The sequence below is a fragment of the Kribbella sp. CA-293567 genome (genome assembly GCF_027627575.1).
Lineage (GTDB): Bacteria > Actinomycetota > Actinomycetes > Propionibacteriales > Kribbellaceae > Kribbella.
The window spans coordinates 4507160-4622502 of sequence record NZ_CP114065.1 but is presented as its reverse complement, the minus strand read 5'-3'; the positions used below and the strand labels follow the sequence as shown (position 1 = coordinate 4622502).

Annotated in this window: 99 protein-coding genes and 1 riboswitch (2 of these 100 running past the window's edge); of the genes, 73 read left to right on the top strand and 26 right to left on the bottom strand. The window is 69.0% G+C overall.

All coding sequences use genetic code 11. The features are described from left to right. Together OX958_RS21150 and OX958_RS21145 are read right to left on the bottom strand one after the other, a co-directional pair. Positions 1 to 434, bottom strand: partial view of a hypothetical protein gene (locus OX958_RS21150; RefSeq protein WP_270130786.1) — the start only. The gene continues 775 nt to the left of window position 1, outside the view; 434 of the gene's 1209 nt are visible here — the first part of the coding sequence; the start codon lies at positions 432 to 434; its stop codon lies beyond the left edge, outside the window. 79 nt (positions 435 to 513) lie between these two features. Next, positions 514 to 1029: a hypothetical protein gene (locus tag OX958_RS21145; RefSeq protein WP_270130785.1), complete on the bottom strand. Its 516-nt coding sequence runs from the start codon at positions 1027 to 1029 to the stop codon at positions 514 to 516. A 227-nt stretch (positions 1030 to 1256) separates the two neighbouring features. Here OX958_RS21145 and dapA point away from each other — a divergent pair, with 227 nt between their 5' ends. The 3 genes from dapA to OX958_RS21130 are packed head-to-tail and all read left to right on the top strand — an operon-like array spanning position 1257 to position 4913. Continuing rightward, complete coding sequence (dapA, locus tag OX958_RS21140; protein WP_270130784.1) at positions 1257 to 2171, top strand: 4-hydroxy-tetrahydrodipicolinate synthase; 915 nt, start codon at positions 1257 to 1259, stop codon at positions 2169 to 2171. Continuing rightward, positions 2168 to 3862, top strand: a complete 1695-nt coding sequence (locus tag OX958_RS21135; protein ID WP_270130782.1) for a ribonuclease J — start codon at positions 2168 to 2170, stop codon at positions 3860 to 3862. Before dapA ends, OX958_RS21135 begins: the two co-directional genes overlap by 4 nt. Before the next feature lie 34 nt (positions 3863 to 3896). Further along, entirely contained in the window at positions 3897 to 4913 is a 1017-nt protein-coding gene (locus OX958_RS21130; protein ID WP_270130780.1) for a LacI family DNA-binding transcriptional regulator, read from the top strand. A gap of 43 nt (positions 4914 to 4956) precedes the next feature. On the opposite strand, the gene OX958_RS21125 is transcribed toward OX958_RS21130, so the two are convergent. Further along, positions 4957 to 6039, bottom strand: a complete 1083-nt coding sequence (locus OX958_RS21125; protein ID WP_270130778.1) for a fatty acid desaturase family protein — start codon at positions 6037 to 6039, stop codon at positions 4957 to 4959. Between the two features lie 147 nt (positions 6040 to 6186). Further along, complete coding sequence (locus OX958_RS21120) at positions 6187 to 6789, bottom strand: ANTAR domain-containing protein (RefSeq protein WP_270130777.1); 603 nt, start codon at positions 6787 to 6789, stop codon at positions 6187 to 6189. A 124-nt stretch (positions 6790 to 6913) separates the two neighbouring features. On the opposite strand from OX958_RS21120, the gene OX958_RS21115 reads away from it, so the two are divergent. Both OX958_RS21115 and OX958_RS21110 read left to right on the top strand, forming a co-directional pair. Continuing rightward, positions 6914 to 8446 (top strand): alkaline phosphatase D family protein, encoded by a 1533-nt coding sequence (locus OX958_RS21115; protein WP_270130776.1) that lies wholly within the window; start codon positions 6914 to 6916, stop codon positions 8444 to 8446. Between the two features lie 47 nt (positions 8447 to 8493). Beyond that, a complete protein-coding gene (locus OX958_RS21110; protein WP_270130775.1) occupies positions 8494 to 10557 on the top strand; it encodes a prolyl oligopeptidase family serine peptidase in 2064 nt (687 codons plus the stop codon). Positions 10558 to 10626: 69 nt separating this feature from the next. On the opposite strand, the gene OX958_RS21105 is transcribed toward OX958_RS21110, so the two are convergent. Continuing rightward, entirely contained in the window at positions 10627 to 11991 is a 1365-nt protein-coding gene (locus OX958_RS21105) for an aminotransferase class V-fold PLP-dependent enzyme (protein ID WP_270130774.1), read from the bottom strand. Between the two features lie 16 nt (positions 11992 to 12007). After that, positions 12008 to 12122: riboswitch (SAM riboswitch) on the bottom strand. A gap of 162 nt (positions 12123 to 12284) precedes the next feature. On the opposite strand from OX958_RS21105, the gene OX958_RS21100 reads away from it, so the two are divergent. From OX958_RS21100 to OX958_RS21065, 8 genes are all read left to right on the top strand, one after another. Further along, a complete protein-coding gene (locus OX958_RS21100; RefSeq protein WP_270130772.1) occupies positions 12285 to 12803 on the top strand; it encodes a DinB family protein in 519 nt (172 codons plus the stop codon). Between the two features lie 357 nt (positions 12804 to 13160). Further along, entirely contained in the window at positions 13161 to 15617 is a 2457-nt protein-coding gene (locus OX958_RS21095) for a DNA translocase FtsK 4TM domain-containing protein (RefSeq protein ID WP_442913293.1), read from the top strand. Positions 15618 to 15662: 45 nt separating this feature from the next. Next, on the top strand, positions 15663 to 16208 hold the full coding sequence (locus OX958_RS21090) for a hypothetical protein (RefSeq protein ID WP_270130770.1): 546 nt from the start codon (positions 15663 to 15665) through the stop codon (positions 16206 to 16208). Between the two features lie 92 nt (positions 16209 to 16300). After that, entirely contained in the window at positions 16301 to 17062 is a 762-nt protein-coding gene (locus OX958_RS21085) for a helix-turn-helix domain-containing protein (protein ID WP_270130769.1), read from the top strand. A 754-nt stretch (positions 17063 to 17816) separates the two neighbouring features. Then, positions 17817 to 19367: a 30S ribosomal protein S12 methylthiotransferase RimO gene (gene rimO, locus OX958_RS21080; protein WP_270130768.1), complete on the top strand. Its 1551-nt coding sequence runs from the start codon at positions 17817 to 17819 to the stop codon at positions 19365 to 19367. Continuing rightward, positions 19364 to 19987, top strand: coding sequence for a CDP-diacylglycerol--glycerol-3-phosphate 3-phosphatidyltransferase (gene pgsA, locus OX958_RS21075; protein ID WP_270130766.1), 624 nt, complete (start codon positions 19364 to 19366; stop codon positions 19985 to 19987). The genes rimO and pgsA overlap by 4 nt, the downstream gene beginning before the upstream one ends. Then, positions 19984 to 20547 carry a CinA family protein gene (locus OX958_RS21070; RefSeq protein WP_270130765.1) on the top strand — a complete coding sequence of 188 codons (564 nt, stop codon included), beginning with the start codon at positions 19984 to 19986 and terminating at the stop codon, positions 20545 to 20547. The genes pgsA and OX958_RS21070 overlap by 4 nt, the downstream gene beginning before the upstream one ends. Before the next feature lie 163 nt (positions 20548 to 20710). Continuing rightward, positions 20711 to 21001, top strand: a complete 291-nt coding sequence (locus OX958_RS21065; protein ID WP_270130764.1) for a helix-turn-helix domain-containing protein — start codon at positions 20711 to 20713, stop codon at positions 20999 to 21001. Between the two features lie 23 nt (positions 21002 to 21024). On the opposite strand, the gene OX958_RS21060 is transcribed toward OX958_RS21065, so the two are convergent. The 3 genes from OX958_RS21060 to OX958_RS21050 form a co-directional block, all read right to left on the bottom strand. Continuing rightward, positions 21025 to 21447, bottom strand: coding sequence for a DUF4262 domain-containing protein (locus OX958_RS21060; RefSeq protein WP_270130763.1), 423 nt, complete (start codon positions 21445 to 21447; stop codon positions 21025 to 21027). A gap of 67 nt (positions 21448 to 21514) precedes the next feature. Further along, positions 21515 to 22324, bottom strand: a complete 810-nt coding sequence (locus OX958_RS21055) for an Fpg/Nei family DNA glycosylase (protein WP_270130762.1) — start codon at positions 22322 to 22324, stop codon at positions 21515 to 21517. A 3-nt stretch (positions 22325 to 22327) separates the two neighbouring features. Beyond that, on the bottom strand, positions 22328 to 26905 hold the full coding sequence (locus OX958_RS21050) for an ATP-dependent helicase (protein WP_270130760.1): 4578 nt from the start codon (positions 26903 to 26905) through the stop codon (positions 22328 to 22330). Positions 26906 to 26992: 87 nt separating this feature from the next. On the opposite strand from OX958_RS21050, the gene OX958_RS21045 reads away from it, so the two are divergent. Together OX958_RS21045 and OX958_RS21040 are read left to right on the top strand one after the other, a co-directional pair. Then, on the top strand, positions 26993 to 28084 hold the full coding sequence (locus OX958_RS21045) for an LppM family (lipo)protein (RefSeq protein ID WP_270130759.1): 1092 nt from the start codon (positions 26993 to 26995) through the stop codon (positions 28082 to 28084). Next, on the top strand, positions 28084 to 28278 hold the full coding sequence (locus OX958_RS21040) for a DUF3046 domain-containing protein (protein WP_270130758.1): 195 nt from the start codon (positions 28084 to 28086) through the stop codon (positions 28276 to 28278). The genes OX958_RS21045 and OX958_RS21040 overlap by 1 nt, the downstream gene beginning before the upstream one ends. A gap of 31 nt (positions 28279 to 28309) precedes the next feature. Here the strand turns inward: OX958_RS21040 and OX958_RS21035 are convergent, their stop codons facing one another. Both OX958_RS21035 and OX958_RS21030 read right to left on the bottom strand, forming a co-directional pair. After that, positions 28310 to 28873, bottom strand: a complete 564-nt coding sequence (locus OX958_RS21035) for a GrpB family protein (protein WP_270130756.1) — start codon at positions 28871 to 28873, stop codon at positions 28310 to 28312. Between the two features lie 52 nt (positions 28874 to 28925). Next, positions 28926 to 29720 carry a hypothetical protein gene (locus OX958_RS21030; RefSeq protein ID WP_270130754.1) on the bottom strand — a complete coding sequence of 265 codons (795 nt, stop codon included), beginning with the start codon at positions 29718 to 29720 and terminating at the stop codon, positions 28926 to 28928. A 248-nt stretch (positions 29721 to 29968) separates the two neighbouring features. On the opposite strand from OX958_RS21030, the gene recA reads away from it, so the two are divergent. The 5 genes from recA (at position 29969) to rny (ending at position 38098) form a co-directional block, all read left to right on the top strand. After that, the gene (gene recA, locus OX958_RS21025; protein ID WP_270130753.1) at positions 29969 to 31039 is read left to right on the top strand and encodes a recombinase RecA; all 1071 of its coding nucleotides are present in this window, start codon (positions 29969 to 29971) and stop codon (positions 31037 to 31039) included. 1003 nt (positions 31040 to 32042) lie between these two features. Next, a complete protein-coding gene (locus OX958_RS21020; protein ID WP_442913292.1) occupies positions 32043 to 32525 on the top strand; it encodes a regulatory protein RecX in 483 nt (160 codons plus the stop codon). Between the two features lie 1831 nt (positions 32526 to 34356). Beyond that, on the top strand, positions 34357 to 34716 hold the full coding sequence (locus OX958_RS21015; RefSeq protein ID WP_270130750.1) for a hypothetical protein: 360 nt from the start codon (positions 34357 to 34359) through the stop codon (positions 34714 to 34716). A gap of 564 nt (positions 34717 to 35280) precedes the next feature. After that, positions 35281 to 35850, top strand: coding sequence for an antitoxin (locus OX958_RS21010; protein ID WP_270130748.1), 570 nt, complete (start codon positions 35281 to 35283; stop codon positions 35848 to 35850). 511 nt (positions 35851 to 36361) lie between these two features. Then, positions 36362 to 38098 carry a ribonuclease Y gene (gene rny, locus OX958_RS21005; RefSeq protein WP_270130746.1) on the top strand — a complete coding sequence of 579 codons (1737 nt, stop codon included), beginning with the start codon at positions 36362 to 36364 and terminating at the stop codon, positions 38096 to 38098. 30 nt (positions 38099 to 38128) lie between these two features. On the opposite strand, the gene OX958_RS21000 is transcribed toward rny, so the two are convergent. From OX958_RS21000 to OX958_RS20990, 3 genes are all read right to left on the bottom strand, one after another. Beyond that, positions 38129 to 38419 carry a hypothetical protein gene (locus OX958_RS21000; RefSeq protein ID WP_270130745.1) on the bottom strand — a complete coding sequence of 97 codons (291 nt, stop codon included), beginning with the start codon at positions 38417 to 38419 and terminating at the stop codon, positions 38129 to 38131. 117 nt (positions 38420 to 38536) lie between these two features. Continuing rightward, the gene (locus OX958_RS20995) at positions 38537 to 39700 is read right to left on the bottom strand and encodes an acyl-CoA dehydrogenase family protein (RefSeq protein WP_270130744.1); all 1164 of its coding nucleotides are present in this window, start codon (positions 39698 to 39700) and stop codon (positions 38537 to 38539) included. A 113-nt stretch (positions 39701 to 39813) separates the two neighbouring features. Next, positions 39814 to 40389: a DUF1707 SHOCT-like domain-containing protein gene (locus OX958_RS20990; RefSeq protein ID WP_270130743.1), complete on the bottom strand. Its 576-nt coding sequence runs from the start codon at positions 40387 to 40389 to the stop codon at positions 39814 to 39816. Between the two features lie 61 nt (positions 40390 to 40450). Between OX958_RS20990 and dxr the strand changes: the two genes are divergently transcribed. The 4 genes from dxr (at position 40451) to OX958_RS20970 (ending at position 44866) form a co-directional block, all read left to right on the top strand. Further along, complete coding sequence (gene dxr, locus OX958_RS20985; protein WP_270130742.1) at positions 40451 to 41692, top strand: 1-deoxy-D-xylulose-5-phosphate reductoisomerase; 1242 nt, start codon at positions 40451 to 40453, stop codon at positions 41690 to 41692. Further along, positions 41689 to 43002: a M50 family metallopeptidase gene (locus OX958_RS20980; protein ID WP_270130741.1), complete on the top strand. Its 1314-nt coding sequence runs from the start codon at positions 41689 to 41691 to the stop codon at positions 43000 to 43002. The genes dxr and OX958_RS20980 overlap by 4 nt, the downstream gene beginning before the upstream one ends. A 39-nt stretch (positions 43003 to 43041) precedes the next feature. Continuing rightward, positions 43042 to 44193, top strand: a complete 1152-nt coding sequence (gene ispG / locus OX958_RS20975) for a flavodoxin-dependent (E)-4-hydroxy-3-methylbut-2-enyl-diphosphate synthase (protein WP_270130740.1) — start codon at positions 43042 to 43044, stop codon at positions 44191 to 44193. 124 nt (positions 44194 to 44317) lie between these two features. Next, positions 44318 to 44866 (top strand): nucleosidase, encoded by a 549-nt coding sequence (locus OX958_RS20970; RefSeq protein WP_270130739.1) that lies wholly within the window; start codon positions 44318 to 44320, stop codon positions 44864 to 44866. Here OX958_RS20970 and OX958_RS20965 read toward each other — a convergent pair. Next, complete coding sequence (locus tag OX958_RS20965) at positions 44859 to 45362, bottom strand: NUDIX domain-containing protein (protein WP_270130737.1); 504 nt, start codon at positions 45360 to 45362, stop codon at positions 44859 to 44861. The two genes, OX958_RS20970 and OX958_RS20965, sit on opposite strands and share 8 nt — an antisense overlap. Positions 45363 to 45426: 64 nt before the next feature. Here OX958_RS20965 and OX958_RS20960 point away from each other — a divergent pair, with 64 nt between their 5' ends. The 13 genes from OX958_RS20960 to OX958_RS20900 all read left to right on the top strand — a co-directional run bounded on the left by OX958_RS20960 (position 45427) and on the right by OX958_RS20900 (position 60706). Then, positions 45427 to 45792, top strand: coding sequence for a MerR family transcriptional regulator (locus tag OX958_RS20960; protein WP_270130736.1), 366 nt, complete (start codon positions 45427 to 45429; stop codon positions 45790 to 45792). Further along, complete coding sequence (gene trxA, locus OX958_RS20955; RefSeq protein ID WP_270130735.1) at positions 45789 to 46124, top strand: thioredoxin; 336 nt, start codon at positions 45789 to 45791, stop codon at positions 46122 to 46124. The genes OX958_RS20960 and trxA overlap by 4 nt, the downstream gene beginning before the upstream one ends. Positions 46125 to 46186: 62 nt before the next feature. Beyond that, complete coding sequence (locus OX958_RS20950) at positions 46187 to 46351, top strand: CopG family transcriptional regulator (RefSeq protein WP_270130734.1); 165 nt, start codon at positions 46187 to 46189, stop codon at positions 46349 to 46351. Then, a complete protein-coding gene (locus OX958_RS20945) occupies positions 46348 to 47007 on the top strand; it encodes a VOC family protein (protein WP_270130733.1) in 660 nt (219 codons plus the stop codon). Before OX958_RS20950 ends, OX958_RS20945 begins: the two co-directional genes overlap by 4 nt. Continuing rightward, positions 47004 to 48248, top strand: a complete 1245-nt coding sequence (locus tag OX958_RS20940) for an MFS transporter (protein WP_270130732.1) — start codon at positions 47004 to 47006, stop codon at positions 48246 to 48248. The genes OX958_RS20945 and OX958_RS20940 overlap by 4 nt, the downstream gene beginning before the upstream one ends. Positions 48249 to 48276: 28 nt before the next feature. Further along, positions 48277 to 49101, top strand: coding sequence for a GNAT family N-acetyltransferase (locus tag OX958_RS20935; protein ID WP_270130731.1), 825 nt, complete (start codon positions 48277 to 48279; stop codon positions 49099 to 49101). A gap of 80 nt (positions 49102 to 49181) precedes the next feature. Beyond that, entirely contained in the window at positions 49182 to 50519 is a 1338-nt protein-coding gene (locus tag OX958_RS20930; RefSeq protein ID WP_270130729.1) for a M14 family zinc carboxypeptidase, read from the top strand. Between the two features lie 42 nt (positions 50520 to 50561). Continuing rightward, the gene (locus OX958_RS20925) at positions 50562 to 50933 is read left to right on the top strand and encodes a DoxX family protein (RefSeq protein ID WP_270130728.1); all 372 of its coding nucleotides are present in this window, start codon (positions 50562 to 50564) and stop codon (positions 50931 to 50933) included. A 123-nt stretch (positions 50934 to 51056) separates the two neighbouring features. Then, positions 51057 to 52820, top strand: a complete 1764-nt coding sequence (locus OX958_RS20920; RefSeq protein ID WP_270130726.1) for a proline--tRNA ligase — start codon at positions 51057 to 51059, stop codon at positions 52818 to 52820. A gap of 150 nt (positions 52821 to 52970) precedes the next feature. Next, on the top strand, positions 52971 to 53747 hold the full coding sequence (locus tag OX958_RS20915) for a sulfite exporter TauE/SafE family protein (protein WP_270130725.1): 777 nt from the start codon (positions 52971 to 52973) through the stop codon (positions 53745 to 53747). A 49-nt stretch (positions 53748 to 53796) separates the two neighbouring features. Beyond that, the gene (locus OX958_RS20910; protein ID WP_270130724.1) at positions 53797 to 56868 is read left to right on the top strand and encodes an AfsR/SARP family transcriptional regulator; all 3072 of its coding nucleotides are present in this window, start codon (positions 53797 to 53799) and stop codon (positions 56866 to 56868) included. Beyond that, positions 56865 to 59951, top strand: coding sequence for an AfsR/SARP family transcriptional regulator (locus OX958_RS20905; protein ID WP_270130723.1), 3087 nt, complete (start codon positions 56865 to 56867; stop codon positions 59949 to 59951). The genes OX958_RS20910 and OX958_RS20905 overlap by 4 nt, the downstream gene beginning before the upstream one ends. Continuing rightward, positions 59951 to 60706, top strand: a complete 756-nt coding sequence (locus tag OX958_RS20900) for a class I SAM-dependent methyltransferase (RefSeq protein WP_270130722.1) — start codon at positions 59951 to 59953, stop codon at positions 60704 to 60706. The genes OX958_RS20905 and OX958_RS20900 overlap by 1 nt, the downstream gene beginning before the upstream one ends. On the opposite strand, the gene OX958_RS20895 is transcribed toward OX958_RS20900, so the two are convergent. After that, positions 60687 to 61811, bottom strand: a complete 1125-nt coding sequence (locus OX958_RS20895) for a cytochrome P450 (protein WP_270130721.1) — start codon at positions 61809 to 61811, stop codon at positions 60687 to 60689. The genes OX958_RS20900 and OX958_RS20895 overlap by 20 nt on opposite strands. Before the next feature lie 126 nt (positions 61812 to 61937). On the opposite strand from OX958_RS20895, the gene priA reads away from it, so the two are divergent. The 6 genes from priA to OX958_RS35375 all read left to right on the top strand — a co-directional run bounded on the left by priA (position 61938) and on the right by OX958_RS35375 (position 69476). Continuing rightward, a complete protein-coding gene (priA, locus tag OX958_RS20890; RefSeq protein ID WP_270130720.1) occupies positions 61938 to 62675 on the top strand; it encodes a bifunctional 1-(5-phosphoribosyl)-5-((5-phosphoribosylamino)methylideneamino)imidazole-4-carboxamide isomerase/phosphoribosylanthranilate isomerase PriA in 738 nt (245 codons plus the stop codon). Then, positions 62672 to 64969, top strand: coding sequence for an HAD-IB family hydrolase (locus OX958_RS20885; protein WP_270130719.1), 2298 nt, complete (start codon positions 62672 to 62674; stop codon positions 64967 to 64969). Before priA ends, OX958_RS20885 begins: the two co-directional genes overlap by 4 nt. Beyond that, positions 64966 to 66165, top strand: a complete 1200-nt coding sequence (locus OX958_RS20880) for a zinc-dependent alcohol dehydrogenase (protein ID WP_270130718.1) — start codon at positions 64966 to 64968, stop codon at positions 66163 to 66165. The genes OX958_RS20885 and OX958_RS20880 overlap by 4 nt, the downstream gene beginning before the upstream one ends. An 87-nt stretch (positions 66166 to 66252) precedes the next feature. Further along, positions 66253 to 67806, top strand: coding sequence for a lactate racemase domain-containing protein (locus OX958_RS20875; RefSeq protein ID WP_270130717.1), 1554 nt, complete (start codon positions 66253 to 66255; stop codon positions 67804 to 67806). Further along, positions 67806 to 68738 (top strand): lysophospholipid acyltransferase family protein, encoded by a 933-nt coding sequence (locus tag OX958_RS20870; protein ID WP_270130716.1) that lies wholly within the window; start codon positions 67806 to 67808, stop codon positions 68736 to 68738. The genes OX958_RS20875 and OX958_RS20870 overlap by 1 nt, the downstream gene beginning before the upstream one ends. A 639-nt stretch (positions 68739 to 69377) precedes the next feature. Beyond that, the gene (locus OX958_RS35375) at positions 69378 to 69476 is read left to right on the top strand and encodes a hypothetical protein (RefSeq protein WP_442913210.1); all 99 of its coding nucleotides are present in this window, start codon (positions 69378 to 69380) and stop codon (positions 69474 to 69476) included. Here the strand turns inward: OX958_RS35375 and OX958_RS20865 are convergent. From OX958_RS20865 to OX958_RS20855, 3 genes are all read right to left on the bottom strand, one after another. Beyond that, positions 69466 to 69954, bottom strand: a complete 489-nt coding sequence (locus OX958_RS20865; protein WP_270130715.1) for a hypothetical protein — start codon at positions 69952 to 69954, stop codon at positions 69466 to 69468. The genes OX958_RS35375 and OX958_RS20865 overlap by 11 nt on opposite strands. 13 nt (positions 69955 to 69967) lie before the next feature. Next, positions 69968 to 73636 (bottom strand): discoidin domain-containing protein, encoded by a 3669-nt coding sequence (locus OX958_RS20860; RefSeq protein WP_270130714.1) that lies wholly within the window; start codon positions 73634 to 73636, stop codon positions 69968 to 69970. A 139-nt stretch (positions 73637 to 73775) separates the two neighbouring features. Continuing rightward, positions 73776 to 74426 (bottom strand): hypothetical protein, encoded by a 651-nt coding sequence (locus OX958_RS20855; RefSeq protein ID WP_270130712.1) that lies wholly within the window; start codon positions 74424 to 74426, stop codon positions 73776 to 73778. A 148-nt stretch (positions 74427 to 74574) separates the two neighbouring features. Here OX958_RS20855 and hisF point away from each other — a divergent pair, with 148 nt between their 5' ends. From hisF to OX958_RS20835, 4 genes are all read left to right on the top strand, one after another. Beyond that, positions 74575 to 75336 carry an imidazole glycerol phosphate synthase subunit HisF gene (gene hisF, locus OX958_RS20850; protein ID WP_270130711.1) on the top strand — a complete coding sequence of 254 codons (762 nt, stop codon included), beginning with the start codon at positions 74575 to 74577 and terminating at the stop codon, positions 75334 to 75336. Beyond that, complete coding sequence (locus OX958_RS20845) at positions 75333 to 75800, top strand: MarR family winged helix-turn-helix transcriptional regulator (protein WP_270130709.1); 468 nt, start codon at positions 75333 to 75335, stop codon at positions 75798 to 75800. The genes hisF and OX958_RS20845 overlap by 4 nt, the downstream gene beginning before the upstream one ends. A 78-nt stretch (positions 75801 to 75878) precedes the next feature. Continuing rightward, positions 75879 to 76364, top strand: coding sequence for a MarR family winged helix-turn-helix transcriptional regulator (locus tag OX958_RS20840; protein ID WP_270130708.1), 486 nt, complete (start codon positions 75879 to 75881; stop codon positions 76362 to 76364). Then, positions 76364 to 77950, top strand: a complete 1587-nt coding sequence (locus OX958_RS20835) for an MDR family MFS transporter (protein ID WP_270130707.1) — start codon at positions 76364 to 76366, stop codon at positions 77948 to 77950. Before OX958_RS20840 ends, OX958_RS20835 begins: the two co-directional genes overlap by 1 nt. 3 nt (positions 77951 to 77953) lie before the next feature. On the opposite strand, the gene OX958_RS20830 is transcribed toward OX958_RS20835, so the two are convergent. Together OX958_RS20830 and OX958_RS20825 are read right to left on the bottom strand one after the other, a co-directional pair. After that, the gene (locus OX958_RS20830) at positions 77954 to 79258 is read right to left on the bottom strand and encodes an MFS transporter (RefSeq protein WP_270130706.1); all 1305 of its coding nucleotides are present in this window, start codon (positions 79256 to 79258) and stop codon (positions 77954 to 77956) included. A gap of 15 nt (positions 79259 to 79273) precedes the next feature. Continuing rightward, complete coding sequence (locus tag OX958_RS20825; protein ID WP_270130705.1) at positions 79274 to 79861, bottom strand: ArsR family transcriptional regulator; 588 nt, start codon at positions 79859 to 79861, stop codon at positions 79274 to 79276. A 96-nt stretch (positions 79862 to 79957) separates the two neighbouring features. Here OX958_RS20825 and OX958_RS20820 point away from each other — a divergent pair, with 96 nt between their 5' ends. Together OX958_RS20820 and OX958_RS20815 are read left to right on the top strand one after the other, a co-directional pair. After that, positions 79958 to 80473: an RNA polymerase sigma factor gene (locus OX958_RS20820; RefSeq protein ID WP_270130704.1), complete on the top strand. Its 516-nt coding sequence runs from the start codon at positions 79958 to 79960 to the stop codon at positions 80471 to 80473. Next, positions 80466 to 81071, top strand: coding sequence for a hypothetical protein (locus OX958_RS20815; protein WP_270130703.1), 606 nt, complete (start codon positions 80466 to 80468; stop codon positions 81069 to 81071). The genes OX958_RS20820 and OX958_RS20815 overlap by 8 nt, the downstream gene beginning before the upstream one ends. A 151-nt stretch (positions 81072 to 81222) precedes the next feature. Here OX958_RS20815 and dacB read toward each other — a convergent pair whose 3' ends face one another. From dacB to OX958_RS20800, 3 genes are all read right to left on the bottom strand, one after another. Then, positions 81223 to 82821: a D-alanyl-D-alanine carboxypeptidase/D-alanyl-D-alanine endopeptidase gene (gene dacB / locus OX958_RS20810; RefSeq protein WP_270130701.1), complete on the bottom strand. Its 1599-nt coding sequence runs from the start codon at positions 82819 to 82821 to the stop codon at positions 81223 to 81225. Between the two features lie 113 nt (positions 82822 to 82934). Continuing rightward, complete coding sequence (locus tag OX958_RS20805) at positions 82935 to 84140, bottom strand: hypothetical protein (RefSeq protein ID WP_270130700.1); 1206 nt, start codon at positions 84138 to 84140, stop codon at positions 82935 to 82937. Positions 84141 to 84150: 10 nt separating this feature from the next. Further along, on the bottom strand, positions 84151 to 85044 hold the full coding sequence (locus OX958_RS20800) for a MurR/RpiR family transcriptional regulator (RefSeq protein ID WP_270130699.1): 894 nt from the start codon (positions 85042 to 85044) through the stop codon (positions 84151 to 84153). A 127-nt stretch (positions 85045 to 85171) separates the two neighbouring features. Here OX958_RS20800 and OX958_RS20795 point away from each other — a divergent pair, with 127 nt between their 5' ends. The 4 genes from OX958_RS20795 to OX958_RS20780 all read left to right on the top strand — a co-directional run bounded on the left by OX958_RS20795 (position 85172) and on the right by OX958_RS20780 (position 90175). Further along, entirely contained in the window at positions 85172 to 86482 is a 1311-nt protein-coding gene (locus tag OX958_RS20795) for a family 43 glycosylhydrolase (RefSeq protein WP_270130698.1), read from the top strand. Between the two features lie 155 nt (positions 86483 to 86637). Further along, positions 86638 to 88800 carry an alkaline phosphatase family protein gene (locus tag OX958_RS20790; protein ID WP_270130697.1) on the top strand — a complete coding sequence of 721 codons (2163 nt, stop codon included), beginning with the start codon at positions 86638 to 86640 and terminating at the stop codon, positions 88798 to 88800. Positions 88801 to 88802: 2 nt separating this feature from the next. Beyond that, positions 88803 to 89570 (top strand): MBL fold metallo-hydrolase, encoded by a 768-nt coding sequence (locus OX958_RS20785; RefSeq protein WP_270130695.1) that lies wholly within the window; start codon positions 88803 to 88805, stop codon positions 89568 to 89570. After that, positions 89567 to 90175, top strand: coding sequence for a DedA family protein (locus OX958_RS20780; RefSeq protein ID WP_270130694.1), 609 nt, complete (start codon positions 89567 to 89569; stop codon positions 90173 to 90175). The genes OX958_RS20785 and OX958_RS20780 overlap by 4 nt, the downstream gene beginning before the upstream one ends. Here OX958_RS20780 and OX958_RS20775 read toward each other — a convergent pair. Further along, entirely contained in the window at positions 90151 to 90792 is a 642-nt protein-coding gene (locus tag OX958_RS20775; RefSeq protein WP_270130693.1) for a TIGR03085 family metal-binding protein, read from the bottom strand. The two genes, OX958_RS20780 and OX958_RS20775, sit on opposite strands and share 25 nt — an antisense overlap. 99 nt (positions 90793 to 90891) lie before the next feature. Between OX958_RS20775 and OX958_RS20770 the strand changes: the two genes are divergently transcribed. Continuing rightward, positions 90892 to 92757 carry an ABC transporter ATP-binding protein gene (locus tag OX958_RS20770; protein WP_270130691.1) on the top strand — a complete coding sequence of 622 codons (1866 nt, stop codon included), beginning with the start codon at positions 90892 to 90894 and terminating at the stop codon, positions 92755 to 92757. Further along, the gene (locus tag OX958_RS20765; protein ID WP_270130690.1) at positions 92754 to 94550 is read left to right on the top strand and encodes an ABC transporter ATP-binding protein; all 1797 of its coding nucleotides are present in this window, start codon (positions 92754 to 92756) and stop codon (positions 94548 to 94550) included. The genes OX958_RS20770 and OX958_RS20765 overlap by 4 nt, the downstream gene beginning before the upstream one ends. A 93-nt stretch (positions 94551 to 94643) precedes the next feature. Here the strand turns inward: OX958_RS20765 and OX958_RS20760 are convergent, their stop codons facing one another. Next, positions 94644 to 94964 carry a Fe-S cluster assembly protein HesB gene (locus OX958_RS20760; RefSeq protein WP_270130688.1) on the bottom strand — a complete coding sequence of 107 codons (321 nt, stop codon included), beginning with the start codon at positions 94962 to 94964 and terminating at the stop codon, positions 94644 to 94646. Between the two features lie 160 nt (positions 94965 to 95124). On the opposite strand from OX958_RS20760, the gene OX958_RS20755 reads away from it, so the two are divergent. After that, positions 95125 to 95991 (top strand): GNAT family N-acetyltransferase, encoded by an 867-nt coding sequence (locus OX958_RS20755; protein ID WP_270130686.1) that lies wholly within the window; start codon positions 95125 to 95127, stop codon positions 95989 to 95991. An 8-nt stretch (positions 95992 to 95999) separates the two neighbouring features. Here the strand turns inward: OX958_RS20755 and OX958_RS20750 are convergent, their stop codons facing one another. Further along, a complete protein-coding gene (locus OX958_RS20750) occupies positions 96000 to 97112 on the bottom strand; it encodes a dipeptidase (RefSeq protein ID WP_270130685.1) in 1113 nt (370 codons plus the stop codon). Between the two features lie 77 nt (positions 97113 to 97189). On the opposite strand from OX958_RS20750, the gene hisI reads away from it, so the two are divergent. The 17 genes from hisI to pyk form a co-directional block, all read left to right on the top strand. Then, on the top strand, positions 97190 to 97519 hold the full coding sequence (gene hisI, locus OX958_RS20745) for a phosphoribosyl-AMP cyclohydrolase (protein WP_270130683.1): 330 nt from the start codon (positions 97190 to 97192) through the stop codon (positions 97517 to 97519). Beyond that, positions 97516 to 99006 (top strand): anthranilate synthase component I, encoded by a 1491-nt coding sequence (locus tag OX958_RS20740; protein ID WP_270130682.1) that lies wholly within the window; start codon positions 97516 to 97518, stop codon positions 99004 to 99006. The genes hisI and OX958_RS20740 overlap by 4 nt, the downstream gene beginning before the upstream one ends. Continuing rightward, positions 99006 to 99536, top strand: coding sequence for a Trp biosynthesis-associated membrane protein (locus OX958_RS20735; protein WP_270130680.1), 531 nt, complete (start codon positions 99006 to 99008; stop codon positions 99534 to 99536). Before OX958_RS20740 ends, OX958_RS20735 begins: the two co-directional genes overlap by 1 nt. Positions 99537 to 99592: 56 nt before the next feature. Next, on the top strand, positions 99593 to 99853 hold the full coding sequence (locus tag OX958_RS20730) for an HGxxPAAW family protein (RefSeq protein ID WP_270130679.1): 261 nt from the start codon (positions 99593 to 99595) through the stop codon (positions 99851 to 99853). Between the two features lie 15 nt (positions 99854 to 99868). Further along, a complete protein-coding gene (gene trpC, locus OX958_RS20725) occupies positions 99869 to 100675 on the top strand; it encodes an indole-3-glycerol phosphate synthase TrpC (RefSeq protein WP_270130678.1) in 807 nt (268 codons plus the stop codon). A gap of 50 nt (positions 100676 to 100725) precedes the next feature. Beyond that, positions 100726 to 101934: a tryptophan synthase subunit beta gene (gene trpB, locus OX958_RS20720; protein ID WP_270130677.1), complete on the top strand. Its 1209-nt coding sequence runs from the start codon at positions 100726 to 100728 to the stop codon at positions 101932 to 101934. Continuing rightward, positions 101931 to 102770 (top strand): tryptophan synthase subunit alpha, encoded by an 840-nt coding sequence (gene trpA / locus OX958_RS20715; protein WP_270130676.1) that lies wholly within the window; start codon positions 101931 to 101933, stop codon positions 102768 to 102770. The genes trpB and trpA overlap by 4 nt, the downstream gene beginning before the upstream one ends. A gap of 7 nt (positions 102771 to 102777) precedes the next feature. After that, the gene (locus OX958_RS20710) at positions 102778 to 103440 is read left to right on the top strand and encodes an SCO family protein (RefSeq protein ID WP_270130674.1); all 663 of its coding nucleotides are present in this window, start codon (positions 102778 to 102780) and stop codon (positions 103438 to 103440) included. Next, entirely contained in the window at positions 103437 to 103916 is a 480-nt protein-coding gene (locus OX958_RS20705; RefSeq protein ID WP_270130672.1) for a MauE/DoxX family redox-associated membrane protein, read from the top strand. Before OX958_RS20710 ends, OX958_RS20705 begins: the two co-directional genes overlap by 4 nt. Continuing rightward, complete coding sequence (locus OX958_RS20700) at positions 103913 to 104665, top strand: DsbA family protein (RefSeq protein WP_270130670.1); 753 nt, start codon at positions 103913 to 103915, stop codon at positions 104663 to 104665. The genes OX958_RS20705 and OX958_RS20700 overlap by 4 nt, the downstream gene beginning before the upstream one ends. Before the next feature lie 73 nt (positions 104666 to 104738). After that, positions 104739 to 105998 (top strand): prolipoprotein diacylglyceryl transferase, encoded by a 1260-nt coding sequence (lgt, locus tag OX958_RS20695; protein ID WP_270130669.1) that lies wholly within the window; start codon positions 104739 to 104741, stop codon positions 105996 to 105998. After that, entirely contained in the window at positions 105991 to 106758 is a 768-nt protein-coding gene (locus OX958_RS20690) for a VIT1/CCC1 transporter family protein (RefSeq protein WP_270130668.1), read from the top strand. The genes lgt and OX958_RS20690 overlap by 8 nt, the downstream gene beginning before the upstream one ends. A 10-nt stretch (positions 106759 to 106768) precedes the next feature. Further along, entirely contained in the window at positions 106769 to 107119 is a 351-nt protein-coding gene (locus tag OX958_RS20685; protein ID WP_270130666.1) for a hypothetical protein, read from the top strand. 217 nt (positions 107120 to 107336) lie between these two features. After that, positions 107337 to 111875, top strand: coding sequence for a glutamate synthase large subunit (gltB, locus tag OX958_RS20680; protein WP_270130665.1), 4539 nt, complete (start codon positions 107337 to 107339; stop codon positions 111873 to 111875). Next, a complete protein-coding gene (locus OX958_RS20675; RefSeq protein ID WP_270130663.1) occupies positions 111875 to 113341 on the top strand; it encodes a glutamate synthase subunit beta in 1467 nt (488 codons plus the stop codon). The genes gltB and OX958_RS20675 overlap by 1 nt, the downstream gene beginning before the upstream one ends. Before the next feature lie 260 nt (positions 113342 to 113601). Continuing rightward, a complete protein-coding gene (locus OX958_RS20670) occupies positions 113602 to 115152 on the top strand; it encodes a metallophosphoesterase family protein (RefSeq protein ID WP_270130662.1) in 1551 nt (516 codons plus the stop codon). A gap of 74 nt (positions 115153 to 115226) precedes the next feature. Beyond that, on the top strand, positions 115227 to 115343 hold the beginning of the coding sequence (gene pyk / locus OX958_RS20665) for a pyruvate kinase (RefSeq protein WP_270130661.1). Its footprint extends 1326 nt past the window's final position; the window shows 117 of its 1443 coding nt (coding positions 1-117); its start codon is at positions 115227 to 115229; its stop codon lies beyond the right edge, outside the window.

Below are 115343 nucleotides of genomic sequence, written 5' to 3'. Positions count from 1 at the left end.
CGTTGGTTGGCGGGCTCGGGGAAGAACAGCGCGTCGTACGTGATCGGGTCGAGCAGCAGGATGATGAACGCGTTCAGCCGGTCGTCCATCGTCCAGTCGGCGATGGAGGCGTCGACCCAGTCGGTCACCGGCGTGGTCGCCGGGCACTCGTAGTCGGTCGGATCGATCGCCTGGACAGCGGTCTGCTGGAGGTCCGAGTCGTGCAGACCGAGCCGTGCCTTGGTGGCCTCGAATTTCGCCTCGTAGCCGGCGGGCAGCTTCGACTCCAGCTGCTCGAGCAACGCGTGCGACTGCTGCGGGCTCAGATCACCGGCGGCGACGCTGCTGGTGACGCTCGTACTGCGAGTTGTCGCGGCCTGCGCGGGGGCGGTGACCAGGCTGCCGGTGAGTGCCAGCGTGGCGACGGCCACTGGCAGGGCGAGAAGCTTCTTCATGCGGCTCAGTCTGGCCCGGCCACCCGCCGCCTGGCCCCGGATCCCGCTGTCGGAATCCGGCATGGCAAGAACCTGACGTCTAGAGCTGATCCTGGGTCCGGCCGAGGAGATCCCGGTCGCCGAGCAGATAGGACGGATGGCCGGCGGCCTCCAGGGCTGCGGCGAACCGGCGCCGGTTGCGGAGCGACGGCCAGACCTCCCAGGCTGCCAGGCCGAGCGTCAGGGCGCCGCCGGCGAGGACCGGCCAGTAGCTGTCGACCACGAAACCGATCACGATCGAGGCGACGAAGACCGACTCGCAGGCCACGAAGCGGAGCAGGGTCGAGCTGTTGAACCGCAGCCAGGACTGCTTCTCCACCTCGGCGGGCAGGCCGCCGGGACCGAGCGGCCTGGCGCGGAAGCCGGCCAGTTCGCAGTACGAGAAGGCGCCGGCCGCGAGTGCGGCGACGACAGGCATCGGCCAGCCGCCGGGGAGCTCGCCGAAACCGTCCTCGGCCAGCACGAACCACAGCATCACGGTGATGATCGGGATCGGGTAGAGCATCGCGCGGGTGAGGAACTTCAGGGCGACGGCGGGCGGCTGGGTAGCGGTCACCGGAGGAGAGTACCGACTCAGCATGTCACCGAAATCGGACTGTCTGTGATCGAGCGCCCACGGAAAGTGTTTCCAGGAAGTTTTTCGGATTTTATTGGTGGAAGCTGTAACGACTACGGGTGCGGCTCCGATAGGACGAGTGAGCCTGGTGGCTGCCCGGACCCCCGAGCGGACAGCCACCAGGCCTACTCATTTCCGGAGGCGCTGGGAGCGGTAATCTGAGCCCCATGTCCTCCAGCACAACTTCCGCCTCACCGGCCCTGCCTTTCGGCCGGGTCACCACGGCGATGATCACCCCGTTCCGGCCCGACGGCTCGCTCGATCTGGAGACCGCCCAACGGGTCGCGAACCACTTGGTCGACGAGGGCAACGACGCGCTCATCATCAACGGCACCACCGGTGAGGCGCCGACCACCTCCGACCAGGAGAAGGTCCGGCTGATCCACGCCACCCTCGAAGCGGTCGGCGACCGGGCCAAGGTGATCAGCGGGGTCGGGTCGAACAACACCGCGCACAGCGTGGAGTGCGCGCGGGCCGCCGAGGCCGCCGGCGCGCACGGCCTGCTGGTCGTCACGCCGTACTACAACAAGCCGCCGCAAGAAGGCATCAAACTGCACTTCACCACCGTTGCCGACGCGACCGGCCTGCCGGTGCTGGCCTACGACATCCCCGGCCGCGCGGGCGTCCCGATCACCACCGAGACCCTGCTGGAGCTCTCCGAGCACCCGCGGATCGTGGCGGTCAAGGACGCCAAGGGCGACGTCGCCGCCACCACCAAGGTGCTGGCGAACTCCGATTTGTTCTACTACTGCGGCGCCGACGAGCTGAACCTCGCCTGGCTGGCGATCGGCGCGGTCGGCATCGCCAGTGTCGTCGGCCACGTCGCCGCCCCGCAGTACCGCGAGATGATCGCCGCCGTCGACGCCGGTGATCTCGCCACCGCACAGCGGATCGATCGCCGGCTGGTGCCCGCCGTCGAGGCGATCATGACCATCACCCAGGGCGCCATCATGGTGAAGGCGGCGCTGAAGCTGACCGGTGTGATCGAGCACGCGACGCTGCGCGCGCCGCTGGTCGAGGCCACCGCGGGTCAGCTGGACCGGCTCACCACCGACCTCAAGACGGCAGGACTGATTGCATGAGCCACCCCCACCCGGATCTCGCCGCGCCCGCACCACTGGCGCCGGGCGCGCTGCGGGTCGTCCCACTCGGCGGCCTCGGCGAGGTCGGCCGCAACATGACCGTCTTCGAGTACGACGGCAAACTGCTGATCGTCGACTGCGGGGTGCTGTTCCCGGACGAGAACCAGCCCGGTGTCGACCTGATCCTGCCGGACTTCCAGCCGATCCGGGACCGGCTCGACGACATCGTGGCGGTCGTCCTGACGCACGGTCACGAGGACCACATCGGTGGCCTGCCCTACCTGCTGCGCGAACGCGGCGACATCCCGGTGGCCGGTTCGCAGCTGACCCTGGCGCTGCTGGAGGGCAAGCTCCGCGAGCACCGGCACCGCAACGTGCCGCAGCAGACCGTGGTCGAGGGGGAGACGGTCCGGTTCGGCCCGTTCGAGTGCGAGTTCGTCGCGGTCAACCACTCCATCCCGGACGCGCTGGCCGTCGCCATCCGGACGCCGGCCGGCCTGGTGCTGCACACCGGTGATTTCAAGATGGACCAGTTGCCGCTGGACAACCGGATCACCGACCTGCGCGCGTTCGCCCGGCTCGGCGAAGAGGGCGTCGACCTGTTCATGGTCGACTCCACCAACTCCGAGGTGCCCGGCTTCACCACCCACGAGCGCGACATCGCGCCGGTACTGGACGGCGTCTTCACCAAGGCGGCCAACCAGCGCATCATCGTCGCCTGCTTCGCCTCCCACGTGCACCGGGTCCAGCAGGTGATGGACGCGGCCGTCAAGCACCGTCGCAAGGTCGCGTACGTCGGCCGCTCGATGGTCCGCAACATGGCCGTCGCTCGCGACCTGGGTTTCCTCAAGGTGCCCGGCGACACCCTGATCGACATGCGCGAGCTGGACAACTACCCGCCCGAGCAGGTGGTACTGATCTCGACCGGTTCGCAGGGCGAGCCGATGTCGGCGCTGTCGCGGATCGCGGCCAACGACCACCACGTCGTGCAGATCCAGCCGGGCGACACCGTGGTGCTGGCTTCCTCGCTGATCCCGGGCAACGAGAACTCGGTCTTCCGGGTGATCAACGGCCTGACCCGGCACGGCGCGAACGTGATCCACAAGGGCAACGCCCTGGTGCACGTCTCGGGTCACGCGTCGGCCGGTGAGCTGCTCTACTGCTACAACATCGTCAAGCCGCGCAACGTGATGCCGGTGCACGGCGAGATCCGGCACCTGCACGCGAACGCCGAACTGGCCCGGCAGACCGGCGTACCGGAGGGCAATGTGGTGGTGGTCGAGGACGGCGTGGTGGTCGACCTGGTCGACCTCAAGGTTGTGATCGCCGGCAAGGTCGAGTGCGGCTATGTCTTCGTGGACGGCTCGACCGTGGGCGACATCACCGAGACCTCGCTGAAGGATCGGCGGATTCTCGGCGATGAGGGTTTCATCTCGGTGATCGCCGTGATGGACTCTGTCACCGGCAAACTGACCGCCGGTCCGGAGATCCAGGCCCGGGGCTTCGCCGAGGACGACACCGTCTTCGACGAGTTGAAGCCGAAGATCGAGGCGGAGATCGCGAAGGCGATCGGGAGCGGGGTGGACGACATGTACCAGTTGCAGCAGATCATCCGCCGCGTGGTCGGCAAGTGGGTCAGCGACACGCATCGTCGCCGGCCGATGATCATCCCGGTCGTCGTGCAGTCCTAAACAGAGGGGTGGGCCAGACGTGAGTATTACTGGTGTGAATGGAGCCGGGCAGCGCCGGCCCACCATGAAAGAGGTCGCGGCCCGGGCGGGCGTGGCCCTCAAGACCGTCTCCCGGGTGGTCAACGAGGAGCCGAACGTCAGCCCGGAGCTGACCGCGAAGGTCCAGGCCGCGATCAAGGACCTGAACTACACGCCGAACGAGAGCGCCCGGATGCTGCGGCGCGGCAAGACCGGCACCATCGCGGTCGTCATCCGCGACATCGGCGACCCGTTCTTCGCCTCGCTCGGCCGCGCGGTCGAGCTGTGGGCGCGGGGGAGCGGGTCGGTCGTGATGATCGGCCTGACCGACGAGGACCCCGAACGCGAGCGGGACGTCTGCCTGGAGTTCGTCGCCCGGCGGCCGGACGCGCTGATCATGGCGCCGATCGGGGAGACCCAGGAGTACCTGGCCCCGCACGTGGACGCCGGGATGGCGGTCGTGACGATCGACCGGCCGGCGCACGGCATCGAGGCGGACGCCGTCCTGGCCGACAACGCCGGCGGGATCGACCAGGCGATCGACCACCTGGTGCGGCAGGGCCACCGCCGGATCGCGTACCTCGGTGACGACGAGCGGATCTTCACGGCCCGCGAGCGGGTGGTCGCCTACCGGGCCGGGATGGCCCGGCACCGGATCGACGTCGACGAGGACCTGGTCCACCTGTCCGAGCCGACCACCGAGGGAATCGGGATCACGCTGTCGGCGGTGCTGGACCGTCCCGAGCCCGCGACGGCGATCCTGTCGGCGAACAACATGACCACGGCCGAGGTACTGCGGGGGATGGCCGGCCGCCGCGACCGGGTGGCCCTGGTGTCGTTCGACGACCTGGCCCTCGGCGATCTGCTCAGCCCGGGTCTGACCGCGGTGGCGCAGTCGGCCGACGTGATGGCGCGGACGGCGATCCAGTTGATGACCGAGCGGCTGCCCGAGCCACACCGCCCCGGCCGCACCGTCAGGGTTCCCGTGAAGCTGACGATCCGCGGCTCGGGGGAGATCCCGCCGCAGAGCTAGTGCCCCGTGCCGGGGCACTAGCTGGGACCACGGTGCTGCCTGGTTACTTGCGGTACAGGCTGACCAGGGGGCACTGGAACGGGTCGCGGGCGCGGATGCCGACATTGTTCAGGTAGTCGACGACGACCTTGTACGACTCGAGGAAACCGACCTCGGTGTACTTCACGCCGTGCAGTTCGCAGTACTCGCGGACGATCGGCTGCACCTTGCGCAGGGTCGGCCGGGGCATGCTCGGAAACAGGTGGTGCTCGACCTGGTAGTTCAGGCCGCCCATCGCGAAGTCGACCATCGGGCCGCCGCGGATGTTGCGGGACATCAGCACCTGGCGACGGAGGAAGTCGATCTTCATCGTGGCCGGGACCAGCGGCATGCCCTTGTGGTTCGGGGCGAACGAGCCGCCGAGGCAGACACCGAAGACGGCCAGCTGCAGACCGAGGAACGCGCTCGCCTTGCCGACCGGCAGGACGACGTACAGGGCGGTGACGTAGAGGCCGAGCCGCGAGACGACGACGGCCGCCTCGACCCGCTCGACCTTGGACGCGCCGCGGCGGAACAGGTGCTGGAGGCTCGACACGTGCAGGCTGAGGCCTTCGAGCGTCAGCAGCGGGAAGAAGAGCCAGCCCTGCCGGGCCTGGAACCACTTCAGGAACCCGCTCTTACGACTGTCGGCGTGGTCGGGCGTGAAGGCGATCACGCCGAGGCCGATGTCGGGGTCCTTGCTGATCTGGTTCGGTGCGTTGTGGTGCTTGCTGTGCTTGTTCTTCCACCAGGTGATGCTCATCCCGGCGAGGCCGCCGGCCAGCATCCGCGCGGTCCAGTCGTTCCAGCGGGCGGAGTCGAAGATCTGCCGGTGCGCGGAGTCGTGGCTGAGGAACGCGACCTGGACCAGGATCAGCGCGAGCGCGCCGGCCATCAGCAACTGCAGCCAGGAGTTGCCGAGCAGGATGAAGCCGGTGATCACGCCGCCGAGGGCGAGCAGCACCAGCCCGATCCGGGTCCAGTAGTAGACGTAGCGGCGTCGCAGCAGGCCCAGGTCCCGGACCGTGCGCAGCAGGTCGCTGTAGAGGCTCGCGTGTTTCTCTTGCGGCCGTTGAGGGTGCGGGTCTTCAGCGAGCAGTTGTGACAAGGAGAACGCCCCATCCGGAGTGCATCGGTCGAGATGCGCCACCGGGTCCAGGGCAGCGCCACGAAAGAGTGGCTGTAGCTCCCAACGGAACCACGCGGAGAGGCGCCACGCAACCGACCCTGCGGTAGGTGCGCGTCGCCTCCCGGCTCAGCGGGCCAGCAGAACGCCGGTCCGGAGTGTGCCGTCGAGCACACCCGAGGCCACCGAGGCGAGTTCGCAGCCTCGGCCCCGGGCGTAGGAGCGCATCGCGTTGAACGCTTCGGACAGGCTCAGCCCGGCCCGCTCGGCCAGCATGCCCTTGGCCTGTTCGATCAGCACTCGGCTGTCGAGCGCGAACTGCAGTTGGCCACAGACCTGATCGCGGCTGCGGGCACCCCGCTCGTGCAGCAACCCGATCGTCGCCATGTCGGCGAGAGCCTGACCCAGCGTGAGGTCGTCCTCACTGAAACCGGTGGTGCCGTGGCGGAAGAGGTCCATCGAGCCGATCGCCTCCCCTCGCAGACACAGCGGGAGCAGCTCGGAGATGGCATAGCCGCCGTAGCCGTCCACCAACTCGGCCGGCGAGTTCGGCGAGGCCAGCACCCGCAGTACGCCGTGGTCGCCGGCGAGCGTGAGACCGACTGCGTCCACCTCGAGCAGTTCGGTGGTCTCCTCGGCCAGCATGCCGAGGAATCCGGCCAGCTCGAAGTCGTCGACCAGGGTGTCGGCCAGCTTGATGAAGACCTGCGTGAGACGGCGTTCCCTTGTCATCCCCAGCCTGCCCTTTCGGTTCGTGTGCCTCAATCATCGGTGCCTGAACAAGCTTCGGCCGAGTTGTCGGGCAGTTCGCCCGGCGGCCACTTCCGCGTCATTCGGGAGGAGCACCTTCGGCAGCATGAACCTGAGCCGCCGCCAGTTGCTGGCCGTCACCGCCGCCGCGGGTGCGACAGCCGCCGTACCAGGCGTGACCGCTGCCGCGACACCTTCCGTCGTACGCCGGGACCGCCCTGCCTTGCCGTCCGGGATCATGTCAGGTGACGTCACCGGCAACTCGGCCGTGGTCTGGTCGCGTACCGACCGCCGCGCTCGCCTGGTGGTCGACGTCACCAGCCACGGCCGCTTCGACCGCGCCATCCGGCTGCGGGGCCCGGTCACCTCGGCCGACCAGGACTACACCGCCCAGCTCCCGCTCCGTGGGCTGCGACCCGGCCAGCGCTACGACTACCGGATCGGCTTCGAGGACGCTTACGGCCGGCGCGGTCAGACAGCGGAAGGCTCCTTCAGTACGCCGGGCCGCAACCGGCCGGTGAGCTTCGTCTGGACCGGTGACACGGTCGGGCAGGGCTACGGGATCAACCCCGACTTCGGCGGCATGATCGCGTACAAGGCGATGCACCGGACCCGCCCGGACTTCTTCCTGCACTCCGGCGACAACATCTACGCCGACGGCCCGATCGCGGCGCAGGTGGCGATCCCGGACGGCACGGTGTGGAAGAACGTGGTGACCGAGGAGGTCAGCAAGGTCGCCGAGACGCTGGCGGAGTACCGGGGCCGGTACAAGTACAACCTGCTCGACCACAACGTCCGCGACCTGTACGCCGACGTACCGATCGTCAGCCAGTGGGACGACCACGAGACGGTCAACAACTGGTACCCCGGCGAGATCCTGACCGACAGCCGCTACACCGAGAAGCGGGTCGACGTACTGGCGTCGCGGGCCCGGCAGGCGTTCCTGGAGTACCTGCCGATGATCCACCCGGGCGGCCGGAACCGCATCTATCGCAAGGTGAGCTATGGCCCGCTGCTCGATGTCTTCTGCCTGGACATGCGCACCTATCGCGGCGCCAACCCCGCACCGGGTGTGGCCGGCCCGGTCGCGATGCTGGGTGCCGAACAGGCAGCGTGGCTGGTTCGCGAGGTCGCTGCTTCCCAGGCGACCTGGAAGGTGATCGCCAGCGACATGCCGATCGGCGTCCTGGTGCCGGACGGCAACGAGATCGAGGCCGTCGCCAACGGCGTCGCCGGAGCACCGGGTGGCCGCGAGCACGAGATCGCCTGGGTGCTGAGCCAGTTCAAGCGGCGCAAGGTCCGCAACACGGTGTGGCTGACGGCGGACGTGCACTACTGCGCCGCTCACCACTACGACCCGTCCCGGGCGGCGTTCACCGACTTCGACGCGTTCTGGGAGCTCGTCGCCGGTCCGGTGAACGCGGGCACCTTCGGGCCGAACGCGCTCGACTCGACCTTCGGCCCCCGGCTGGACTTCGTGAAGGCGGCCGACTTCCCGAACCAGCCGCCGTCGGGAGGCAACCAGTTCTTCGGCCATGTCGCGATCGATCCGCGGACGGAGGTCTTCACCGCTTCGCTGCGCGATCTCTACGGCAAGGTGCTGTGGAGCAAGGACCTGCCGCCGTCGCGGGTGTGGTAGGGAAAACCTGCTGAGGGTGGTCGGGGGAGCGGGTTAGGTTGGCTGGCATGAGCGCCGAGTACCCCGAGAGCCGCCGTGATGAGAGCGTCGTCGACACCCTGCACGGACATCAGATCGCCGACCCGTACCGCTGGCTGGAGGATGCCGACTCCGCCGAGACCAAGGACTGGGTCAGCCGCCAGAACGCTGCCACCGAGGCCGAGTTGTCGAGGTACCCGGAGCGGGCGTGGTTCCAGGAGACGATGACCGCGATCCTGGCGCGCCCGCGGGCGGGCGTACCGGGGCAGGAGTCGGGTTGGTTCTTCGTCGGCCGCAACGACGGCTCCCATGCGCAGGACATCGTGTATGTCGCCGACTCGCTGGAGGGACTGCTCGAGGGTGGCCGGGTCATCCTCGACCCCAACAACCTGTCCGAGGAGGGCACGGACTCCCTCGCCAGCTTCGCGGTCAGCCCGGACGGCCGGTACTTCGCCTACGGCGTCAACGAGAGCGGCAGCGACTGGACCACCTTCCGGCTCCGGGAGGTGGCGACGGGCGCCGACGTGGACGACGTGGTGACGCGGGCCAAGTTCAGCGAAGCAACGTGGCTGCCGGACTCCTCGGCGTACCTCTACCTGCACTACCCGGCCAGCGGCCGCAGTGAGGGCACCGAGACGCAGGCCTTGCGCGGCGGTCAGCTGAAGCTGCACAAGGTCGGTACGCCGCAGGAGAACGACGAATTGGTCCTGAGCTTCCCGGACAACAACCAGGTTTTCATCGGCGCGGAGGTGTCCGACGACGACCGCTATCTCGTCGTCACGCTCACCGAGGGCACTGACCCCGCGACCAAGCTGTGGCTCTATCCCTTCACCGACGGCGGCCTGGGAGAGCCGGTGAAGGTGATCGACGAGTTCCACGACGAGACTGTCTTCGTCCGGATGTCCGGCGACCAACTGGTGCTGCGGACCGACCGTGACGCGCCACGAGGCCGAGTTGTCGCCTCGGACCTGGCGGGGAACTTCACGGACCTCATCCCCGAGGGCGACAGCGTCCTGCATTCCGTTCGCGGTACTGCGGCAGGTCTCGCGGTGTTCTCCCTGCTGGACGCACAGCCGGTCCTGTCACTGCACGACCTCGACGGCGGCAACGCGCGCATCGTGCCGGTGCCCGGCGGCGCCGTCGTCGGCCTGAACGCGTCGACCAAGCACGACGAGGTCTTCATCGGCCTGTCGACCACGACGGACCCGACAGTCTCGTACGTCGTCTCTGCGTCCTCCGGCGAATTTCGGGCGCTGCCGGAGCTGGTGCCGGCAGGCGTCGGCTTCCTGTCGCCTGACATCACCATCACGCGCCGGGTCGAGCCAGGACGCGAGGTGCCGTACTTCCTGATCAGCAGGGCGGACCTGACCTTCGACAAGCCGCGGCCGACGTTGCTGTACGGGTACGGCGGCTTCCGCATCCCGATCTTCGCCGACTACCGGCCGGGTTGGCCGGCCTGGCTCGCTGCGGGCGGCGTACTGGTTATCGCCAACCTGCGCGGCGGCGGCGAGTACGGGAGTGACTGGCACGAGGCAGGCCGGCTGCGGAACAAGCAGAACGTCTTCGACGACTTCATCGCGGTGGGGGAGCACCTGACCAAGACCAAGGTCACGAGCGCTGCCCAGTTGGCGATCCACGGCCGCAGCAACGGCGGCTTGCTCGTCGGCGCGGTGATGGCGCAGCGGCCGGACCTGTTCGCGGTGGCGCTGCCAGGTGTCGGCGTGATGGACATGCTGCGCTTCCATCTCTTCACCGTGGGCGCCGCCTGGGCCTCTGACTTCGGGTTGCCCGACGATCCCGAGCAGTTCGAGGACCTGCTGGCGTACTCGCCGCTGCACAACCTCCGCGAGGGTACGGCGTACCCGGCGACGCTGGTCGTCACCGGCGACCACGACGACCGGGTGGTGCCGCTGCACAGCCACAAGTTCATGGCCGCGCTGCAGCACGTGCAGAGTGGGGGAAGTCCGGTGCTCAGCAGGATCGAGGTCAACACCGGCCACGGTTTCGGGAAGCCCGCGGCCATGGTTGCCTCGGAATGGGCTGACCTGCTGGCGTTTGCCGCTCACCACACAGGTCTGCAACCGGGCGCCTGACCCAGCCGGCTGATTCCGGTCGATCCGAACGGTGGTCCGGCCGGAACCAGCTGAGTCAGGGGAAGTGCCTCACCAGATCTTGGGGGCCACGAGGTCACGGGGGTCGCCGATGGGCTGACAGCCGTGGCCGGACTCCTCGTACTCCGCGGCCGGACCGTTGGCGGCGAGACTGCGCACGGCGCCGACGAGACGGTCGACGTGTTCGCGCGTCGTACCGAGGCCGAGGCTGGCGCGCACGGCGGTGGTCTCCGGCGAGCCGGCGAGCAGGTGGCCGACCAGCGGGTGCGCACAGAACTTGCCGTCCCGGACACCGATCCCGTACTCCGCCGAGAGCGCCGCGGAGACCAGCGTCGAGCTGACGCCGTCGACGGTGAAGCAGACAGTGCCCACGCGGTCCGCGTCGGCGCCGAAGATGTCGTAGGTGTTCACGCCGGCGATCTGGGCCAGGCCGGTGCGGAGCCGGGCCAGCAGGCTGCGCTCGTGCTGCTCGATCGCCTCACGGTGCTCGGCGATCGCGGCGCAGGCGGCGGCCAGCGCGATCGCGCCGATCACGTTCGGCGAGCCGCCCTCGTGCCGGGCCGGGCCCTCGTTCCAGACCGTCGTGTCGCCGGTCACCGAAGCCGTCGCGCCGCCACCCAGCAGGTAGGGATCGGCGGCGTTCAGCCAGTCAGCGCGACCGATCAGCGCGCCGGCGCCGTACGGGGCGTAGAGCTTGTGGCCCGACAACGCGACCCAGTCGACATCGAGCTGCTGGATGTCGACCTCACGGTGCGGCGCGAGCTGGGCGGCGTCCAGGCAGACCCGGGCACCGTGGGCCTTGGCCACTGCGGCGATCTCGGCGATCGGAAAGATCTCACCGGTCACGTTCGACGCGCCGGTCAGGACCACCAGGCGCGGTCCTTCGGGAGCAGTACGCAACGCGTTGGCGACCTCGGTCACCGCTGCGGTCTGCGAGGCCGGTGTCGCGAGCCGGACGGTGCGCTCGGCCGGCCAGGGAAGCAGCGCCGCGTGGTGCTCGGACTCGAACACGATCACTGTCGCATCGGCCGGGACCGCCCGGGCCAGCAGGTTCAGCGCGTCGGTGGTCTGACGGGTGAAGATCACCTGGTCGTCGTCCCGGGCTCCGACGAAGCTGTGCAACTCAGCGCGGGCGCGCTCGTACCACTGGGTGGTGATGCGCGAGGCGTATCCGTTGCCGCGGTGCACCGACGCGTACGACGGAAGCGCGGCCTCGACGGCCGCTCGCACGGACTCCAGACAAGGCGCGCTCGCGCCGTGGTCGAAGTTCGCGTAGTCCGTCACGCGACCATCGGCCAGCGGGACCAGCAGGTCGCTCCCGACGGTCGCGGGGATGCTGCCGGTGCTGAGGCTGGCGACGGTCGGCCGGGTGGTCACGGCGGCGTTGGCAGGCTCGAGGATGGAGAGGATCGACATGGTTCTGGCTCCCGGGGGTCCGCGCTTGCCGAATCGGGGTATCCGAACGGCCCGGTCCTCACCCAGGGCACCCCACCGCGGAGGAGGGTTGCCGGCCAGCAAGCTGGGGCTTCACGCTGGCACTCATGACCTGATGAAGAAGGTAACCAACGAACCGGTTGGCGCGCCAGCAGTCATCTCATTTGGTGGGATACTGAGACGTATGATGAGACGCCAAGCGTTGATCCGCTGCGTGATTCGTGGAGCGGCGTAAAGCGTTGGTCCCGGATCGAGCTCCGGGGGAGGATGCGCGGATGACTTGGATCGCACCCGAGGTCGAGCGCCCCGAGGGCTCGCTGGTCGCGCCGGAGCCCGAACTGCTGGCCGGTTACCTGAACTTCTACCGGACCACCCTGCTGCACAAATGCGCTGGCCTGACCGCCGAACAGCTGGCCACCCGCCCGTCGTCGCCGTCCAACCTCTCGCTGCTCGGCCTGATCCGGCACGCGACCAAGGTGGAGCGAATCTGGTTTCGCATCTTCTTCACCGCCGACAACCCGGCCGAGCCCGTCTTCGACCCTACTCTGGGCAAAGACGCCGACTTCGAGTTGGTTGACGCGGCCAACGCCCAGACGGAGTACGAGAACCTGATCGCCGAGTGGGCTCTTTCGGACCAGGCTGCCGCTGGCCGGCCCCTCGACACCCGCTTCACCTTCCGAGGTGAGCCGTCCTCCCTGCGCATGATCTACATCCACCTGATCGGCGAATACGCCCGGCACTGCGGCCACGCCGACCTCCTCCGCCAGCAACTGGACGGCTCCACCGGCGCTTGACGCCAGCGTCCGCAGCCCCGACACCGCCGCGTGGTCTCGATACCGCCTCTGCCGGCGCCGTCTACGACTGACCGCTGGTGCTGTGACGCGACGGATGGGGCGACGTAATCGGCGTGTGACACGTGGGACTCGAGTGGTAGTCGGGGTAGCCTGCTAGACATGGCGACCCGCACGTCTTCCACGGCGCGGGCGCGGAAGTCCGCAGCCAGTGGCCCTGCAAAGGGCGGCTCGGCAGCTGGTGGCCGCTCCCGTCCGACAGCCGCCCAGAAGCGTGGGCAGAGCACGAAGCGCAGTGGCTCGACCGCTGCGCGGACGGCCACGCCCAAATCCACCGGTGCCGGACCGTTCGCGGCCGCCATGCTCGCGGTGGCCCGCGGCCTGGTCAAGCTCTGGATCGGGTTCGCCCACCTGCTCGGCGGCATGGTCCGCGGCATCGGCCACGGTGCCCGTGACCTGGACCCCGCGCACCGCCGCGACGGCGCGGGCCTCACCCTCATCGGTTTGTCTCTGGTCGTAGCCGCAGCGATCTGGTGGAACCTGCCGGGCGCAGTCGGCAACGCTGTTCGCACAGTGGTCGGCGGCAGCGTCGGCATGCTCGGCTGGGCGATCCCGCTGCTGCTCCTGTTCGTCGCCGTCCGCACGATGCGCGACCCGGAGCGCAACGGCCCGGCTGGTCGCCAGGTGATCGGCTGGACGACGTTCTCCCTCGGGGTGCTCGGTCTCGTCCACATCGCCAACGGACTGCCGCGTCCCAGCAATCCGGCCGACGGCAAGCTGGAGGACGCCGGGGGAGCGGTCGGCTACTTCGTCTCCTCCCTGCTGTCCGACCTGCTCACGCAGTACGTCGCCGCGCCGCTGCTGGTGCTGCTGGCGATCTTCGGCGCGCTGGTCGTCACCGGAACTCCCATCTACGCCATCCCGTTGCGGGTTCGCGCCGCGTTCGACGTACTGCTCGGGCGCACCGAGATCCCAGGCGACGCTCCTTCCGCGGCGGGGCAGCCCGACGACACCGTCCGGCTCACCCGGAAGGAGCGGCGCGCGAAGGCCGCTCTGGACGAGGACGGCGAGCCGACCATCAAGCCGTACGACTCTCCGGTGCTCGAGGGTCGCGAGATCTCCAAGCGCGGCCGCAAGAAGGCGCCGATCGACGCGGACGAAGAGCCGTACGACGTCGACGCGGACGCCGCGGCAGCGGCTGCGGCCGGCGCGCCGCCGATCTACGGAGCCGTGGCCGGCGCGATGAAGGCCGGCTCGAAGAAGGACCCCGAGCCCGAGCAGGAGTCGCCCGCCGAGCCGCCGCCGCACACCCCGCTCCCGCAGCGGGTGGAGCAGCTCAGCCTTTCCGGCGACATCACCTACACGCTGCCCGACGGCCAGATCCTGAAGCCGGGTTCGGTCCACAAGGCCCGCACCAAGGCCTCGGACGCGGTGGTCGGCAAGCTCACCGAGGTGTTCGAGCAGTTCGGCATCGACGCGCAGGTGACCGGCTACACCCGTGGCCCGACCGTCACCCGCTACGAGGTCGAGCTCGGCTCCGCGGTCAAGGTCGAGAAGGTCACCGCGCTCAGCAAGAACATCGCGTACGCCGTGGCCAGCGCCGACGTCCGGATCCTGTCGCCGATCCCAGGCAAGTCCGCGATCGGGATCGAGATCCCGAACATCGACAAGGAGATCGTCAGCCTCGGCGACGTGATCCGGTCGTCGACCGCGCGCAACGACCACCACCCGATGGTGGCCGGCCTGGGCAAGGACGTCGAGGGCGGCTTCGTTGTCGCCAACATGGCGAAGATGCCGCACCTGCTGGTCGCGGGTGCGACCGGTTCGGGTAAGTCGTCGTTCGTGAACTCGCTCATCACCTCGGTGCTGATGCGCTCCACCCCCGACGAGGTCCGGATGATCCTGGTCGACCCCAAGCGGGTCGAGCTGAACAACTACGAGGGCATCCCGCACCTGATCACGCCGATCATCACGAACGCCAAGAAGGCGGCCGAAGCGCTGCAGTGGGTCGTGCGCGAGATGGACATGCGCTACGACGACCTCGCGGCGTTCGGGTTCCGGCACGTCGACGACTTCAACAAGGCGGTCCGTGGCGGCAAGGTCAAGGTGCCGCCGGGCAGCGAGCGGGTGCTCTCGCCGTACCCGTATCTGCTGGTCATCGTGGACGAGCTCGCCGACCTGATGATGGTGGCTCCGCGGGACGTGGAGGACTCGATCGTCCGCATCACGCAGCTGGCCCGCGCCGCCGGTATCCACCTGGTGCTGGCCACCCAGCGCCCGTCGGTCGACGTCGTCACCGGTCTGATCAAGGCGAACGTGCCGTCCCGGCTGGCCTTCGCGACCTCGTCGCTGGCCGACAGCCGGGTCATCCTGGACCAGCCCGGCGCGGAGAAGCTGGTCGGTCAGGGTGACGGTCTGTTCCTGCCGATGGGTGCGAGCAAGCCGATGCGGATCCAGGGATCGTGGGTCACCGAGAACGAGATCCGGGCCGTCGTCGAGCACTGCAAGGAGCAGTTGCAGCCGACGTACCGCGAGGACGTCACGGTCGCGCCGGGCCCGAGCAAGGACCTCGACGACGAGATCGGCGACGACCTCGACCTGGTCGTGCAGGCGGCCGAGTTGATCGTCTCCACCCAGTTCGGCTCGACGTCGATGCTGCAACGTAAGCTCCGGGTCGGTTTCGCCAAGGCAGGCCGGCTGATGGACATCCTGGAGAGCCGGGGCGTGGTCGGGCCGAGCGAAGGTTCCAAGGCCCGCGACGTTCTGGTGAAACCGGACGACCTAGAGGATTTCGTCGCCACATTGCGAGGAGAGTGACCCGTGACGGCCCATACCGCGATGCCTCGGTCTGAGCAGCACGCTGTGGACACCGATCAAGTCACCCACGAGTTCACCGTTCGTGCCTCCCAGAAGGTGCACGGAGTCCTGGCCGTCGGTGCCGGTCTGGTTGCGGTCGGTTTTGCGATCTCCGGATCGACCAGCCCCACCGGCGTACTGCGCTGGTTCGCCGCGGCGGCGTTCGGCGTACTCGCGGTGATCTGCGCCCGCGCGCTGAGCGTCGGCGCGCTGCTGGTCGCCGACGACGTCGGGATCCGGCTGCGGATCCGCAACGAGTGGATCGGTACGCGGTGGGAGGAGATCGAGGAGGTCACCGTGCTGAGGCGGCGGCACCTGCTCGACGACGGCCGGATCGCGGTGCACCTGCTCGATCCCGGACCGATGCTCAGTGAGATGCCGGCCGCGACTCGCAGGGTCACCGATGCCAACCGTCGGCTGACCGGCACGTCGCTCGCGGTACCGTTCGGTCTGACGGCTACACCGTCCAACGGGACGGCGTCGACCGGAGATGTGGTCCAGGCTCTGCACATGCTGGCGGACACCAGGTGTCCGGTCAGGGAACAACTCTGAGCCTTGCGTGACCCCGTCGCGCCAATGCCGTTGACTGTGTGACGTCGGCGGACCGGCGACCAGACACAAAGACGGTGGAGAGGTGGTGGGGCGTGAGCATCGGCAGCGAGCTCACGGCGGTCCGCGAACGGGCCGGCCTGACGATCGAGCAGTTGAGCTCCTCGACCCGGATCAGATCCGGACTGCTCGCCGCCATGGAGGCCGACGACTTCTCCCGCTGCGGCGGAAACTTCTACGCGCGCGGTCACATCCGGGCGATCGCCCGTGTGGTCAAGACCGATCCGGAAGCCCTGCTGGCGAAGTTCGACGAGACCCACCCGGCGTCCCAGCCGGACCGGACCCGTCGCGAAGAGCGGGCCACCTCCAGACGTCCCACCCTGCACCCCGCCCGCCCACGCTGGGCGGTCGTCCTGGGCGCGATCCTGGTGGGCCTGATGGGCTGGGGCATGGTGCGCCTCTTCACCCTCCCCAGCGACGTCGAAGCCAACGCCTCGAAGACCTCCCCGACCCCCGTGGTGACCACTCCCGCCCCCAAACCCACCGCCAAGGCCCCGATCAGGCCGACCTCCCCTGTGCAGCCGGCCAAGCCCGCCACCCCGCTCCGCACCAAACTGGTCCTCACCGCCCGCGGCGACGGCTCCTACATCACCATCCGCAACTCCAAGAACCTCAAACTCTTCCAAGGTGTCCTCGGCCCCGGCTCGACCCAAACCATCAACTACGCCGGCGAGATCCGCGTCACCCTGGAAAACGGCACCAACATCACCGTCTTCATCAACGGCACCAAAACCACACCCCCCTCCAAACGCTTCACCATCCTCCCCGCCGGCAAGATCGCAGTCCCCGAGGACTGATCTCCTCTCCGCCGGAGATCGCAGTCCCCGAAGCTGACCCTCGCACCGGAAACGGCAACTCCCGAGGACTGACCCCCACGCCGCCCTGCAACCTTCTGCGACGGCAGGACGTTCCACTCCGGCATCTGCTGCGTGACGGCAGGACGTTCCACTCCGGCATCTGCTGCGCGACGGCAGGTCGGTCCACTCCGGCATCTGCTGCGCGACGGCAGGACGGTCCACTCCGGCAACTGCTCCGCCACGGAAGCGCGTTCCACTCCGGCAACTGCTCTGCCACGGCAGGACGGTCCACTCCGGCATCTGCTCTGCCACGGAAGCGCGGTCCACTCCGATATCTGCTCTGCCACGGAACCGCGCCTACTCCGGCAACTGCTCCGCGACAGAACCGCGCCCACTCGGGCGACTGCTCCGCGGAAGCGCGGTCCACTCCGGCAACTGCTCCGCGACGGAAGCGTGGCCGACGGGCAACCATCGGCATCCGCATCCGTTGTGGCGCGCCACACGCGCGAACCCGCCACGAAACCGGTGACGCCACAGGCCATCGAGTTACCCAACCGCCCTGCCAGCCCGCTAGCCCGCCCGTCGCGCGCCCACCCCGGTAGTCGTCGCGGAACGAGACCCAGGGCCACTGGAGGCGGGTTCAGACGATCGAGGGCCACACTCGGCGGGTTCTTGAGCTCACTCCTTCCGTGCGGCGTGGGTTCGGTGGTGGTTGATTTCGATGCGCTCAGCGAAGGGGTCATACTCGGGGGTGATGACTACGACTCCCACCACCGTCGCCCTGGTCACGCTGGGCTGTGCTCGCAACGACGTTGACTCCGAGGAACTGGCCGGCCGGCTAGAGGCTGGAGGGTTCCGGCTCGTCGAGGACGCCGCCGAGGCCGACACCGTGGTGGTGAACACCTGCGGGTTCGTCGAGGCCGCCAAGAAGGACTCGGTCGACACCCTGCTGGCCGCTTCCGACTACAAGGACTCCGGTCGCACCCAGGCCGTTGTGGCCGTCGGTTGCCTGGCTGAGCGGTACGGCGAGCAGTTGGCCGAGGCGCTCCCGGAGACGGACGCGGTGCTCGGCTTCGACGACTACGCGAACATCTCCGACAAGCTCCGCTCGATCCTGGCCGGAACCAAGCACGAGTCACACGTCCCGCGCGATCGCCGCAAGCTCCTTCCGCTGGCTCCCGCCGACCGGGCGAGCGCCCACGGCGTTTCCGTGCCTGGTCACGGCGACGCACCGGCGAACGAGCAAGGCCTCAAGGGACGCACGCTCAAGGCCTCCGACCCGGCCGAACTGACCATCGATGCGCCGGATCTCGCCTCCGCGCCGGCCAGCGGTCCGCGCGTCATGCGGCGCCGGCTCGACGGCGGCCCCATGGCTCCGTTGAAGCTTGCCTCCGGCTGTGACCGCCGCTGCGCGTTCTGCGCCATCCCGGTCTTCCGCGGCGCCTTCGTCTCGCGCCGCCCGACCGAGGTGCTCGGCGAGGCCCACTGGCTCGCCGAGAACGGGGTTCGTGAGGTCTTCCTGGTCTCCGAGAACTCCACCTCGTACGGCAAGGATCTGGGCGACCTGCGCCTGCTCGAAACGCTGGTCGCGGAGATCGCCGAGGTCCCCGGCCTGACCCGCGTACGCGTCTCGTACCTGCAGCCGGCCGAGATGCGCCCGACGCTGATCACCGCGATGGCATCGACCCCTGGCGTGGTCCCGTACTTCGACCTCTCCTTCCAGCACGCGTCCGGCCCGCTGCTGCGCCGCATGCGTCGCTTCGGTGACTCCGAGCGCTTCCTCGAACTGATCGGCCAGGTCCGCGCGCAGGCGCCGACGGCCGGCATCCGGAGCAACGTGATCGTTGGCTTCCCGGGGGAGACCGAGGAGGATGTGGACATTCTCTGCGACTTCCTTTCTCGCGCCGGTCTCGACGCGATCGGTGTGTTCGGCTACTCGGACGAGGACGGCACCGAGGCCGAGACCTACGACGGCAAGCTGGACGAGGACACCATCGCGGCCCGCCTGGACCGGGTGACCCGCCTCGCCGAGGATCTGACGTCGACGCGGGCCGAGGCCCGGATCGGCGAGGTCGTCGAGATCCTGATCGAGTCCATCGACGGCGACACCGCCGAGGGACGTGCGGCCCACCAGGGACCCGAGGTCGACGGCTCGACCACGCTGACCGGTTTCCCGGCGGATCTCGCCATCGGTGATCTGGTCACTGCCGAGGTGGTGGACAGCGAGGGAGTCGACCTGGTAGCCGCGTTCGCCGCGCAGGTGCGCACCCGAGAGGGTGTTCCGGCAGCTAACCTGACCGCGTGACGATCCCGCCGACGAACCCGGTGCCGCACGCCGCAGCCGGTCCGCTCAGCGCGCCCAGCGCCTGGAATGTGGCGAACGCGCTGACGGTACTGCGACTGGTGCTGGTGCCGCTGTTCGTCTGGCTGTTGCTCCGTGACGCCGGTGCCGGCGATGGCAACCGGCTGCTCGCAGCCACCGCCTTCCTGGTCGCGATCGTCACCGATCGGTTCGACGGCGACATCGCGCGCCGCTGGAACATGGTGACCAACTTCGGCAAGATCGCCGACCCGATCGCCGACAAAGCACTCACCGGCGCGGCGTTCATCGGCCTGTCGATCCTCGGTGACCTGCCTTGGTGGGTCACCGTCGTCGTGCTGGTCCGCGAATGGGGAGTCACCGCCCTCCGCTTCTGGGTGATCCGGCACGGCGTGATGCCGGCCAGCCGCGGCGGCAAGCTGAAGACGGTCCTGCAAGCGATCGCACTCGGCCTCTACCTCCTTCCTTGGCACTCGGTCGCAGTCCTGCACTGGACGGCCGTCGCCTTCATGGCGGCCGCTGTCCTGGTCACGATCGTCACGGGCCTCGACTACGTCGGCCGGGCCCTCCGGCTTCGGGCCGCGGCCAAACGCCCTCTGCCATGAGCTCTGACAGCGACCCCGACCCCGACCCCGACGACAGCAACGCCAGGGCCAAGGCCACGGCTGCTGCAGAAGCCGTGGCGGCCTCCGAGGTCCTGGTGAAGCTGGTTGCGCGGCTGAAGGAGCGCGGGCAGACGCTGGCGACAGCAGAATCTCTGACCGGCGGTCTGGTGGGCGCCGCACTGACAGACGTGCCAGGTGTCTCGGCCGTCTACCGGGGCGGAGTGGTCGTGTACGCCACCGATCTGAAGGCAACCCTCGCAGGCGTCCCAGCAGACCTCCTAGCCGTTGTGGGCCCGGTGCACCCGGACACCGCCGCGGCTCTGGCCACGGGAGTGCGAGAGCGGCTCGGGGCTGTCTATGGGCTGGCCACGACAGGTGTGGCTGGGCCTGATCCTCAGGCTGGTATCGAAGCCGGCACCGTCTATGTCGCGGTGGCCGGACCGGACGTAGTACGCGTGCGCAAGTTGGCCTTGAGCGGAGATCGAGCAGCGGTCCGGCAGGGGAGTGTGCGGGCCGTGCTGGAGCTGGCCGCCGAGCTGGTCGCGGAAGAACTGGCCTGATCGGGGTGTTGAGACCACCATGGGAACAGGTAAGGCAGACTGGCACGGCGCACCGAAGCTGGACATTGCGAGGAGTAGTGACCCGGCAACGGGTACCGTTGGTCTCCACGGTCGAGCTACGGTGCGAGTAGGTTCGGTCCGACAGGCGGAAGGGAGAAACCTCATGGTGCTGGTTCGTGGCCTTCTTGGCGACGTCCTGCGGCGCAAGCGGCTGCGCCAGGGGCGCACTCTGCGCGAGGTGTCTGCCGATGCCCGGGTCAGCCTGGGCTACCTCTCGGAGGTCGAGCGCGGGCAGAAGGAAGCGTCGAGCGAGCTGCTCGCCGCGATCTGCACGGCGCTGGATGTGCCGCTGTCCACGGTTTTCGCCGAAGTGAGCGAAGATCTGGCGCGGGAAGAGGCACTGGTCCTGGCGCACTCGGTCATCGAGCCCCAGGTCGTTGCCTCCGCGGCTTGACGACGGCCGCAGCTCGCGGATGCTCATCGTCCGCTCTCCAGCCACGGTGTCCTGGTCGGCCAGACGATCTGCAGTGCCTGGATCGGCGGGTCGGCAGGCCGCCTGAACATGATGTTGGCCGTGTAGAGATGCGTCATCGAGTCCGGCATCTGGAGCAGTCGAGGCGTGAAGAGGTCGGTGAGGTCGTCGCCCTCCGCGAACTGCCGCCCGGCGAACACCGCTTCGGCGAATGGCTGGAGCTCGCGCGCGGCCAGTTCTGGATGGCAGTTGAAGGTGATGAATTCCGGATGCCCGTGCAAGCTCAGGCCGAGCGTGTAGGCGTACGCCGGATTGCGCCCGCCCTCGTCGCCCTCGATGAACTGGACGGTCCAGCCGAAGCGCTTGATGTTGGCCAGTAGGCGCTGCTGGTACTCAGGATTGTCGACGCCGCCGCAGATGTCGCACATGACCTTCTCCTCTCGAACTCGAACACATGTTCGACTCATTAGGGAAGGTATCCGTCTTTCCGCCGGATCAGCGGCTGTCCACAGGTGAATTTCGGTCCTCCGGCTGGCAAGCCGGGCACCAGAAGCTGACCCGGTCCCGCGGCGGCTCGCCGATCTGCGCGGTCCGGATCTTCGTCTTGCACCGCCGGCAGGGTTTGCCGGCCCGCTCGAACACGTAGGAGCGCTGCCCAGGCCGATCGACTCCGGTGGTGACCTGCGCCGCGTGCCGTAGATTCGACTTCATCAGCCGTCTGCTGAGATCCACGACCGCCGGTAGGTCGACGGACGCCACCGGACGCCAGGGATGGATGCCGAGCAGGAAGCAGACCTCTACCCGGTAGAAGTTTCCGATTCCGGCCAGGTTCCGCTGGTCCAGCAGCGCTTCGCTGATCGTTCGCTCGGGCTCGGCCGCGAGGTTGGCGAGCGCCAGCGACCGATCGAAATCGGGAGACAGCAGGTCCGGGCCGAGGTGGCCGACCACGGTGTCTTCAGCTTTGGTTGCGACCAACTCCAGGACCGGCAGTCGATATCCCACCGCCACCCACCCTGCGGTCTCCAGAACGGCCCTCACCTGATAGTCCGGGCCCCCCTTCCAGGACTCACCGGGCCGGTATAGATGCCAGCTGCCGTCCATTCGGAAGTGGCTGTGGATCGTCACGCCATTCGACAGCCGCATCAGCAGGTGTTTGCCCTTTGCAACGACCTTGAGCATGCTCTGCCCACTGAGGTCCGTAGTGGCCAGCGACGGCACGCGAAAGTCCGTACGCGTGAGCTCCTGCCCGCCGAGCGCTTGGTCAAGTCGCTTACAGGCCCGCCAGACGGTATCTCCCTCAGGCATGGCTCAGGCCCGGAGCCGCAGGCCGCGTGGCGTCGCATGGAAGCCTGCCTTCGCCAAGGCATCCCCGAAAGCCGTGTGCCGCACCTGCTCGCCGTCGGCCGTCTCCACGCTGAGTTTGCCCAGGTGACCATCCCTGATCGCGAGTGCCAACGCGTCCACCGCTGGTTGCAGCAACTCCGGATCCTCGGTGAAGCTCAGCACGGTTCGCCCGCCCCGCTCCACGTACACGATCAATCTCCCGTCGACGAGCATCACCAGCGCACCGGCCTTCCGCCCTGGCCTGTGCCCACCGGCATTCTCGCGGTCAGGCCAGGGGAGGGCAGCGCCGTAGGGATTGGCCGGATCGGAGGCGGCCAGTACGACGGCCCGCGCCGCCGGCTCCTCCTTGACCCGACTGCCTGCCGACCCGCCGGTCTGCAGATCAGCCATGGCCCGCAACCGGTCCACCGCACCGGGCAACGCGAACTGCGCCGCTCCGAGACCAGCCACGAAGTACCCACGACGGCACCGCCCGGACTCCTCGAAGGCGCTCAGCAACTTGTAGACCGCCGCGAACCCACCCGGAGTCCGCTCGGTCATCACCGATCCTCGCGTGACGATCCCATAGCGATCCAGCAGCGTCTCGGCCGCTGCATGGGCGCGTCGAGTCGCATCCTCGTTGCGCTCCGGCAGCAACGACCATCGCCCGCCTGCCGTCGGTGGTCCGCTTCGCGTGGGCATCGCCGCTCGACCGGGCCTCATGCCACGTCCGGGGCGGGCGCGAGGCGTCGAGCGGCGCGCCTTGTGGCTACCTCGGCCACCGCCGACCAGAGATCGGACCGGTGCCAGGGTGTCGTTCGTCAGGTGGCCTGCCCAGACGAGGTCCCAAAGAATGCCGACCAGCGTCTCGTCGTTGACCACTCCGGCCGTGGAGCCGACGACATCGCTCAGTTGTCGGAAGAAGAACGCGCCACCGCCCGCCAATGCGTCCAGCACGGCTTGATGGGTCTCACCGAGTTCGAAAGCAGGGTCCGGCTCAGGCAGTGTGAGGTCGGAGTTGTCGGCAAGATGCAGGGAGACCCAGCCGTCCGTGCCCGGCAGCGAACCTGATCCGGCCCACACCACCTCACCGGTGGCCGTCAGTTCGTCCAGCATCGACGGCTGGTATCCCGGCACCCGCGATGGCAACACGATCGACTCCAGTGCCGACGCGGGAACTGCGCACCCGGCCAGTTGCTCGACAGCGCCCAGCAGAACGTCGTACCCGCGGCCTCGACTGCTCGTGATGCCTTGCCAGGCAGGCAGGAACCGAGCGAGCGCCGCTGGATCGACCGGTTCGACTTCCTTGCGCAACGCAGCCAGCGACCGGCGGCGAAGCAGCCGAAGAATCTCGCTGTCACACCACTCCAGCGCGATTCCGCCCGGCAGGAACTCGCCCTCGACCACTCGTCCGGCCGCGCCCAACCGTCGCAAGGTGTCCGTCACGACCGCGACGCCGATGCCGAGGTGGGTCGCCAGATCGATGGCTCGGAACGGCCCATGTGTGCGGGCATAGCGCGACACCAGGTCACCCAGAGGATCGGCGACCGGCTCCGCATGAGCCTCGGCCACGCCAGGAGGGAAGGGCACGCCGAGTGCGTCGCGCAGACGACCGACGTCTTCCACCACGGCCCACCGGTGCTCGCCGGCCACTCGGACCCGAACGACCCGGCGCGCCGCGGCAAGTTCGGTCAACCAGGTTTCGGCGTCCGAGCCGTCCACACAGCGTTGAGCTGCCTCGGAGAGCGACAGCGGCCCGACCAGGCGCAGTACGTCGAAGAGCCCTTCGGCGTTGCGGGCACGGCGGTCCTCGGCGAGGCGTTGCAGCTCGGCCTCGGTCCGCAGTACGACCTCGGCGTCGAGCAGTTCACGCAGCTCGGTGCGGCCCAGCAACTCGGCCAGCAGGCCTTGGTCGAGCGCCAGCGCCGCTGCGCGCTTCTCGGCCAGCGGCGCATCGCCCTCGTACATGAACGCGCCCACATAGCCGAACAGCAGCGACTTCGCGAAAGGCGAGGCATCGGTGGTCTCGACCTCCACGACGGAGATCCGGCGCTCACCGATGCCCGTCAGCAGATCCTTCAGCGCCTGCAGATCGTAGACGTCCTGCAGCACCTCGCGCAGCGTCTCCAGCACGATCGGGAACGAGCCGTACTTGCTGGCCACGCTCAACAACTGTGCCGACTTCTGTCGCTGTTGCCACAACGGTGACCGCTTGCCCGGATTGCGCCGGGGAAGCAGCAGCGCGCGAGCCGCGCACTCCCGGAAGCGCGCGGCGAACAGCGCCGAACCGCCCACCTCCGCGGTGACCAGATCCTCGATCTCGGCCGGATCGAACAGCACCAGCTCTGCTCCTGGCGGCGGCTCGTCGGTCTCCGGCAGCCGCAGCACGATGCCGTCGTCGCCGGACACCGACTGCGCGTCCATCCCGTACCGCTCGCGCAGCCGGGCCGCGATCGCCAGGGCCCAGGGACCGTGCACCTGCCCGCCGTAGGGGGAGTGGATGCAGACCCGCCAGTCGCCCAGCTCGTCGCGGAAACGCTCGACCAGGATCGTGATGTCGTCGGGCACCCGGCCGGTGGCTTCGCGCTGCTCGCCGAGATAGGCGACCAGGTTGTTCGCGGCGTACTCGTCGAGTCCGGCATCGCGAGCCCGCTTGATCGCCTTCGCCGGTGGCAGCGCGGCCATCGTCCGGACGAAGGCGCCGGTCGCGGCTCCGAGCTCGGCCGGGCGCCCGACCGCGTCTCCCTTCCAGAACGGCAGCCGCCCAGGCTGGCCGGGTGCGGGCGAAACCAGCACTCGATCGTGGGTGATGTCTTCGATCCGCCAGCTTGACGCGCCCAGAGTGAAGACATCGCCGACGCGGGACTCGTAGACCATCTCCTCGTCCAGCTCACCGACGCGGTGGTTGGTGGTCTCACCCACCAGGAAAACGCCGAACAGCCCGCGATCCGGGATCGTTCCGCCGCTGGTCACCGCGAGGCGCTGGGCACCGGGGCGGCCGGAGATCTCGCCGCTCACCCGGTCGAACACGATCCTCGGCCGCAGTTCGGCGAACTCGTCCGACGGATAACGCCCCGACAGCATGTCCAGTACGCCGTCGTACGCCGAACGGGGCAGCGTCGCGAACGGGGCGCAGCGGCGGACGAGGGTGTAGAGCTCGTTCACGTCGATCGTGTCGAGGGCAACGATCGAGACGATCTGCTGGGCCAGCACGTCGAGTGGGTTCGCCGGGATGTGCAGGCTCTCGATCAGGCCGTCGCGCATCCGCTGGACCACCACGGCCGTGTCGACCAGGTCGCCCCGGAACTTCGGGAACAGCACGCCCCGCGACACCGCGCCGACCTGGTGACCCGCGCGGCCCACTCGCTGCAGTCCGCTCGCGACGGACGGCGGCGCCTCGACCTGGATCACCAGATCGACCGCGCCCATGTCGATGCCGAGCTCGAGGCTGCTGGTCGCGACCACACAAGGCAGTCGGCCGGACTTGAGGTCGTCCTCGATCAGAGCGCGCTGCTCCTTGCTGACCGAGCCGTGGTGAGCTTTCGCGATCAGCGGCGGAGCGGCCAGCGAGGCGCCCGATTGGGCCATCACCTCGGCCGGCGAGCCTGCCTCGGGCAACTCGAGTTCGGCTCGCTCGGCGGCGATCTCGTTGAGCCGGGCGGTCAGGCGCTCGGCCAGGCGGCGTGAGTTCGAGAAGACGATGGTCGATCGGTGACTCGAGATCAGGTTGAAGACGTTCTCCTCGACATGCGGCCAGATCGACGCGTGCCGCGGCTGCCCGGCGGCCGATCCCGACGTCTCCACCTCGGTGTTCGCCAGCTCGGCCATGTCCTCGACCGGCACGACGACGCTCAGGTCCCATTGTTTGGTGAACTTGGGCTGCACGATCTTCACGGTCCGCTCACCGCCGAGGAAGCGGGCGACCTCCTCGACCGGCCGGACCGTCGCGGACAGCCCGATCCGCTGGGCGGGCTTGGGCAGCAGAGCGTCGAGCCGCTCCAGCGTCAGTGCCAGATGCGCACCGCGTTTGGTGCCCGCGACGGCGTGCACCTCGTCGATGATGATCGTCTCCACGCCTCGCAACGACTCCCGGCCCTGCGAGGTGAGCAGCAGGAACAGCGACTCGGGAGTCGTGATCAGTACGTCGGAAGGTTTCGTGGCGAACCGCCGGCGCTCGTTGGCCGGCGTATCTCCCGACCGGACCGCGACCTCCACCTCGATCGGTGCCTCACCCAACCGCCGGGCGGTCTCGCGAATGCCGATCAGCGGCGCGCGAAGGTTGCGCTCGACATCGACCGCCAAAGCCTTCAGCGGAGAGATGTAGAGCACCCGGCAGCGCAGCTTCGGATCCTCTGGTGGCGGGATCGTCGCCAGCCGGTCGAGCGCCCACAGGAAGGCGGCCAGCGTCTTACCTGAACCCGTCGGGGCGACCACCAGCGCGTCCCGGCCCGCGGTGATCGCGTCCCACGCCTCGAGCTGGGCCGGGGTGGCCGCTTCGAAGACGTCGCCGAACCACGCCCGGGTCGCGGGCGAGAAGCGGCTCAACGCGGTGGATTTCTGCACGCGCCCATCTTGCCCGGCCGCTCCGACAGTTTCCGGCAGACCTTCCCCGTGGGCGCGCTGTCCCCGGCTTCTGGAATGATCGGCGGCATGAAGAACCGCGTGCGCACCGCGCTCGTCATCGTGGCCTGCCTGGTCGGTCTGACCGGCTGCGTGAAGCTCGATGCCGACCTCAAGGTGAATTCCAACGAGACCGTCTCCGGCTCCATGCAGATCGGCGTGGACAAGCAACTGGTGGCCAGCAGCGGTCAGTCGCTCGACGCGATCCGCCAGCAGGTCGAGAAGGGGATCAAGACGACCGCCACCGACGGCGTCAGCTGCAAGGCCTTCGAGGACGACAAGTACGTCGGCTCCGACTGCTCGTTCGAGAACGTGGCCTTCAAGGACATGGGCTCGTCGACCGGTCAGGGTGTCGGCTTCCGCAAGGAGGGCGACAAGTTCTTCGTCACGGTCAAGCAGTCGAACCTCGGCAACGGGACCGGTGGCAGCACGCCGGTGGTCAACTTCAAGATCACCATGCCGGGCAAGATCATCGAGCACGACTCCGGCGCCAAGGTGAACGGCCGGACGGCGACGTACGACAGCCTGGACAAGCTGGGCAACGTGTCGCTGACCTCCGAGGCCGGCAGCGCCTTCCCGGCCTGGGCGCTGATCTTGATCATCGTGCTCCTGCTACTCGTCGCGGGTGGCGTCGTGTTCTTCGTCCTGCGCAGCCGTAAGGCCAAAACGCAGCAGTACGGCCAGTACGGTCAGTACCCCGGCCAGCCGCAGCAGGGCCAGTGGGGCCCGCAGTACGGCGCTCAGCAGGGTGCACCGGGTCAGTACGGGCCTCCGCAGGGTCAGCCCGGTCAATACGGCCAGGGCCAGCCGGGGGCGTACCCCCAGCCGGGGGAGCCGCAGCAGTACGGTCAGCCTGGCCAAGGGCAGTACCCTGGGCAGCCGCAGCCTCCGCAGCAAGGGCAGCCGGGCCAGTGGGGCCCGCAGCAGCCGCCGCAAGGCCCGCCTCAGCAGGGCCAGGGTGGTTGGGGCCAGCCGCCTCAGGGGCCGCCTGCTCAAGGGCAAGCTCCTCAGGGCCAGTCCCCGCAGGGACAACCTCCGCAGCAGGGTGGTTGGGGTCAGCCGCCGCAGCAGGGCGGACAGCAAGGTGGCTGGAACCGGCCGCCGGACAACGATGGGCAGTAATGAGACTGACTGAGTTCTGGGCCCGGATGGACCGCCATCTGGGCCCTGCCTACTCGCGAACCTGGGCCGAGACCCAGGCAGTGAGTGAACTCGGCGGCCGGACGGTCGACGAGGCGCTGGCCGACGGTGAAGCCGCCAAGGAGGTCTGGCGCGCGGTTTGGGCCCACCTTCAGCTCCCTCCCAGCGAACGCTGAGTCTCCGGCCTGAAGTGGTGGCTGTACTGGGTCAGACTGACCAGCCAGTGCGGGCCGCCCACTCCTCGGCAGGCAGATAGATGAGGTCGCACACGGGATCCTTCAGGTCGGCGTACTCACCGACGGAGTTGAGCGGTAGGGCCGCGGCCCGCCGCTTGAACTCGCCATAGGCCGCAGCGGTGTCCGGATGAGAACGCAGGTAGTCCCTGAAGAGCAGCGCGTACCGCTGGTTGGCGCGGCCGGCTACACGCAGGTGAAGGTTCACCCGACGGCGGTACATGGGCTCGATCACCAGTCGCTTGACCCACTGGAACTCGTCGGTGGGCAGGCCAGGCACCGGGTGGTCGCGACGAGGCGGCCTGACTTCCCAGCCGGCCGCTAGCAGCAGCTGTACGGCGTCCTCCAGCTCCGACTCGGCGGCGACGGTCACCTGGATGTCCAGCACGTCCTTGGACGCCAGACCGGGCACTGAGGTCGAGCCGATGTGGTCGATCCGTACGACCAGGTCGCCGAGGATGTTGCTGATCACCTGGGCAGTCTTGTCGTACTGCGCGGCCCAGGTGACGTCCGGACTGACGATGGCGATCGCACTCATGGGGTGATCATCTCAGCGCTCTGGTGTCTCAGACAGGGCCTGGGCAGTACACCTAGTCGACAGGTTTCACCCGAAAAGCGCTGGTGCTGAGCAACTCGGCAGCAGCGTACGCGGCCTTGCGGATGCCCTTGCGCTCGTCGAAGAACCCACCGACCACCCCTACAGCCGGCAGTTTGCCCAGCATCCGGGCGCCGATGCTGCCGCGGGGACGCTCTTCGAAGACCTCGCCGAGCCCACCCATTAGCTTGCTGATCCGCCAGACCAGGCGGACACCCTTGCGGAGCCCGGCGTCCTGGGACTTGTCGCCCAGTCCCAGCTGCTCCGCGACGTCCTTGCCGGCGGCGGTCGGGTCGTCGTACCGGAGTACTTCGTCCGGTGTGATCGGACGGGCGGTGAGCACTCGGGCGATCACCGCGGTGCGATCCGCATGCGCCTCGACGCCGTACTCACGGCAGACGGCTCCGATCACCATGGCCTGTACTGCGGCGCCGAGAGTGTCTTTGATCGGCAAGGCGTCCGCGGCGGCGCCACTGAGCCGGGGGAGACCCGCCACGACCGCGGCGAATCCACCCAAGCGCTCCACCCACCAGTCGCAGCGCTTGCCCAGCGGCAGTGTCGGCCACTCGGCGTGGCCGGGTACCTTCATCTGCAGCAAGCGGTCGATCGCGAGGATGAGGCCCTTCTCGGCCAGGTTGGGCTGATCCTGGGCGGAGTACTCGGCCAACGTGCTGCGGATGCCGAACGGATCCTGGGTACGGAGCGCGTCGAGCACCGAATCGATGCCGAACTCGACCCGGCTGAGAGCCAGGACGACGGCGGAGTCGGGGATGTCGGGACGGTCGGTCACGTCGCCAGGGTAGGGAGTAGGCGGTCCACCCACGTTCTCCGGGGTATGTCGGCGTGTCAATTGTGATTCGAACAGGTGTTCGGGCTATTTTGACTCGTGCGGGTTCCTCGGACAGGCCGGGTTTTCCACAGATCTACTCCGGCACCGAAAACTGTCGGTGGGAACCCATACCGTCTCTGGCGACAACGAATTTCCTCCGGGCAGCTGCGACAGCGGCCCCGATAGTAGATGGGTTAGGTGGCAGTCACATGGCTGGTGCAGCGGCGAAGGACGACCGCAAGGCCGCGGATCGCGAGAAGGCGCTGGCGACCGCGCTGACGCAGATCGAGCGGAACTGCGGCAAGGGCGCGGTGATGCGCCTGGGCGACCAGGAGCGGGCGAAGATCGAGGTCATTCCGACCGGGTCGATCGCGCTCGACGTCGCGCTCGGGATCGGTGGCCTGCCACGCGGTCGTGTGGTGGAGATCTACGGCCCGGAATCCTCCGGTAAGACGACGGTCGCGCTGCACGCGGTGGCCAACGCCCAGCGGGCCGGTGGCATCGCGGCTTTCATCGACGCGGAGCACGCCCTCGACCCGGACTACGCGCAGAAGCTCGGCGTCGACACCGACGCCCTGCTGGTCTCGCAGCCGGACTCGGGTGAGCAGGCGCTGGAGATCGCCGACATGCTGATCCGCTCCGGCGCGATCGACATCGTCGTGATCGACTCGGTCGCCGCCCTGGTGCCCCGGGCCGAGATCGAGGGCGAGATGGGTGACAGCCACGTCGGTCTGCAGGCGCGGCTGATGAGCCAGGCGCTGCGGAAGATGACCGGTGCGGTCAGCGGGACCAACACCACCGCGATCTTCATCAACCAGCTGCGCGAGAAGATCGGCGTGATGTTCGGCTCCCCGGAGACGACGACCGGTGGTAAGGCGCTGAAGTTCTACGCGTCGGTCCGGCTCGACGTGCGCCGGATCGAGTCGCTGAAGGACGGTACCGACTTCGTCGGCAACCGGACCCGGGTCAAGGTCGTGAAGAACAAGGTCGCCCCGCCGTTCAAGCAGGCCGAGTTCGACATCATCTACGGCCAGGGCATCAGCCGTGAGGGCAGCCTGCTGGACCTCGGAGTGGAGCAGGGCTTCGTCCGCAAGGCCGGCGCCTGGTTCACCTACGAGAGCGACCAACTCGGTCAGGGCCGGGAGAACGCGCGGAACTTCCTGCGCGACAACCCGGATCTGGCCAACGAGCTGGAGAAGAAGATCAAGGACAAGATGGGGATCGGCGTGGCCGCGGACAAGCCGGCTGAGGCAGCGGCCGAGGTTGATGTCGACTTCTGATCTCCCTTCGTCCTCCGGCGTCAACCGGGCGGGCAGCTCCAAGAAGGCTTTGCCGGAGCTGCCCGACGGGGTCCGCCGGGGACTCGCGGGAATCACTCCACCGAAGCCGGTGGCGGCGGATCCGGATGCTGAACGGGCCCCCGTTCAGCCGCTTCCGTGGACCCTGGGCGATGACCTGGCGGTTCCCAAGAAGAAGTCGGCTAAGAGTCGTTCTGGCAAGGCGCGCGGTGCTAAGAGCGGTTCGTCTGAGGGCGGTGGCTCCGCAGTTGGCGGCTCCTACAGCGGTCGCTCTGACAGTGGTCGTTCCGGAAGCGGTCGCTCTGAGAGTGCTCGTTCTGGGGGCGGTGGCTTCGGGAGTGGCCGTTCCAAGGCCGGGCGTGCTGGGAGTGGTCGCGCCAAGATAGGCGCCGATCGCTCAGGAGATGGTGGAGCTTTCGACGCGTTCGAGGGCGCCGCCGACGGGATGCCTGATTGGGCGGCTGGCGACGATGGCGCTGCTTCAGGCGTTGGTGCTGCAAGCTCGGCCACTTCTGTGTGGTCGGATGGAGCTGAGTCGAGTTCGGTCGTCTCTGCTCGGTCAGAGGGTGGCGCGGCCAGTTCGGCTTCGGCTGGAGCCGCGTGGTCGGAGGAGGTCAGCTCTGGCTCGGACGCCTCTGGCAGTGCGGATATTTCGGGCAGCGCGGAGGCTTCGGATAGCGCGCAGGCTTCGGGTAGTGCGGATGCTTCCGGCGGCGCAGGTGCTTCGGATGGGGAGGGTGCTTCGCGCGGTATAGATGCTCCCGACGATGCCGACGCTTCGGACAGTGCGGATGGTTCTGTGCCTCGCGTTGCTGGGCCTTCTTCCGAAGACCTTTCTTCTGGGACTGGCGGTGGGTCGACGGGAAGTAGTGGTCGACGGCGGTCAGGGCTGCGGGGGACTCGGCGGTTCGGGGACAAGCGCGCTGGCGCGTCGACGGATCCCGAGCGCGATCCGTCGACGGATCCGCACTCCGCGGCACGGACGATTCTGCTCGACAAGCTGAGCGGCCAGCCGCGGACTCGGGCCGAGCTGGCCGACATGCTGGCCGAGCGGGAGATTCCCGACGGGGTGGCGGACGAAGTACTCGATCGGTTCACCGAGGTTGGGTTGATCGATGACGCCGCGTTCGCGAACGCCTGGGTCGAGTCCCGGCATCGCGGTCGCGGGCTGGGTAAGCGAGCTCTCGCCCAGGAACTCCGTCGGCGAGGAGTCGACGACGAGATGGCTCGCGATGCTCTCGAGGAGATCGCTCCGGATCAGGAAGAGGCCACGGCGCGAGCCTTGGTTCGCAAGAAGCTCCGCTCGATGCGCAATCTGGAACGCCAGGTCGCCATGCGCCGGCTCGTCGGCATGCTGGCTCGGAAGGGCTACCCCGGCGCCCTGGCGATGACCGTCGTCAAACAAGAACTGGCCGCCACTGACGAGGAACTTCCCCTGCTCAACGAGTCCGGCCTCGAAGCCGAGTAGCTCGGGCGACCGCGCTGCCCCAGCCGGAGCTCCGCGAGGGATCCGCGTCGAGGCTGTCCTGCCCGGCGTAGGACTGCCGACTGTCTGCAGGGCTGCTGACATGCCGCGTGAGCGGCTGCCTGTGCCGACGGCGGCGTCGAGGACGCGGTCGTGCTTGCCGATGCCGGCCGCCGGTCTGCCGCAGGCGGGCAGGAAACCGTACCGCTCTCCCTGGCTGATGGCGGGTTGACAGCTGCTGAGGCCGCCCTGCTTGTCAATGTTCGAAGTCGGGTGCACAGAATTTTCGTACTCGTCCGCAAAGGATTGCCGAGGGCCTTCCGGCAAGGAGCACTGACATGCCCAAGCTCACGGACGATTAGATCGGCGCCCTGCTCAGTGAGACCTTCACGGACAGAGAGAACCTGATCGACTAATTGCCGGGAGGCAACCAAGGACCGGAAGGCTCCGGTCCTGCTCGCGGCCGCGGCCGTTCTGGTCCTGCTCACCGGCCTCCTGTACGTCGCCGGCGACCGAGATCGTCAGACCGTTGCCAAGGCGCCCGGACGACGCGGCAGTCTGGGTGGCCGTGATGTCGGAGGTCGTGAAGAAGGCGCCGGAGGCGGCCTCGGGCCGGTCCTCAAGGTCCTCGCGGCCACGGAAGACCACGCTGCGCCGCCGGATATGTCACCGCCGGTCCGCGGATCGGAATTCTCAGTCCAGACCAAAACCCGGATCGAGCAACAGTTGATCCAGTGGGTCAACAAGGACGACGGCTGCCGGAATCCGGGCCTGACCAACCGGTTCGTCGCCTCGGATCGTGGACAAAGGCGACTACCAGGAAGTGGCGACCTTTGACCAGTGAGGGTGCCTCTATGCGACCTGGGCGACCTGCCGAATCGTCCACGACGGCAAATCGTGGAAAGTAGACGGCTTGATCAAGCCGCTGTCCGGAATGGTTCCGGCAGGTGGGTGAGCCACTCGAGGAGTACTGCGTTGAAGAGGGCTGGCGTTTCTTCGAGGGGGAAGCGGCCAGCGGTGGACAGTACTTCGCGGTGTAGCGGCTCGGTGAACAGGCCACAGACGCGCACAGGTCGAGTGAGTGTTGTGAATGGCGTACGGCGCTGCACGTTCATGCAATCTCGGCCGGTACCGGCTCACATCCATTGACCCTGTGCAGTCAGATAGTTACTTTGCGGTTGCGACTTGGGGAGCGTCGTGGTCGATGTCGGCGACTCATCCAGGTCTCGGTTCGGGGTCCGTCCACCTTGATCGGAGAAACTATGCGAAACCACAAAAGGCCTTGTTCGCGGCCGCTGCGATGGTCCTGTGCCTGATTGGCGCGAGCCCGGCGAACGCCACGATAGAAGGCGATGGCGATCCCGGCAGAGCGGTGCGTCTGGCTCCGGGGGATCAGTGGACCCTCGGCAAGACAAGGGCAGGTGATCTAACCGCCGGAACACAGAAGGCCGGCGAGATGAAGCCGCAGGCGTCGGGCTGGTCATGGGCCTGCCGCGGTACCTTCGCGGCCCCAGACCTTGACTCCATCGCGGCTTCTATTGGGGCGCCGTGCAACAGTGCACCGGGAAGCTTCCGCAGCAGATCAGTGTCAAGGTCAACCTGTGTGTGCAAGACCCCGGCGGCCCAGGAAACTTCCACTGCGATGTCTACAAGGGCGGCAAGAAAGGCGACCTCGTCAATCTGCAGGTGGCCCGCACTGACGCCTACGTGAAGGGGTGTAACCGTAGTAAGTACTCAACGTACGTGCAGGTAGCGTATTCGATCATGGCGAATTATCAGTACTACCCGAGCCCCGTTGAGTCCAACCAGACGGAGATCAAATGCGGGTTCTGACATGACCTGGATCCTGAGTAAGGCGCAGCCGCGCATCGAGGTATGGCCGATCGTCGTGCCGGACAGCCCCGATGAGTACAACCTGAAAGCTCGGGTCTCCCTGGAAGGAACCCACCAGGCCGGGCTGGATGCCACCGGAGATCCGTGGAGAGTAGAGGTCTGGCTTGAGGACGAGACTCCACTCATAGGGCGGGGCAGTTCCGCCGGCTATGGAGACGACGACATCGACATCACCGCCGACTTCGAACCCCTTCCCGCGGGCAGCCGGGTCGGCCGGGTCTTAGTCCGGAACAAATCTGTAGGGGAATGGAGCATCACGCTTCCTGCGGCCGAAGGCGAAGCCGGCCCGACTCGCAGCTAGCGCCACCTGGTCCGGGCCGGCGACACTCCTCGTTGCCGACCCGGACCGGTCTCATCGCTCCAACCCGGACCTGGTCCCAAAGCTCTCTCCCTTCCGACGGAATGGTGGTCCTCACCTACCGAGCGACCGGACAGAGGTCAGCCGAGATCGAGGCGGCCCGTCTCCATGGCGGTCGGTGGAAAGGAGCCCGAGATGTCCGCGCCGAACAGATAGCTCCGCTGCCGGACCCTCGAACTGATCGAGGGTCCGGCAGTTCATGGTTTGCAACTGCAGTACAGCGCGGGCGATATCCGGATCGATCAGGGCGGGCTGGCGGTTTGGTTCGGCACTGAGTGGTTCGCTGTGGTTCGGCAAGGGGCCGGTGGACCGCGGCAAGAGGGTGGACGCGGGCCGCTTGTGCGGTTGTGAAATAGGGGGTGTGGGCAACGAGCGGGGGGTCGGGCGGCGAGGGACGTTGACGGGTGGGGGCTGACGGTGTCTGATCCGAAGTACGGATCGGGTTTTGGCTGGTCCGTAGGCTGGGATTTTCGTCCGATCCGCCCCTGACACCTCTCGGAGGGTGCAATGAACGATTTCCAGGAACAGGCTAAGAACTGGCTCCGGAATGTCGTCGCGCAAAACCCGGACAAGATCAAGGCGGGCGTGGAGAAAGCCGGCGACCTGATCGACAAGCAGACCGGCGGGAAGTACGCCGAGAAGGTCGATTCGGTGCAGGAGAAGGTCGGCGGCTATGTCGACTCTCACGGCAAACCTTCGCAGCCCTCCGGTGATCCCGGGAACACCTCGACCGAGCAGAACGGTGAGACGACCGCCGCGGCTGATGAGGCGACTAAGGCTGAGACGGGTGACGGCGCGCCTGATGCGGCGACGCAGCCCGGCAGTTCCGGAGCTGAGCAATCGGTAGGCTCGACGGCCGGCAGTTCGGAGGCGAGTGAAGCGGACGCGACTGGTGCGGCCGCGGACGAGGCTGTCGACGAAGCGTCCCCGGAAGCGGTAGACGGCAGAGTCGTCGGCGGGGAAGTGCCCGATGTCGAGGAGAACCCGAGCAGTTCGGCGGGTTCCGGCACCGAGGGTGCGGCGACCGGCGGCACCGCAACAGGTACGTCGGACGGCGGGCTCCCCGGCCCGAGGTAGCACCTCGCAAACGCGCGCCGCCACCCCTCTGCTCAGCCCGAGGGAGCGGTGGTCGGCAGAACGATTCAGCGACCTGGCTCTCCTGCTTCACAGCATGGAAGGCCGGGTCGCTGACGTCAGTACGGCGCAGAGTGACCGGCCGCTGACCATGTGCTCATCACGCCAGTACTGCGTCCAAGGTCTCGATTTGACCGCGAATCCGGTCCGAGAGTGTTCGTCTTGACCCTGTCGGTACCCACGCCTAGCCTCGGATTCAGCAAGGGATCACTCCACCGCAAGGTGGCGTACATAGCAGCGGCCGGCTGGACCGGCCGAAAACCCGGGCCATGACCGTGGCGCGGGGGACGCGAGACCAACGCTCGACCGAGCTGCCGCATAGGACGACCCGGCCCCGCCGGGTGTTCGACGCACCGCCGCACCGGGTGGTGCTCATCGTCGTACCCGCTGTGAAGCTCCCTTCGACGCCGACAACGTCACGCCTCCGGGCGCGACTCGCAGAGGGGAGACGCCGATGTCACTCGCGGCCATACCGACGGCGGCATCTGTGGGACTCGTCCTGATCGGGTTGCTGATCGTCGGCCTGCTCGGCTGGATCGGCCTGACCCTGTCCCGCCGCAAGGTCGCCGACGTCTCCGCGGCCCACACTGCCGCCGAGGCGAACGCCAAGCTCGAGGCGGCCACCATCACGGCCGAGGCCAGGTCCGCTGCCGACCGCGTCACCCGGCAGGCCGAAGAAGCAGCCGCCGTACTGCGTGTGCGGGCAGAGACTGCCGAGCAGCGGGCGGAGGAGATCCGCCGTGGTTCCGAGACCCGCGCGGAGGAGCTTCGTCGCGAGTCGGAGACCCGTGCGTCCGAAGTACGGCGGGAAGCCGAGCAGCGTGCCTCCGACGTACGCCGTGAGGCCGAGTCCGAGGCGCAGTCGATTCGCGAGGACCTGCGTGAGCAGCGGCTGGAGATGGAACGCCGCGAGCACCGGCTGACCGAACGCGAGGAACGCCTCGACGAGCAGCACCGCGCGATCGAGGAGCGGCAGAGCGAGATCACGACCCAGCTCGCCGAGCTCGACCAGCGCAAGGCGGAGATCCGCGATCTCGAGGACGAGCGCCGCCGGATCCTGGAAGGCGTCGCCAACCTCACCACCGAGCAGGCGAAGGCCGAGCTGGTCAGCGCGATCGAGGCCGAGGCCAAGCGGCACGCGCACACGATCGTCCGCGACATCGAGCGGCAGGCGCAGGACGAGGGCGAGGTCAAGGCCCGCAGGATCATCACCGGAGCCGTTCAGCGGCTCGCCTCCGAGCAGACCAGCGAGTCGGTCGTGTCGGTGGTGCACCTGCCCAGCGACGACATGAAGGGCCGGATCATCGGCCGTGAGGGCCGCAATATCAGGTCGTTCGAGCAGACCACCGGCGTCAACCTGATCATCGACGACACCCCCGAAGCGGTGCTGCTGTCCTGCTTCGACCCGGTACGCCGGGAAACCGCGCGGCTGACCCTGGACTCGCTGGTGCTCGACGGCCGGATCCACCCGAGCCGGATCGAGGAGATCTACGAGCGCAGCAAGGGCGAGGTGGCCGAGCTGTGTGAGCGGGCCGCCGAGGACGCGATGGCCGACGTGGGGATCACCGATCTGCACCCCGAACTGGTTCGCACGATGGGGCTGTTGCGCTACCGCACGTCGTACGGGCAGAACGTGCTCAAGCACCTGGTCGAGTGTGCGCACCTCGCCGGGATGATGGCCGCTGAGCTGGGGCTGGACGTGGACCGGTGCAAGCGAGGCGCCTTCCTGCACGACATCGGCAAGGCGCTGACCCACGAGTCCGAGGGCAGCCACGCGATCGTCGGGGCCGAGCTTGCGCGCAAGTACGGCGAGGACGGCGACGTCGTGCACTGCATCGAGGCCCACCACAACGAGGTCGAGGTGCGGACCGTCGAGGCTGTGCTGACCCAGGCGGCGGACGCGATCAGCGGCGGCCGGCCGGGCGCGCGGCGTGAGTCGCTCGAGGCCTACGTGCAGCGGTTGGAGCGGCTGGAAGAGATCGCGATGCACCACGACGGTGTGGAGAAGGTCTTCGCGATGCAGGCCGGGCGCGAGATCCGGGTGATGGTGCTGCCGGACGCTGTGGACGACATCGCGGCTCAGGTGATGGCGCGCGACATCGCCAAGCAGGTCGAGGAGGAGCTGACCTACCCGGGGCAGATCCGCGTCACCGTGGTGCGCGAGTCCCGGGCGACCGAGGTCGCGAAGTAGCTCGAGGCGAGCGCCGAGGTCGTCTGTGGCTCACTGCTCCTTCGGCATGTGGCTCGGGGTGACGTCGATCTGTTCGTCGATCGGGTACTCATGCGGCTCGGTCGTGTACTGCTCCTCGACCGACGGTTTGAGCAACTCGACGTCCTCGTCGTGCTTGGCGGTGGCGAGGCGGTACGAGAACCACAGCCGGAACACGCCGCCCAGCATGATGATGATGCCGACGACGGTCAGGTCGACCCGGCCCGAGTCGCCGTCGCGGATCGCGAAAGCGATGATGGCGCCGATCACGATGATCGTGATTCCCCCGTTGATCCTCGTCATCACACCTCCAGAAGTGACGTTCTGTGGATGATTGCTTACTTTTAGTACCCCACATCACGCAAAGTCATGCTCCACGGCGAGAATAAGGTCCCATCGCGGCTTGACCGGCACGCCGGCCTAGCGGAAGGCGGCCTGGCCGGTCAGGGCCTGGCCGATGACCAGTTGGTGCACCTCGGAGGTGCCTTCGTAGGTGAGCACCGACTCGAGGTTGTTGGCGTGCCGCATGACTGGATACTCGCCGCTGATCCCGTTCGCGGCGAGGATCGTGCGGCATTCGCGGGCGATCGCGATGGCCTCGCGGACGTTGTTCAGCTTGCCGACGCTGACCTGCTCGGGGCGCAGTGTGCCCTTCTCCTTCAGCCGGCCGAGATGGACGGCCAGCAGGATCCCCTTGTTCAGCTCGACGGCCATGTCGGCGAACTTCGCCTGCGTCAACTGGTACGCCGAGAGCGGCTTGTCGAACACCTGCCGCTCACCCGCATAGGCCACCGCCGTCTCCAGGCAGTCGCGGGCCGCGCCCATCGCGCCGAAGATAATCCCGAAGCGTGCCTCGTTCAGGCAGCCCAGCGGCCCCGACAGCCCTCGCGCCTCCGGCAGCAGAGCCGACGCCGGCAGCCGTACGTCGTCGAAGATCAGCTCCGACGTGACCGAAGCCCGCAGCGACATCTTGCGGGTGATCTCCGGTGCGGAGAACCCCGGCGTAGCGGTCGGTACGGCGAAACCGCGCACGCCGTCCTCCGTCCGCGCCCACACCACGGCCACGTCGGCGACCGACCCGTTGGTGATCCACATCTTCGACCCGTTGAGCACCCAGTCGTCGCCGTCGCGCCGCGCGTTCGTGCGCATACCGGCCGGGTTCGACCCGAAATCCGGCTCGGTCAGCCCGAAGCAGCCGATCGCCTCGCCCGCGGCCATCCGCGGCAGCCACTCGGTCTTCTGCTCCTCGCTGCCGTATTTCCAGATCGCGTACATCGCCAGCGATCCCTGCACGCTGACCAGCGACCGCATCCCGGAGTCGGCCGCCTCGATCTCCAAGCAGGCCAGCCCGTACGCCACCGGGCCCAGGCCGGCACAGCCGTAACCGGTCAGGTGCATGCCCAGCAGGCCGAGTGAGCCGAGCTCCTTCGCCAGTTCCCGCGCGGGAATGCTCGCCGACTCGAACCACTCCGGCAGTTGCGGCCGCAACCGCTCGTCCGCGAACCGCCGGGCCGTCGCCCTGATAGCGATTTCCTCTTCGGTGAGCAGCGAGTCGGCATCCACGAGATCCAGCGAAACGGTCATACCGACACGCTAACCGCATCCACGCCGTCACACCCTGAGGCCAGCCTCACACTTCAGGGTGCGGTTCGCCTCAGCATCAAGAGGCGGTTCACCTCACCAGCAGCAGAGTGACCTCACTTGCGATACCAGGGCCACCACCAGTGCCGCTTGCGCGGATGCCGGACGGTGATGCTGCTGTGGCGGGCCTCGCCGGTGATGTGGAGGCGGACACCGCCGGGCTTCGGCGCAGTGGCCTTGTTCTTGGCGGTGCTGCCGACCATGTCCACCTGGTCGAGATCGACGCTCCAGCCCTCCGGCACGATCATCACGATGGAGCTGTGCTTCGGGCGGGCCTCGACGTGGATCTCCGCCCACCGCACCACCGCGTCGGTGAAGTCGAGCTTCAGTGAGGAGTGCTCGGGCAGCGCGGTCACCCGCTCCGGTACGGTCCAGGCGCCCTCGCGCTTCTGGGCACTGTGCTTGGCGCGGATCGTCAGCTCGGCGTCGGCGCCGTGCGCGACCGGCAGCAGGTCGGCGGTGGCGGTACGGAGCTCGATCTCGGTCTTGGCGGAGTAGACCCGGGTCAGCCGCTCGTCCAGCTCCTCGAAGTCCAGCCGGCCGTCGCTGTGCGCTTCCTGGATCACCGCGGCGGCGCGCTCGCGGTCGTGATCGGAGGCCCTGCGGGCGGGCGGGGGCTGTTCCAGACTCATGAAGCCAAAGGTAGCGCTGCCGGGGCCGGGCCGGTGCCGCGTACCTGTGACAATAGGTCGCGTGAATCAACGCACCGTCGTCATCCTCGGTTCGACCGGCTCGATCGGAACACAGGCGCTCGAGCTGATCGGCCGCAACCGGGATCGGTTCCGGGTGCTCGCGCTGTCCGCGGGCGGCGACAACGTCGCTCTGCTGGCGCGGCAGGCATTGGAGTTCCAGGTCGAGGTCGTCGGGGTTGCCAGGGCCACCACGGCTCAGGATCTGCAGCTCGCCTTCTATGCCGAGGCGCAGCGGCGGGGCTATGCCCAGGGCCAGTTCAGGATCCCGAAGATCATCACCGGCCCGGACGCCTCGACCGAACTGGCCGGCCTGGCTTGTGACGTGGTGCTGAACGGCATCACCGGATCCGTCGGCCTGCGACCCACCCTGGCCGCGCTGGACGCCGGTACGACGCTCGCGCTCGCCAACAAGGAGTCGCTCGTCATCGGCGGCCCGCTGGTCGTGAAGCGGGTCAAGCCCGGCCAGATCCTCCCGGTCGACTCGGAGCACAGCGCGATCGCCCAGTGCCTGCGTGCCGGCACCGCCGACGAGGTACGCCGTCTGGTGGTGACCGCGAGCGGTGGCCCCTTCCGTGGCCGCACTCGCGCGGAGATGGCCGACGTGACCCCCGAGCAGGCGGCGAACCACCCGACCTGGGACATGGGCCCGGTGATCACGATCAACTCCGCCAACCTGATCAACAAGGGCCTCGAGGTGATCGAGGCCCATCTGCTCTACGGCCTGCCGATGGACCGGATCGACGTCGTCGTCCACCCGCAGTCGATCGTGCACTCGATGGTCGAGTTCGTGGACGGCTCCACCGTCGTCCAGGCCTCGCCGCCGGACATGCGGCTGCCGATCGCACTGGCCCTCGGCTGGCCCGACCGGATTCCGGACGCCGCGCCGGGCTGTGACTGGACCAAGGCCTCCTCCTGGGAGTTCGAGCCGCTCGACGACGAGGCGTTCCCGGCCGTCCAGCTGGCCCGCCAGGCGGGGGAGCGCGGCGGTACGGCGCCCGCCGTTCTGAACGCGGCGAACGAGGTCTGCGTGCAGGCGTTCCGCGACGGGCGGCTGCCGTTCCTCGGCATCGTCGACACCGTCGCCCGGGTGGTGACCGAACACGACGTACCCTCGTACGAGGAACTGTCCGTCGACGACGTACTCGCCGCGGACGCCTGGGCCCGGGCCCGGGCCCACGAACTGACCGGCACCACCGTGCACGACCCGACCACCCTTCATGGCCAGGAGACCCCACAGGTATGAGCGCACTCCTCACTTTCCTCGGCGTGGTGCTGTTCGTGATCGGCATCCTGGCGTCGGTGGCACTGCATGAAATGGGTCACATGCTGCCGGCCAAGGCGTTCGGCATGAAGGTGACCCAGTTCTTCGTCGGCTTCGGCAAGACCGTCTGGTCGACCAAGCGCGGCGAGACGGAGTACGGGATCAAGGCGATCCCGGCGGGCGGGTTCGTCCGGATGATCGGGATGATGCCGCCGGCCAAGGGCCAGGACCCGACCAAGGTGCGCAAGGCCAACACCGGGCCGATCCAGTCGATGGTCGAGAACGCCCGCACGGCGGAGTACGAGACGATCGATCCGGCCGACAACGGGCGGCTGTTCTACCAGAAGGTGTGGTGGAAGAAGCTGATCGTGATGGCGTCCGGCCCGCTGGTGAACGTGGTGATCGCCTTCGTCCTGTTCGGCGGCCTGTTCATGCTGTACGGCGCCAACGTCGCGCAGACCACGGTCCGCACCGTCACCGACTGTGTGATCCCGGCGTCCGAGGCGGCCGACGCGGACCGCACCTGCAAGCCGACCGACAAGGTCTCCCCGGCCAAGACCGCCGGGTTCCAGGTCGGCGACAAGATCTTGTCCTTCAACGGCACCACCATCACCACCTGGGACGACCTGACCCCACTGATCCGGGCGAACACCGACAAGGCCGCGAGCATCGTGGTCGAGCGCAACGGTCAGCAGCAGACGCTGACCACCAACACCATCCTCAACCAGGTGGTGGAGAAGGCCGGCTCGGACAAGGTCGTCTCGGTCGGCTTCCTCGGCGTCTCGCCGGAGCAGAAGGTGGTCCGGCAGGACTTCCCGTTCGTGGTCGACAAGATGGGCGAGCTGACCGTGGCCACGGTGAAGGCGCTCGGCAACTTCCCGGAGAAGCTGGTCGGCGTCGCCAAGTCGATCGTCGGCGGCGAGCGCGACCAGGACAGCCCGATGAGCGTCGTCGGTGCCAGCCGGGTCGCCGGTGAGGTGGCCTCCAACCAGGACATGACGGCCGGTTCCCGGATCGCCTTCCTGGTCTCGCTGCTCGCCTCGCTGAACCTCTTCCTCGCCCTGTTCAACTTCATCCCGCTGCTGCCACTGGACGGCGGGCACATGGTCGGCGCGATCTGGGAGGGCATCCGGCGCGGCTTCGCCAAGCTGCTCGGCCGGCCCGACCCCGGGTACGTCGACGTCGCCAAGCTGCTGCCGATCGCCTATGTGGCGGCCAGTGTCATCGTGGTGATGGGTGTCCTGCTCGTCATCGCCGACATCGTCAACCCGATCAGGCTCTTCAACGGCTAGCCACCGGCCAGAAGCAACTCTCAACGGATCAAAGGAAAAATGAGCATCTCCCTGGGCATGCCCGCGCTGCCTCCGCCGACCCTCGCCCCGCGCCGCAAGACCCGCCAGATCAAGGTGGGCAAGGTGCTGGTCGGTGGCGACGCCCCGATCTCGGTCCAGTCGATGACCACCACGCTGACCTCCGACGTCAACACGACGCTGCAGCAGATCGCGGAGCTCACCGCGGCCGGGTGCGACATCGTCCGGGTCGCCTGCCCGTCGCAGGACGACGCCGACGCGCTGGCCGAGATCGCGCAGCATTCGCAGCTCCCGGTGATCGCCGACATCCACTTCCAGCCGAAGTACGTGTTCGCCGCGATCGAGGCCGGCTGCGCGGCGGTCCGGGTGAACCCGGGCAACATCCGCAAGTTCGACGACCAGGTCAAGCAGATCGCGGCCGCCGCCAAGGATCACGGCACCTCGATCCGGATCGGCGTCAACGCCGGGTCGCTGGACCCGCGGCTGCTGAAGAAGTACGGCAAGGCGACGCCCGAGGCGCTGGTCGAGTCGGCCGTCTGGGAGGCGTCGCTGTTCGAGGAGCACGACTTCCACGACTTCAAGATCTCGGTCAAGCACAACGACCCGGTCGTGATGGTGAAGGCCTACGAGCTGCTCTCCGAGGCCGGCGACTGGCCGCTGCACCTCGGTGTGACCGAGGCCGGCCCGGCCTTCCAGGGCACGATCAAGTCGTCGGTCGCCTTCGGCGCCCTGCTGGCCAAGGGCATCGGCGACACGATCCGCGTCTCGCTGTCCGCGCCGCCGGTCGAGGAGGTCAAGGTCGGTCTGCAGATCCTGCAGTCGCTGAACCTGCGCGAGCGCAAGCTCGAGATCGTCTCCTGCCCGTCCTGTGGCCGCGCCCAGGTGGACGTCTACACGCTGGCCGAGCAGGTCACCGCCGGTCTGGAGGGTATGGAGGTCCCGCTCCGGGTCGCCGTGATGGGCTGCGTCGTGAACGGGCCGGGTGAGGCCCGGGAGGCCGACCTCGGTGTTGCCTCCGGCAACGGCAAGGGCCAGATCTTCGTCAAGGGCGAGGTGATCAAGACGGTGCCCGAGTCGAAGATCGTCGAGACCCTGATCGAAGAGGCGATGCGGATCGCCGAGGAGATGGGCGAGTCGGCCGAAGGCGGCGAGCCCAGCGTCGTCGTCGGCTGATCCCCGGCGTACCGGACGAAATCGTCGACTTCTCCGGTTTGCCGGACAGCTCTAGCTGATCGACCTGCCAAACCGGCAGCTCCGCGTTCGCCGGCAGCGTCAGGTGACCGAGTACCCTCGCCGCGTGACGGACTACATGGTGGTCAGTGCGACCCGCGGCGAGGCTCGGTACGTTCCGGACAGGATCCCGGTGATCATCACCGGAGTCGGCAAGACGGCCGCGGCGGTGATCACCGCACAAGCTCTGGCCGGCCGCGACACCTGCAACCTGGTCGTCCTCAACGTCGGTACGACGGGTGCGCTGCGCGCCGGTCTGTCCGGGCTCTACCTGCCGAGTGAGGTCGTCAACCACGACATCAACGCGGAGGCGATCCGGGCGATCGGGCTGGACCCGAAGGAGTCGCTGCTGATCGAGGGTGGCGACGGGACGGTGCTCGCCTCAGGCGATGTGTTCGTGACCGACCCGGCGGTCAAGGCGCGACTGGCCGAGCGGGCCCATCTCGTCGACATGGAGGCGTACGGCGTCGCGTTCGCCTGCCGCCAGTTCGGCGTACCGGTGCGGCTCGTGAAGCACGTGTCCGACTCGGCCGACGAGACCGCGCTGGACTGGCCGGCTCAGGTCGACATCAGCGCCAGGGCCCTCGGCGACTGGCTCCGCAGCGAGCTCAGCTGAACAGCATCTCGAGCGCCTTCGTCTCGCGAGTCAGCCACCGCATCACCCCGACCCCGCTCGCCAGTACCGCTCGGTTGGCCTCCAATGCTTGCTCGACGGTCACCCACCGCGGCTCCAGTTCGAGGTTTGCCTCGTAGGTCTCGAGTTGCTGGACGCCCGTCGGCGTCGCTCGACTCGTGCAAGCGAAGTAGTGCGAAGTCATCTTGAAGACCTCGTACGCCGGGTCGGCGGAGCGCGCGTACTCGACCGTGTCTCCAAGCCTCTCGCCGACGGCGACCTCGCGCAGGCCGCACTCCTCCAGGAACTCGCGTTGCAGCGCGGTCTGGAGCGTCTCGCCGGGCTCGACCCCGCCGCCGGGAAACTTGTAGTCGCCGTGTCGCGAACCGAGGAGCAGAAGTTCATCGCCCCGAAACAGCACACCGCGGACCGCGACGCGTTCGATCGCCAGGCAGGCGAGATCCAGGGGCTGGTCGTGGACGAAGGTGGCGAGATGCATGGGCCTAGTCTGGCTTGACCTTGACCCCAGGGGCAGGGTTTAGCGTCGGGGTGAAGGAGGCGGCATGCACATCAGCGACCTGGCGGCCGAGGCCGGTGTGACGGTCAAGGCGGTGCGGTACTACGAGTCTCAAGGGCTGTTGAAGCCGCGGCGCGAGGCCAACGGGTATCGCATGTACGGCGCCGAGGACGTGATCGTGGTGCGGGAGGTCAAGGCGTTGCTGTCGCTCGGGTTGACGGCGGAGCAGACCTACCCGTTCATCGAGTGCCTGCGGGCCGGCAATGATCGCGCCGACGTCTGCCCGGCGTCGCTGACGGCGTACCGGGCGCGGATCGACGAGGTGGATCTGCGGATCGCCGAGCTGACCGAGCTGCGGGCCAAGCTGGCCGGCCTCCTGTCCGATGCCGAGAACTGGAGGACCAAGGGATGACCGAACTACTCACTGCGGACGAGGCCGACTTCGACCAGGTGGTGCTGGGAGCCGACAAGCCGGTACTGGTGGACTTCTGGGCGCAGTGGTGCCCACCGTGCCACCAGATCGTGCCGATCCTGCAGCAGGTCGCCGTCGAGCGTGCCGGCCGGCTGACGGTGGTGAAGGTGAACTCCGACGAGAACCCGGCCATCTCCGCGAAGTACCGGGTGATGGCGCTGCCGACGCTGATGCTCTTCCATCACGGCGAACTGATCTGGTCGGTCGTCGGCGCCCGCCCGAAGGCGAAGCTCCTGAAGGAACTCGACGACGCCCTGCTGGCCGCGGTCTGAGCCAGGCTGCCGGCTCGCACACCCCTTGCTTGGTAGCCAGCTAGATTGCTAGCATCTGGTCCGTGACCGGAGAATCTGCCAAGAAGGCGCAGTTCAACGTCTATCTGCCCCCGGAGCTGATCCGCCGGGTCAAGCACCGGGCAATCGACGAGGGCGCGAGTCTGTCCGCCCTCGTCGAGCAGGCGTTGACGGCGTACCTGGACGAGCAGCAGGAGGCGCGGCAATGAACGACGTGGTGATCCGTCCGCTCAGGTTCACCGATCAGCTCCCCGCTCTGCGGGCCTTCTTCGAGACGCTGGGTCTGCGGTCGCGGATCGAGTCCGAGCGCGGGGGCTGGGTCGACCTGGTCGCGGGCCGGGGCATGGTGGCGTTGCACAGCGCCGCCGGTGCGACCTCGGGGGTGGAGCCGGGGGAGACCAGGCTGGCGTTCGAGGCGGACGACATCGAAGAGTTGCTGGGCCGGTTCCAGGCGGCCGGCTACGACGACGCCAGCATCGTCGACGAGGCGTTCGGGCGGGTGCTGACCGCGAGTGGGCCGGATGGCACCGAGCTGTGGATCGATGAGCGCAGCAAGGATCTCTACGGCTACAAGCTGCACGAGGCCCACCCGGACTTGCGCTGGTCGGTGACGCCAGTGCTGGAGGTCGCTGACCACGCGGGGTGGGAGCGGCTGCTGGGAGTGATCGGTGGAGACAGTTCTGAACTGGTGAAGTTTTGCGGGGCCGCGGGCGGGTTCGGCGTACGGATCGAGCTGACGACGACCGAGAGCCTGGTCGAGGTCGGCGAGCGACTGGCTCGGGCCGGCCGTTCGCCGGAGCTCGATGAAGGCGTGCTGACCGTGGTGGACCCGGATGGGCAGAGCGTGCGGGTCAGCGGGCAGTGAGTACCAGACTGCGTGACGACGCCGACTTCCGGCGGTACTGGCTGGCGCGGGCGTTGTCGATGACGGGCTCGATGGTGACGGCCGTGGCGTTGCCCGTGCTCGTCTACCGCATGACCGGCTCGCCGTTCCTGACCGCGCTCGTGACCGCGTTGGAGGCAGCGCCGTACCTGCTGACCGGGTTGTTCGCGGGCGCGCTCGCGGACCGGTGGAACCGTCAACGGGTGATGGTCGCCGCGGACCTGGTCAACGCCGTCGTGATCGGGTCGATCCCGCTGGCCCACCTGCTCGGCGTACTGACGGTCGCGCAGGTGCTGGTGGTCGGTTTCGTCGTCCAGGCGATCTACACGTTCTTCGACGGCGCCAACTTCGGGGCCCTGCCGGTCCTGGTCGGCCGGGCCCAGGTCGCGCAGGCGAACGCGGCCGTCTGGACCGCGGGCAGCCTGATCGAGCTGTTCGTGCCGCCCCTCGCGGGGCTGACGCTCGCGGTGATCAGTCCGGCCAGCTTGCTCGTGCTGGACGCGCTGAGTTTCGCGGCCTCCGCGATGGCGGTCCGGGGGATCGTCCGGGCGATGTCGGAGCAGCGGACCGAGCAGGTGCCGCTGCGGCCGCGGGTGGTCTTCGCCGACATCGCCGAGGGCGTCCGCTACCTGATTGGCCACGCCGGAGTGCGGACGATGACGATCGTCGGTGCGTTGCAGTCGTTCGCCGGCGGCGGCTTCGTCGCGTTGATGGTGGTCTGGTGCGACCGCGTCCTCGGCGTCGGTACGTCGGGTCTGCGGTTCGGGCTCGTGTACGGCGCATGGGGGATCGGCGGGCTGGTCGCCGCGGTCGCGTTGCCACGACTGCTGAAACGGCTCTCGGCGGCGGCGATCACCCTCTACGCGCTGCCGGCGTCCGCGACGCTGGGGATCGTCACGGCCCTGATGCCGAACTGGCCGACGGCGGCGCTGGCCTTGCTGGCTTGGGGGTCGGCGTACGTGCTGGTGATCGTCAACGCGATCTCCTACCGCCAGCAGGTCACGCCGGAGCAGTTGCTCGGCCGCGTCAACACGGCAGGCCGGATGCTGTCGTGGGGAGTGGGGTGGACGCTCGGCTCGATCGTCGCCGGAGTGGTCAGCGGCCAGCTCGGCGTACGGCCCGCGATGGTGGTGATGGGCGCGCTGGGCTTCGTCGCCGTCGTGGTCGCCTGGACCTCGCCGTTGCGGGGAATCGCGGCGGCGCACGACCCGTTGCGCGCTTGAGTCGCGATGATCCGCTAGGTTCTGCGGCGTGGGCGTACGGGTACTGGGTCCTCGCGACCTCTCAGCAGCGAGGGCCGTCATCGCCCGAGATCCGGTCGTGAACGTCTTCGTCGACTCGCTCGTGCAGGCCTCCGGACTCGACCCACGCCGCGGCGCGGAGGTCTGGGGATACGTCGAGAAGGGCGAGCTCGAGGCGCTCTGTCACGCGGGCGGCAACATGGTGCCGGTCGGGGCGGGGGAGGCCGCGCTGCGCTCGTTCGCGGCGTACGCGCTGCGCCGGGGCCGCAACTGCTTCCAGATCCTCGGCCCGGCCCGGGCGGTCGGCCAGCTGTGGACCGCGCTCGAGCCGCACTGGGGTCCGGCGCGCGAGGTGCGCGGCGAGCAGCCGTTCATGGTGATCGAGGGGCCACCGGCGATCGCGCCCGATCCGCTGGTCCGCCAGGTCGAACCGGTGGAGCTTGGGATCCTGTACCCGGCCTGTGTCGCGATGTACACCGAGGAGGTCGGCGTACCGCCGCAGACCGGACCGGACGGCAGCTTCTACCGCTCGCGGGTCGCCGAACTGATCCGGGCGGGGCGCGCCTTCGCCCGGATCGAGGACGGCAAGGTCGTCTTCAAGGCGGAGATCGGATCGGTCGGCAACGGCGTCTGCCAGATCCAGGGCGTGTGGGTGGATCCCGAACGGCGCGGTCAGGGGCTGGCGGCGCCGGGCATGGCCGCGGTGGTCGAGCTCGCGCGCGAGATCTCGCCGGTGGTCACGCTCTACGTCAACGCCTTCAACACGCCCGCGCGAGCGGCGTACGAGCGAGTCGGGTTCCGCACCGTCGAGACGTTCGCGACGATCCTGTTCTGAGCTTGAGGGCTCACTGTGATGCTCCGGTGACCACTGGTGAGGTTTGCTGAGCGGCAGCCCCGCCCAGCCGAAGGAACCTCATGCGAAGACTTGCTGTGTCACTGGCCGGTTTGACCGCCGTCGCGATCGCCGTCTCCGGCTTCGCGCCTGGACCCTCGGCTGCCGAACCTCCGGCTCCCGTTGACGCCGGCCCTTCGTACTACTCCTTCAAGTTGCCGGTTGGAGTGACTGTTGCCGATCTGGTGCGCGACGGCTACGACATCACTCATGGCCACGCCTCCCGCCCGACACTGGTTGCGACACCGGCTGAAGTCGATCAGCTGCGTGACCGCGGCGTGGTGGTCGGCAAGACCGGCAGTGTCTATCAGCCGGTCGTCCGCGCCACCTCGGACGCAGCCGGTACGACGTACTACGGCGGCTATCACACGGCAGCAGGGCACGAGCAGCACAATGCGGCGGTCACGGCCGCGCACCCGGCACTGGTGAAGCTGTACGACATCGGCGACTCGTGGAAGAAGGCCAAGGGGCAGGGCGGCCACGACATCCAGGCCCTGTGCATCACCAAGCGGACCACCGGCGACTGTGCGCTCGACAGCACCGGCCAGAAGCCGAAGCTCGTGCTGCACTCGCAGATCCACGCACGGGAGATTGCGACCGGCGAGATCGCGTACCGATGGATCGATCTGCTGGTGACGTCGTACGGGAAGGATCCGGAGATCACCTCACTGCTGGACACCCGTGAGCTGTGGGTGATCCCGATCGCGAACCCCGACGGCGTCGACGTGGTCGCGTCGAACCCGGACGAGCCGGTGCTGCAGCGCAAGAACCTCGACAACGCGAGGGGCGGCTGCCCGGTGAGCGATGCCGGCGTCGACCTGAACCGGAACTCGAGTTTCCAGTGGAACGTCCGGGAGGGCGAGCCGTGCGACGAGACCTATCCCGGGACGATGGCGATGTCCGAGCCGGAGACGGTTGCCGTGCAGGGGCTGCTGGACAAGATCTTCCGCGACACCAAGGGCGGCGTGACCGAGCCGGCGGCGGCCGGCACGACCGGGATCTTCCTGACGCTGCACAGTTTCGGCAACGACATCCTGGCGCCGTACGCGTACACCGGCACGGCCGCGCCGGACCGGGCCGCACTGGTTGCCCTCGGCAAGAAGATGGGCGCGCTGAACGGGTATCCGGTCTCCACCGGTGGCGGTGGGGTCGGGTACCTCGCGCCGGGGACGACCGACGACTGGCTGTACGGGACGCGCGGCGTGCCGTCGTACACGTTCGAGATCGGGCCGGACTCTGGCAGTTGTGGCGGGTTCTTCCCGGCGTACTCCTGCTTCTCGAATACGCTCTGGCCCGCACAGAAGCCGGCTCTCCTGTACGCCGCCCGCGCGGCCGGGGCGCCGTACGGGAAGCTGCCGTAGGTTTCTTACCCGTGGGTAACACGATCGGCTAAGGTCGTCGGCATGAGCAGACGGAGCAAGAGCACCACTGGCCTGGCCGTGTTGTTCGGTGTGTCGGGGGTGCTGCACTTCGTGCGGCCGAAGCCGTTCGAGCGGATCGTGCCGCGGCAGTTGCCGCGCAAGAAGGAGCTCGTCTACGCCTCGGGCGTCGCAGAGATCGTGTGTGCGGCCGGGCTGCTGCACCCACGCACGCGACGGACGGCGGGCCTGCTCAGCGCCGGCCTGCTGGTCGCCGTGTTTCCGGCGAACGTGCAAATGGCGCTCGACCTGAACCGGAAGGGAACGCCCCGGGCCAAGGCGATCGGGTTCGCCCGGTTGCCGCTGCAGATTCCGCTGGTCCGGGCGGCGCTGAAGGCGGCTCGCGAGGGGCGCTGAAGGTGCTCCGGGGGTGGCGCCGGAGCAGGGCTGTGGAAAAGTGGTGAGAGCACAACCCGTCGGCGGATATCCTCTTTGCCGTCAGTAGTTTGTTCAGCACTCTTTCACTGCTTGGAGACTCCCGTGATTCTGCGCATGTCGTCGCTGTTCCTTCGCACCCTTCGCGAGGACCCGGCGGACGCGGAGGTCCCGAGCCACCGGCTGCTGGTCCGGGCCGGGTACATCCGTCGCGCCGCCCCCGGCGTCTACACCTGGCTGCCCCTCGGGCTGAAGGTGCTGCGCAAGGTCGAGTCGATCGTGCGCGAGGAGATGGACGCGATCGGCGCCCAGGAGCTGACCTTCCCGGCGCTGCTGCCCCGCGAGCCCTACGAGGCGACCGGCCGCTGGACGGAGTACGGGCCGAACCTGTTCCGCCTGAAGGACCGCAAGGGCGCGGACATGCTGCTCGGGCCGACCCACGAGGAGATGTTCACCCTCGTCGTCAAGGACCTGTACTCGTCGTACAAGGATCTGCCGCTGTCGATCTACCAGATCCAGAACAAGTACCGCGACGAGGCGCGGCCGCGGGCCGGTGTGCTGCGCGGGCGCGAGTTCGTGATGAAGGACTCGTACTCGTTCGACATCGACCAGGACGGGCTGCAGGCGTCGTACGAGCTGCACCGCCAGGCCTACATCAACATCTTCGACCGGCTCGGCTTCGACTACGTGATCGTCAAGGCGATGTCCGGCGCGATGGGCGGCTCGGCCTCGGAGGAGTTCCTGGCGATCGCGGAGAACGGTGAGGACACCTTCGTCCGCTCGGCGGGCGGTTACGCGGCGAACGTCGAGGCCGTGCTGGTGCCGCAGGCGCCGGCCGTCGACGCGTCCGGCGTGCCTGCCGCCGAGGTGGTCGACACGCCCGATACGCCGACCATCGACACCCTGGTCGACGTGCTGAACGCCAAGCACCCCCGCACCGACGGGCGGGAGTGGACCGCGGCCGACACGTTGAAGAACGTGCTGGTGATGCTGGTCAACCCCGACGGCTCGCGCGAGCCGCTGGCCATCGGCGTACCGGGGGACCGGGCGATCGACGAGAAGCGGCTGGGCGCGCAGGTCGAGCCCGCCGAGGTGGTGGCCTTCGAGGAGGCCGACTTCGAGAAGAACCCGGCGCTCGCCAAAGGCTACATCGGTCCGGGCGTGCTCGGGTCGGAGAACGCGTCGAAGATCCGCTACCTGCTCGATCCCCGAATCGCCGAAGGGTCGGCCTGGGTGACCGGAGCCGACAAGACCGGCTACCACGTGCTCAATCTGGTGCACGGCCGCGACTTCACCGCGGACGGCACGATCCAGGCCGCCGAGGTGCGCGACGGTGACGAGGCGCCGGACGGTTCGGGTCCGTTGTCGTCGGCGCGCGGGATCGAGATGGGGCACATCTTCCAGCTCGGCAAGAAGTACGCCGAGGCGCTGGACCTGAAGGTGCTCGACCAGAACGGCAAGCTCGTCACGGTCACAATGGGGTCGTACGGCGTCGGTGTCACCCGCGCCGTGGCCGCGATCGCCGAGGGCAACCACGACGAGCTCGGCCTGATCTGGCCCCGCGAGATCGCGCCGGCCGATGTGCACCTGGTTGCCACCGGCAAGGATGCCGAGCTGTTCGCGAAGGCGGCGTCGATCGCTGCCGAGCTGGAGGCCCGTGGGCTGTCGGTGCTCTACGACGACCGCGAGAAGGTGTCGCCGGGCGTGAAGTTCAAGGACGCCGAACTGCTCGGTGTGCCCACCATCGCCGTGGTGGGCAAGGGACTGGCCGACGGCACCATCGAGGTGAAGGATCGCCGCTCCGGCGAGCGCTCCGACGTACCGGTCGGTGACATCGTCGACCACCTGGTCTCCGTCGTCCGCGGCTGACCGCCGAAGCATCCTGACCGCCGCTCCTGCCTTCGAGGCAGGGGCGGCGGTTTCGGTCGTCCGCCCGGCCGCCGCTTGTGGCACCCACCACACCCCAGCACCACTTGTAAGGGTAGAGCGGGACAATGTCCTTACGTCAGACTCGATCGCGTGCCTGACGTCTCGCTCCTCACCCTCCTCTTCCTGGTGATCGCGGCCTTCGCCGCGGGCTGGATCGACGCGGTGGTCGGCGGTGGTGGGCTGATCCAGCTGCCTGCCATGCTGCTCGGCCTGCCGAACGCCTCGCCCGCGCAGATCCTGTCGACGAACAAGATCTCCTCGTTGTTCGGGACGACGACCAGCGCGATCACCTTCGGGATCAAGGTGAAGCCGGATCGGCGGACCGTGCTGCCACTGGCCGGGCTGGCGGCGATCGGGGCGGCGGGTGGCGCGCTGGTGGCGACCAGGATTCCGATGGCCTGGTTCAAGCCGATCGTGCTGGTGCTGCTGATCGGGGTCGCGATCTACACCTGGTTCAAACCCGATCTCGGGTCCGCCACCATCCTGCGCTTCGACGGCCGGGCGCACTACCTCGCCGCCGGGGCGGTCGGGTTGCTGATCGGGTTCTACGACGGCGCGGTCGGGCCGGGGACGGGCTCGTTCCTGATCTTCGCGCTGGTCGGGCTGATGGGCTACAACTTCCTCCGGGCCAGCGCCAAGGCCAAGATCGCCAACGTCGCGACGAACGTCGGTGCCATCCTGGTCTTCGCCGCGCACGGCGCTCCGCTGTGGCGGCTCGGGCTGATCATGGGCCTGGCCAACATGGCCAGCGGCCTGCTCGGTGCCCGGACCGCGGTGTCGCGTGGATCACGGTTCGTCCGGGTGATCTTCCTGGTCGTCGTCTCGGCGCTCATCCTGCGTCTCGCGTACGACGTCTTCTGGGCCTGAGCCTTCGGCGATGCCCTAAAGTCCACTTCAAGGAGGTGGACGGGCAAGTATGGAACGGCTGCGGTTTCGGGTGATCGGACCCACTGAGGTACGGGTGGACGGCGTGGTCGTGCCCCTGCGCGCCAAGCGGTTGCGCTCCCTGCTCACCACGCTCCTGGTCGAGGCGAACAGGGTGGTCGGGCCGGACGCGCTGATCGAGGCGTTGTGGGCAGGTGAGCCGCCGGCGGGTCCGGAACGTGCCCTGCACACGGCGGTCTCCAGGTTGCGGACAGCGCTCGGGCCGGCGGCCGAGGTGGTCCGGACGGTGCCCGGTGGCTACCTGATCGAGGTTCGCGACGAGCAGCTCGACCTGACCGAGTTCCGCTCGCTGGTGCTCCGGGCCGACGGCGTCGACGACCCGCGGGAACGTGCGCGGTTGCTCACCCAGGCCCTCGGCCTGTGGCACGAGGTGCCGCTGGCCGGAGGCAGTGCGGTCGAGTCGATCCAGAGCAGACCCTGGCTGATCCTGGATCGGCTGCGGGCGATGGAGCTGCTGATCGAGGCGAGGCTCGTGCTGGGGGAGCACGCGGCGGTCATCGCCGAGCTGACGGTCCTGACCAAGGAACACCCGCTCCGCGAACGGCTCTGGGTCCAGCTCATGCTCGCGCTGTATCGCAGTGGCCGGCAGGGCGAGGCGCTGGCGGCGTACCGGGAGCTGACGGCTGTGCTTGCCGAGGAACTCGGAGTCGAGCCGGCAGCCGAAGTACGCAGCCTGCACCAGGCGATCCTCAAAGGCGAAGTACCGGCCGGCAAGGCGGCAGCACCGGCGCAGTCCGCCGAGAACGGCTGGCGCACGCATTGGCAGCTGCCGATGGATCTCAGCGACTTCGTCGGGCGCGAGCAGCTGGCCGACGAGCTCACGACCCGTCTCGACAATCGGGGGGCGATGCCGGTCGTGGTGGTCTCCGGCCCGCCCGGCGTCGGGAAGTCGGCGCTGTCGGTCCACATCGGCCACCGGCTCCGCGCCAACTTCCCCGACGGTCATTGGCACGTCCGGCTGGCCGGTGCCAGCGCCTCGCCTCGTGAGCCGTCCGACGTTCTCGCCGAACTCCTCGGGCTGGCAGGTCTCGAGCCACAGGCCATCCCCGAGGAGCTGGATCCGCGGGCAGCCTTGCTGCGCTCGACCCTCGCCGATCGCCGGGTCCTGCTGGTGCTGGATGATGCCCGCGACGCCCGGCAGGTGCTGCCATTGCTTCCCGGTACGGCGGGCAACGCCGTACTGATCACCAGCCGCAACGAACTCACCGCGCTGACCGTCTCGGTCGGTGCCCGGGGCACCCGACTGGCGATGCTCGATCCAGCGGAGGCGACCTCGCTGCTCTCGGGAATGCTCGGCGCCGAGCGGGTCGCATCCGAACCGGCCGCCGCTGCCGACCTCGCTGAGATCTGTGGCCGGCTGCCACTGGCGCTGCGAATCGCGGCCGGTCTGCTCAGAGGCCATCCCGACCAGCCGATCGCGGAGTACGCCGAGGAGCTCCGCACCGGCGATCGCCTCGGCAGCCTGGTGATCGACGACGAACCGGACACCGCGGTAGCAGCCGCCTTCGCGCTGTCCTACGAGTCTCTCGACCTACCGGTGCGTCGCCTGTTCACCCTGCTCGGCGTGATTCCCGGCGGCGACTTCACTGCTCCCGCGGCAGCAGCCCTGCTCGACTGTCCGGCACGTGACGCCGGCCGACTGCTCGACTTCCTCGTCAGCGCCAACCTGGTCCAGCGCGAGCGGGGACGCTACCGGATGCACGACCTGATCCGGCTGTACGCCGCCGGCCGCGCCAAGGCCGACCCCGAAGCCGGCCCGGCCTGGCGGCGACTGGCCGACTGGTATCTGCGCACCGCCGATGCGGCCGTCGACCACGCCTACCGGGCGCACGTCCGGCTGACCGCGCGCTTCTTCGACGTGAATCCGTTCGACGACGAGGCCCAGGCCGGCAGCTGGCTCGAGGCCGAGGAGCTCAACCTGATCGCCATGATCGAACGAGCTGCCGATCTCGGTCCGTGTGAGACCGGGTGGCAGACGGCCGACGTACTGCGGCAGTACTTCGCCCGGATCCGCCGGATCGATCCCTGGCGGCGCTCCGCCGAAGCCGGCGCCCGGGCCGCCCGGGTCTCGGCAGCGGCCGGTGACCGGAGTGGACTCGGCGCCATGCACCACAGCCTCGGCGTGCTCTACTTCGCGACAGGTCATCTGGACCAGGCGTTGGCGGAGTACACCGCGGGCTCGGTCTGCTATGCCGAGATCGGCTTCCGGCTCGGCGAAGCGGCGCTGGTCTGCAACCTCGGGATGGTCTACCTCCAGATGGGCGACCTGACCCCCGCCGTGGACCACCAGGAACGCGGCCTGGACATCCTCCGCTCGCTCGGGCAGACCACCCGCCTCGTGCCGAGTCTGCACTCGCTGAGCGACGCATACCGCAATCTCGGCAATCTCGCCGGGGCTCTGGCGGCCGCGGAGGAGTCATGGATCAACGAGGAGCCCTACCAGCGCAGCGTCTCGCTGATGAACCGCGGTGCGACGTACCGGCTGCTCGGTGAACTGGTCGCCGCGGAAGCCGATCTGACCGAGGCGATCGCGATGATCCCGCGGCCGTCGGTGGCGGGCTACTACGAACTCGCCCTGCTGTACGCCGATCTCGGCCGGACCGCCGAAGCGGTCGACGAGGCGGCGTTCGCGCTGGAGGTCAGCCAACGTGAAGGTCTGGAGTGGCACGAGGCGGTGGCACGCAACGTGCTCGGTGCTGCGTACACCCTGGTCGGCCGGTGCGACGAGGCGATCGAGCATCATCTGGCCGCCCGCGACATCGCGGTACGGCTCGTTCACCACAGCACGGTGGTCGAGTCCTGGCTGGGCCTCGCTGCTGCCGCCCTGGCAGGCGACGACTTGCGGGCTGCCCTCGACCACGGCAACCAGGCCATGACGATGGCCGCCGAACTGAAACTCCGGATCGCCGAGGCCCGGACCGGCCGATTGCTCGCCGAGGCGCACCGACGCTCGGGCCACCTCGGTGTGGCGGCCGAGCTGGAGACAAGGGTTGCCGAGATCGTTGCCTCGTCGGGCTTTCGGCCCGCGGTGAGGATCGGATGACCGCCGCGAGGATCCGGTTCCGCGTGCTGGGGACCACCGAGGTCAGCGTGGACGGGGTGGCGCTGCCACTCAGGGCCAAGCGGCTCCGGGCGTTGCTGACCGCCCTGCTGGTCGAACCGAATCGCGTGGTCGCGCCGGAATCCCTGATCGAGGCCCTTTGGGCGGGGGAGCCGCCGGCGGGACCGGAGCGCGCGTTGCACACGGCCGTGTCCAGGCTCCGGACCGCGTTGGGGCCGGCCGCCGAGGTGATCCGGACCGTGCCGGGTGGCTATCTGATCGAGCTCGCGCCGGATCAACTCGACCTGACCGAGTTCGGCGCTCTGCTCGAGCAAGCCGACATGCTGTCCGACGTCGGCGAACGGAAACGGATTCTGACCCAGGCGCTGGAGCTGTGGCAGGAGGTGCCGCTGACCGGTGACAGTGCGGCCGAGTCGCTGCAAGGACGGCCGTGGCTGGTGCTCGAGCGGCTCCGGGCGATGGAGCAACTCGTCGACGTGCGGCTGGCGCTCGGCGAGCACGCGGCCGTCATCGCGGAGCTGACGGTGCTGACCAGGGAACACCCGTTGCGGGAACGCCTTTGGGTCCATCTGATGCTCGCTCTCTATCGCAGTGGGCGCCAGGCGGACGCGCTGGCGGCGTACCGAGAACTGACGGCGGTGCTCGCCGAGGAGTTGGGTGTCGAACCGGCGGCCGAAGTACGGGCTCTGCATCAGTCGATCCTGAGAGGGGACGTCCCGGCGGCGGACCAGGGCAGGCAGCCAGCGCCTGAGCCGGAACCGGCAGCAAGCGAGGGCTGGCGAGCCCACTGGCAGCTGCCGGCCGACCTGAGTGACTTCGTCGGCCGCGAGAACCTGATCCACGACCTCCGATCGCGGCTGCGGGACTCCGCCGCGATGCCGATCGTGGTCGTGTCCGGACCGCCGGGGGTAGGGAAGTCGGCGCTGGCCACCCACCTCGGCCACCGGCTGCGCGAACAGTTTCCGGACGGACACTGGCACGTCCGGCTGGCCGGCGCGAGCGGTGCGCCGAGGGAGCCGTTCGACGTTCTCGGCGAACTGCTCGGACTCACCGGGATCGATGCGTACGAGCTACCGGCCAACCTCGACGCCAGGTCCGCGTTGCTGCGCTCCACGCTCGCCGACCGGCGGGTGCTGCTCGTGCTCGACGACGCCCGCGACGCGGCCCAGGTGCGACCACTTCTCCCCGGTACGGCGGGCAACGCCGTACTGGTCACCAGCCGCAACGACCTCACCGGCCTGTCGGTCACGGTCGGCGCTCGCGGCGCCCGGCTTGCCATGCTGGAACCGGTCGAGTCCACCGACCTTCTGATCGGCATGCTCGGCAGGGAACGGATCGTGGGGGAGCAGGCCGCTGCCCTCGAACTGGCGAAGCTGTGCGACCACCTGCCACTCGCCCTGCGGATCGCAGCCGGTCTGCTGGCCGCGCAGCCGGACAAGTCCGTCGCGGAGTACGCCGAAGAGCTCCGGACCGGCGACCGGCTGGCTGCTCTGGCGATCGGCGACGAGCCCGGTACGGCGGTCGAAGTCGCCTTCTCCTTGTCGTACGAGGCACTCCCACCACTGCCGCGCCGGCTCTTCGCCTTGCTCGGGGTCGTGCCCGGCAGCGACCTGACGGCGCCTGCCGCGGCGGCGCTGCTCGGCTGCCCGCCCCGTGAGGTCGGTCCGCTGCTGGACCGCCTCGTCAGCGTCAACCTGCTGCAACGCGAGCGCAGCCGCTACCGCATGCACGACCTCATCCGCCTGTACGCCGAAGGCCGGGCCGCCGTCGAGCCCGAGGCCGACGAGGCCTGGCGACGCCTGCTGGACTGGTACCTGCGGACCGCCGACGCAGCCATCGACTTCAAGTACCGGTCCCATGTCCGGCTCACGGGCCGGCTGTTCAACGAAAACCCGTTCGCCGACCAGAACCAGGCCGACAGTTGGCTACAGGCCGAAGAGTCCAACCTGATCGCCTGCGTCCTCCGTGCCGCCGACAACGGCCCGTACGACGCGGCTTGGCGGCTGGCGGACGTCCTCCGGCACTACCTGGCGCGGGTCGACCACTTCCGGCCGCTGCAACGGATGGTCGAGGCGGGCCTGCGAGCCGCGCTCGTCGCCGGCGACCGGGCCGGTGAGGGAGCGATGCGCCATGCTCTCGGAGTCACCCACTTCACCAGTGGCGACAACCTCGCCGCGATCGCCGAGATCAGCGCTGCCAGCGAGCTCTATGCCGAGGTCGGCTTCCGGCTCGGCGAAGCGGGGCTTCTGTGCAACCTGGGGATGGCCTACGACAACGTCGGTGACGTCACGCGCGCGGCCGGCCTGCTCTTCCGCGGCATCGCGATCTTCCGCGAACTCGGCCGGGTCGGAAGTCTGGCGCCGGCTCTGCACAGCCTGAGCGCCGTCTACTACAACCTCGGTGATCTCGATGCCGCCGTCGCGGCGGCCGACGAATCCTGGGAGGTCGATCCGGACCCGTGGTCACGGCACGTCTCCCTGATCAACCGCGGCTCCGCCTTCCGCCTGCTGGGCGACTGGGCGGCCGCGGAGGCCGACCTGACCGGGGCGCTCACGATGGCCGACCACCCGTCGGTCGCCGGGTACTACGAACTCGCCCTCCTGTACGCCGACCTCGAACGCTTCGAAGAGGCGGCCGAGCAGGCCGCGACCGGCCTGGAGTTCAGCCGGCGCGACGGACTGGAGTGGTTCGAGGCCGCCGCGCTCAAGACCCTGGCGATCGCGCGTCACGGACAAGGGAGGCTGGACCAGGCCGAGCGGCTGCACCGGGAGGCGCACGAGATCGCGGTCCGGCTGACGCATCGCACGACCGAGGCCGAAGCGTTGCTGGGACTGGCCGTCATCGCCTTGACCCGAGACCAGCCGGCCGAGGCGCTCGAGCTGGGCGGCGATGCCCTGCGGATCGCCCGCGAGCTGAAGACCCGCGTCATCGAGGCCCGCATACTCCGGCTGCTGGCCGAGGCCAGCCGGGCGAACGGGTCGCTCGGCGACGCCGAGCGGCTGGCCGGCGAAGAGGCCGCGATCAAGGCCGAGACAGGCTACGTGGCCCCGGCTAGGATCGGCTGATGGTGGACTACGACGGCCGGCTTCATCAGGTCTACGCGACGGGCCAGGCACTCGCGGCCGACAGTCTGAGCATCTGGATGGACGTCGCCGCCGGGATCGCGCCGGCCGAGCGACCACTGACCGTCCTCGACCTGGGCTCCGGCACGGGACGCTTCACCCCGGCGCTGGCCGAGACCTTCGGCGGTCCCGTGTACGGCGTGGAACCGTCGGCAGGAATGCGGGCGCAGGCAGCCGAGCATCCCCGCGTGACCTACCTCGAAGGCGCTGCCGAGGCGATCCCGCTGCCCGACGAGTCTTGCGACCTGGCCTGGCTGTTCTTGACCATCCACCACTGGACCGACCCGCTGCAGGGCCTCCGGGAGGTCAGGCGGGTGCTGCGGCCAGGCGGCTCCGTCGTACTGCGGACACAGTTCGGCGACCGGATGCCGGAGCTGCATTGGTACAAGTACTTCCCCAACGCCCGCCGGGTCGACGCTGCGATGTATCCGCCGCTCGCCGAAGTCAGGAGCCTGGCCGCGCGGGCCGGACTGGTCGCCGAGGAAGAGCCGCAGTGGATCGACGCGTACGAGGCGCGCACGGTGCAGGGGATGTACGAACGGGTGAAGCTGCGCGCCTTCTCGACCTTCGAGCACCTCGACGAGGACGAGCTCGATCGCGGATTCGCCGAGTTCGAGCGGGACGCCGCTACTGACCCCGAGCGTCAACTACCGGTGGTTCCGGCGGGTGTGCTGACCCTCAGGCGACCGTCCAGCTGACCTTGACCGCGGTCGGCTTGCGGAAGACCAGACCGCGCGGCGGGGGAGAGGCCGGGTCGAGACGGAGGTCCGGCAGGCGGCTCAGCAACGCGGTGAGCGCGCTGACCGCTTCGAGCCGGGCCAGGTGCATGCCGAGGCAGATGTGGGGACCGCTCGCGAAGGCGAGATGACGGCGGGCGTTGGTCCGGCGTACGTCGTACTGGTCGGGGTCGGGGAAGACGGCCGGGTCACGGTTGGCGCCGGCCAGCGAGACCGAGACGAAGTCGCCGCGCTTGATCGCGGCACCGGCCAGGTCGACGTCGCGGGTCGCGTAGCGGTCCACGACTGCCGCGGCAGGCTCCAGCCGGAGTGACTCCTCGATCGCGTTGGGGATCAGCGCGGGGTCGGCGAGCACCAGCGCGAGCTGCGCCGGGTTGGTCAGCAGGTGCCACAAGCAGTTGGTGATCATGCCCTCGGTGGTCTCGATGCCACCGAACATCAGCACCGCGGCGTTCGCGACGACCTCGTCGGTGCCGAGCCCCGCATGGGCCGCCTCGGCGATCAGCGAGTCGGCATGATCGATGTTTGCGGCAACATGGTGGTGGAGCTTCGCGAAGGCCGCCGCGCCCTCGGCGGTGACCGGGTGCCCGGCCGCGACACCGCTGACCGAGGACGAGATGTCCTGGTACCAGTCCAGCACCGTGGCGGCGTCGGTGCGGTCGAGCCCGAGCGAGTAGGCGACCACTGCCACCGACAACGGCCCGGCAACCGTCCACCGCAGATCCGCCGACCCCAGCGGCGCGATCGCCGAGACCAGCCGATCGGTCTCCTCGGCGACGAACTCGGTGAACCGCGCCCGGGTCTGCGCGAGGCCGAACGGATGCTCGAACGGCGCCCGGTGCTCCGCGTGCCCGGCGCCGTCCAGCGAGAGCATCGACGGACCGACCACCTGAGCGGTGGAGAACCGCGGATCGTCGACCGTGAACGTCTCCGGATCCCGCATCACCTGCATCGCCGACTCGCGGCCGGCCACCACCCAGCCGTCCAGCGCGTCACTCCACCCGACCGGCCGGATCCGGGCCAGATACGGATGCGGATCGGTCTCGAGCTCGTCCACTGTCGTCATGCTCGAGAGCTTACGGCTGGTGCATACCAGTCAGCTGAGTGGTATTGCTGCGACAGATCCGATCTCAACGACTCAGCAGGGCACTGGGTTACAAAACAACGAACTGCCCCATCTAGGGTGTGGCCCATGTCTGAGAACCTGGTGCTGCTCCCTGCCGTGGATGTGGCGGATGGGCAGGCTGTCCGTCTGGTGCAGGGCGAGGCCGGCAGCGAGACCTCGTACGGCGATCCGCTGACCGCCGCGATGGCCTGGCAGGAGGCCGGTGCCGACTGGATCCACCTGGTCGACCTGGACGCCGCGTTCGGCCGGGGCAGCAACCGTGAACTGCTCGCCGAGGTGACCGGCAAGCTCGACGTACAGGTCGAGTTGTCCGGTGGCATCCGCGACGACGAGTCCCTGACCGCCGCGCTCGCGACCGGCGCGCGCCGGGTCAACATCGGGACCGCCGCGCTGGAGGACCCGGAGTGGTGCGACCGGATCATCGCGCAGTACGGCGACCGGGTCGCGATCGGCCTGGACGTCCGCGGCCGCACGCTGGCCGCCCGCGGCTGGACCAAGGAGGGCGGCGACCTCTACGAGGTGCTCGAACGCCTCGAGATGGCCGGCTGCGAGCGGTACGTCGTCACCGACGTGACCAAGGACGGCATGCTCCAGGGCCCCAACCTCGACCTCTACCGCGACCTGTGCGCGCGGACCGAGAAGCCGATCGTGGCCTCGGGCGGCGTCTCCAGCCTGGACGACCTGCGCGCGCTCAGCACGCTGGTGAGCGACGGCGTCGAGGGCGTCATCGTCGGCAAGGCGCTGTACGCCGGCGCGTTCACCCTGACCGAGGCACTCGAACTCACCCGTGGAGGCGACAAGTGAGCCTGGCCGACAAGCTGGCAGGCAAGAAGGTCCTGGTCACCGGCATCACCGGATTCGTCGGTGAGGCTCTGCTGCACCGGATGATCGGTGATCTGCCCGGGACCACCGTGGTCGCGATCATTCGTCCGAAGGGGTCCCTGCGGGGCACCGACCGGATGGCGCAGATGCTCAAGAAGGACATCTTCAAGCCGTTCTACGGCGAGGGCACCCCGTACGCCGACGCCGCCGAGCTGACCGCCGCACGGGTCGAGGTGGTCGAAGGCGACCTGTCCGATGTGCCGGCGCTGCCGAAGGATCTCGACATCGTCGTGCACTGCGCCGGCGACGTCTCCTTCGATCCGCCGATCCACGAGGCGTTCACCACCAACGTGCTCGGCACCAAGAGCCTGCTCGAGCGGATCGTCGAGGCCAGTGAGGGCCGCCCGGTCCACTATGTGCACATCTCCACCGCCTACACCGCCGGCCGTCGCCGCGGTGCGATCCCCGAGGCGCCCGTCGACCACAGCGTCGACTGGCGCACCGAGGCCGAGGCCGGAATGGCGATGAAAGCCCGGATCGAGGAGACCTCGCGCAGCGCCGCGATGCTGATCCGGTTCCGCAAGGAGTCGGAGAAGCTGCACCGTCGCGCGGGTCACCTGACCGCGGCGGCCGACACCGAGCGCCGGCGGACCGAGTGGGTCGCGAAGAAGCTGATCGAGACCGGCACCGAGCGGGCCCGCTCGCTCGGCTGGACCGACTGCTACACCTTCACCAAGGCGCTCGGTGAGCGGGTCGTGGAGGAGTTCGCCTCCACCCTGCCGACCTCGATCGTCCGGCCGGCCATCATCGAGTCCGCGGTGCAGAGCCCGCACCCGGGCTGGATCGAGGGCTTCAAGATGGCCGAGCCGCTGATCCTGGCCTACGGCCGCGGCGAGCTGCCGGAGTTCCCGGCCAGCCCCGACTCGGTGGTCGAGATCATCCCGGTCGACCACGTCGTCGGCGCGATCTGCGCCGTGATGGCGACCGAGCCGGAGCTGTCGAAGCCGGAGTACTACCACGTCAGCTCCGGCGCCCGGAACCCGCTGACCTTCGAGCAGCTGTACGCCGGCGTCCGCGCGTACTTCTCCAAGCACCCCTTCGACCTGGGCGAGCGCGGCGCGGTCCGGCTGCCGGTCTGGAAGTTCCCCGGTGGGGACTCGGTCGAGAGCATGCTGCGCTACGGCGAGAAGGCGCACAAGATCGCCGACCGGATCATCACCCACGTGCCGCGCGGCGAGCGCACCCGCAAATACGCGCGCGAGCTCGACGTCCAGAAGCGCCGGATCGACTTCCTCCGCCGCTACATGGACCTGTACTCCGAGTACGCGCAGGCCGAGCTGCAGTTCATCGACGACAATGTGCTCGCCCTGCACAACGCGCTCGAAGGCGACGACCGGGAGAAGTTCTGGTGCGACACCTCGATCGTGGACTGGCAGCACTACCTGCAGGAGGTGCACTGCCCGAGCGTCACCGACTCGCTGCGCCGCCTGGACGTCGTCCGGAAGAAGCGCAACAAGTCGCTCGCCGAGACCGCCGGCACCCTGAAGAAGGTGACGCCCTCGGAGGACTCCGAGATCATCGCCGCCTTCGACATGGACGGCACCCTGCTGTCGTCGAACGTGATCGAGACCTACCTGTGGATGCGGCTGCCCGAGCTGGACAGCCACCAGCGGGTCGGTGAGATCGGCGCGATGCTGCGCAAGCTGCCGAAGCTGATCTCGGCGGAACGCAAGGACCGCGGCACCTTCCTGCGGACGATCTACCGCCGCTACCAGGGCGCCGAGCTGGAAGAGCTCAACCGGATCGTCGACGAGATCCTCGCCGGTCACGTGCTGGAGCGGCTCAGCGGCGCGGCCGTCCGGCGGATCCGTGAGCACAAGGCGGCCGGTCACCGGACCATCCTGATCACCGGCGCGGTCCGGCCGCTGACCCGGCCGCTGGAGCCGTTGTTCGACGAGATCGTCGCCGCCGAACTGGCCGTCGACGACCGGGGTCGCTGCACCGGCTACCTGACCGGACCGCCGCTGGTCGGTGAGTCCCGGGCCGCGTGGATCAAGCACCGGGCCCGCGGAACGAACATCGATCTGTCCAAGTCCTTCGCGTACGCCGACAGCCACTCGGACCTGCCGATGCTGACCACGGTCGGCAACCCGGTCGCGGTCTCGCCGGACGTGTCGCTGTTCCGGGCTGCCCGGGCCGCGCGCTGGCAGATCGTCGACTGGAAGACACCCGCCACCTCTTCGCGTCTGGAGATCCCCGGGGTGAACGCCCGATGATGCTCGCCCTCGAGATGTACCGCTCACCGGCCAAGTTCCTCGCCGCCAAGGCGATGGGCAGCCGGATCCCGGCCATCCTGACCGGCCCGGCCGCACCGCTGCGGCTCGTCACGATCAACGAGCCGAAGGCCGACAGGGACGGCTGGGCACGGATCCGGCCGATCCTGTCCGGGATCTGCGGCTCCGACCTCGGCATGGTCACCGGCCACACCAAGCTGTACTTCTCGGCGCTGGTGTCGCTGCCGTTCGTGCCGGGTCACGAGATCGTCGGCGAACTGCTCGACGACTGCGAGGAGCTGCCGAAGGGCACCCGCGTCGTGATGGACAGCGTCCTGACCTGCGCGGCGCGCGGCGTCGAACCCTGCGAGGGTTGCGCGTCCGGCCGCACCAACCTGTGTGACCGGATCACCGTCGGCCACGTCTCGCCTGGTCTCCAGACCGGCTTCTGCTCCGACACCGGTGGTGGCTGGGGCAACGTGATGGTCGCCCACCGCAGCCAGCTGTACGCCGTACCGGAAGGGCTTTCGGATGAGCGGGCAGTGCTGACGGAGCCGTTGTCCGGCGCCGTACACACCGCGCTGCGGGCCAAGGTCGAGCCGGGACAGTCCGTCCTGGTCAGCGGCGCCGGCGCGGTCGGGCTGTTCGCCACCCTGGCACTGCGTGAGCTGACCCAGGCCGGGCGGATCACGGTCGTCGCCAAGCACCCGAAGCAGCGCGAGCTGGCCCGGGCGTTCGGCGCGAGTGACGTGGTCGCTCCCGACGAGGTCTTCCGCGGCGTACGCCGGGCCACCGGTGCGTTCCGGCTGAAGCCCGAGCTGAACGCCAAGGAGTTCCTGCTCGGCGGGGTCGACGTCGCCGTCGACGCGGTCGGCAGCAAGGACTCGATCGACACCGTGCTGCGGGTCACCAAGGCCGGTGGCCGGGTGGTCCTGGCCGGTATGCCGTCGACCGGCGCCGACCTGTCCCCGTTGTGGTTCCGTGAGCTGGAGGTGACCGGAACGTACGCCTCCTCGCGAGGCGAGCCGAACGGCCGGCCCGCTTTCGAGACCGCGCTGGAGCTGGCCCAGAAGGCCCCGCTGGACGGGGTCGTCGGGGCGAAGTACCCGCTCTACCGCTGGCGCGAGGCGCTCGACCACGCGCAGTCCGCCGGCCGGCTGGGCACCGTGAAGGTGGCCTTCGATGTGAGGGCCTCGTGATCGCGGCCCGTGCCACAGTTGTTGCTGCACCGTTGAACGTACGACGAGAGAGGTTCTGACATGTCTCGGCCAGGGTTTGTGCTTGAGGTGGACGACCGGACGCCGCCGCTGCTCGTGCACAACGGTGAAGGCTTCCTGCTGGAGCGGTTCCCGCTCGGTACCCGGGTGGTGTACCCGCCGGAGTCGCTGCCGGCGGTGCGCGACGTCGAGGAAGCGATCCAGAACGCGCTGCTGCACCCGATCGAGTCCGAGCCGCTGCCGGAGCTGCTGCGGCCGGGGATGCGGCTGACGATCGCCTTCGACGACATCTCGCTGCCGTTGCCGCCGATGAAGAAGCCGGACATCCGCCAGCGGGTGATCGAGGCCGTGCTCACGATGGCCGCGGACGCCGGGGTCGACGACGTCGAGCTGATCTCCGCGAACGCGCTGCACCGCCGGCTGACCCCGAACGAGCTGCGCGAGATCGTCGGCGAGCGGGTCTTCCGGTCGTTCTTCCCCGACGGCAAGCTCTACAACTTCGATGCCGAGGACGCCGACAACCTGACCCACCTGGGCCAGACCAAGCACGGCGAGGACGTCGAGATCTCCAAGCGGGCGGCCGAGTCCGACCTGCTGGTCTACGTGAACGTGAACCTGGTGGCGATGGACGGCGGTCACAAGTCGACGTCGATCGGGCTGGCGTCGTACAAGTCGCTGAAGCACCACCACAACAGCCACACGATGATCCACTCGCGGTCCTTCATGGACCACAAGGCCTCCAAGATGCACCACTCGGCCTGGCGGATGGGCGAGGTGCTGACCGAGCACGTCAAGGTCTTCCAGATCGAGACCACGCTCAACAACGACATCTTCGGCGGCGGCCTGGAGTTCCTGCAGAAGCGCGAGTGGGAGTGGTCGATCAAGGACCAGGCCGCGATGCTCGGGGCCAAGCGCGGCCTCGCGCTGGCGCCGGCCAAGGCCCGGCGCAAGATCTTCCAGGACGTCCGCTCGAACTACGGCCTGACCGGGATCAACGCCGGGTCGATCGAGCCGGTGCACGAGAAGACGATCGAGGCCGTGCACAAGCAGCACCTGGTCGAGGTGCAGGGCCAGTCCGACGTCGCGATCATGGGCGTGCCGTTCGTCGGCCCGTACAACGTGAACTCGGTGATGAACCCGATCCTGGCCGCCTGCATGGGGCTGGGTTACTACTTCAACTCCTACCGGGGCCAGCCGATCGTCCGCAAGGACGGCGCGGTCATCCTGTACCACCCGGTGGACTACGAGTTCAGCCAGCTGCACCACCCGTCGTACGTGGACTTCTTCGAGGAGGTGCTGTCGGAGTCGACCGACCCGGCCACCATCGAGGCGAAGTTCGAGAAGCAGTACGCCGAGGACCCGTGGTACATCCACCTCTACCGCACCTCGAACGCGTACCACGGCGTCCACCCGTTCTACATGTGGTACTGGATCAGCCACGCGCTGGACCACTGCGGCGACATCGTCTGGGTCGGCGCGAACCGCAAGACGGTCGAGCGGATGGGCTTCCGCTCCGCCTCGACCCTGCAGGACGCGCTGGAGATGGTGAGCCACTCGGTCGGCCGGTCGCCGTCGATCACCTACCTGCACAACCCGCCGCACCTGCTCGCGGACGTCCGCTGATGGGGGCGAACCTGGTCAAGTTCGGCCGGGACACCGCGCGGGACGTGAAGCAGGTCGCGCGCGGCTTCCGCTGGGGGCGCCGTCAGCAGGTGCCGCGGTCGGCCGAGCCGTACGTGGTGAAGAAGGAGTCCTCGGTCTTCCCGACCCGCTGGGCCCGCAGGCCCGCGGCGATCGCCGTCCGGGAGGTGCTGCAGAAGGGCGCGCTGAACTCGGTCCTGCGGTTCGAGGTGAACCCGCAGGTGAGCGGGATCGACTCGCTGCGCAAGGTGAACGGGCCGGCGGTGATCGTGGCGAACCACTCGTCGCACCTCGACACCCCGCTGCTGCTCTGCACGCTGCCCGACGACATGCGCCGCAAGACCGCTGTCGCCGCTGCTGCCGACTACTTCTTCGACACCTGGTGGCGCGCCACCGCTTCGGCGATCGTGTTCAACACCTTCCCGATCGAGCGCCGCGGCGGCAAGCTCAGCGCGACCCCGGGTGATCTGCTCGCGGACGGCTGGAACGTTGTGGTCTTCCCCGAGGGCACCCGCTCGCCCGACGGCTGGATGGAGCGGTTCCGGATGGGCGCGGCGTACATCGCCGTGGACCAGGGCGTGCCGGTGATCCCCGTCGGCATCAAGGGTTCCTTCGCCGCAATGCCCCGCGGCCGTGGCTGGCCGGTCCCCGGCCGTCCGAACGTCGCGGTCCGGTACGGCGACCCGCTGTACCCGGCTGAGGGGGAGACCGCTCGCGAGTTCGCTCCGCGGATCGCCGCGGCCGTCTCAGCGCTGCTGGACGAAGAAAGCTCCACCTGGTGGGAAGCCCGTCGCCGGGTCGCCGCCGGGACGTCGCCGTCGCAGTCCGGGCCGGATGCCGCTCGGTGGCGGCGGGTTTGGGAGGCGACTACCCCGGTGAAGGTTGCGGGGCAGAAGCGTAAGGCTTGGAAGTAGGTTTGTAGGAGGGTTTCGCCCCACCCGCACAGGCGTTGCGGGTGCGGGCAGCCCGCCCACCCGACCTGGCGGTGGATCCGCAGGCTGGTTGGTGTCGGGGGAGTGTGGTTGGCCCCACCCGTGCAGGTCTCGCGGCTTGAGCAGCCCGCCCACCCGACCTGACGGCGGATCCGCAACCTGATCGGCGGGTGATGTGGTGGGAGTGTGGTTGGCCCCGCCGGCGCACGCGATGCGTGGGTCCGCAGCCCACCCACCCGACCTGCGGGGTCCGCAGCCTGTTGGTGAGCGGAGTGCGGAGACCGTCGTCGGCCACCCAGCAGCCAGCTCTGCATTCGCTCTGTCACGCCGGTCCTCCGGCCGGCGCGGGGTCGACCGCATCCCGCGATGCCGGTGACGCTGCTGGCGGCCGAGAACGAGCCGATCTCCAGCGATGAGCCCACCCCTGCGGTGCCTGGGAGTAGATTGCTAGGGCGCGGCCGTCCTGGCGGTAAGGGTTGACACGGGTTGATCGTCTCGGGAGAGATGGTCGAGAAGGCCAGGAAGTAGACCCTGGTACTCCGCCGGGCGGTCGCCGGCGAGGTCCAGATAGGCGCGGCAGACTGGCCGCCGCCGGTATCGCCGGTCGGCGATGCGTTGATCGTGCTCCGCAGCAAGGGGCCGAAGGCTGCCGCTTACGGCGTTCACGCGGCCACTGCCGCGGTGATGGTGGCGATCAGCGTGCTCCTGTTCATCGCCTGACCGCGCCGCGACTCCGGCCGCTCGCTTGCTGGAAAGCCTCGTCGGTGAAGGCGGCTCGGATGCTGTCGCCGTAGGCATCGTCGGCGAGGGCGTTCAGATGCGCCTTGCCAAGGTTGTAGTGCAGACGGGCGGTGGTCTCGTCGCCGAGGCGGCGGTAGTCGGCGGCGAGGTTGAGGTGCAGGGAAGGCAGGAGGGCCGCCTTGCCGCCGGGGTTGTCGCGGGCGATGGCTTCCTGGCCGGTCAGCTCGTCCATGAAGGCGAGTGCTCTGAGGTCCCAGGCGAGTTCGTCCTCGGGGGTCTCCTGGACGTCGGCCGGCGAGTGGGCCAGGAAGATCTTGGCGAACGCGTCGGTTCCCTTCTCGACGTCGTCCACCAAGGTCTCCAGCAGGGCCTTTGCCGCCGGCGCGCGGCTTTGTTCGCGGAGGGCGATTCCTTCGCGGATGGCTGCGTACGCCGGCGACTCGGGCGAAAAGGTCATGCTTGGTTGTATCTCAGGGCGTCACCGGGACGTTGGTCAGACCGGTCTGGGCGTTCTGGACGGTGTTGGAGGAGTGGACGACGTTCGGGTCGGCGGTGCACTTGGACTGGGAGCTGATGAAGATCGCGTACTTCCCGGTGCCGCCGAGGTTGGACGAGTTGTTGCGCCAGGTGTTGCCGCAGCCGTTCAGGAAGGACGGGGTGGTGGACGGGTTGTGGGTCTCATAGCCGTTCGCGAAGACACCGGGGGAGGAGAAGGTGCCGGTGTTGTTCTCGATCAGGTAGCCGAAGCCCTTCACGTCCACCCACGAGTCGGCCGAGTTCTCGCCGGAGATGCCGCGGCCGTTGAAGGTGTTGCCGCGGATCACGCCGCCGGTGGTCCCCTCCTTCACGTCGATCGCCTCGGCGGCGAGGTTCGGGCCCAGTTCGTTGCCGATCACCTGGACCCGGTCGGTCTTGTCCACCCCGCCGGTGTTGCCGTGGCAGTTCCAGTTGGAGCCGGCCGAGCCGATGTACACGCCCTCGCCGTATCCCTTCTGGACCAGGCCGACGTCGGTGATCTTCGAGTTCCGGATCACCCCGTCGGCAGACGACTTGCGGAAGTGCACGCCCTCCTCGTCGATGTGGTGGACCCACACTCCGTCGATGGTCACGTGGTGGGAGTTGTCCAGCACGATTCCCTTCTTGGAGTCCTGCACGGTGAACCCGGTGAGCTTCCAGTACGGCGTATTGGACAGCCACAGCCCGTACCCGGAGTCCCAGCCGGAGGTCGGTACTGGGCAGCTCGGCGCGGTCCCGGTCGGCCCGTCGTTGATCAGTACGGCGGATGCCGGACCGGTCAGCGTGATCGGCGCCGCCGCGGTCCCCGCTTTCTGGGTCAGGAACGAGCCGCGGTACTGGCCGGATGCGAGCCGGATGGTCTGACCGGGTGCCGCGTTGGCCAACGCCGACTGCAATTGCGCGGCCGTAGAGACATCGACCGTGGAGCCGCCACCCGGCGGCGTGGTACCGCCGCCGTCATCGGCGGTGCCGTATACCTCGAACTCCCACAGCGAGTAGCCGTACGCCGTACCGCGCTTGGTCAGGTCGATCCGCACATACCGGGCGCTTCCTGACACCGGGATCTCGTCCAGCCCGCCGTTGCCAGTGGTCGTTGTGTGCACGGTCGTCCAGGTGGTCCCGTTCGCCGAGGTCTGGACCCGGTAGCCCTTGCCGTACGCGGCTTCCCAGTTCAGTTTGATCCGCGTCAGGTTCGCCGACGCGCCGAGGTCGACCTGGATCCACTCCGCATCGCTGCCTTCTCGCGACGCCCACCGGGTCGTGGTGCTGCCGTCGACCGCGTACTTCGGTGCGAAGCCGCTGCTCTCGGTCGTCGACGCGGTCGCCAGCTTGCCGCGGGACAGGAGCGTCTCCGCTCCACCACCGGATTGAGTGGTGGCGGTGACCGCGGCGCCGACAGGTGATTTGTTGCCGACGGCATCATTAGCCCGGACCGTATAGCTGTACGCCGTGGCGGCGGTCAGGCCGGTGTCGGTGTAGGTCGGCGCGGAGCTCGTGCCGACGAGGGTGCCGTTGCGCAGTACGTCGTACCCGGTCACCGCTACGTTGTCGACCGAGGCGGTCCAGGTCAGCGAAGCGCTGTTCGAGGTCGTCGCGGTGACTCGGAGACCGGTCGGCGTACTGGGTGGGGTGGTGTCGCCGCCTCCACCGCCGGGATTGCGCAGGAACAGCGAGCCCGAGGTGTCGGTGCGGGTGGCGTTGACTCCGCCGTTCGGTCCGGTGTAGTCGAGGGTCTCGCGGCCGGCCCAGTCCGGAATGGTCGCGCCGTTCACCGCGAGGTGCTGAAACTTGGTGGCGTCGGCCGAGCTGCTGCCGAACTGGTACAGCCGCTGCCGGTCAGGATAGAAGGCCTGGTAAGGGCCGTTCGTGGTGGTCTGCTTGCTGAGCGCGTTGTTGTAGACGACGTTCTGCGGGCCGCTGGAGCCCGACCACTTCACCGCCTTCGGGCCTGCCGCCCACCAGACCGGCCACCAGGTGGAGCCGTCCGGTACGTCGCCGCCCTCGTCGCCGCAGTTGCTCCGGCAGTTCTTGGACGCGTGCTCGAAGGGCACCTTGACGGTGTTGTTCTCGAACAGGTTGCGCCGTTCCCAGCCGCCGTGCACGTTCAGGTCGGAGTCGAAGTCGTTGCCGATGGCCACATTGTTCGAGGCGGACCACTGGAAGGTGAAGTGCCGCAGGTTGCGGGTCGTGTTGTAGCCGTAGAGCGAGTCCCAGACGCGGGAGCCGCGCAGGTAGCCGTTGCCGCCCTTGCCCTTGTTCCAGGAGCCGTCCAGCCGCGACTCCTGCACTTGGATGTTCTTCGCGCTCTCGGTGACGATCGGGTGCGAGCCGGTCAGCTCCGTGCCGACCCTGCGGATCCAGGTGTTGACCGCCCACTTCAGCACGATCCCATGCATCTCGTACTCCGGCGCCATGTTGCCGTAGTTGTGGACGGCGTCGGCCTTGTTCAGGGCGTAGGTCCCGCCGCCGAGCTTCGGCAGACCGGCCATGTCCTGGGTGATGGTCAGATCCTCGATCCCGACGCCCAGGACCGGCTTGAGCGGCGTCACCCGGCTCGGGTAGACGGTGCCGCCGATCGCCGCGGAGCCGTCGGAGGTGGAGTTCAGCGGTACGTCGTACTCGAGTGGCTTGTCGATCGTCAGGTTCTTCGCGGTGGCGTCGACTGCGGTGATCTGGAAGATCTGCTGGCGCATGTGCAGGTTCTGGTACTTCGACGCGTCGGTGACGGTCTGCTGCTGGTAGAACTTCGCCGTGTTCGCCGCTCCGACCCACAGGTAGTTGCCGGCCTTGAACAGCGCCATGTTCGCGGTGGCGGCAAGCTTGAGCTGAGTGGTGCCGATGGCTGACGACTCGCGCAGCGGTACACCGCCGGCCCAGTGCTGGTTGACGCTCCCCTCGAAGATGTCCTTCCGGTTCTGCGGAGCCGAAGCGTAATCAGCGGCGTACCGCGGTGCGACCTCCCGGCTCTGGACTCGGAGCAGACCGCGGCCGGGCCAGATCCAGCCGCCGTTGCCGGACGCCCCGTGAGTCATTCCGTCCTTGTCCCAGTCGCTGCCGTCGGGGGTGAGCGCGTCGTACCGCGTGTTCGTGTCGGGACGGAAGACCAGTACGGTCCGGCCTTGGCCGGCACCCCTGATCAGCAGATAGCTGGCATCGAGGCCGAGTTGCCGGGTGACGGCGATCCGGCCCTCCGGCAAGGTGATCTGGGACAGCTTGTCGTAGCCGGCAGACGGGGTGCACTGGGTCCTGATTGCGTCGATCGCTGCTTGCAGGCCGGTGGTCGCGTCACTGCCATCGGCACGGACGTTGTACTGCGAGGCCAGCTCGGCTGCGGTGATCTGACAGTTGGCGTGCGGGTTGAGGTCGGCAGGACCGGGCAGCGGCGCGCCACCGCGGTACCCGGCCTTGCTCCAGTCGGGCAGCCCGGAGACGGGAGCACGCCGGTTCGCGCTGGTCAGGTCGGGGACAGTTGCCGCGATCGCGGTGTCCACGGCTGTTTGCTCCGCCGAGCCGGCGGCGTGGACGGTAGGGAACGCGGCGACGACCGGCAGCGTGCCGCAGGTCAACGTGGCTGCCGCGAGCGCGACGAGCAGGCGCCGCCTTCGAGATTGACGGGATGGCATGCAAGGACCTCCTGAAGCCGGGGCGGGCGAGGCAAGCGCTTTCCCAATAGTCGAACTATTAGGAAAGGTTCCTAACGATTGATGGGAAGGGTAGACCGCGCCTTCTGCCCCGGCAAGACCTCACGGCGCTACCGATGAGTCAGGTCGTCTGCTCCAGTTCGACCACGCGGGTCTCGAGGAGAGGCCCGATCTGTTCCATGGTGGCGCCCAGGTCGAGCCAGGAGCGCTCGCGCGCCTGCGGTTCGTCCATCGCCACGATGGCGAGACTGAAGACGCCGGTCAGGATGTCTCGCTGGCCGGCTCGCTTGAACCGGCCCGCCGGCTGCACCACGCACAGGGCGAACTGCACGGCCAGCCCGGTGCGCACCAACTGGAGGCGATCGGGATCGTCCGGCACCGGCTTTCCGCCGGTCACGAACTCCGGCGTCTCGACGAACTTCAGCCACTCCACGTTGGCGCCCTTGACCTGCTGGGCCAGCGTCAGTTCGATGCTGTCGCGAAGAGTCCGGCCTGGGTCGTCACCCAGCCAGCCGAGCCAGTGGCCGGGCTCGGTGAGCGCGCTGAAGTCGTCCTGCACCGGCCCGTGCTTGTCGTTGGGCACATACTCGCCGGTCGCCCGGCCGGTGTCGTCGACCTTCCAGCCGCCCCGGATCGCCTCGGGCGGCACATAGCCGTTCGGATCGTCGACCAGCTCCCCGTCGATCTCGTAGACCCAGCCACCCGGGCGACGAGCCGCTTCCGCCGCAAGCTCGGGCGGCGGCGTACGCCATTGCGATCCGGGAGTATCCACTCGCCAAGTCTGACCCACTGGCGCGCAGGAGATTCGGGCAGGAGCTGACCTGTCCGCCACCAGGCGATTCCGGAGTGCGGAGCGAAGGCGCGTGGCCAGGCGGTGGGATTTGGCGTGAGTGCGGGACGGCGCTCGGTAGGCTGACTCCGTGAGCCTCGCCGTACGAGTCATTCCCTGCCTGGACGTTGATGCCGGCCGGGTGGTCAAGGGTGTCAACTTCGCCGATCTGCGCGATGCCGGAGATCCGGTGGAGATGGCCAGGCTGTACGACGCCGAGGGTGCGGACGAGCTGACGTTCCTCGACATCACGGCTTCGTCCGGTTCGCGCGAGACGACGTACGAGGTGGTCGGCCGGACCGCCGAGCAGGTGTTCATTCCGCTGACCGTCGGCGGCGGCGTGCGCGAGGCGGCCGACGTCGACCGGCTGTTGCGCGCGGGGGCCGACAAGGTCGGGATCAACACCGGCGCGATCGCCCGTCCGGCAGTGATCGAGGAGATCGCGCACCGGTTCGGCAATCAGGTGCTGGTGCTGTCTCTCGACGTACGCCGGTCCGCGGGGCAGCCGAGCGGCTTCGAGGTGACCACCCATGGTGGCCGGAGGTCGGCCGGACTGGATGCGATCGAGTGGGCCCGGCGCGGCGCCGAGCTGGGCGCGGGGGAGATCCTGCTCAACTCGATGGATGCCGACGGGACGAAGCAGGGCTTCGACCTGGAGCTGATCCGCGCGGTCCGCGCGGTCGTCGACGTCCCGCTGATCGCCAGTGGGGGAGCGGGGCTGCCCGAGCACTTCCCGCCCGCGGTCGAGGCGGGGGCGGACGCGGTCCTGGCGGCGAGTGTGTTCCACTTCGGCGATCTGCGGATCGCGGACGTCAAGAAGGCGTTGCGCGACGCCGGCATCGTGGTCAGGTGACCGGCATCGTGACGGAGCAGAACAAGCAGCTGATCGCCGACGTCGAGCACGAGCTCTCCACCCTGTTCCGCCGCGCCCGCTCGTCCCAGATGATGATGGCCCGCCGGGTGCACCCGGAGATGGACGCGGCCGGCTATGCCCTGATCTCCCAGATCGAGCTGGGGACGTCCGCGGGCCGCGCCGGCGCCCGGGCTTCCGACGTCGCCCAGGCGCTGGGCCTGGACAAGTCCACTGTCAGCCGCGGCCTGTCGCAGCTGGAGACCCTCGGCCTGATCGAGCGGGTCGGCGACCCCGATGACGGCCGTGCCCGCCTCCTCCGCCTGACCGAGACCGGCGCCGAGCGCTTCGGTGCCATGCGCAGCCAGCGCCAGGCCGAGTTCCGGGCCCTGCTCGACCGCTGGGAGTCCGCCGACCTGGCGACCCTCGGGCGGCTGCTGGCCCGTCTGAACCTCGACCTGAGCTGACGCCCCGGCCACCCGCCCGGGCGCCGCAGCGCGAACATATGGTTGCAGAAACCAACTATCTGTGTATATAGTTGGGTTATGCAACTAGTCCACCGAGATGCCCCGGCTCAGGAGGTACTGGAAGGGGTCAGTTCGCTGGTGCGGGCGGTGCGCTGCATCGAGCATCGGCAGCTGTGGCCTGACGCGGGCCTGCGCCGGGCCGACGCGAGTGTGCTGAAGGTGCTGGCCAAGGACGGCGAGCAACGGGGCGGTGAGATCGCCACGAAGCTGGGGGTCGACGCCTCGGTGGTGAGCCGGCAACTGAGCGCGCTGGAAGGCGACGGCCTGGTGAGCCGTCGGCCTGATCCGGCCGACGCGCGGGTGTCACTGGTCCAGCTCAGCGAGGCCGGCCGGGCCCGCCTCGACGCTCTTTACGCCGGGTACACCCGGCATCTCCGCTCCGCGCTGGCGGACTGGGACGACGAGGAGATGGCCGCCGCGGCAGCGTCGCTGCGCCGGATCGCCGTTGCCGTCGCCCAGGCCGCCGAACACGCGAAGCACGCAAACACCTCGACTGGAGACTGATGACTGTCACCGAGACGCGGCCGCAAGCGCCTGCCGCGCCGGAACTCACGCACCGCGAGATCCTCGAGATCCTGGTCGGGCTGCTCGCCGCGTTGTTCACGGCGATGCTGAGCTCGACGATCGTCAGCAACGCCCTGCCGACGATCATCGCCGATCTCGAGGGCTCGCAGACGCAGTACACCTGGGTGCTCACCGCGAGCCTGCTGGCCACCACGGTGTCCACCCCGATCTGGGGCAAGCTGTCCGACCTGATGAGCAAGAAGCTGCTGGTGCAGCTCGCCATCGTCTTGTTCGTGATCGGTTCGGCCCTGGCCGGAATGGCCCACAACGTCCCGTTCCTGATCGGCGCCCGCGTCCTGCAGGGGCTGGCCATGGGTGGGCTGATGGCGCTGGCCCAGGCGATCATCGGGGCGGCGATCCCGCCGCGCGACCGCGGCCGGTACTCCGGCTACATGGGCGCCGTGATGGCGGTCGCCACCGTGAGCGGTCCGTTGATCGGCGGCGTCATCGTCGACACCTCCTGGCTCGGCTGGCGCTGGTGCTTCTACGTCTGCGTGCCGCTGGCCGTGATCAGCCTGATCGTGCTGCAGAAGTACCTGCAGCTGCCGATCTTCAAGCGCAAGGTGAAGATCGACTACCTGGGCGCGGTGCTGATCAGCGTCGCCGCCAGCCTGCCGCTGGTCTGGGTGACCTTCGCCGGCCACGACTTCGGCTGGTTCTCCTGGCAGTCCGCGCTCTTCGTCGGCGGCACGATCCTGTTCGGCGTGCTCGCCGTGATGGTCGAGAACCGGGTGGCCGAGCCGCTGGTGCCGCTGAAGGTGGTCCGGCAGCGCACCACCGCGCTCGCGATCGTGGCCAGCATGGCGGTCGGGGTCGCGATGTTCGGCAGCGCGCTCTTCCTCGGGCAGTACTTCCAGGTGGCCCGCGGCTACAGCGCCACCCAGGCCGGTCTGCTGACGATCCCGATGATGCTCGGTTCGTTCTTCGGGTCGGTCGGTGCCGGTCAGCTGGTGAGCCGTTTCGGCAAGTGGAAGCGGTACCTGATCGCCGGTGGCTTCCTGCTCACCGCCGGGCTGACGATCCTCGGCACCATCGACCACAGCACGCCGTACTGGTACGTCGGTCTGGGCATGCTGCTGATGGGCATCGGCATGGGCGCGATGATGCAGAACCTGGTGCTGGCGGTGCAGAACACGGTGGACGTCAGTGAGATCGGAGCGTCCAGCGCGTCGGTGGCCTTCTTCCGCGGCCTCGGCGGTGCGGTCGGCGTCTCAGTGCTCGGCGCGGTCCTTGCCAGCCGGGTGAAGACTTTGCTGATCGAGGGTGTGCTGCACGGTCCGGGTGGCGCCGAAGCTGCCCGCAAGCTGCAGGACGGTGGTTCCGGCGGCACCAGCCTGCTGGACGTCAACCACCTGCCGCCGCAGCTCGCCGAGCTGGTCCGTCACTCGTACGGCGACGCCACCGGCCGGATCTTCCTGATCGCGGCGGCGTGTGCGCTGGTCAGCCTGATCGCGGTGCTGTTCATCAAGGAGATCCCGCTCCGGCGGACGGTCGCCAAGCTCGACGAGCCGGTCGAGCTCGACTAGCGCTCACAGCGCCGGAGGCTCCAGGCCAGTGAGGTCACGCGTCCGGATGATGGGGGAGCGGAGCAGCCACAGAACGGCGAACAGGCCGCCGGCAGCGGAGATCAGCAGCGTCTCGCGGACACCGATCCAGGTGCCCAGGAGACCGCCGATCACCGCGCCGAGCGGCCGTACGCCGTAGTTGATGCTGCTGAAGGCGCCGACCACCCGGCTGCGCATGTGCTCGTGCGTCACGGCCGCCTGCAACGAGTTCAGCGGTACGTCGAAACACATCACCGCGAACGCCCCGACGAACTCCGCCGCCGCCAAAGTGCCCGCCCGGAGCCAAACCGGTCCTTCGGCCAGCGCGACGATCCCCAGTGAAGCGGGGAAGACGACCGAACTGATCGCGATCAGCCGGCCGGCTCCGACCAGTCTGGTGAGCGGCTTGGCGGCCAGCGCCCCGGCCAGGCCACCGGAAGCACCGATGCCGAAGGCGATACCGATGGTGCCGGCGGACAGCCCCAGATTGCGGCTCGCGAACAGGACCAGCAAAGCCATCCCGATCATGTTGAAGAAGTTGACCGTGGTCGCGCAGCCGAGACTCGCGCGCAGGTAGGGATGCCGGAGCAGGTAGCCCATTCCGGCGCGCGCTCTGGTCAGCAGCGACTCCTCGCTCAGCTCCGCATCGCTCGGCGGAACCTTCAGCCGGCTGAGCTGCAGCGCGGAGAACAAGAATGTCATGGCGTCTACGACCAGGGCGATCGGGGCTGTCAGCCATTGGACCAGCAGACCGCCGACGGCCGGACCGGCCATGAACGAGAGTGATCTGGTGGACGACAACTTGCTGTTCGCCTCCAGGAACTGATCGCGCCTGACCAGCCGGACGAAGAACGACGCGTACGCCGTGTTGAAGACGACATGCGCGGTGCCGGCCAGGATGGCGATCGCGTAGAGCTGACCGAGAGCCAGGACGTCCAGCCAGTACGCCGCCGGCAAGGACAGCAGCAGCACGGTCCGGCTCAGGTCGGCCGCGATCATCAACGGGCGCTTGTCGCGGTGCTGGTCCACCCAGCTGCCGATGAACAGCGACGCGAGATTCGGCAGCCAGACCGCGGCAGTCAGGAATCCCACCTGGCTGGGTGAGGCGTTGAGCAGCGTGACGGCGATCAGGGGCAAGGCGAGTTCGCTGATCCGGTCGCCGAACTCGGAGACGCCCTGCGCCGACCAGAAGGTCCGGAACTGCCGGTCTCGCCAGAGCGTCGCAGTGGGCGGGTCGGCCGGGGTACTGCCGGGTGGGGTGGGCTGGTCCGGCCGGGCGGGCGTGGTCATCGGGGCCTCACGAACTCAACTGGTTGCTTCGGGCAACGTCATACGGATCAGCCGGACCGGCTCCGCGCCGTCCGGAGCGCCGCCCTGGCCGCGCTGGACGTAGGGGGCCAGCAGGTCCTCGATCGCGTTCTCCAGAGCCTCGGCTTCCGCCAGGGTGACGGTCACCCGAGTGTTCGATGACCCGGTCGCGCGGCTCCAGCGAGGATCGAGCGCGGGCTCGACCTCGGCGATCCAGTGCTGGACCTGGTCGAGCGCCTGGCTCATCACCTCGGTCCGCAGCATCCGGCCGGCCTCCGCGCCCTCCGGCGTTTCCGGCATCTCGAACCGGAATCCGCGGGCGATCGCCTGCCACCAGCGTTGCCGCTTGTCGGCCCCGCCTTCCGGAGCCGGGCTGTCGCTGACCAGCCCGAAGGTCTCCAGATGCCGCAGGTGCCAGCTGGTCACCGACGGTGAGGCGCCGACATGCTCCGACAACTGGGTCGCGGTGGCCGGACCGTTGCGCTGCAGATAGCTGAGCGCGGCCAGCCGGACAGGGTGCGCCAGCGCACGCATCGCCTGCGGGTCGGTGATCTCGAAATCGCCGTACGGATTCCTGAGAGACATGTTTCGAGAGTAATCTCTCACATCTCCCGGGCGCAACCGCTGGAAAAAGATTGCGAACCGGTGGAACCTGCCAGGCAGGCAGTGCGTGTTAGGGGTGTGAGGGAGATCGACGGCGATCCGGCAACCGAGGTGGCGGCGCTCTACCGCCGTACTTGGCCACGCCTGATCGGCCTGCTGGTGTCCATCGGGGGTTCCCGTGCCGACGCTGAGGAGATCGCTCAGGACGCGTACGTGAAGCTGCTCGACCACTGGGACCGGATCCGCCGGTACGACGATCCGGAGGCCTGGGTGCGCGCGGTCGCGGTCCGGGCCCTGATCAGCAGACTGCGGCGGCAGCAGGTGGCGACGCGGGCGCTGGCGAGACTGACCGGTCGCTCGACCGACGTCCAGGGACCCGATGGGGACGCGCTCGACGTGGCGGCCGCACTGGCCCGGATCACTCCGGCGCAGCGTGCGGTGGCGGTCATGCACTACGTGATGGATCTGCCGATCGACCAGATCGCGGATGAACTGCAACTGCCGGCCGGAACAGTGAAGTCGAGGTTGGCCCGGGCCCGCCAGGCGCTCGCGCCGTTGCTGGCGGTCCAGGAGGAGGTGCCGGATCATGCCTGACCCGCGGACGGACTTGCTGATCGAGTACGTCGAGGAGCGAACGCCTTCGGAGCCACCACCGTTCGAGTTCGTCGAGCGGGCGGTCCGCCGGCAACGGCGTACCCGCAAACTGCTCGCCGCGGCCGCGGTCGTCGTGGTCGCCGGTGGAGTTGCCTTCGCCGCGGCCGACGTGCAGCGGGCCGAAGAGGGGCCGGCCGCGCCACCGCCCAGCGCGTCGACGCCGGAGCCCGCGGTGCTGGACGACGGGCCGCCGCCGCAGCAGTTCAAGTACGGCTCGACGACGCTGATCCTGGACCGCGAGATCCCCGTGACCGCGGCGTACCGGGATCCGGAGAGCACTTCCGGGCTGATCGTCGAGGCGGCCCGGGGCAACTCGGGCACGTGCCTGCCACACACGGTCGTGCGCATCCTGGCGCAGGACGAGGAGCAGGTCCGGATCGCGGCCTACCGCTACGCGGTCGCGCCGGAGACGCCCGAGGGCGCGCAGTGTGTCAAACCGCAGGGCGAGGCGTTGAAGATTCCCCTCGACCTGCGCTGGGAGCTGGGCGGCCGCAAGGTCGTGGCCGGGAGCCTAGGCGACCGGGCCGTCCTGAAGTGACGACCTCGCCGGGGTGGACCGCGACCGCCCCGGCGAGGAAGTCTAAGGTGCCGACGTCCTGCGTTCTTCGGCCAGTACGCCGAGCCGGCTGACGTAGTTGCAGCCTTCGGCGGTCACGACGGACCACCACCCCGCCGCCCTGTCCAACCCCTCAACAGGCCTTGAGCCAGTCGTTGCCGCCACACTCGTCCCCGGCCGGCTGAAGGCTCCGGTCTGCTTCCGGCTTCGCGTCGGCGGGTTTCACGGCGGTAACCGGCGCCTGCTCGGTCCACGACGCGAGCGTCACGCCCACCGCGTCCTCGACCGGGCGAGGAGTGGTCAGGTAGTTGTTGCTGATCATCGAGAAGACCAGCTTGCGGCCGTCCTTGGTGGAGACATAACCCGACAGCGCCGTCACACCGGTCAGCGATCCGGTCTTGCCGTGCAGGTTGTTCGCGGCCGGGGTGTTGGCCATCCGCGACCGCAGAGTGCCGCCGGTGAACCGGTCCGGGTTGCCCGCGATCGGCAGGGCGTCGTACCACTGCTTGAACCAGGGTTCCTGCTGCGCGGCGACCAGCAGATCCGTCACGCTGCTGGCCGTCACGTTCACCTTGCGGGACAGGCCGGAACCGTCGGACAACCTGATCGTCGAGGTGGCGACGCCGACACTCTTCGCGTACTCCGTGACGACGCCGAGCCCGGCCGGCCAGCTCCCGTTCGCCTTCGCCACCGCGCCCATCGCCTTGACCAGGGTCTCGCCGTGCATGTTGTTCGACAGCTTGAGGTACGGGTTCATCAGCTCGCCGACGGTCATCGACTCGTCGCGGGCGATCCGCTGGGCCGTGGCCGGTGCGGCGGCCGCGCGGATCCTGCCGTCGACGCGGACGCCCTGTGCCGTCAGCGCGCGGCGGAAGACGTCGGCGGCGTACAGTGCGGGCTCCCAGACGGTGACCCACTCCTGCCCGACGGTGTCGTCGGCCGGAACCGAGCCGGTCACCCGGACGATGTTGGTGCCGTGGTCACGCTCGATACTGAGCGTGTTGGCCGAACCCGCCGCGCCGGTGGTGGCGGTGTTCACCAGTTTGACGGCGCCGTTCGCCGGCACCAGCCTGAGCTTCACGCCGGCTCCGACCTTGGCGCCGGGCAGGCTTTCGACGATCGCGGTGCCGGAGTCGTAGTCGGTGTTGGGCGCCAGCGTCAGCGCGGAGATCTGGGCGCTGTAGTAGAACGGCTCGTCGTCCCAGGCCCAGCTGTCGCCCAGGCGCTGGTTGTCGAAGTAGGTGTCGTCGGCGATCAGGTTCCCGTCCACGCGCTTGATCCCGGCGGCGGCGACCTGCTTGGCCAACGCCACGTAGTCGGACTCCAGCGACGTCGGGTCTCCGAACCCCTTCAAATAAAGGTCTCCGCGCAACTTGCCGCCCCTGACCGGCGCGGTCGCCAGGACGTCGGTGTGGAACCGGAAGCCGGGGCCGAGAGTGTCCATCGCGGCCGCCGAACTGAACAGCTTGGTGTTGGACGCCGGCAGCAGCCGGGTACTGCCGTTGCGGTCGTACAAGGTCTCGCCGGTGGTCGCGTCCCGCACGACCAGCCCGACCTGCGAGCCCTGGAACCGCGCATCGGACAACAGTGTGTCCAGCTGCTGCTGCAATCCGGTCGCCTGCCCTGGCTGTGCTGCAGCCTGTACTGCGCCCGGCGCGCCGGCCGACTGCCCCACCAGTCCGGCCGTCGCCGCCACTACCGCCGCGAACGCCACCAACCCACGGCCCGACACTCTCGGTAACTTCTTCACAAGAACCCCTCAACCCTCAGGCGGAAACCAACTACCCCGGAGTCTCCAGCCCGCTGCCGCCGAGGTCCAGTGATCGCGCCCGATTGGCCGATGGTTCAGAGCACGAACGGATTGGTCCCGGTGGTGGCGAGCAGGTACCAGGCAGTGGCGCCGGTGTGGAGCGACGCGTAGTACAGGTCGCCGAAGCCGGTGTCCAGGCCGTCGGAGGAGGCGGAGACCAGGCCCTTCCCATCGGCGTTCGGAGCGCGCAACTGGGCATCACGCAGGCTGGCGAGATAGGTGACGATCCGGGCCCGGTCACCAGGGGCGCGGCGGAGCTTGAGGGCGGCAACCAGCTGGGCGGTGCCCTCGAACCAGACCTTGCTCGTGTCGGTGTTGCTGAAGCCGATCCCGGTGAAGCCGCGGTCCGACGCGCTCAGGTTCGCGATCGTCCAGTCGACCGCCCGGCTGTAGCGCGGGTCGCGGGTGGCGAGGTAGGCCCACACCTGGACGTCGGCCGGGATCGGATAGCGGTTGATCGTCACGCCGTCGGGATCGGTGCCGGTCCACAGCATCCCACCGGGGTTGTCCCACATCGCCCGGACGAAGGCGAAGGCCTGCCGGGAACGGGTGGCCCAGACACGGTCGCCGGTCTGCTGATGCAGCATCGCGAAGAAGGCGCCGAGGTCGATGTTGTGCTCGGTCGCCTTGAAGGTGAGCGGCTGGTCGTCGGCGCCGCGCCCGCCGGTGTAGCCCGGGGTTCCGGCGCCCGACCAGGTCTTCGACTGGACCCAGTTCGCCGCGGTCAGCGCACCGTTCAGGTACTTGCGCTGACCGGTCCGCCGGTAGAGGTGGCACAACGCCATCCCGATCCAGGCCTGGTTGCCGCTGTAGGCAGCGGGGGAGCCGATGTACGGCGTACCGTCCGCCGTGATCAGCGGGTTCGGCTGGTACGACGCGCGGGTGCGGCCGTCGCCGATCGGGTCGTGCTGCTGCACGTAGAGCAGCACGTCACCCAGCATCCTGGCGCGCGCCAGCTGCGCGGCGGAACCCTCCTGGAGCAGGGCGATCACGGTCAGTGCGTTGTCGTAGAGGAACGACGAGACGAAGTTGATGCCGGCGAAGAAGCCGCCGGTGTAGCTCTGTGGAACCCGCAGGGTGGTGCCGCTGCCGTACTGGTCGATCTTCTCGGCCAGGAAGGTGAAGGCGGCCGCCGACGAGGCATCGGCGGGACGGCGGGCGGCACCGGCCTGCGGTGCGGTCAAGAAGGTGCCTAGAGCAACAAAACCACCAAGGACGGTACGGCGGGGGAGCGTGGTCATCGGATGTCCTTCAGCTGGGAGGAGTGCGGCGGCGCTTCGGCCTGGGGACCCGGCGGGAGTCGACGGCTGCGGCGGTGGTTTCCAGGGCAGCCAGCGTTCGGGCGTGGTTCAGCTGGGCGACCCGGGTGTAGAGGACGTCGAGAACAAGGAGCTGTGCATGGCGATCGGCCAGCGCGTCGGCCGGCTCGGCGCCGGTCTGGGCGGTGGTGAGAATCAGCTCGGCCTCGGCGGCCAGAGCAGAGGCCGGATCGTTGGTGATGGCAACCGTCCCGGCGCCACGCTCGGCGGCGGTCCGGAGTACGTCGATGGTCTCGGCGATCTGGCCGGAGTGGGAGATGCCGATGACCAGGTCGCGTTCGCCGGCCAGGGCGACGCCGACCAGGGCGCCGTGCACCTCCGGCCAGAGCCAGCAGGCGAAGCCGATCCGCTGCAGCCGGATCCGCAGTTCGTCGGCGGTGATCGCACTGGTGCCGACTCCGAAGAGATGGATCGCGCGGGCCTCGGTGATCGCGCCCGCCACCTGGTCGACCACGGCGAGATCCAGTTGGTCGGCGGTGCCGAGCAGTGCCTGGGTGTTGGCCGCGACGATCACCTTGAGCACCTGGTCGAGATCGTCGGCAGGATCGATCTGCCGGCCGATGTCGGTGCTCCACCGGCTGGTGCCGGAGCGGCCGACCTGCTCGGCCAGCGCCAGTTTGAGGGCGGCGAACCCGGACAGCCCGGCGGTGTGGCAGAACCGGGTCACGGTTCCGGCGGAGGTGCCGGTGCGGTCGGCCAGGTCGGTGATGGTGAGCCGGGCGGCCTCGGCCGGCTCGGCCAGCAGGAAGTCGGCGATACGGATCAGTGCGCCGCCCATCGTCGGGCGCAGGCCGCGCAGCCGCTGCAGGATGTCCGAGTCGTTCATGTGGAAGTAATTTCCACGGCTGCGGAGTAGCTGTCAAGAGATCGAAATAATTTCCAGCCCTCGATTCTGAGGTGAATCGATGTAAAAGTGTGTCCCCACAGGTACCGCCCCACCTGAGGAGCCCATCATGCGCAGCAGAATGCTGGCAGCCGTCGCTGCCCTGGCCCTGCCCATCACGTTGTTCGTCCCCTCCGCCGACGCACAGGTCGAACGCGCCGCGGCGGCGGTCTTCCCGGCCACCGTCATCGGCGAGGACTTCCCCGATCCGGACGTCTTCGAGAGGAACGGCACCTGGTACGCCTACTCGACCAACAACGGCCGGGGACACGTCCCGGTCGCCACCGCGCCGGGCCCCAACGGGCCGTGGACGATCCGCGGCGACGCGATGCCCGGTGGGCCGTCGGCGAGCTGGGCACAGTCCGGCCGGACCTGGGCGCCCGACGTCCACCCGAATCCGGACGGCAGCTTCACTCTGACCTACACCGCCTGGCACAAGGCGTCCGGGCGGCAGTGCATCGGTGTCGCCACCTCGGGCTCGGCGCTCGGCCCGTTCACCCCCGCTGGTGGCCAGCCGATGATCTGCCCGCTCGACCAGGGTGGCGCGATCGACGCGAACACCTTCGTCGCCAACGACGGCGTTCGCTACCTCGCCTGGAAGAACGACGGCAACGCGATAGGCCGGCCGTCGACCCTCTGGCTGACCCGGACGGCGAACAACGGCACCGCCCTGACCGGCGGGAACACCGCGATGCTCACGTCGAGCGGCGTGATCGAGGCGCCCGACCTGGTCCAGCGGGGAAGCCAGTTCGTGCTCCTCTACTCCAGCGGTGGCTACACGGACTGCAACTACCAGACGTCGTACGCGACCGCGCCCAGCCTGAACGGCCCGTGGACCAACGCCTTCCGGCCGTTGATGACGACCGCGACGATGGACAACCGAGTCTGTGGGCCGGGCGGCGCGGACTTCGTCGGGAACAAGGTGTTCCTGCACGGCTGGGTGAACGGCTCCCGGCACCTGTACGTCGCCGACCTCGGCTGGGCGAACGACCTGCCGGTGGTCCGCGGCAGCCGGGTCCGGACCGAGGCCGAGCGAGGCACCTTGAACCGCGCCTCCGTGCGTACCGGTGCAGCCGGCGCGTCGGGTGGCGCGGTCGCCGCCTACATCGACTACGCGGACTCGTGGGTCCAGGTCTCGGTCTTCGCCGCCGCTGCCGGTAGCCACACGCTGTCGGTCGGCTACGCCAACGGGATGGGCTCCACCGCCAGTCACGGAGTGGTTGTCAATGGCAACAGCCAGGGGTCGGTCAGCTACCCGGCGGCCGGGTGGGACAACTGGCGCCAGGCGTCCGTCCCGATCACGCTGAACGCGGGCTGGAACACCGTCCGGCTGACCAAGGGCACCCTGTTCGCCGAGGTGGACTACGTCGAGGTGCAGTGACCTCCGGGGCTCCGGGGCGGGGGTTCTCCCCGGCCCGGGGTCCGGGATCGCCCTGGATCTCCCCGTTCGTCGCGTGGCGGAGTACTCCGCTGCCGGACCCGTGCTCGTAGGCTCGGGCTGGCAGCACCACGCGAACGGGGAGTCCGAAGTACCTGATGGCCAAACCACCCGAGCAGATCTCCAGCGATCGACGGCAACGCCGCCCGGTCTGGCTCGACCTGCGCCGTACCACCCGCGGTATCCAGGCGATGGTGCTCGGCGGCCTCGCCTCGCTGGTCTCGCTCGTCATCACGTTCTGGACGCTGCCGCAGATCAGCAGCAGCGCGGGCGCGATCCCGATCCTGCGGCTGGTCGTCATCCTCGCCGTGGTCGGGCTGGTGGTCCGCTGGATCCTGGCCGGGGTCGCGGTCCTGATCGGCTCGGTCGGGGTGCTGGTCGGCGGGCTGCTGAGCCAGTTCGGGGTGGTCTACCTCGGCGTCACGCTCGATCCGGGGGTCCATCTGCACGGTGGGGTCGAGGCGCCGCTGGTGGTGTCGATCGTGATGTCGTCGGTGAGCGCGTTCGTCGGCTGGGTCGCGTACGCCGGCAGCGACGACGCCTACGTGTCCGAGCTGATGCGGGTGGTCCGCCGCCGGGCACGCAAGCTGCGGCCGGCGCCGAGAACCGGCCTGCTGATCGTCCAGCTCGACGGGTTGTCCGCTCCGCTGCTCAAGTGGATGGTGATGTCGGGCAACCTGCCGCACCTGGGCGGCTGGATCCGGGACGGCAGCCACTCGATGGTCGAGTGGCACACCGGCGTACCGGCCACGACGCCGGCCAGCCAGGCGGGCATCCTGCACGGCGGTTCGGGGCAGATCCCGGCCTTCCGCTGGTACGAGAAGGAAACCGGCCGGATGATGGTGACCAACCGGGCCCGGGACGCCGCCGAGATCGAAGCGCGGATGTCGACCGGACGCGGCCTGCTCGCCGACGGCGGCGCGAGCATCAGCAACAACTGGTCCGGGGACGCCCCCAAGTCGGAGCTGGTGTTCAGCCGGGCCGCCCTGCCCACCGGCCGCAGCGGCGGCTACGTCCGGTTCTTCTCGAGCCCGCAGGGCGCCGCCCGTGGGCTGGTGCTCTGCGTCGCCGAGATGATCAAGGAACTGCACCAGGCCCGCCGGCAGCGGGTCCGCAACCTGGTACCGCGGGTCAACCGCGGCGGCTCCTACATCTTCCTGCGAGCCATCTCCAACGTCCTGCTGCGCGACCTGAACGTCTCCCTGATCACCGACGAGCTGGTCAAGGGCACTGCGGTCATCTACTGCGACTTCGTCGACTATGACGAGGTCGCGCACCACGCCGGCCCGACCCGCCCGGAGTCGCTGCAGACCCTCGAAGGGCTCGACCGGGTGCTCGGGGCGCTCCGGCGGATCATCGACCTGCTGCCGCACTCGTACGAGATCGTGATCCTGTCCGACCACGGGCAGAGTCAGGGCTCGACCTTCCTGCAGCGCTACGGCCGGACCCTCACCCAGGTCGTCGACGAACTGGTCGACACCACCAAGGCGCCGGTCGCCGCGACGGGCCGGTCCGAAGGCTGGGGCCCGGTCAACGCGTTCCTGACCGAGCTGAGCCTGCGCGCGAGCGTCGGGGGCAAGGTGACCCGCCGAGCGCTGCACGGCAAGGCCACGCGCGGCGAGGTCGAGCTCGGACCGGCCGACTGTGAGCCGCCGCTCGCGGCCGACGAGCAGATGATCGTCACCGCGTCGGGCAACCTGGCCCTGATCTACCTGGCCAGGACTCCCGGCCGGGTGCCACTGGAGGAGATCGAGTCGCTGCATCCCCGGCTGATCCCGGGGCTCGCGATGCACCCGGGGGTCGGGTTCGTCGTGGTCGACTCGCTCGACGAGGGACCGATCGCGATCGGCAGGGCCGGCGTCCACGTGCTGCGGTCCGGCCGGGTCGAGGGCGTCGATCCGCTGGAGCGGTACGGGCCGCTGGCGGCCGCCTCGATGCTCCGGCAGGCCGAGTTGCCGCACAACGGGGACATCGTGGTGATCAGCCGGCTGGACGAGCACACCCGGGAGGTGGCCGCGTTCGAGGAGCTGGTCGGCTGCCACGGTGGTATCGGCGGCTGGCAGACCGAGGCCGTCCTGGTGCACCCGTGCCGCTGGGTGGTGGAGGAACCACCCGTAGGCTCCGACGCGGTGCACCACCTCCTGATCAGCTGGCTCGAGCAGCTCGGCCAGCGCAAGCAGGACGACGACGCGGCAGCGGCCGGGACCGATGGTCAGGTGGCCGAGGTGCCCACTTCGACGGACGCGACTGTGGAGGCCTGAGAGTGCGGATCACCTGGTGGGGGCACAGCACCACCACCATCGAGGAGAACGGCACCCGGCTGCTGACCGACCCGGTGCTGACCTCCCGGATCGCGCACGTCCGGCGCCGCCGGGGCCCGGCACCGGCGCCTGAGGCCGGGCAGTGTGACGCGGTACTGGTGTCGCACCTGCACGCGGATCATCTGCACCTGACGTCGCTGCCGCTGATCTCGCCGGACGCCGCGCTGGTCGTGCCGCGCGGCGCCGCGAAACTGATCCACGCCGACAGTGGCGCGTCGTACTCCGACCGCTGCATCGAAGTGGCTCCTGGCCACCAGTTGCGGATCGGCGCCCTGGACCTCACCGTCGTCACCGCCGACCACGACGGGCGGCGACTGCCCTGGTCGGCGCATCGCGGGCCGGCCCTCGGGTTCCGCGTCGAGGGCTCGCCGAGCGTCTGGTTCGCCGGCGACACCGACCTGTACGACGACCTGGCGGCGGAGGCCGGCCCCGTCGACCTGGCGCTGGTGCCGGTCGGTGGCTGGGGCCCGTCGCTGGGACCGGGGCATCTCGACCCGGTGCGGGCGGCCGAGGCGGTCCGCAGGGTCGGGGCGCGGATCGCCGTACCGGTGCACTTCGGGACGTTCTGGCCGATCGGGTGCGATCGGCTCAAGCCGGAACTGTTCCTGCCGCCGGGAGACAGGTTCAGGGAAGCGATGGCCGAGGTGAACCCGGCCGTCAAGGTGGAGCTGCTCGCGCCGGGCGAATCGACCGAGGTGGTCAGGCCATGACGGGTGACGAGTTCGGCTGGGTGTATCTGGCGGCGCTGGCCGGTGCCGTGCTGATCGGTGCGGTCCTGCCGGTCCTGCCGACCGGGGCGGCCGTGTCCGCGGGGGCGGTGCTGGCCTCGCACGGCAGCCCGATCGGGCTGCTCGGCGTACTGATCGCGGGTGCCGGCGGCGCGTATCTGGGTGACCTGATCGTGTACGCCGGTTGCCGCGCGGGCGGGGAGAAGCTCGCCAAGCGGATCGGCTGGTTGCGGGACAACGAGGCGCTCGACGCGTTGCGGGTGCGGCTGGCCGAGCACGAGATCACGGTGCTGCTCACGTCACGCCTGATCCCGGGTGGGCGGGTGCCCGTGCTGCTCGCGGCGGGGCTGGCGGGGTACCGCTGGCACCGGTTCGCGGTGGTCGATCTGGCTGCCTCGTCGCTGTGGGCGGCCGTCTACATGGCGATCGGGCTGCTCGGGTACGCGCTGTTCCCCGAACCGTGGCAGGGCGTTGTCGCGGCGATCGTGCTGGTGCTGCTGACCACGGTCGTCAGCAGCCTCGTTCAGCGCCGGCGGAAGAAGCCGGCCGCCGCCGAGCCGGTTCAGACTCCGAAAGAGGCTTCCTGAAGTCGCTGGATCGCTTCCGGCTCGCCCTCGAAGTCGACCTGGGCGACTTCCTGGCGGCCGAAGCAGAACAGCACCAGCTCGGCGGCCTCGCCGGTCAGCGTGACAGAGCCGGCGTCGGTCGGCTTCTTGGCGACTGATCGCGTACCGTCCGGCAGGCGTAGTACCAGGCCGGTCGGGGCCTTCCTGGTCATCGCCTTGGCGCCGAGTTTCAGCGCGCGCCACAGACCCTGCTGCTGCTCGGCAGGCAGCGCGCGGACGGCGAAGCCCGGCTGGGCCCGGCGGACGTCCTCGTGGTGGACGAAGTACTCGGTGGTGTTCAGGTTGTGGCCGAGACCGGGGAAGGAGTAGATCGAGAACGTCGGCGGCCCGGTCCGGACCTTGTCCACGATCTCGGTGAAGCTGTACTTCGCCTTGGTCTGCGCCATCCGCCGCTCGGTGGTGTCCGACAGCGCGGGGATCATGATCCCCGGCCCGGCGATCGGATCGGCCTCCCGCACGTACAGGTGGACCGCGAGGTCGTGCGTCGTCCACCCGCCGCAGAGGGTGGGCTGGTCGGGGCCGAGCCGGTCGAACAGGTCACTCAGGGCGAGTCGCTCTACCTTGCTGTAGTCGGTCACAACTCGATCGTAGTTGTCGGTGTGCAGTGGCAGAATGGCGGACGTTGTCAGCTTCGTGGCTGGCTACGCCCCTGACAGTGTCGTCCTAAGGATGTTTGCGTGCCGCAGCCCAGAGTTCCCAGCAAGGGGAGTGTGACCCGGCGCGGGTTCGCGGTCCTACGGGTGGCGATCTGGGAAGAACCGTGGGTGTTCGCCTGGTCGGTGCTGGCCAGCGTGCTGTACGGCGCGATGACGGTGGCGGACGGCTGGGCGCTGGGCTGGGCGACCGATCACGTGATCCGGCCCGCGCTGGAGCGCGGGGACACCACCTTCGGCGCGATCGCCTCGCTGGTCGCGCTCTTCATGGGCATCGCCGTGCTGCGCGCGATCGGGGTGGTCGGCCGCCGGATCGGGGCCGGCATCATGCAGTTCCGGCTGCAGGCGACGTACCGGCGCCGCGTCACCCGGCAGTACCTGACGCTGCCGCTGGAGTGGCACCACCGGCACCCGACCGGGCAGCTCCTGTCCAACGCCAACGCCGACGTGGAGTCGATCTGGTTCGTGATCGCCCCGCTGCCGATGGCGATCGGCGTGATCGCGATGCTCGGCTTCGCCACCGCCGCGATGTTCGCCGCCGACGTCTGGCTGGCCCTGGTCGGCTGCCTGGTCTTCCCGCTCGTCTTCGTCGCGAACGTGATCTTCCAGCGCACCCTGCAACCACTCGCGACCCGCGCGCAGGAGTTGCGCGCCGACGTCTCCGAGGTCGCGCACGAGTCGTTCGACGGCGCCCTGGTGGTGAAGACCCTGGGACGCGAGGCGGCCGAGACCGAGCGCTTCCGCGGGCCGACCAACGCGCTCGCCGACGCCAACATCGCGGTCAACCGGGCCCGCGGTGCGTTCGACCCGGTGATCGAGGGGCTGCCGCGCATCGGCGTACTGGCGGTCCTGCTGGTCGGGGTCGCCCGGGTCCGGTCGGGCGCCGCCGACGCCGGCGACGTGGTGCAGGTGGCGTTCCTCTTCACCTTGATCGGCTTCCCGATCCGGGCGCTCGGCTGGGTGCTCGGTGAGTTGCCGCGGTCGGTGGTCGGCTGGGACCGGGTGCAGCGCGTGCTGACGGCCACCGGCGAGATGGAGTACGGCGAGCAGCGGCTGACCGCGTCGACGGCCGCCCGGCTGGAGGTGACCGACCTGCGGTTCGGTTATCTCCCCGACCGCGACGTGCTCGCCGGGGTCGACTTCACGGTCGAGCCGGGGCGGACGGTGGCGGTGGTCGGCCCGACCGGCTCCGGCAAGTCGACCCTGACGACGATGCTCACCCGGCTGGTCGATCCCGAGGAGGGCTCGGTGGCGGTCGACGGTGTCGACCTGCGGAGCCTGGCCCGCGACGAGCTGGCCGGCTCGGTCGCGCTGGTCGCCCAGACCGCGTGGCTGTTCGACGACACGATCCGCGGCAACATCACGCTCGGCGGCGACTACGCCGACGAGGACGTCTGGGACGCGTTGCGGATCGCCCAGGGCGACGGCTTCGTGAAGTCGCTGGAGCACGGACTCGACACGAAGGTCGGCGAACGCGGTACGACGCTGTCCGGCGGGCAGCGGCAGCGGATCGCGCTCGCCCGGGCGCTGGTCCGGCGGCCCCGGCTGCTGATCCTCGACGACGCGACCAGCGCGGTCGACCCGCAGGTCGAGGCGCGGATCCTGGCCGGTCTGCGGACCGCGGTGCAGGGGGACGAGGCGGCCACCACCGTGCTGGTGATCGCGTATCGCAAGGCGACCATCTCGCTGGCCGACGAGGTGCTGTTCCTGGACGAGGGGCGGATCGCGGACCAGGGCTCGCACCTGGAGCTGCAGGAGCGGTCGGCGGCGTACCGGGAACTGGTGGACGCGTACGAGAAGGACGCGGAGCGGCGTGAGGAAGAAGCCGCTCTGGAGGCAGAAGTGGACAGCGATCTCGAGACCTACGACGCAGAAGGAGCCTCCAGGTGAGCGCCGCATCGTCCAGCCGGCTCGATGCCGGTGACAACGCCGGTGGACTGGACACCCTCCGGCAGGGGGTGCGGGTCTCACCTGAGCTGGCCCGTGGCTGGTGGGTCACCGGGTTGCTCGCGCTGCTCATGACGGGCGGGCGGATCGTCGTACCGATCGCCGTCCAGCAGACCATCGACAAGGGACTGTCGGGCCCGGGCGGGCCGGACATGTCGTTCGTGGCGTGGATGTGCGCGGCCTGCCTGGGCGGCATCCTGGTGACCGCGTTCGCGTCGTTCCTCACCACCGTGCGGCTCGCGACGAACTCCGAGCGCGGGCTGGCGACGATGCGGCTCAAGGCGTTCCGGCACGTGCACGACCTGCCGGTGCTGACCCAGAGCACGGAGCGGCGGGGTGCGCTGGTCAGCCGGGTGACGTCCGACGTCGACACGGTGTCGCAGTTCCTGCAGTTCGGCGGCTTCATCTTCCTGGTCAGCATCGGGCAGATGGTGCTGGCGACCGTGGTCATGTTCGTCTACTCCTGGCAGCTCGCGCTGGTGGTGCTGATCTGCTTCCTGCCGCTGTTCGCGAGCCTGAAGTACCTGCAGGGCTTGATGTCCTCGGCGTACGGCGTGGTGCGGGCGAAGGTCGGCGAGATGCTGTCCGCCATCGCCGAGCCGGTCGTCGGTGCTCAGGTGGTGCGCGCCTACGCGATCGAGAGGCGCACCCAGGAGCGGATCGACGCCTCGATCGAGGACTACCGCAAGACCGCGACCCGGGCCCAGGCGATCACCGGGATCACCTTCTCGATCGGTGGCCTGGCGGCCGGACTGGCCAACGCCGGCGTCCTGACGGCCGGCGTGCTGCTCGGCGTGGACGGGAAGGCGACGCTCGGCGAGATCCTGGCGTTCATGTTCCTGGTCGCGCTGTTCTCCGATCCCGTGCAGATCGCGACCCAGGTGCTGACCGACGCGCAGAGCGCCTTCGCCGGCTGGCGGCGGGTGCTCGGCGTGATCGCGACGCCGGCCGACGTCGTCGACCCGGGGGAGTCGGGCGTGCACCAGACCCGGGGCCCGGTGACGGTGGAGTTCCGGGACGTGGACTTCGCCTATCCGGACGGCGAACTGGTCCTGCACGGCGTGGACGTCCGGCTCGAGCCGCACCGGCGGGTGGCCGTGGTCGGCGAGACGGGCTCGGGCAAGACGACCTTCGCGAAGCTGCTCACGCGGCTGATGGACCCGACCTCGGGCGCCGTCCTGCTCGACGGGGTCGACGCCCGGGAGATCGCCTTCGCCTCGCTGCGCGAGCGGGTGGTGATGGTCCCGCAGGACGGCTACCTGTTCGACTCGTCGCTGGCCGACAACGTCCGCTTCGGCCGTCCGGACGTCACCGACGACCAGTTGCTCGACGCCTTCGAGTCGCTGGGGCTGACCGACTGGCTCGAGTCCCTGCCCGACGGCCTCGACTCCCCGCTCGGGCAGCGTGGCGAGTCCTTGTCCGCCGGTGAGCGCCAGCTGGTCGCGCTGGTCCGGGCCAACATCGCCGACCCGGATCTGCTGGTCCTCGACGAGGCCACCTCGGCCGTCGACCCCGGCACCGAGGTCCGGGTCAACGCGGCCCTGGAACGCCTGATGACCGGCCGTACCTCCGTCACGATCGCGCACCGCCTCTCCACCGCGGAAGCCGCCGACGAAGTCCTGGTCTTCGACGACGGCCGGGTCGTGGAGCGCGGTTCGCACGCGGAGCTGGTGAACGCCGGCGGGATCTACACCCGTCTGCACGCCAGCTGGATCGCCCAGCGTTCCGCGCCCTAGGCAACGAAACGACGCGAGCGGCCGACAGCGTCGGCCGCTCGCGATGGTCCAGCGAAGCGCACGGTGAGCCGATCGAGCCGGCTCAGCGAGTAGCTAGTGCGCCGGGGCGCTGCCGTTCTCACGGCCCGCGCCCGGCTGGGGCACGAGCAGGAACTCGACTCCGCCCTTCTCGTCCACTGCCGCGTCGAGGATCTTGTCGTCCAGCGTGGCAGCCGCGTTCTGCTCCAGGAACACCCGGGCGCCGCTCTCCTCCAGCACCTGGTCGCCCTGCAGCGGCGATTCGGTCGTCGTCACGGCCAGCGCGGGATCGTTCGGGCTGTCCTGCGAGATCCGGACCCCGGCACCCTCGGGAGCGCCCTCGACGCCCGTGATGCTCTTGATCACCAGAGTGGCGTTCTCAGTCAGGGTAAGCACTGCTTCTCCTAGCATCGATTGCGGTGAACCACCCCCGTGCCCCACGCCCTGATCCACAAACATCCCGTCGGCGCCCGCTCGCCCCGAGGCCGCGGAAGACCGGCAGCAGCCGCCGGAAAGTCGAGTGCGCCACGGCGACGGGGTGGTGTCTGATGGGGCTATGACGATTCGGTTGCAGACGCCCGCGGTCGACGGGCTGGCGCGGTTGGTGGAACAGCTGGGGGAGTGGCAGAGCGAAGAGGGACCCGTGCAGCTGCACCCGGGCGACCTCGGCTGGTTCTGGCGGTTCGGGGACGAGCGGGCCGCCGGGGCGGTGCGCGTGTGGGAGCGCGACGGCCGGACACTCGCGATCGGGATGCTGGACGAGCCCGATCTGCTGCGGCTCGCCTACGCACCGGACCTCCTCGGCGACGAAGAGCTGAACCAGCGGATCCTCGAGGACTGCCGCGAGCCGGACCGCGACGTACTGATCGAGGGCAAGGTCTACGTCGAGGCTCCGGCGCACGCGCTGCTGCAGGAGTTGCTGGCCAAGGACGGCTGGATCCAGGACGACCCATGGCAGCCCCTTCGTCACCACCTCGCCGATGGGACGGAGCAGTCGGCTCTGACGATCGAGGTGGTCGGGCCGCAGAGTGCTTCCGAGCGTGTGGCGCTGCAGCGCGCCTCCTTCGACGGCTCGACCTTCTCCGACGATCGCTGGCACGCTATGGCCGCCGGCTCGGCGTACGCGACGGCACGCTGCCTGGTCGGCCGCGACGAGCACGGCGTCGGGGTCGCCTGTGTGACCGTGTGGTCGGCAGGTGAGGGAAAGCCCGGCCTGATCGAGCCGATGGGCGTGCACCGCGACCACCGCGGCCGTGGGTACGGCGAGGCGATCACGCGCGCGGCGGCCTCGAAATTGCGGGAGCTCGGCGCGTCGACCGCCCTGGTCAGCACGCCGGCCTCCAACATCGGCGCGGTCTCGACCTACCAGGCGGGCGGTTTCGAGCCACTGGCGCTGGTTCGCGACATGTACCGCCCCGGCTAGCCGGGCGGCTACTCGGCTAGCTCGTCGGCAGCGCGGAGCACCCGGAGGATGTTGCCTCCGGCAAGCTTCGCCAGGTCCTGGTCGCTCCAGCCGCGATCGGCCAGGGCGTAGAACAGCGACGGGTACGACGCGACGTCCGGCAGCCCGTCGGGAAACTCCGGGCAGCCGTCGTAGTCGCCACCCAGCCCGATGTGGTCGACCCCGGCCACCTCGCGCACGTGCTCGACGTGCGCGACGACGTCGTCGAGCGTGATGCGCGGCTTCGGTACGTCGTAGGCCTCCTTCAGCTTCCTCTGCTCGGCCGGCACCAGCGGATCGAGCTCGAGCCCGCCGGCCACCTCGCGCGCTCCGGCGACCCAGTCGACGTAGGCCTGCGAGACGAAGTACGGCACGAAGGTCACCATGCACACGCCGTCGTTGCCGGTCAGCGTCCGCAGGACGTCGTCGGGCACGTTCCGCGGTACGTCGCAGACCGCGCGCGCCGAGGAGTGGCTGAAGATCACCGGGGCGTTCGTCACCCGCAGCGCGTGCCGCATGGTGTCGGCCGAGACGTGCGACAGGTCGACCAGCATGCCGATCCGGTTCATCTCCCGGACGACCTCCTCGCCGAACGAGTTCAGCCCGCCGAGCACCGGCTCGTCGGTCGCCGAGTCGGCCCAGGACACGTTGTTGTTGTGGGTGAGCGTCATGTACCGCACGCCGAGCGCGCGCATCACCCGCAGCACGCCGAGCGACTCACCGATCGAGTGGCCGCCCTCCATCCCCATCAGCGAGGCGATCCGGCGCTCCTTGAAGGCGGCGTCCACGTCGTCGGCCGTGGCGGCGAGCTGCAGCGACTCGGGGAAGCGCGCGACCATCCGCTGCACGAAGTCGATCTGCTCGAACGTCCGGCGGACCGCGTCGCCGTCCTGCGGCACCCACAACGACCAGAACTGCGCCGCCACCTGGCCGAGCCGCAGCCGGGGGAGATCGGTGTTCAGCCTCGGCACCGAGATGCTCAGGTCGTGGGCGTCCAGGTCGTACCCGGCCAGCTCGTAGAAGGCGATCGGCAGATCGTTGTGGCCGTCGATCAGCGGATGGTCCTGCAACAGTCCCTGCACCCGGGCAACACTGGAGGTCATCCCGACATCTTGTCAGGATTGTCCACCTCCCGCACCGCGTGGTCGGGGCCGTCGGCGGGATGCGGGACAATGCTGCTGTGGACACCGAAGAACTCACCTTCGACTCGGCCGGGCTGATCCCCGCGGTGGTGCAGCAGTACGACACCCGCGAGGTGCTGATGGTCGGCTGGATGAACGCCGAAGCCGTCCGCCGGACCGCGGCGACCGGGCGCGGCACCTTCTGGTCGCGCAGCCGCCAGGAGTACTGGGTGAAGGGGGAGACCTCCGGGCATCGCCAGCACGTGAAGCAGATCCTGGTCGACTGCGACGCCGACACCCTGCTGGTCCTGGTCGATCAGGAGGGTCCGGCCTGTCACAAGGGCACCCGGAGCTGCTTCGAGCACGGTGAGATCGAGGTCCAGGCATGAACTCTCCCGACCTGGAGACCTTCCGCGAGTACGCCAAGGACCGCCGGGTCATCCCGGTGACGCGACGGCTGCTCGCCGACGCGGAGACCCCGATCGGCGTCTACGGCAAGCTCACGGCCGAGCGCGAGGGCACCTTCCTGCTGGAGTCGGCGGAGAACGGCGGCGTCTGGTCGCGGTACTCGTTCATCGGCGTCCGCAGTGCCGCGACGCTGACCGAGCGCAACGGCGAGGCGGTCTGGACCGGCAAGCCGCCGGTCGGCCTGCCGCAGACCGGTGATCCGCTGCAGGCGCTGCGGGAGACGCTGGAGATCCTGCACACGCCGCGGCTGCCCGACCTGCCCCCGCTGACCGGTGGCATGGTCGGCTTCCTCGGGTACGACGCGGTCCGCCGGCTGGAGAAGTTGCCGGACACAACGACCGACGACCTCGGGCTGCCCGAGCTGACCTTCCTGTTCGCCACCGACCTGGCCGCGCTCGACCACGAGACCGGCGAGATCTGGCTGATCGCGAACGCGGTCAACTGGGACGACTCCGACGAGCGGGTGGACGAGTCGTACGCCGACGCCGTCCGCCGGCTCGACGCGATGGAACGCGATCTGGCCCGGCCCACCCCGTCGTACGTGGTGAAGGCCGACCGCGGCGCGCTGCCAGACCCGCACCGGCAGCGCTCCAGCGCGGAGTACCGGCAGGCAGTGGAGACCGCCAAGGAGGAGATCCGGGCGGGTGAGGCGTTCCAGATCGTCGTCTCGCAGCGGTTCGAGCTGCAGACCTCCGCGAGCGCCCTCGACATCTACCGGGTGCTGCGCCGCTCGAACCCGAGCCCGTACATGTACCTCGTCCGCCTGGACGGCTTCGACATCGTCGGGTCCAGCCCCGAGGCGCTGGTCAAGGTCACCGACAACAAGGTGATCCTGCACCCGATCGCCGGCACCCGCCCCCGCGGCGGCACGCCGGAGGAGGACCGGGCGCTGGAGGAGGAGCTGCGCGCCGACGCCAAGGAGCGCGCCGAGCACCTGATGCTGGTCGACCTCGGCCGCAACGACGTCGGCCGGGTCTGCGCGCCCGGCACGGTCGAGGTGGTCGACTTCATGGACGTCCGCCGGTACAGCCACGTGATGCACCTGGAGTCGACCGTCACCGGCCGGCTGCAGGCGGGCAAGACCGCCTTCGACGCGCTCACCGCGGCCTTCCCGGCAGGGACGCTGTCGGGAGCACCGAAACCGCGGGCGATGGAGATCATCGACAAGCTGGAGGTCACCCGCCGCGGCGTGTACGGCGGTGTGGTCGGCTATCTCGACTTCGCCGGTGACGCCGACACGGCGATCGCCATCCGGACGGCGGTCCTGCGCGGCTCGACGGCCTACGTCCAGGCCGGTGCCGGCATCGTCGCGGACTCGGACCCGGCCTCGGAGGACGCGGAGTGCCGCACCAAGGCCGCCGCGGTGCTGAACGCCATCGCCGTCGCCGGAACGTTCTCCGAGGTCTGATGCGCTCCCAGCGACTGGTCGATCTGCTGGCCCTGGTGGCGCTGGCGTTGCTCGCGCTCGCGGCGTACCTGAACTGGTCGATCGCCGACCCGGGTGGCGGCAGACCGGTGGTGAACTTCAAGGGCCATGACGTGACCCGGGCGCCGGTCACGCTGGCGCTGGCCTCGGCCGTGGCCGTCATCGTCACCAAGCTCGCCGGAACGGCGCTGCGCCGGGTGCTGGCCGCGCTGATGGTCGTGCTCGGGGTCGCGGCGGTCACGGTGGCTCTCCAGGTGCGCCCGGCGGTCGCCGAGCTGGGCAGGCAACGGCCCGAGCTCAGCGAAGCGGTGACCGACTCGGTGTCACTGAGTACCGGTCCGGCGCCCTGGCTGGCGCTGGCAGGCGGCATCGCCCTGATCGCGGCCGGGATCGTTGCCGCGCTGACGGCGCACCGATGGCGGCGTGCCACCCAGCGGTACGAGCGTGATCCGGCCGTGACACCGGCGGACCAATGGAAGGCGATCGACGCAGGTGAGGACCCGACGGTCTGACTGTCGGAGGCAACCGCCACAATAGGACGGGACGACGACGAGGAGTGGGCCCAACGATGGACAAGACGACGACGGATCAACCGGTGAGCTACGAGAGCGACGAAGCTCACGCGGGCGGGCACCACGGCAGCACTCCGGCTGCGTGGACCGCCGTAGTGATCGTGCTGGTGGGTTTCACCCTCGGTGCCATCGCGATGGTGATGGGCCCGAACTGGCTGTTGTTCTGGATCTCGGTCGGGATCGCCCTTGCCGGCGGCCTGGTCGGCAAGGTGATGCAGCTGCTCGGCTTCGGTGCCAAGTCCAGCGACCACTCCTGACGGACGGACCGAATCATGACTGTGCTTGACGACATCCTCGCCGGGGTCCGGGAGGACCTCGCGGAGCGCCAGGCGCGAACCAGCCTGGACGACCTGAAGCTGGAGGCGCAGCGCAAGCCTGACGCCAAGGACCCGATGCCGGTGTTCCGCGGCGACGGGATCGCGATCATCGCCGAGGTGAAGCGGTCCAGCCCGTCCAAGGGTGCCCTGGCCGACATCGCCGACCCGGCGGCGCTCGCGTTCGAGTACGCCGAGGGCGGTGCCGCCGCGATCAGCGTGCTGACCGAGGGACGCCGCTTCGGTGGCAGCCTGGAGGACCTGCGCGCCGTCCGCGGCCGGGTCGACGTACCGGTGCTGCGCAAGGACTTCATCGTGTCCTCCTACCAGCTCTGGGAGGCCCGGGCGGCCGGAGCCGACATGATCCTGCTGATCGTCGCCGCGCTCGAGCAGGAGGCGCTGGTCTCGCTGATCGAGCGGGCCTCCTCGATCGGGCTGACCCCGCTGGTCGAGGTGCACGACGAGGAGGAAACCCTGCGTGCGGTGGACGCGGGGGCTCAGGTGATCGGCGTCAACAACCGCAACCTGAAGACGCTCGAGGTGGACCGCTCGACCTTCGCGCGGGTCGCGCCGGTGATCCCGACCAACCTGATCCGGGTGGCGGAGTCCGGCGTCCGGGGTCCGCATGATGTAATCGAGTTCGCGCGCGCCGGGGCCGATGTCGTCCTCGTCGGTGAAACCCTGGTGACCGGCCGCGATCCGCGGGCCTCGGTCGCCGATCTCGTCGCTGCGGGATCGCACCCCGCCATCCAGCAGCGTCACTAGACGTCGAGATTCCCCTGCTCAGGCAGGGGAAATTCTCTGGAAGGCCAGACATGACTGCTGTGTTGCCCGACCAGCTCGGGCACTTCGGCCGCTTCGGCGGCAGGTTCATGCCGGAGGCGCTGATCGGCCCGCTCGACGAGCTGACGGCCGCCTGGCAGGAGGCCATGGCCGACCCCGCGTTCACCGGTGAGTTCGGCCGGCTGCTGCGCGAGTACGCCGGCGTGCCCAGCCTGCTGTTCGACGCGACCCGGCTGTCCGAGGTCGCCGGGGCCAGGATCCTGCTCAAGCGTGAGGACCTGAACCACACCGGCGCGCACAAGATCCGCAACGTGCTCGGCCAGGCCCTGCTGACCAAGCGGATGGGCAAGACCCGCGTCATCGCCGAGACCGGTGCCGGTCAGCACGGCGTCGCCACGGCGACCGCCTGCGCCTACCTGGACCTCGAGTGCGTCGTCTACATGGGCGAGGTCGACACCGAGCGGCAGGCGCTGAACGTGGCGCGGATGAAGCTGCTCGGCGCCGAGGTGATCCCGGTCAAGACCGGTAGCCGCACGCTGAAGGACGCGATCAACGAGGCCCTGCGCGACTGGGTCTCCAGCGTCGACAACACCCACTACCTGCTGGGTACGGCGGCCGGTGGCCACCCGTTCCCCGCGATGGTGCGCGACTTCGTCCGCGGCATCGGCGACGAGGCACGGGCCCAGTCGCTCGAGCTGCTCGGCCGGCTGCCCGACGCGGCGGTCGCCTGCGTCGGTGGCGGGTCGAACGCGATCGGCCTGTTCGCGGCGTTCGTCCCGGACAGCAACGTGAAGCTGTACGGCATCGAGGCGGGTGGCGACGGCTACGAGACCGGGCGGCACGCGGCGACGATCACCGCCGGGCAGATCGGCGTACTGCACGGTGCTCGGTCCTACCTGTTGCAGGACGAGGACGGGCAGACCATCGAGTCGCACTCGATCTCGGCCGGACTGGACTACCCGGGCGTCGGTCCGGAGCACTCGTGGCTGGCGGAGACCGGGCGGGCGTCGTACCGGCCGGTGTCGGACGCGGACGCGATGGAGTCGCTGCGGCTGCTGGCCAAGACCGAAGGCATCATTCCGGCGATCGAGTCGGCGCACGCGATCGCCGGCACGCTGGAGATCGCCAAGGAGCTGGGCCCGGACGCGACCATCCTGGTCTGCCTGTCCGGCCGCGGTGACAAGGACATGGACACGGCCGGAACCTGGTTCGGCCTGATCGACGGGGACGGCAAGGCATGAGCGACGAAGTTGCCCTGGGCAACGACGGCCGGGGTCGTTCCGGGCAGGCGATCCGGAAGGCCAACGACGAAGGTCGCGCCGCGCTGGTCGCCTATCTGCCGGCCGGCTACCCGACCATCGACGGTGGGATCGACGCGATCAAGGCGCTGGTCGACGGCGGTGCCGACGTGCTCGAGATCGGCCTGCCGTACAGCGATCCCGTGATGGACGGCATCACCATCCAGCGCGCCGCCGAGACCGCGCTCGCCAACGGGCTGCGCACCCGCGACGTGCTCGCCACGGTCGAGAAGATCGCGGCGTACTCCGACGTGCCGGTGCTGGTGATGACGTACTGGAACCCGATCGAGCGGTACGGCGTGGACCGGTTCGCGGCCGACTTCGCCGCCGCCGGGGGAGCGGGGCTGATCACGCCCGACCTGATCCCCGACGAAGGCGCCGAGTGGATCGCGGCGGCCGACAAGTTCGACCTCGACAAGGTGTTCCTGGTCTCGCCGTCCTCGACCGACCAGCGGATCGCGTTCACCACTGCCAACTGCCGCGGCTTCGTCTACGCGACCGCGGTGATGGGCGTCACGGGCGCTCGCGAGCAGGCCTCCGACCTGGCTTCGCCGCTGGTCGCCCGGACGAAGGCGACCACCTCGATCCCGGTCGGCGTCGGTCTCGGGGTCTCCAACGGGGACCAGGCGGCGGGCGTCGCGGCGTACGCGGATGCCGTCATCGTCGGTTCGGCCTTCGTGAAGGCGCTGGACGCGGGCGGTGCGGCCGGCGTACGGGAACTGGCCGAAAGTCTGGCCGAGGGCGTCCGGCGGGAACCCCGCAAGCTCCTCGACCGTTAACCCACTCGTGAGTCGAACCAGGAACGCGGCCGTTTTCTTCGCCGCGGTGGCTCTGCTTGCCCTCGTGGGCTGCAGCGGCGGGCAGAAGCAGACAGCGGACAACCCCGGCGGGGCCATCATCAGGACCCCGGCAGGGGATCCGAACGGGTTGCGGGGAGCAACCCTGGACCGGCCGTACGCGTTACCGGCCAAGGTGCTGACCGATACCGGCGGCAACGAGTTCAACCTGGTCACCTCGACCAGGAAGCCGGTCACGCTGGTGTTCTTCGGCTACACCAACTGCCCGGACGTCTGCCCGACCGTGATGGCCGACGTCGCGTCGGCGCTGACCAAGCTGGACGAGTCGGTGCGGGACCAGGTGCAGGTGCTGTTCATCACCACCGACCCGTCGCGTGACACCGGGCCGGTGATCCGCAAGTACCTGGACCGGTTCGATCCGGCGTTCGTCGGGCTGACCGGGTCGCTGGGCTCGATCAAGGAGATCGCCAAGGCGGTCGGCGTACCGGTCGAGGGGATGAAGAAGCTGCCGTCGGGTGGCTACGAGGTCGGTCACGGCGCGCAGGTGCTCGGGTTCGGCAAGAACGACAAGGCCGGTGTGCTCTGGCTGTCGAACGCGGCGATCGGTGACATGGCGCACGACTTCGGCAAGCTGGTGGAGGACAACCGGTGAAGGTCTGGTACCCGTGGATCTCGCTGGTCGCGAGACTGGCTCTCGGTGGCGTGCTGCTGGTCGCCGGCGCGCTGAAGGTGACCGATCCGGAGGCCGCGACCCAGGCGGTCCGGGCCTACGAGCTGCTCCCGCAGGGATTCGACGGCATCGTCGGGTTGCTGCTGCCGTTCCTGGAGATCGTGATCGGGATCCTGCTGATCGTCGGGTACGGCGTCCGCCCGGCGGCCGTCGCGGCCGGCGTTCTGATGCTGTTGTTCATCGCCGCCGTGGCGTCTGCCTGGGCCCGCGGCCTGGCGATCGACTGCGGCTGCTTCGGCGGTGGCGGTCAGGTCGCGCCCGGCGAGACGAAGTACCTGCAGGAGATCCTGCGCGACGTCGGCCTGGTGGCACTCGCGGCCTGGTTGTTCGTCAAGCCGTTCAGCAAGTTCGCTCTGGAAGCGGAACCTCACACCCCGACAGGAGTCACAGCGTCGTGAGCAAGTCCAAGGGTCGCGGCAAAGGTGCTGCCAACCGTCCGGTCAAAGGTCCGTCGAAGCCGGTGGCCAACCCGCTGGTGCAGCCGAAGAAGCGCCGGATCGGGCCGGGCATCGTGATCGTCGGCATCGTGGTGCTTGCGCTGGTCGCGGCCGTCGGCGTCGACTACTGGCGCAAGAACTCGTCGGTCGAGGTGAGCTCCGACGGCCGGGTCGAGCCGGCCATGATCACCGCGCCGGGCAAGAGCGGTGAGGGCGTCACGGTCGGCAAGGAGGGCGCGAAGACGCACATCGACGTGTACCTCGACTTCCGCTGCCCGCACTGCGCGGAGTTCGAGCGCGAGACCGGGCCGGCGATCGACGCGCTGGTCGAGGACGGAACCGCCACGCTGACCTACTGGCCGATGGACTTCGTCAACCCCGAGGCGTCGCCGCGGTTGGCCAACGCCTTCGCAGCGGCTGCCGCGAACGGCAAGGCGCTGACCTACGCCGACGAGATGTTCGAGGACTTCACCAAGGCCTGGACGACCGACCAGCTGCTCGAGCTGGGCAAGAAACTCGGCATCGGTGACGCGAAGTTCGAGGCCGCGGTCAAGGACAACAGCTACAAGGGCTGGCTGGACTCGATCTCCGACGCGTCCACCAAGCGCGAGGTGACCGGGACCCCGACGGTCTTCGTGAACGGCAAGCGGCTGGACGGCGAGCAGTTGACCGTCGACGGCATCAAGGCCGCCGTCAGCGGGATCAGCTGACCCGCTCCGTTCCCAATCGTGACCACGGGTCGGTGGTCGCGGTCGGGGCGGGACGGGTAGATTCCCGACTGCCATGTCTAGTCAGCTGCCTGCCGTGATCGTTCCGGCGTTCATTCCCAGTCCCAGCCAGGGCGTCTGGCACCTCGGCCCGCTGCCGTTGCGTGCCTACGCCATCTGCATCCTGATCGGCATCTTCGCCGGCTACTGGCTCGGCCGGAAACGCTGGGTCGCCCGCGGTGGCTCGGCCGAAGTACTGGCCGACGTGATCATGTGGGCGGTGCCGTTCGGCCTGGTCGGCGCGCGGATCTACCACGTGCTCACCGACGCCGAGCTGTACTTCGGTGAGGGCAAGCACCCGATCGACGCGCTGAAGATCTGGAACGGCGGGCTGGGGATCTGGGGCGCGGTCGGCTTTGGAGCCCTCGGCGCATGGATCGCCTGCCGCCGTCACAAGGTGCCGTTCCTGGCGGTCGCCGACGCGATGGCGCCGGGCATCGCGCTGGCGCAGGTGATCGGCCGCTTCGGCAACTACTTCAACCAGGAGCTCTTCGGGCGCCCGACCAACCACTGGTGGGGCCTGGAGATCGACCCGGTGCACCGGCCGGACGGCTTCCAGGACTTCGGCACCTTCCACCCGACCTTCCTGTACGAAGCCCTGTGGAACCTCGGCGTGATCGCCCTGGTGATCCTGGTCGGCCGCCGCTACAAGCTCGGCCACGGTCGCGCCTTCGCGCTGTACGTCGCCGGCTACTGCGCCGGGCGCGCCTGGATCGAGAACCTCCGGATCGACACGGTCAACGAGTTCGCCGGCCTCCGCCTGAACGTCTGGACGTCCATCGTCCTCTTCGTCCTCGCCGTCGCGTTCTTCGTCGTCTCCGCCCGGCTCCGGCCAGGCCAGGAAGACGTCTCCGCCCCGGCCGGCGACCCCGCCCCGACCGACAGCGCCGCTGCCACCGCGGACGAGCCGGCCGCTTCCGCTACAGACGAACCGGCCGCCACCACCGCGGACGAGGCTGCAAACTCCACCACCGCAGACGAGCCGGCAAACTCCACCACCCCGGACGAGCCTGCAAACTCCATCACCCCGGACGAGCCGGCAAACTCCACCACCGACAAGGCTGCAGCCTCCGCCGCCTCTGTTACACACTCCGCCGCTCCCACTCATGGTTCATCGGACGAGATCGCCTCGACCAGCAATCCGTCTGCCGCCGACCACCCCACCGCCGGCTCGTCGGTCTCCACCGCTTCTGTCACCAAGCCGGTTGTCGAAGAGGTCGGCCCGCACAGCCCCGTGGAGGGAGACAGGCCGGCACCAGACGGGTCCCGTGACTGACAGCAGCACCTCCGCGGCCGGCGACGAAGAGGTTTCTTCGGCGCCGGCGCCCGCGGTTTCCGAGCACACCAACGACCACCAGCATCGGGATGTCACCGGGGGCTGGCTGCGGCCCGCGGTGTTCGGAGCGATGGACGGGCTGGTCTCCAACTTCGCGTTGATCGCCGGGATGGACGGCGGCACCAAGAGCGGCTCCGGGTTCGTGGTGCTGGCGGGGCTGGCCGGACTGGCGGCCGGTGCGTTCTCGATGGCGGCGGGGGAGTACACCTCGGTCGCCTCGCAGCGGGAGCTGGCGCGCGCCGAGATCGAGGTCGAGCGGCGTGAGATCCAGCGGCACCCGGGCGAGGAGGAACGCGAGCTCTCCGAGACCTATCAGCACAAGGGTCTCGACCCGGAGCTGGCCGACAAGGTCGCCCGGCAGTTCCACGCCGACCCGGACCAGGCGCTCGAGGAGCACGTCCGCGAAGAACTGGGGCTCGACCCCAACGACCTTCCCTCACCGGTGGTCGCGGCGGCGTCGTCGTTCGTCTGCTTCGCCATCGGCGCGCTGATCCCGCTGTTGCCTTACCTCCTGGGCGCCTCATCGGTCCTCCCGGCCCTGATCATGTCGCTCACCGCCCTCTTCATCTGCGGAGCCGTCGTCAGCCGCGTCACCACCCGCTCCTGGTGGTACTCCGGTCTCCGCCAGCTCCTGCTCGGCGGCGCCGCCGCGGCCCTCACCTACTTCGTCGGCACCCTCGTCGGTCCGGGCATCGGCTAGCCTCTCGCGGGTGTTTCCCGCGACGATCGACGACCAGCCCGCGCAGTACCTCGACCAGGTGGGCACGGTGTTCGCGAGGTTCGACACCCAGGACTCCGGCAACCTCTCGTACGGCGTCGAGATCGCAGGTCAGCGGTACTTCGTCAAAACCGCGGGCGACCCCGCAGACCCGAAGCCGATCTCCGGTTTCGAGCGGCGCGAGCGAGTACTGCGCAACGCAGCCGCGCTGGCCGAGTCGATCAGCCACCCGCTGCTGCCGGAGTACCACGGACTGATCGAGTCAGCAGGAAGCCGTCACCACCAGATATCCCAGCTACGACTTGTTCCACGCCTCCTGGCGCGCCGCTGCAGCCACCACTGACCCCCGGATTTAACCCGCGGATGTCACTATGGGTAGACGCCGCAGTGAGCGTTTGCTTACAAGCTGTAGCGAAGCTCGGTTGTGGAATGTGAAAGGCGTCCCGGCGGTGGAATGTGTGTCCAGCCGGTGGGCGTCATGAGGTAGTCTCGGGACTCCCGGCTTGGGCCAGTGTTGTCCCGCGGCCAGTAGTTGACCGTAGGACGACGGGAGCCCCTGAATGTATGGTCGCGCCCCCCTTTCGAAGTGGCAGAGGCCCAGCGAGGGCCTGTACGACGGCCGCAACGAGCACGACGCGTGTGGTGTCGCCTTTGTCGCGACCCTGACCGGTGAACCGAGTCACGACATCGTGGCCAAGGCTCTGACCGCCCTGCGCAACCTGGAACACCGTGGTGCCTCCGGTGCCGAGCCGGACTCCGGTGACGGCGCCGGCATCCTGATCCAGATCCCGGACGCGTACTACCGCAGGGTGTGCGACTTCGAGTTGCCGGTCGCACGCAGCTACGCGACCGGTATCGCCTTCCTCCCGCAGGACCCCGACGACGCCGCCAAGGCGATCGCCCGGATCGAGGAGCTCGCGGCCGAGGAGAACCTCGACGTCCTGGGCTGGCGGGAGATGCCGACCGCTCCCGAACTGCTCGGTGCCACCGCCCGCTCGGTGATGCCGACGTTCCGGCAGCTGTTCGTGACCGCCAAGACCGGCCGGGTGCTCGGCCTGGCGCTGGAGCGGATGGCCTTCCGGCTGCGCAAGCGCGCCGAGAAGGAGACCGACACCTATTTCCCGTCCCTGTCGGGCCGCACCATCACCTACAAGGGCATGCTGACCACCGACCAGGTGGACAAGTTCTTCCCCGAGCTGACCGACCCCGACCTCGCCTCGGCGATCGGGATCGTGCACTCGCGCTTCTCCACCAACACGTTCCCGTCCTGGCCGCTCGCGCACCCGTACCGGTACATCGCCCACAACGGCGAGATCAACACCGTGCAGGGCAACCGCAACTGGATGCGGGCCCGCGAGGCGCTGCTCAGCAGCGACCTGATCCCCGGTGACCTGGAGCAGGTCTTCCCGATCTGTACGCCGGGCGCGTCCGACTCGGCCTCGTTCGACGAGGTGCTCGAGCTGCTGCACCTGGGCGGCCGGTCGCTGCCGCACGCGATGCTGATGATGATCCCGGAGGCGTGGGAGAACGCCACCACGATGAACGCCGAGCGCCGCGCGTTCTACGAGTTCCACTCCACCGTGATGGAGCCCTGGGACGGACCGGCCTCGGTGGTCTTCTCCGACGGCACCAAGGTCGGCGCGGTGCTCGACCGCAACGGCCTGCGCCCCTCGCGGTACTGGGTCACCGAGGACGGCCTGGTCGTGCTGGCCTCCGAGGCCGGCGTGCTCGACATCGACCCCGCCACGGTGGTGCAGAAGGGCCGCCTCGAGCCCGGCAAGATCTTCCTGGTCGACGTCGAGGGCCACCGGATCATCACCGACGACGAGGTGAAGTCGGCGCTGGCCGCCGAGCACCCGTACGACGAGTGGCTGCACGCCGGCCTGATCCGGTTCGAGGACCTGCACGAGCGCGAGCACGTCGTCCACAGCCACGCTTCGGTCACCCGCCGCCAGCAGGTCTTCGGCTACACCGAGGAAGAGCTGCGCATCCTGCTCACGCCGATGGCGAAGCTGGGCACCGAGCCGATCGGCTCGATGGGCACCGACACCCCGATCGCGATCCTGAGCGACCGGCCCCGGCTGCTGTTCGACTACTTCGCGCAGCTGTTCGCCCAGGTCACCAACCCGCCGCTGGACGCGATCCGCGAAGAGCTCGTCACCTCGCTGTCGTCGTCGCTGGGCCCCGAGGCGAACCTGCTCGACCCCGGCCCGGCGTCCTGCCGTCAGGTGGTGCTGCCGTTCCCGGTGATCACCAACGACGAGCTTGCCAAGCTGCGCCACATCAACCTGGACGGCGATCTGCCGGGCCTGGCGACGACCGTGCTGCGCGGTCACTACGAGGTCGAGGGCGGCGGCGCTTCGCTGAAGGCCCGGCTGGACGAGATCTGCGCCGAGGCCGACGCGGCGATCGCCGGGGGTGCCCGCATCCTGGTGCTGTCCGACCGGCACTCCAACGCCGAGCACGCGCCGATTCCGTCGCTGCTGCTGACCGCCGCGGTTCATCACCACCTGGTGAGGGAGAAGACCCGTACCCAGGTCGGTCTGGTGGTCGAGGCCGGTGACGTCCGCGAGGTTCACCACGTCGCCCTGCTGATCGGCTACGGCGCGGCCTGCGTCAACCCGTACCTGGCGCTCGAGTCCGTCGAGGACCTGTGCCGCCGCGGCACCTACCTGCCGGGGATCGAGCCCGAGCAGGCGATCCGCAACCTGGTGAAGTCGCTGGGCAAGGGCGTGCTCAAGGTGATGTCGAAGATGGGCGTCTCCACCGTCGCGTCGTACACGGGGGCCCAGATCTTCGAGGCCAACGGGCTGTCGGCCGACCTGGTCGACACCTACTTCACCGGTACGTCGTCCAAGCTCGGCGGCATCGGCCTCGACGTCATCGCCGAGGAGGTCCGCCGCCGGCACCTGCGCGCGTACCCCGCGGACGGCATCGTTGCGGCGCACCGCAAGCTCGAGGTCGGCGGCGAGTACCAGTGGCGCCGCGAGGGCGAGCAGCACCTGTTCGACCCCGAGACCGTGTTCCGGTTGCAGCACTCCACCCGCACCGGGCGGTACGACATCTTCAAGCAGTACACGTCCCGCGTCGACGAGCAGTCGGAGCGGTTGATGACGCTGCGCGGACTGTTCGCCTTCAAGTCGGGGCGCGAGCCGATCTCGATCGACGAGGTCGAGCCCGTCTCGGAGATCGTCAAGCGGTTCTCGACCGGTGCGATGAGCTACGGCTCGATCAGCGCCGAGTCGCACACCACGCTGGCGATCGCGATGAACCGCCTCGGCGGCAAGTCCAACACCGGTGAGGGTGGCGAGGACTCCGACCGCCTGCACGACCCGGAGCGCCGGAGCTCGATCAAGCAGGTCGCGTCGGGCCGCTTCGGCGTCACCTCGGAGTACCTGACCAACTCCGACGACATCCAGATCAAGATGGCGCAGGGCGCCAAGCCCGGCGAGGGCGGGCAGCTGCCCGGCCACAAGGTCTACCCGTGGGTGGCCAGCACCCGGCACTCGACGCCGGGCGTCGGCCTGATCTCGCCGCCGCCGCACCACGACATCTACTCGATCGAGGATCTCGCCCAGCTGATCCACGACCTGAAGAACGCCAACCCGCTGGCCCGGATCCACGTGAAGCTGGTCTCCGAGGTCGGGGTCGGCACGATCGCGGCCGGGGTCAGCAAGGCGCACGCGGACGTCGTACTGATCTCCGGTCACGACGGTGGTACCGGTGCCGCACCGCTGACGTCGCTGAAGCACGCCGGCGGACCGTGGGAGCTCGGCCTGGCCGAGACCCAGCAAACCCTGCTGCTGAACGGTTTGCGCGACCGGATCGTCGTCCAGACGGACGGTCAGCTGAAGACCGGCCGGGACGTCGTCGTGGCCGCCCTGCTCGGCGCCGAGGAGTACGGTTTCGCCACCGCTCCGCTGGTCGTCTCGGGCTGCATCATGATGCGCGTCTGCCACCTGGACACCTGCCCGGTCGGCGTCGCCACCCAGAACCCGGTACTGCGGGAGCGGTTCGCCGGCAAGCCCGAGTTCGTCGTCAACTTCTTCGAGTTCATCGCCGAGGAGGTCCGTGAGTACCTGGCCGAGCTGGGATTCCGGACGCTGAACGAGGCGATCGGGCACGCCGACGTCCTGGACATCCAGCGTGCGGTCGACCACTGGAAGGCCGACGGGCTCGACCTGTCGCCGATCCTGCACGTGCCCGCGCTGCCGGAGGGTGCTTCGCGGCACCAGACCGTGCTGCAGGACCACGGCCTGGACAAGGCGCTCGACAACGAGCTGATCCGGATCTGCGGGCCGGCCATCGACAACGGCGAGCCGGTCCGGGCGCAGCTGCCGATCCGGAACGTGAACCGGACCGTCGGCACCATGCTCGGCAACGCGATCACCAAGAAGTACCGGGCCGCCGGGCTGCCCGACGGCACCATCGACCTGACCTTCACCGGGTCGGCCGGCAACTCGTTCGCCGCCTTCGTCCCCCGCGGGGTCACGCTGCGGCTGGAGGGCGACGCCAACGACTACGTCGGCAAGGGCCTGTCGGGTGGCCGGGTGGTGATCCGCCCGGACCGCGAGGCGCGGTTCGACGCCGCCGACCAGATCATCGCCGGCAACGTGATCGCGTACGGCGCGACGTCGGGTGAGCTGTTCATCAACGGTGGCGCGGGGCAACGGTTCTGTGTCCGGAACTCCGGTGCCACCGCCGTGGTCGAGTCGGTCGGCGACCACGCCTGCGAGTACATGACGGGTGGCCGGGTCGTCGTCATCGGCGCGGTCGGCCGCAACTTCGCAGCGGGCATGTCGGGCGGCGTTGCCCACGTGCTCGACCTGGACTCCGCCCTGGTGAACCCGGAGCTGGTCGACCTGCTCCCGCTCACCGAGGCCGAGTCCGAGCTGCTGCAGGACCTGGTCCGCAGGCACCACGAGGAGACCGGATCGGAACGGGCGGCCAAGCTGCTCGCCGACTGGCAAGCGGCCGCTGCACGGTTCACAACAGTGATGCCTCGTGACTACGCCCGTGTGCTGGCAGCCAAGGCGGCTGCCGAACGCGACGGGCTGGACGAGGACGCCACCACGCGAGCGATGATGGAGGCCATCTGATGGCTGACCCGAAGGGATTCCTGACCACCCCGCGCGAGGTCGCCGAGCGCCGTCCGGTGGAGGAACGCAAGAAGGACTGGAAAGAGGTCTACCCCGGTGGACCGGGCAAGGCGCTGCTGCCGATCATCGGCAAGCAGGCCGGCCGCTGTATGGACTGCGGGATCCCGTTCTGCCACACCGGCTGCCCGCTGGGCAACCTGATCCCGGAGTGGAACGACCTGGTCTGGCGCGACGACTGGACCGGCGCGATCGAGCGGCTGCACGCGACCAACAACTTCCCGGAGTTCACCGGGCGGCTGTGCCCGGCGCCCTGTGAACCGGCCTGCGTGCTGGGGATCAACCAGGAGCCGGTGACGATCAAGAACGTCGAGGTCGCGATCATCGACAAGGCCTGGGAGTCCGGCGACGTCCGGCCCCAGCCGCCGGAGTGGCTGACCGGCAAGACGATCGCGGTCGTCGGCTCCGGCCCGGCCGGGCTCGCCGTCGCCCAGCAGCTGACCCGGGCGGGGCACACCGTCGCGGTCTACGAGCGCGCCTCGGCGCCGGGTGGGTTGCTGCGGTTCGGTATCCCGGAGTTCAAGATGGAGAAGGCGCAGGTCGAGCGCCGGATCCAGCAGATGAAGGAAGAGGGCACGGTCTTCCGCTCCGGCGTCAACGTCGGCGTGGACGTCACCGGCACCCAGCTCAAGCAGCGCTACGACGCCGTCGTGATCGCCACCGGCGCCACCGCGGCGCGCGACCTGCCGGTACCGGGCCGTGAGTTCGCCGGGATCCACCAGGCGATGGAGTACCTCCCGCAGGCCAACCGGGTCGCGCTGGGGGAGACGGTCGAGGACCAGATCCTTGCCACCGGCAAGGACGTGGTGATCATCGGCGGTGGCGACACCGGCGCGGACTGCCTCGGTACTGCGCACCGCCAGGGCGCCCGCAGCGTGACGCAACTGGAGATCATGCCGCGGCCCTCCGACGAGCGGCCGGACGCCCACCCGTGGCCGACGTACCCGATGATCTACCGGGTCGCCTCGGCGCACGAGGAGGGCGGCGACCGGGTCTACGCGGTCTCGACCAACAACTTCGTCGCCGATGCCGACGGCAACGTTTCTGGTCTGGACCTGATCGAGGTGGAGCTGGTCGAAGGCCGGTTCACGCCGGTCGAGGGCTCCGAGCGCACCATCCCCGCGCAGCTGGTGCTGCTGGCGATGGGCTTCCTCGGTCCGGAGAAGGAAGGCTTCCTGGAGCAGCTCGGCGTCGAGCTGGACGAGCGCGGCAACGTGAAGCGCGACAAGTCCTACCAGACGTCGGTCGACGGTGTCTTCGCCTGCGGTGACGCCGGCCGGGGCCAGTCGCTGATCGTCTGGGCGATCGCCGAAGGCCGCTCCTGCGCGGCCGGCGTGGACGCCCTGCTGACCGGTTCGTCGACCTTGCCGACACCCATCCCACCCACCGCTCGCCCCTTGGTCGTCTAGCAGCTAGGGGTGGGTTACCCCCCAGTACGGGTGGGTTGCCCCCCGGTACGGGTGGGTTACCCCCGGTACGGGTTATCCCCCGGTACGGGTGGTCACCCCCAGTACGGGTGGGTTACCCCCGGTTCGTACCGGGGGTAACCCACCTCCGCCCGGGGTAACCACCCCACTCGAGTGCGGCGCGACAGCGAACTTCTGCGGGGACGGGCTGAACCGCGCGCCGTGATGCCTTCCGTTTGATTCCGCGCAATAGGTTGGAGCCTGTGTCTGGACCGCTGGTGACAAGGGCCCGGCTCCGCAAAGCGGCGCCGTGGGGTGCGCTGGTACTGCTCTGGCTGGTGGTGTCGGCCTCGGTCGGGCTGCTCGGTTTCGGCAACGACTCCGAGCGGGTCACCATCGGCGCGCACGCCGCCAACGTCTCGCCGAGTTTCGACGGGCACGCGACGCTCGACCTCGGCGCGGTACTGCCGCGGCTGCGGTTGCCGACCGATCTGCCGGGCGGTCTCGGGATCAACATCGACATCCAGGAGACCGACGCCGACAACCTGAACGAGCTGCTCACCCGGGACGCGTTGATCGCCTCCCAGCCCGACGGTGAGATCGCCCGCATCCGCGAGGTGATCCGCGAGATGGCGGTCGACAACGCGGTCGCGGGCGCCGGCTCGGGACTGCTGGTCGCGGTGGTGGTGGCGACCGCCTGGGCGATGGTCGGCCCGCGTCGCCGCCGCGAGCTCTGGGTCGCGGTACACAACTCCGAACGCCGGGTCCAGCACCGCGCGATCGTCGTCCTGGTGGCGATGCTGATCACGATCGCCTCGATCTTCGGGCCGGGCCGGATGCGGACCCCGGAGACGCCGCCGACCGAGTGGCAGCCGCTGTCCAAGCTGCTGCCCGAACTGTCCTTCGACGAGCGGCTGAAGACCGTCGAGGTCGCCTCCGGCTTCTCCACCACCGGCGGGATCGGGATCATCAAGACCGCGGTCGAGACCTACGAGCGGTCGACCGAGTTCTACGGGCAGCTCCGCGACCGGGTCAGCCGGGTGGGCGGCCGGATCCACCAGGCGGCGGAGGGGGAGACCATCGCGCTGCTGGTCTCGGACCGGCACGACAACATCGGGATGGACCCGTTCGCCGCCGAGGTCGCCAAGGTGGCCGGCGCGAAGGTGCTGATCGACGCCGGCGACGACTCGTCGTCGGGGCAGGCGTGGGAGGTGTTCAGCATCAACTCGCTGGCGCAGCACTTCCGGGACCTCAAGGTGGTCGCGGTCGCGGGCAACCACGACGCCGGCGGGCACATCGAGGACGCGATGCGGAAGAACAAGTTCACCGTGCTCGACAGCAAGCCGGTGGAGATCGAGGGGATTCGCTTCCTGGGCGACAGCGACCCGACCCGGACCGGTCTCGGCAGCGCCGACAGCGCGGGCGACGAGACCATCGCGGAGCAGTCCAAGCGGCTGGCCGACGTGGCCTGCGACCAGCCGGAGGACGAGCCGATCTCGACCATGCTCGTCCACGATCCGTCGTCTTTCCAGGACACCGCCAGCCGGGGATGCGCGTCGTTGCTGCTGTCCGGGCACCTGCATCGGCAGGTCGGGCCGGACACCAAGACGGTCGGCGGGCGATCAGTCACGACCTTCACCAACGGGACTACCGGCGGAGCGGCGTACGCGTTCGCTCTGGGGTACACGCTGCGGCGGCCGGGCCAGGTCACGCTGGTGACGTACGTGAAGGGCCGGCCGACCGGGCTGCAGACGGTGGTCGCGGAGCTGACCGGCGAGGTCACCGTTGGTCCGTACAAGCCGCTTCCCGCCTGAACCGGTCGTTGACCGGGCAGTAACAGGGGGCGGACCACCGGCGCAGTGGTCTTGTAGGAGTAGGGTTTTGTGACGTGCGTCGCGCAAAGATCGTTTGTACGCTCGGCCCGGCTACGGCCGCCCCGGAGCGCATCCTGGAACTCGTCCAAGCTGGTATGGACGTCGCTCGGCTGAACCTGAGCCACGGCGCC

Bases quoted from the DNA above. Each gene is read 5' to 3' on its own strand.
- dapA (WP_270130784.1), top strand. From the start codon at position 1,257: ATGTCCTCCAGCACAACTTCCGCCTCACCGGCCCTGCCTTTCGGCCGG.
- OX958_RS21135 (WP_270130782.1), top strand. From the start codon at position 2,168: ATGAGCCACCCCCACCCGGATCTCGCCGCGCCCGCACCACTGGCGCCG.
- OX958_RS21120 (WP_270130777.1), bottom strand. From the start codon at position 6,789: ATGACAAGGGAACGCCGTCTCACGCAGGTCTTCATCAAGCTGGCCGAC.
- OX958_RS21115 (WP_270130776.1), top strand. From the start codon at position 6,914: ATGAACCTGAGCCGCCGCCAGTTGCTGGCCGTCACCGCCGCCGCGGGT.
- OX958_RS21110 (WP_270130775.1), top strand. From the start codon at position 8,494: ATGAGCGCCGAGTACCCCGAGAGCCGCCGTGATGAGAGCGTCGTCGAC.
- OX958_RS21105 (WP_270130774.1), bottom strand. From the start codon at position 11,991: ATGTCGATCCTCTCCATCCTCGAGCCTGCCAACGCCGCCGTGACCACC.
- OX958_RS21100 (WP_270130772.1), top strand. From the start codon at position 12,285: ATGACTTGGATCGCACCCGAGGTCGAGCGCCCCGAGGGCTCGCTGGTC.
- OX958_RS21095 (WP_442913293.1), top strand. From the start codon at position 13,161: ATGCTCGCGGTGGCCCGCGGCCTGGTCAAGCTCTGGATCGGGTTCGCC.
- rimO (WP_270130768.1), top strand. From the start codon at position 17,817: ATGACTACGACTCCCACCACCGTCGCCCTGGTCACGCTGGGCTGTGCT.
- OX958_RS21070 (WP_270130765.1), top strand. From the start codon at position 19,984: ATGAGCTCTGACAGCGACCCCGACCCCGACCCCGACGACAGCAACGCC.
- OX958_RS21065 (WP_270130764.1), top strand. From the start codon at position 20,711: ATGGTGCTGGTTCGTGGCCTTCTTGGCGACGTCCTGCGGCGCAAGCGG.
- OX958_RS21060 (WP_270130763.1), bottom strand. From the start codon at position 21,447: ATGTGCGACATCTGCGGCGGCGTCGACAATCCTGAGTACCAGCAGCGC.
- OX958_RS21055 (WP_270130762.1), bottom strand. From the start codon at position 22,324: ATGCCTGAGGGAGATACCGTCTGGCGGGCCTGTAAGCGACTTGACCAA.
- OX958_RS21045 (WP_270130759.1), top strand. From the start codon at position 26,993: ATGAAGAACCGCGTGCGCACCGCGCTCGTCATCGTGGCCTGCCTGGTC.
- OX958_RS21040 (WP_270130758.1), top strand. From the start codon at position 28,084: ATGAGACTGACTGAGTTCTGGGCCCGGATGGACCGCCATCTGGGCCCT.
- OX958_RS21035 (WP_270130756.1), bottom strand. From the start codon at position 28,873: ATGAGTGCGATCGCCATCGTCAGTCCGGACGTCACCTGGGCCGCGCAG.
- recA (WP_270130753.1), top strand. From the start codon at position 29,969: ATGGCTGGTGCAGCGGCGAAGGACGACCGCAAGGCCGCGGATCGCGAG.
- OX958_RS21015 (WP_270130750.1), top strand. From the start codon at position 34,357: ATGACCTGGATCCTGAGTAAGGCGCAGCCGCGCATCGAGGTATGGCCG.
- OX958_RS21010 (WP_270130748.1), top strand. From the start codon at position 35,281: ATGAACGATTTCCAGGAACAGGCTAAGAACTGGCTCCGGAATGTCGTC.
- rny (WP_270130746.1), top strand. From the start codon at position 36,362: ATGTCACTCGCGGCCATACCGACGGCGGCATCTGTGGGACTCGTCCTG.
- OX958_RS21000 (WP_270130745.1), bottom strand. From the start codon at position 38,419: ATGACGAGGATCAACGGGGGAATCACGATCATCGTGATCGGCGCCATC.
- OX958_RS20995 (WP_270130744.1), bottom strand. From the start codon at position 39,700: ATGACCGTTTCGCTGGATCTCGTGGATGCCGACTCGCTGCTCACCGAA.
- OX958_RS20990 (WP_270130743.1), bottom strand. From the start codon at position 40,389: ATGAGTCTGGAACAGCCCCCGCCCGCCCGCAGGGCCTCCGATCACGAC.
- OX958_RS20980 (WP_270130741.1), top strand. From the start codon at position 41,689: ATGAGCGCACTCCTCACTTTCCTCGGCGTGGTGCTGTTCGTGATCGGC.
- ispG (WP_270130740.1), top strand. From the start codon at position 43,042: ATGAGCATCTCCCTGGGCATGCCCGCGCTGCCTCCGCCGACCCTCGCC.
- OX958_RS20965 (WP_270130737.1), bottom strand. From the start codon at position 45,362: ATGCATCTCGCCACCTTCGTCCACGACCAGCCCCTGGATCTCGCCTGC.
- OX958_RS20960 (WP_270130736.1), top strand. From the start codon at position 45,427: ATGCACATCAGCGACCTGGCGGCCGAGGCCGGTGTGACGGTCAAGGCG.
- trxA (WP_270130735.1), top strand. From the start codon at position 45,789: ATGACCGAACTACTCACTGCGGACGAGGCCGACTTCGACCAGGTGGTG.
- OX958_RS20945 (WP_270130733.1), top strand. From the start codon at position 46,348: ATGAACGACGTGGTGATCCGTCCGCTCAGGTTCACCGATCAGCTCCCC.
- OX958_RS20930 (WP_270130729.1), top strand. From the start codon at position 49,182: ATGCGAAGACTTGCTGTGTCACTGGCCGGTTTGACCGCCGTCGCGATC.
- OX958_RS20925 (WP_270130728.1), top strand. From the start codon at position 50,562: ATGAGCAGACGGAGCAAGAGCACCACTGGCCTGGCCGTGTTGTTCGGT.
- OX958_RS20910 (WP_270130724.1), top strand. From the start codon at position 53,797: ATGGAACGGCTGCGGTTTCGGGTGATCGGACCCACTGAGGTACGGGTG.
- OX958_RS20905 (WP_270130723.1), top strand. From the start codon at position 56,865: ATGACCGCCGCGAGGATCCGGTTCCGCGTGCTGGGGACCACCGAGGTC.
- OX958_RS20900 (WP_270130722.1), top strand. From the start codon at position 59,951: ATGGTGGACTACGACGGCCGGCTTCATCAGGTCTACGCGACGGGCCAG.
- OX958_RS20895 (WP_270130721.1), bottom strand. From the start codon at position 61,811: ATGACGACAGTGGACGAGCTCGAGACCGATCCGCATCCGTATCTGGCC.
- priA (WP_270130720.1), top strand. From the start codon at position 61,938: ATGTCTGAGAACCTGGTGCTGCTCCCTGCCGTGGATGTGGCGGATGGG.
- OX958_RS20880 (WP_270130718.1), top strand. From the start codon at position 64,966: ATGATGCTCGCCCTCGAGATGTACCGCTCACCGGCCAAGTTCCTCGCC.
- OX958_RS20870 (WP_270130716.1), top strand. From the start codon at position 67,806: ATGGGGGCGAACCTGGTCAAGTTCGGCCGGGACACCGCGCGGGACGTG.
- OX958_RS20865 (WP_270130715.1), bottom strand. From the start codon at position 69,954: ATGACCTTTTCGCCCGAGTCGCCGGCGTACGCAGCCATCCGCGAAGGA.
- OX958_RS20860 (WP_270130714.1), bottom strand. From the start codon at position 73,636: ATGCCATCCCGTCAATCTCGAAGGCGGCGCCTGCTCGTCGCGCTCGCG.
- OX958_RS20840 (WP_270130708.1), top strand. From the start codon at position 75,879: ATGCAACTAGTCCACCGAGATGCCCCGGCTCAGGAGGTACTGGAAGGG.
- OX958_RS20835 (WP_270130707.1), top strand. From the start codon at position 76,364: ATGACTGTCACCGAGACGCGGCCGCAAGCGCCTGCCGCGCCGGAACTC.
- OX958_RS20830 (WP_270130706.1), bottom strand. From the start codon at position 79,258: ATGACCACGCCCGCCCGGCCGGACCAGCCCACCCCACCCGGCAGTACC.
- OX958_RS20825 (WP_270130705.1), bottom strand. From the start codon at position 79,861: ATGTCTCTCAGGAATCCGTACGGCGATTTCGAGATCACCGACCCGCAG.
- OX958_RS20815 (WP_270130703.1), top strand. From the start codon at position 80,466: ATGCCTGACCCGCGGACGGACTTGCTGATCGAGTACGTCGAGGAGCGA.
- OX958_RS20805 (WP_270130700.1), bottom strand. From the start codon at position 84,140: ATGACCACGCTCCCCCGCCGTACCGTCCTTGGTGGTTTTGTTGCTCTA.
- OX958_RS20800 (WP_270130699.1), bottom strand. From the start codon at position 85,044: ATGAACGACTCGGACATCCTGCAGCGGCTGCGCGGCCTGCGCCCGACG.
- OX958_RS20795 (WP_270130698.1), top strand. From the start codon at position 85,172: ATGCGCAGCAGAATGCTGGCAGCCGTCGCTGCCCTGGCCCTGCCCATC.
- OX958_RS20790 (WP_270130697.1), top strand. From the start codon at position 86,638: ATGGCCAAACCACCCGAGCAGATCTCCAGCGATCGACGGCAACGCCGC.
- OX958_RS20780 (WP_270130694.1), top strand. From the start codon at position 89,567: ATGACGGGTGACGAGTTCGGCTGGGTGTATCTGGCGGCGCTGGCCGGT.
- OX958_RS20755 (WP_270130686.1), top strand. From the start codon at position 95,125: ATGACGATTCGGTTGCAGACGCCCGCGGTCGACGGGCTGGCGCGGTTG.
- OX958_RS20750 (WP_270130685.1), bottom strand. From the start codon at position 97,112: ATGACCTCCAGTGTTGCCCGGGTGCAGGGACTGTTGCAGGACCATCCG.
- OX958_RS20740 (WP_270130682.1), top strand. From the start codon at position 97,516: ATGAACTCTCCCGACCTGGAGACCTTCCGCGAGTACGCCAAGGACCGC.
- OX958_RS20735 (WP_270130680.1), top strand. From the start codon at position 99,006: ATGCGCTCCCAGCGACTGGTCGATCTGCTGGCCCTGGTGGCGCTGGCG.
- OX958_RS20730 (WP_270130679.1), top strand. From the start codon at position 99,593: ATGGACAAGACGACGACGGATCAACCGGTGAGCTACGAGAGCGACGAA.
- trpC (WP_270130678.1), top strand. From the start codon at position 99,869: ATGACTGTGCTTGACGACATCCTCGCCGGGGTCCGGGAGGACCTCGCG.
- trpB (WP_270130677.1), top strand. From the start codon at position 100,726: ATGACTGCTGTGTTGCCCGACCAGCTCGGGCACTTCGGCCGCTTCGGC.
- trpA (WP_270130676.1), top strand. From the start codon at position 101,931: ATGAGCGACGAAGTTGCCCTGGGCAACGACGGCCGGGGTCGTTCCGGG.
- lgt (WP_270130669.1), top strand. From the start codon at position 104,739: ATGTCTAGTCAGCTGCCTGCCGTGATCGTTCCGGCGTTCATTCCCAGT.
- gltB (WP_270130665.1), top strand. From the start codon at position 107,337: ATGTATGGTCGCGCCCCCCTTTCGAAGTGGCAGAGGCCCAGCGAGGGC.
- OX958_RS20675 (WP_270130663.1), top strand. From the start codon at position 111,875: ATGGCTGACCCGAAGGGATTCCTGACCACCCCGCGCGAGGTCGCCGAG.